The sequence below is a fragment of the Chromobacterium haemolyticum genome (assembly GCF_002081825.1).
Taxonomy (GTDB): domain Bacteria; phylum Pseudomonadota; class Gammaproteobacteria; order Burkholderiales; family Chromobacteriaceae; genus Chromobacterium; species Chromobacterium fluminis.
The window spans coordinates 1-114,273 of sequence record NZ_MUKU01000015.1 but is presented as its reverse complement, the minus strand read 5'-3'; the positions used below and the strand labels follow the sequence as shown (position 1 = coordinate 114,273).

The 114,273-nt window shown below is 63.7% G+C and carries 100 protein-coding genes, 3 tRNA genes and 1 pseudogene (1 of these 104 only partly in view); 33 read left to right on the top strand and 71 right to left on the bottom strand.

Annotation, left to right across the window (positions count from 1 at the left end):
* Positions 1-273 carry the 5' end (the start) of a ribonuclease R gene (gene rnr / locus B0T39_RS13450; protein WP_081547408.1) on the bottom strand. The gene continues 2,418 nt to the left of window position 1, outside the view, so the window shows 273 of its 2,691 coding nt (coding positions 1-273); it begins with the start codon at positions 271-273; its stop codon lies beyond the left edge, outside the window.
* A 73-nt stretch (positions 274-346) separates the two neighbouring features.
* Here rnr and B0T39_RS13445 point away from each other — a divergent pair.
* The 3 genes from B0T39_RS13445 (at position 347) to B0T39_RS13435 (ending at position 726) form a co-directional block, all read left to right on the top strand.
* Positions 347-433 (top strand) — tRNA-Leu (locus B0T39_RS13445).
* A 55-nt stretch (positions 434-488) separates the two neighbouring features.
* Positions 489-575 (top strand) — tRNA-Leu (locus B0T39_RS13440).
* Between the two features lie 64 nt (positions 576-639).
* Positions 640-726 (top strand) — tRNA-Leu (locus B0T39_RS13435).
* A gap of 47 nt (positions 727-773) precedes the next feature.
* Here B0T39_RS13435 and B0T39_RS13430 read toward each other — a convergent pair.
* The 17 genes from B0T39_RS13430 to ndk all read right to left on the bottom strand — a co-directional run bounded on the left by B0T39_RS13430 (position 774) and on the right by ndk (position 18,833).
* The gene (locus B0T39_RS13430) at positions 774-2,165 is read right to left on the bottom strand and encodes an MFS transporter (RefSeq protein WP_254894554.1); all 1,392 of its coding nucleotides are present in this window, start codon (positions 2,163-2,165) and stop codon (positions 774-776) included.
* 112 nt (positions 2,166-2,277) lie between these two features.
* A complete protein-coding gene (locus B0T39_RS13425) occupies positions 2,278-3,327 on the bottom strand; it encodes an oxidoreductase (RefSeq protein WP_081547406.1) in 1,050 nt (349 codons plus the stop codon).
* A gap of 102 nt (positions 3,328-3,429) precedes the next feature.
* Complete coding sequence (locus B0T39_RS13420) at positions 3,430-4,725, bottom strand: adenylosuccinate synthase (RefSeq protein ID WP_081547404.1); 1,296 nt, start codon at positions 4,723-4,725, stop codon at positions 3,430-3,432.
* Positions 4,726-4,758: 33 nt separating this feature from the next.
* Entirely contained in the window at positions 4,759-5,910 is a 1,152-nt protein-coding gene (locus B0T39_RS13415) for an ATP phosphoribosyltransferase regulatory subunit (RefSeq protein WP_081547402.1), read from the bottom strand.
* A gap of 126 nt (positions 5,911-6,036) precedes the next feature.
* Positions 6,037-6,918, bottom strand: coding sequence for a protease modulator HflC (gene hflC, locus B0T39_RS13410; protein WP_081547400.1), 882 nt, complete (start codon positions 6,916-6,918; stop codon positions 6,037-6,039).
* A gap of 3 nt (positions 6,919-6,921) precedes the next feature.
* Positions 6,922-8,127, bottom strand: coding sequence for an FtsH protease activity modulator HflK (gene hflK, locus B0T39_RS13405; protein WP_081547398.1), 1,206 nt, complete (start codon positions 8,125-8,127; stop codon positions 6,922-6,924).
* Positions 8,114-9,244 carry a ribosome rescue GTPase HflX gene (hflX, locus tag B0T39_RS13400; protein ID WP_081547414.1) on the bottom strand — a complete coding sequence of 377 codons (1,131 nt, stop codon included), beginning with the start codon at positions 9,242-9,244 and terminating at the stop codon, positions 8,114-8,116. The genes hflK and hflX overlap by 14 nt, the downstream gene beginning before the upstream one ends.
* Before the next feature lie 97 nt (positions 9,245-9,341).
* Entirely contained in the window at positions 9,342-9,599 is a 258-nt protein-coding gene (hfq, locus tag B0T39_RS13395) for an RNA chaperone Hfq (protein WP_039756760.1), read from the bottom strand.
* An 89-nt stretch (positions 9,600-9,688) separates the two neighbouring features.
* Complete coding sequence (gene der, locus B0T39_RS13390) at positions 9,689-11,113, bottom strand: ribosome biogenesis GTPase Der (protein ID WP_081547396.1); 1,425 nt, start codon at positions 11,111-11,113, stop codon at positions 9,689-9,691.
* 13 nt (positions 11,114-11,126) lie between these two features.
* A complete protein-coding gene (gene bamB / locus B0T39_RS13385; RefSeq protein WP_081547394.1) occupies positions 11,127-12,266 on the bottom strand; it encodes an outer membrane protein assembly factor BamB in 1,140 nt (379 codons plus the stop codon).
* 4 nt (positions 12,267-12,270) lie between these two features.
* The gene (locus tag B0T39_RS13380; RefSeq protein ID WP_081547392.1) at positions 12,271-12,900 is read right to left on the bottom strand and encodes a YfgM family protein; all 630 of its coding nucleotides are present in this window, start codon (positions 12,898-12,900) and stop codon (positions 12,271-12,273) included.
* A gap of 14 nt (positions 12,901-12,914) precedes the next feature.
* Complete coding sequence (gene hisS, locus B0T39_RS13375; protein ID WP_081547390.1) at positions 12,915-14,186, bottom strand: histidine--tRNA ligase; 1,272 nt, start codon at positions 14,184-14,186, stop codon at positions 12,915-12,917.
* A gap of 56 nt (positions 14,187-14,242) precedes the next feature.
* Positions 14,243-15,526, bottom strand: coding sequence for a flavodoxin-dependent (E)-4-hydroxy-3-methylbut-2-enyl-diphosphate synthase (gene ispG / locus B0T39_RS13370; protein WP_081547388.1), 1,284 nt, complete (start codon positions 15,524-15,526; stop codon positions 14,243-14,245).
* 13 nt (positions 15,527-15,539) lie between these two features.
* On the bottom strand, positions 15,540-16,472 hold the full coding sequence (locus B0T39_RS13365) for a RodZ domain-containing protein (protein WP_081547386.1): 933 nt from the start codon (positions 16,470-16,472) through the stop codon (positions 15,540-15,542).
* A gap of 2 nt (positions 16,473-16,474) precedes the next feature.
* Positions 16,475-17,203, bottom strand: a complete 729-nt coding sequence (gene pilW / locus B0T39_RS13360; RefSeq protein WP_254894553.1) for a type IV pilus biogenesis/stability protein PilW — start codon at positions 17,201-17,203, stop codon at positions 16,475-16,477.
* Between the two features lie 11 nt (positions 17,204-17,214).
* Entirely contained in the window at positions 17,215-18,309 is a 1,095-nt protein-coding gene (gene rlmN, locus B0T39_RS13355; RefSeq protein ID WP_019104100.1) for a 23S rRNA (adenine(2503)-C(2))-methyltransferase RlmN, read from the bottom strand.
* A 98-nt stretch (positions 18,310-18,407) separates the two neighbouring features.
* Positions 18,408-18,833, bottom strand: coding sequence for a nucleoside-diphosphate kinase (gene ndk / locus B0T39_RS13350; RefSeq protein ID WP_081547382.1), 426 nt, complete (start codon positions 18,831-18,833; stop codon positions 18,408-18,410).
* Positions 18,834-18,970: 137 nt separating this feature from the next.
* Here ndk and B0T39_RS13345 point away from each other — a divergent pair, with 137 nt between their 5' ends.
* Entirely contained in the window at positions 18,971-19,768 is a 798-nt protein-coding gene (locus B0T39_RS13345) for an SPOR domain-containing protein (RefSeq protein WP_081547380.1), read from the top strand.
* A 270-nt stretch (positions 19,769-20,038) separates the two neighbouring features.
* Here the strand turns inward: B0T39_RS13345 and tdh are convergent, their stop codons facing one another.
* The 3 genes from tdh to B0T39_RS13330 form a co-directional block, all read right to left on the bottom strand.
* Positions 20,039-21,064: an L-threonine 3-dehydrogenase gene (gene tdh / locus B0T39_RS13340; protein WP_081547378.1), complete on the bottom strand. Its 1,026-nt coding sequence runs from the start codon at positions 21,062-21,064 to the stop codon at positions 20,039-20,041.
* A gap of 49 nt (positions 21,065-21,113) precedes the next feature.
* Positions 21,114-22,313 carry a glycine C-acetyltransferase gene (locus B0T39_RS13335; protein WP_081547376.1) on the bottom strand — a complete coding sequence of 400 codons (1,200 nt, stop codon included), beginning with the start codon at positions 22,311-22,313 and terminating at the stop codon, positions 21,114-21,116.
* Positions 22,314-22,511: 198 nt separating this feature from the next.
* The gene (locus B0T39_RS13330) at positions 22,512-23,234 is read right to left on the bottom strand and encodes a substrate-binding periplasmic protein (RefSeq protein WP_081547374.1); all 723 of its coding nucleotides are present in this window, start codon (positions 23,232-23,234) and stop codon (positions 22,512-22,514) included.
* A gap of 114 nt (positions 23,235-23,348) precedes the next feature.
* Between B0T39_RS13330 and B0T39_RS13325 the strand changes: the two genes are divergently transcribed.
* From B0T39_RS13325 to B0T39_RS13310, 4 genes are all read left to right on the top strand, one after another.
* Positions 23,349-24,050 (top strand): peptidoglycan DD-metalloendopeptidase family protein, encoded by a 702-nt coding sequence (locus B0T39_RS13325; RefSeq protein ID WP_081547372.1) that lies wholly within the window; start codon positions 23,349-23,351, stop codon positions 24,048-24,050.
* A gap of 133 nt (positions 24,051-24,183) precedes the next feature.
* The gene (locus tag B0T39_RS13320) at positions 24,184-24,918 is read left to right on the top strand and encodes a substrate-binding periplasmic protein (protein ID WP_081547370.1); all 735 of its coding nucleotides are present in this window, start codon (positions 24,184-24,186) and stop codon (positions 24,916-24,918) included.
* A gap of 67 nt (positions 24,919-24,985) precedes the next feature.
* Positions 24,986-26,197: a DUF1615 domain-containing protein gene (locus tag B0T39_RS13315; RefSeq protein WP_081547368.1), complete on the top strand. Its 1,212-nt coding sequence runs from the start codon at positions 24,986-24,988 to the stop codon at positions 26,195-26,197.
* Between the two features lie 102 nt (positions 26,198-26,299).
* Positions 26,300-27,334 (top strand): DUF475 domain-containing protein, encoded by a 1,035-nt coding sequence (locus B0T39_RS13310; protein ID WP_081547366.1) that lies wholly within the window; start codon positions 26,300-26,302, stop codon positions 27,332-27,334.
* A 64-nt stretch (positions 27,335-27,398) separates the two neighbouring features.
* Here the strand turns inward: B0T39_RS13310 and coq7 are convergent, their stop codons facing one another.
* Positions 27,399-28,019, bottom strand: coding sequence for a 2-polyprenyl-3-methyl-6-methoxy-1,4-benzoquinone monooxygenase (gene coq7 / locus B0T39_RS13305; protein ID WP_081547364.1), 621 nt, complete (start codon positions 28,017-28,019; stop codon positions 27,399-27,401).
* A 131-nt stretch (positions 28,020-28,150) separates the two neighbouring features.
* Between coq7 and ppa the strand changes: the two genes are divergently transcribed.
* Positions 28,151-28,678, top strand: coding sequence for an inorganic diphosphatase (gene ppa, locus B0T39_RS13300; RefSeq protein WP_081547362.1), 528 nt, complete (start codon positions 28,151-28,153; stop codon positions 28,676-28,678).
* Between the two features lie 340 nt (positions 28,679-29,018).
* Positions 29,019-29,747 (top strand): hypothetical protein, encoded by a 729-nt coding sequence (locus B0T39_RS13295; protein WP_081547360.1) that lies wholly within the window; start codon positions 29,019-29,021, stop codon positions 29,745-29,747.
* Positions 29,748-29,791: 44 nt separating this feature from the next.
* Here the strand turns inward: B0T39_RS13295 and B0T39_RS13290 are convergent, their stop codons facing one another.
* Positions 29,792-30,358 (bottom strand): phasin family protein, encoded by a 567-nt coding sequence (locus tag B0T39_RS13290; protein WP_081547358.1) that lies wholly within the window; start codon positions 30,356-30,358, stop codon positions 29,792-29,794.
* A gap of 8 nt (positions 30,359-30,366) precedes the next feature.
* Positions 30,367-30,708: a hypothetical protein gene (locus B0T39_RS25090; protein ID WP_141111220.1), complete on the bottom strand. Its 342-nt coding sequence runs from the start codon at positions 30,706-30,708 to the stop codon at positions 30,367-30,369.
* Positions 30,709-30,740: 32 nt separating this feature from the next.
* Here B0T39_RS25090 and minC point away from each other — a divergent pair, with 32 nt between their 5' ends.
* From minC to B0T39_RS13265, 5 genes are all read left to right on the top strand, one after another.
* Entirely contained in the window at positions 30,741-31,457 is a 717-nt protein-coding gene (gene minC, locus B0T39_RS13285) for a septum site-determining protein MinC (RefSeq protein WP_081547356.1), read from the top strand.
* 26 nt (positions 31,458-31,483) lie between these two features.
* The gene (minD, locus tag B0T39_RS13280; protein WP_081547354.1) at positions 31,484-32,296 is read left to right on the top strand and encodes a septum site-determining protein MinD; all 813 of its coding nucleotides are present in this window, start codon (positions 31,484-31,486) and stop codon (positions 32,294-32,296) included.
* Between the two features lie 3 nt (positions 32,297-32,299).
* The gene (gene minE, locus B0T39_RS13275) at positions 32,300-32,557 is read left to right on the top strand and encodes a cell division topological specificity factor MinE (RefSeq protein ID WP_019104116.1); all 258 of its coding nucleotides are present in this window, start codon (positions 32,300-32,302) and stop codon (positions 32,555-32,557) included.
* 3 nt (positions 32,558-32,560) lie between these two features.
* Positions 32,561-33,499, top strand: a complete 939-nt coding sequence (locus B0T39_RS13270; RefSeq protein ID WP_081547352.1) for a LysR substrate-binding domain-containing protein — start codon at positions 32,561-32,563, stop codon at positions 33,497-33,499.
* An 86-nt stretch (positions 33,500-33,585) separates the two neighbouring features.
* On the top strand, positions 33,586-33,951 hold the full coding sequence (locus B0T39_RS13265) for a VOC family protein (protein ID WP_081547350.1): 366 nt from the start codon (positions 33,586-33,588) through the stop codon (positions 33,949-33,951).
* A gap of 19 nt (positions 33,952-33,970) precedes the next feature.
* On the opposite strand, the gene B0T39_RS26225 is transcribed toward B0T39_RS13265, so the two are convergent.
* The 17 genes and pseudogenes from B0T39_RS26225 to B0T39_RS13205 all read right to left on the bottom strand — a co-directional run bounded on the left by B0T39_RS26225 (position 33,971) and on the right by B0T39_RS13205 (position 63,172).
* Positions 33,971-34,735, bottom strand: coding sequence for a thioesterase II family protein (locus B0T39_RS26225; RefSeq protein WP_081547348.1), 765 nt, complete (start codon positions 34,733-34,735; stop codon positions 33,971-33,973).
* Positions 34,732-35,178, bottom strand: coding sequence for an alpha/beta hydrolase fold domain-containing protein (locus tag B0T39_RS26220; RefSeq protein WP_254894559.1), 447 nt, complete (start codon positions 35,176-35,178; stop codon positions 34,732-34,734). Before B0T39_RS26220 ends, B0T39_RS26225 begins: the two co-directional genes overlap by 4 nt.
* Before the next feature lie 16 nt (positions 35,179-35,194).
* Positions 35,195-35,563 (bottom strand): annotated as a pseudogene (locus B0T39_RS26500) (alpha/beta hydrolase); the annotation flags it as partial.
* A 142-nt stretch (positions 35,564-35,705) separates the two neighbouring features.
* Positions 35,706-36,611 carry an NAD(P)/FAD-dependent oxidoreductase gene (locus B0T39_RS13250; RefSeq protein ID WP_081547346.1) on the bottom strand — a complete coding sequence of 302 codons (906 nt, stop codon included), beginning with the start codon at positions 36,609-36,611 and terminating at the stop codon, positions 35,706-35,708.
* Between the two features lie 50 nt (positions 36,612-36,661).
* Complete coding sequence (locus B0T39_RS13245) at positions 36,662-37,627, bottom strand: phosphotransferase family protein (RefSeq protein ID WP_081547344.1); 966 nt, start codon at positions 37,625-37,627, stop codon at positions 36,662-36,664.
* A complete protein-coding gene (locus tag B0T39_RS13240; RefSeq protein WP_081547342.1) occupies positions 37,624-38,796 on the bottom strand; it encodes an acyl-CoA dehydrogenase family protein in 1,173 nt (390 codons plus the stop codon). Before B0T39_RS13240 ends, B0T39_RS13245 begins: the two co-directional genes overlap by 4 nt.
* Complete coding sequence (locus B0T39_RS13235) at positions 38,793-42,965, bottom strand: amino acid adenylation domain-containing protein (protein WP_254894558.1); 4,173 nt, start codon at positions 42,963-42,965, stop codon at positions 38,793-38,795. Before B0T39_RS13235 ends, B0T39_RS13240 begins: the two co-directional genes overlap by 4 nt.
* 17 nt (positions 42,966-42,982) lie before the next feature.
* A complete protein-coding gene (locus B0T39_RS25880) occupies positions 42,983-44,401 on the bottom strand; it encodes a condensation domain-containing protein (RefSeq protein ID WP_217806248.1) in 1,419 nt (472 codons plus the stop codon).
* Positions 44,398-45,399, bottom strand: a complete 1,002-nt coding sequence (locus B0T39_RS13230; RefSeq protein ID WP_176219549.1) for a condensation domain-containing protein — start codon at positions 45,397-45,399, stop codon at positions 44,398-44,400. The genes B0T39_RS25880 and B0T39_RS13230 overlap by 4 nt, the downstream gene beginning before the upstream one ends.
* The gene (locus B0T39_RS13225) at positions 45,369-48,110 is read right to left on the bottom strand and encodes a non-ribosomal peptide synthetase (RefSeq protein WP_141111218.1); all 2,742 of its coding nucleotides are present in this window, start codon (positions 48,108-48,110) and stop codon (positions 45,369-45,371) included. Before B0T39_RS13225 ends, B0T39_RS13230 begins: the two co-directional genes overlap by 31 nt.
* 14 nt (positions 48,111-48,124) lie before the next feature.
* Positions 48,125-49,540, bottom strand: coding sequence for a beta-ketoacyl reductase (locus B0T39_RS25875; protein ID WP_217806247.1), 1,416 nt, complete (start codon positions 49,538-49,540; stop codon positions 48,125-48,127).
* Positions 49,541-49,577: 37 nt separating this feature from the next.
* The gene (locus B0T39_RS25870) at positions 49,578-51,599 is read right to left on the bottom strand and encodes a type I polyketide synthase (RefSeq protein ID WP_217806246.1); all 2,022 of its coding nucleotides are present in this window, start codon (positions 51,597-51,599) and stop codon (positions 49,578-49,580) included.
* Positions 51,596-52,660: a beta-ketoacyl reductase gene (locus tag B0T39_RS25865; protein ID WP_254894557.1), complete on the bottom strand. Its 1,065-nt coding sequence runs from the start codon at positions 52,658-52,660 to the stop codon at positions 51,596-51,598. The genes B0T39_RS25870 and B0T39_RS25865 overlap by 4 nt, the downstream gene beginning before the upstream one ends.
* A 52-nt stretch (positions 52,661-52,712) precedes the next feature.
* The gene (locus B0T39_RS13215) at positions 52,713-56,189 is read right to left on the bottom strand and encodes a beta-ketoacyl synthase N-terminal-like domain-containing protein (protein WP_217806244.1); all 3,477 of its coding nucleotides are present in this window, start codon (positions 56,187-56,189) and stop codon (positions 52,713-52,715) included.
* Complete coding sequence (locus tag B0T39_RS25860) at positions 56,189-56,467, bottom strand: acyl carrier protein (protein WP_217806243.1); 279 nt, start codon at positions 56,465-56,467, stop codon at positions 56,189-56,191. The genes B0T39_RS13215 and B0T39_RS25860 overlap by 1 nt, the downstream gene beginning before the upstream one ends.
* On the bottom strand, positions 56,428-60,927 hold the full coding sequence (locus B0T39_RS13210) for an AMP-binding protein (RefSeq protein WP_217806242.1): 4,500 nt from the start codon (positions 60,925-60,927) through the stop codon (positions 56,428-56,430). The genes B0T39_RS25860 and B0T39_RS13210 overlap by 40 nt, the downstream gene beginning before the upstream one ends.
* Before the next feature lie 1,087 nt (positions 60,928-62,014).
* On the bottom strand, positions 62,015-63,172 hold the full coding sequence (locus B0T39_RS13205) for a PLP-dependent aminotransferase family protein (RefSeq protein WP_081547336.1): 1,158 nt from the start codon (positions 63,170-63,172) through the stop codon (positions 62,015-62,017).
* Between the two features lie 86 nt (positions 63,173-63,258).
* Here B0T39_RS13205 and B0T39_RS13200 point away from each other — a divergent pair, with 86 nt between their 5' ends.
* Positions 63,259-63,726 (top strand): MarR family winged helix-turn-helix transcriptional regulator, encoded by a 468-nt coding sequence (locus B0T39_RS13200; RefSeq protein ID WP_081547334.1) that lies wholly within the window; start codon positions 63,259-63,261, stop codon positions 63,724-63,726.
* A gap of 97 nt (positions 63,727-63,823) precedes the next feature.
* Entirely contained in the window at positions 63,824-64,093 is a 270-nt protein-coding gene (locus B0T39_RS13195; protein WP_081547332.1) for a zf-TFIIB domain-containing protein, read from the top strand.
* Between the two features lie 72 nt (positions 64,094-64,165).
* Here B0T39_RS13195 and greB read toward each other — a convergent pair whose 3' ends face one another.
* From greB to B0T39_RS13115, 16 genes are all read right to left on the bottom strand, one after another.
* On the bottom strand, positions 64,166-64,720 hold the full coding sequence (gene greB / locus B0T39_RS13190; RefSeq protein WP_081547330.1) for a transcription elongation factor GreB: 555 nt from the start codon (positions 64,718-64,720) through the stop codon (positions 64,166-64,168).
* Positions 64,721-64,752: 32 nt separating this feature from the next.
* Positions 64,753-65,244: an NUDIX domain-containing protein gene (locus tag B0T39_RS13185; RefSeq protein WP_081547328.1), complete on the bottom strand. Its 492-nt coding sequence runs from the start codon at positions 65,242-65,244 to the stop codon at positions 64,753-64,755.
* A gap of 11 nt (positions 65,245-65,255) precedes the next feature.
* Positions 65,256-66,647, bottom strand: a complete 1,392-nt coding sequence (locus B0T39_RS13180) for a pseudouridine synthase (RefSeq protein WP_081547326.1) — start codon at positions 66,645-66,647, stop codon at positions 65,256-65,258.
* Between the two features lie 45 nt (positions 66,648-66,692).
* Complete coding sequence (gene scpB, locus B0T39_RS13175; protein WP_081547324.1) at positions 66,693-67,325, bottom strand: SMC-Scp complex subunit ScpB; 633 nt, start codon at positions 67,323-67,325, stop codon at positions 66,693-66,695.
* A gap of 67 nt (positions 67,326-67,392) precedes the next feature.
* On the bottom strand, positions 67,393-67,926 hold the full coding sequence (locus tag B0T39_RS13170) for a GNAT family N-acetyltransferase (protein WP_081547322.1): 534 nt from the start codon (positions 67,924-67,926) through the stop codon (positions 67,393-67,395).
* Between the two features lie 78 nt (positions 67,927-68,004).
* Positions 68,005-68,853, bottom strand: coding sequence for a segregation and condensation protein A (locus B0T39_RS13165; RefSeq protein ID WP_081547320.1), 849 nt, complete (start codon positions 68,851-68,853; stop codon positions 68,005-68,007).
* 64 nt (positions 68,854-68,917) lie between these two features.
* Entirely contained in the window at positions 68,918-70,423 is a 1,506-nt protein-coding gene (locus B0T39_RS13160; RefSeq protein WP_081547318.1) for a hypothetical protein, read from the bottom strand.
* A gap of 128 nt (positions 70,424-70,551) precedes the next feature.
* Positions 70,552-72,453, bottom strand: a complete 1,902-nt coding sequence (htpG, locus tag B0T39_RS13155) for a molecular chaperone HtpG (protein ID WP_081547316.1) — start codon at positions 72,451-72,453, stop codon at positions 70,552-70,554.
* A gap of 162 nt (positions 72,454-72,615) precedes the next feature.
* Positions 72,616-73,557: a 4-hydroxy-3-methylbut-2-enyl diphosphate reductase gene (ispH, locus tag B0T39_RS13150; protein WP_081547314.1), complete on the bottom strand. Its 942-nt coding sequence runs from the start codon at positions 73,555-73,557 to the stop codon at positions 72,616-72,618.
* Positions 73,558-73,584: 27 nt separating this feature from the next.
* Entirely contained in the window at positions 73,585-74,073 is a 489-nt protein-coding gene (lspA, locus tag B0T39_RS13145; RefSeq protein ID WP_081547312.1) for a signal peptidase II, read from the bottom strand.
* A gap of 129 nt (positions 74,074-74,202) precedes the next feature.
* A complete protein-coding gene (gene ileS / locus B0T39_RS13140; RefSeq protein WP_081547310.1) occupies positions 74,203-76,980 on the bottom strand; it encodes an isoleucine--tRNA ligase in 2,778 nt (925 codons plus the stop codon).
* Positions 76,977-77,912, bottom strand: a complete 936-nt coding sequence (locus B0T39_RS13135; RefSeq protein ID WP_081547308.1) for a bifunctional riboflavin kinase/FAD synthetase — start codon at positions 77,910-77,912, stop codon at positions 76,977-76,979. The genes ileS and B0T39_RS13135 overlap by 4 nt, the downstream gene beginning before the upstream one ends.
* Before the next feature lie 173 nt (positions 77,913-78,085).
* Complete coding sequence (locus B0T39_RS13130) at positions 78,086-78,760, bottom strand: OmpA family protein (protein WP_081547306.1); 675 nt, start codon at positions 78,758-78,760, stop codon at positions 78,086-78,088.
* Between the two features lie 238 nt (positions 78,761-78,998).
* On the bottom strand, positions 78,999-79,511 hold the full coding sequence (locus B0T39_RS13125; RefSeq protein ID WP_081547304.1) for a DUF934 domain-containing protein: 513 nt from the start codon (positions 79,509-79,511) through the stop codon (positions 78,999-79,001).
* Positions 79,495-81,153 carry a nitrite/sulfite reductase gene (locus tag B0T39_RS13120; RefSeq protein WP_081547302.1) on the bottom strand — a complete coding sequence of 553 codons (1,659 nt, stop codon included), beginning with the start codon at positions 81,151-81,153 and terminating at the stop codon, positions 79,495-79,497. Before B0T39_RS13120 ends, B0T39_RS13125 begins: the two co-directional genes overlap by 17 nt.
* A 19-nt stretch (positions 81,154-81,172) precedes the next feature.
* Complete coding sequence (locus B0T39_RS13115) at positions 81,173-81,877, bottom strand: phosphoadenylyl-sulfate reductase (protein ID WP_081547300.1); 705 nt, start codon at positions 81,875-81,877, stop codon at positions 81,173-81,175.
* Positions 81,878-81,989: 112 nt separating this feature from the next.
* Here B0T39_RS13115 and cysB point away from each other — a divergent pair, with 112 nt between their 5' ends.
* Entirely contained in the window at positions 81,990-82,934 is a 945-nt protein-coding gene (cysB, locus tag B0T39_RS13110) for an HTH-type transcriptional regulator CysB (RefSeq protein ID WP_081547298.1), read from the top strand.
* Positions 82,935-83,001: 67 nt separating this feature from the next.
* Here the strand turns inward: cysB and fabG are convergent, their stop codons facing one another.
* Entirely contained in the window at positions 83,002-83,742 is a 741-nt protein-coding gene (gene fabG, locus B0T39_RS13105; protein ID WP_043638508.1) for a 3-oxoacyl-ACP reductase FabG, read from the bottom strand.
* A gap of 253 nt (positions 83,743-83,995) precedes the next feature.
* Complete coding sequence (locus B0T39_RS13100; protein WP_039755612.1) at positions 83,996-85,627, bottom strand: ABC-F family ATPase; 1,632 nt, start codon at positions 85,625-85,627, stop codon at positions 83,996-83,998.
* A gap of 175 nt (positions 85,628-85,802) precedes the next feature.
* Here B0T39_RS13100 and dapA point away from each other — a divergent pair, with 175 nt between their 5' ends.
* A complete protein-coding gene (gene dapA, locus B0T39_RS13095; protein WP_081547296.1) occupies positions 85,803-86,678 on the top strand; it encodes a 4-hydroxy-tetrahydrodipicolinate synthase in 876 nt (291 codons plus the stop codon).
* Between the two features lie 31 nt (positions 86,679-86,709).
* Complete coding sequence (bamC, locus tag B0T39_RS13090) at positions 86,710-87,837, top strand: outer membrane protein assembly factor BamC (protein ID WP_081547294.1); 1,128 nt, start codon at positions 86,710-86,712, stop codon at positions 87,835-87,837.
* 699 nt (positions 87,838-88,536) lie between these two features.
* Here the strand turns inward: bamC and B0T39_RS13080 are convergent.
* Positions 88,537-89,670 (bottom strand): ribosomal protein uL16 3-hydroxylase, encoded by a 1,134-nt coding sequence (locus tag B0T39_RS13080; protein ID WP_081547290.1) that lies wholly within the window; start codon positions 89,668-89,670, stop codon positions 88,537-88,539.
* Positions 89,671-89,809: 139 nt separating this feature from the next.
* On the opposite strand from B0T39_RS13080, the gene B0T39_RS13075 reads away from it, so the two are divergent.
* Positions 89,810-90,289, top strand: a complete 480-nt coding sequence (locus tag B0T39_RS13075) for an FKBP-type peptidyl-prolyl cis-trans isomerase (RefSeq protein WP_081547288.1) — start codon at positions 89,810-89,812, stop codon at positions 90,287-90,289.
* Between the two features lie 264 nt (positions 90,290-90,553).
* Here the strand turns inward: B0T39_RS13075 and B0T39_RS13070 are convergent, their stop codons facing one another.
* The 6 genes from B0T39_RS13070 to B0T39_RS13045 form a co-directional block, all read right to left on the bottom strand.
* Entirely contained in the window at positions 90,554-91,309 is a 756-nt protein-coding gene (locus B0T39_RS13070) for a phosphatase PAP2 family protein (RefSeq protein WP_081547287.1), read from the bottom strand.
* Positions 91,309-92,127 carry a peptide chain release factor N(5)-glutamine methyltransferase gene (gene prmC, locus B0T39_RS13065; RefSeq protein WP_081547412.1) on the bottom strand — a complete coding sequence of 273 codons (819 nt, stop codon included), beginning with the start codon at positions 92,125-92,127 and terminating at the stop codon, positions 91,309-91,311. The genes B0T39_RS13070 and prmC overlap by 1 nt, the downstream gene beginning before the upstream one ends.
* A gap of 8 nt (positions 92,128-92,135) precedes the next feature.
* Positions 92,136-93,575 (bottom strand): magnesium transporter, encoded by a 1,440-nt coding sequence (gene mgtE / locus B0T39_RS13060; RefSeq protein WP_081547285.1) that lies wholly within the window; start codon positions 93,573-93,575, stop codon positions 92,136-92,138.
* A 202-nt stretch (positions 93,576-93,777) separates the two neighbouring features.
* Positions 93,778-94,464: a monofunctional biosynthetic peptidoglycan transglycosylase gene (gene mtgA, locus B0T39_RS13055; RefSeq protein ID WP_176219547.1), complete on the bottom strand. Its 687-nt coding sequence runs from the start codon at positions 94,462-94,464 to the stop codon at positions 93,778-93,780.
* A gap of 113 nt (positions 94,465-94,577) precedes the next feature.
* Positions 94,578-95,399 (bottom strand): shikimate dehydrogenase, encoded by an 822-nt coding sequence (gene aroE, locus B0T39_RS13050; RefSeq protein ID WP_081547283.1) that lies wholly within the window; start codon positions 95,397-95,399, stop codon positions 94,578-94,580.
* A gap of 191 nt (positions 95,400-95,590) precedes the next feature.
* Positions 95,591-96,043: a rhodanese-like domain-containing protein gene (locus B0T39_RS13045; protein WP_081547281.1), complete on the bottom strand. Its 453-nt coding sequence runs from the start codon at positions 96,041-96,043 to the stop codon at positions 95,591-95,593.
* Positions 96,044-96,424: 381 nt separating this feature from the next.
* Here B0T39_RS13045 and glnA point away from each other — a divergent pair, with 381 nt between their 5' ends.
* The 5 genes from glnA (at position 96,425) to B0T39_RS13020 (ending at position 102,057) form a co-directional block, all read left to right on the top strand.
* Entirely contained in the window at positions 96,425-97,843 is a 1,419-nt protein-coding gene (gene glnA, locus B0T39_RS13040; RefSeq protein WP_081547279.1) for a type I glutamate--ammonia ligase, read from the top strand.
* Between the two features lie 113 nt (positions 97,844-97,956).
* Positions 97,957-98,439 (top strand): DUF4124 domain-containing protein, encoded by a 483-nt coding sequence (locus B0T39_RS13035; protein WP_081547277.1) that lies wholly within the window; start codon positions 97,957-97,959, stop codon positions 98,437-98,439.
* Between the two features lie 59 nt (positions 98,440-98,498).
* Positions 98,499-99,614 carry a nitrogen regulation protein NR(II) gene (glnL, locus tag B0T39_RS13030; protein ID WP_254894552.1) on the top strand — a complete coding sequence of 372 codons (1,116 nt, stop codon included), beginning with the start codon at positions 98,499-98,501 and terminating at the stop codon, positions 99,612-99,614.
* Positions 99,615-99,829: 215 nt separating this feature from the next.
* Entirely contained in the window at positions 99,830-101,287 is a 1,458-nt protein-coding gene (ntrC, locus tag B0T39_RS13025) for a nitrogen regulation protein NR(I) (RefSeq protein ID WP_081547273.1), read from the top strand.
* A 29-nt stretch (positions 101,288-101,316) separates the two neighbouring features.
* Positions 101,317-102,057, top strand: coding sequence for a substrate-binding periplasmic protein (locus B0T39_RS13020; RefSeq protein WP_081547271.1), 741 nt, complete (start codon positions 101,317-101,319; stop codon positions 102,055-102,057).
* 1 nt (position 102,058) lies between these two features.
* On the opposite strand, the gene B0T39_RS13015 is transcribed toward B0T39_RS13020, so the two are convergent.
* Positions 102,059-102,988, bottom strand: coding sequence for a LysR family transcriptional regulator (locus tag B0T39_RS13015; protein WP_081547269.1), 930 nt, complete (start codon positions 102,986-102,988; stop codon positions 102,059-102,061).
* Positions 102,989-103,083: 95 nt separating this feature from the next.
* Here B0T39_RS13015 and metE point away from each other — a divergent pair, with 95 nt between their 5' ends.
* Positions 103,084-105,375 carry a 5-methyltetrahydropteroyltriglutamate--homocysteine S-methyltransferase gene (gene metE, locus B0T39_RS13010; protein WP_081547267.1) on the top strand — a complete coding sequence of 764 codons (2,292 nt, stop codon included), beginning with the start codon at positions 103,084-103,086 and terminating at the stop codon, positions 105,373-105,375.
* A 59-nt stretch (positions 105,376-105,434) separates the two neighbouring features.
* Here metE and B0T39_RS13005 read toward each other — a convergent pair whose 3' ends face one another.
* The 3 genes from B0T39_RS13005 to B0T39_RS12995 all read right to left on the bottom strand — a co-directional run bounded on the left by B0T39_RS13005 (position 105,435) and on the right by B0T39_RS12995 (position 107,073).
* A complete protein-coding gene (locus tag B0T39_RS13005; protein ID WP_081547265.1) occupies positions 105,435-105,893 on the bottom strand; it encodes a SixA phosphatase family protein in 459 nt (152 codons plus the stop codon).
* 114 nt (positions 105,894-106,007) lie between these two features.
* On the bottom strand, positions 106,008-106,724 hold the full coding sequence (locus B0T39_RS13000) for an LrgB family protein (protein WP_081547263.1): 717 nt from the start codon (positions 106,722-106,724) through the stop codon (positions 106,008-106,010).
* Positions 106,717-107,073, bottom strand: a complete 357-nt coding sequence (locus B0T39_RS12995; RefSeq protein ID WP_081547261.1) for a CidA/LrgA family protein — start codon at positions 107,071-107,073, stop codon at positions 106,717-106,719. Before B0T39_RS12995 ends, B0T39_RS13000 begins: the two co-directional genes overlap by 8 nt.
* Positions 107,074-107,206: 133 nt before the next feature.
* On the opposite strand from B0T39_RS12995, the gene B0T39_RS12990 reads away from it, so the two are divergent.
* The 3 genes from B0T39_RS12990 to B0T39_RS12980 all read left to right on the top strand — a co-directional run bounded on the left by B0T39_RS12990 (position 107,207) and on the right by B0T39_RS12980 (position 108,983).
* Positions 107,207-107,734, top strand: a complete 528-nt coding sequence (locus B0T39_RS12990; protein ID WP_254894551.1) for a chorismate--pyruvate lyase family protein — start codon at positions 107,207-107,209, stop codon at positions 107,732-107,734.
* Entirely contained in the window at positions 107,731-108,603 is an 873-nt protein-coding gene (gene ubiA, locus B0T39_RS12985) for a 4-hydroxybenzoate octaprenyltransferase (RefSeq protein WP_081547257.1), read from the top strand. Before B0T39_RS12990 ends, ubiA begins: the two co-directional genes overlap by 4 nt.
* Positions 108,604-108,752: 149 nt before the next feature.
* Positions 108,753-108,983, top strand: coding sequence for a hypothetical protein (locus B0T39_RS12980; RefSeq protein WP_081547255.1), 231 nt, complete (start codon positions 108,753-108,755; stop codon positions 108,981-108,983).
* A gap of 125 nt (positions 108,984-109,108) precedes the next feature.
* On the opposite strand, the gene B0T39_RS12975 is transcribed toward B0T39_RS12980, so the two are convergent.
* Positions 109,109-109,405, bottom strand: coding sequence for an ArsR/SmtB family transcription factor (locus B0T39_RS12975; protein WP_019100570.1), 297 nt, complete (start codon positions 109,403-109,405; stop codon positions 109,109-109,111).
* Between the two features lie 103 nt (positions 109,406-109,508).
* Here B0T39_RS12975 and gpmI point away from each other — a divergent pair, with 103 nt between their 5' ends.
* From gpmI to B0T39_RS12960, 3 genes are all read left to right on the top strand, one after another.
* Positions 109,509-111,032 carry a 2,3-bisphosphoglycerate-independent phosphoglycerate mutase gene (gene gpmI / locus B0T39_RS12970; protein ID WP_081547253.1) on the top strand — a complete coding sequence of 508 codons (1,524 nt, stop codon included), beginning with the start codon at positions 109,509-109,511 and terminating at the stop codon, positions 111,030-111,032.
* 248 nt (positions 111,033-111,280) lie between these two features.
* Positions 111,281-112,609: a murein hydrolase activator EnvC family protein gene (locus B0T39_RS12965; protein WP_081547251.1), complete on the top strand. Its 1,329-nt coding sequence runs from the start codon at positions 111,281-111,283 to the stop codon at positions 112,607-112,609.
* A 27-nt stretch (positions 112,610-112,636) separates the two neighbouring features.
* Positions 112,637-114,073: a S41 family peptidase gene (locus B0T39_RS12960; protein ID WP_240937333.1), complete on the top strand. Its 1,437-nt coding sequence runs from the start codon at positions 112,637-112,639 to the stop codon at positions 114,071-114,073.
* The last annotated feature ends 200 nt before the right edge of the window (positions 114,074-114,273 follow it).

Genomic DNA, 114,273 nt, shown 5'->3' with positions numbered 1-114,273 from the left:
AGCGACGCAGACTGCGCCTTTGCGATTGATGATGACTTCGCCGTCTCGCTCCATTGCCCGCAAGCGACGTTCGAAATAAATAGATTCGGCTTGTGCAATCGACAACATGCGCGCCAATTCATCAGGAAATAGCGGCACCCCCTGCTCGGCCAAAATTTTTAAAACGAACTCTCGGCTCGGCAAAGGATTGGAATATTTAAGTTTTTCCCGTTCCAGGAAGGGGTCCTGTTCGCGGAGGGACAGGGTCTTTTGTTTTTTTTGTGCTCTAGCCATTGACACCCTCAAGAATATGTCTATAATTCGCATCTCGTTGCAGAGATGCAGCGAAATAATACAGCAAAGCGAAGCCCAGGTGGCGGAATTGGTAGACGCACTAGGTTCAGGTCCTAGCGCCCGCAAGGGTGTGGAAGTTCGAGTCTTCTCTTGGGCACCACTGACTTACTCTATTGTAATCGTGATGTTCGCTCTGTATAGTAACAATCTGGTTGGCCCAGGTGGCGGAATTGGTAGACGCACTAGGTTCAGGTCCTAGCGCCCGCAAGGGTGTGGAAGTTCGAGTCTTCTCTTGGGCACCAACAGTTTAAACGACTCCGATGATGTTTATATCGTAGTCCACTAGTAAAACAATTTAAGTATTATGCCCAGGTGGCGGAATTGGTAGACGCACTAGGTTCAGGTCCTAGCGCCCGCAAGGGTGTGGAAGTTCGAGTCTTCTCTTGGGCACCAATAAACCCCCGTTGATTTATAATCAACGGGGGTTTTGCATTTCTCCCTCAGCGCGAGGCCAACTCTTCCCCGGCTCGCGGATCCAGCGTGGCGAACATCAGGCCGGACAACATGGTCAAGGCGCCCATAATAGCGAAAGCCCAGGCGAAATCGACCACGGTCAAGGCTGCATGCCCCTGCAGCCCGCTCACTCCCTGGACAACAAAAGCCCCCGCCGTCACCCCGCAACCCGCAGCCAGTTGCTGCGCCACCCCTGAAAGACTGGTGGCATGGCTCATGCTTCCCGACTCAACCTCGGCAAAAGAAATCGCGTTCAAGCTGGTGAACTGCAAAGAACGGAGACAACCGCCTAATACGAAAACCAGCAACATCCAGACATAGCTCGGAGCCTCGTAGAACAATGCGTACGCCGCGATGGAAAGGCCCGCCAACATGCTATTAACCATCAATACCCTGCGGAAACCGTAACGCCGCAATATGCGCATCACCAGCGTCTTCATAAAAATGGCACCCACCGCGGTAGAACAGGTCAGCAAACCGGAGACAAAAGGATTGAGACCCAGGCCCAGTTGCAACATCAACGGCAACAAGAAGGGCGTGGCGCCGATGCCCACCCTGAACACGAAGCCGCCCACCACGCCGGCATGAAAAGTCGGCAAGCGCAACAAGGACAAATCCAACAAGGGATGAGCTGTGCGACGGTAATGCAGCAGATAAAGCCACAGCAAGCCCATGCCTGTCGCCGCCAGCACGACGGACCATTGCGCCGAGACCAAATGCCTGCCCTCAGTAGCCAGACCCAGCATCAACAAGGACAGGCCGACGCCGCTCAAAGCAAAGCCCAACCAGTCCAGCGGCGGTACTTGTTCGTTCTTCAAGTCTTCGATGTGGCGCTTGGCGAGCACCCAGCCCAGCACGCCAATAGGGATATTGATCAAGAATATCCAGCGCCAATGCAGATAGGTACTGATGAAACCGCCCAAGGGCGGTCCAATGACCGGCCCCAGCAAAGCGGGAACCGTCAAATAACTGAGCGCCCGCACCAGATCCGCTTTCGACGTGGTGCGCAAAATCACCAAGCGCCCCACTGGTACCATCATCGCGCCACCGATACCTTGCACAAAACGCGCCAGCACAAAGCCGCCCAATGTATTGCTAAGCGCACACAACACGGATCCCGATACAAAGACGACAATGGCTGCGCGGAAAATACGCCGTGAGCCAAAGCGGTCCGCCATCCAGCCGCTGATGGGGATAAACACGGCCAAACTGACCAAGTAAGACGTCAGCGCCAACTTCAAGCCAATCGGCTCCACCAACAGGTCGCGCGCGATAGCCGGCAAAGAGGTGGATATCACTGTGGCGTCCATGTTCTCCATGAACAAGGCGGTGGCCACGATCAACGGTGTCACCATACCGGCGGCGAGCTTAAGCTGCATGACGATAAAATTTCAGGAATGGAAACGCCAGTGTAGCACCGGCCATCCCCGGGACAACGAGACCGGGCGGCGCAAATGATGTCGAAACGTAAAGCAAGCCCCGCAAGCGCTCTCAAGCCACCGGGAGGCAAAACAGACGCCGCCCTTCCCGCGCGCTCTGCTCTCCCTGCTCCAGCAAGGTCATCACCCGCCACGCTTCCCTAGCCGTCACCGGATTAGACCCCAGACCTTGCGCGGCTCGAGCCACCTCACGGTAGAAATCACGATAATCACCCAAGGGTGACGAACGGGACTCCCGCATTTCTCCATCGTCCAACTGACGGAACAAGATGCCCGGCTCAAGGTCCACGCCCCAGCCCGTTTCGCCAGGGCGGCCGCCACGCTTCAAATAGTCTTCCTGGCCGTCCAGGCCGAATTTGACATAACTGGCGAGCGTGCCGTGCAAACTAAAGCGCGGGGTGCCGCCGCTGACCAAGCAGGAGCCGTGCAGCACCGCCTGATGCTCCGCATAGCCCAACTGTACGTGAAAGTAGTCTGTCGCCTGCGCGCCGGCCCTTTGTTTGAACAAGTTCGCATAAATCGTCTGCGGCCAGCCCAGCAACTGCAAGACCTGATCGAGCAAGTGCGACCCCAGGTCGTACCACAGCCCCGCTCCCGGTTGGTCCCGCTCGCGCCAACGCGCGCGGACCTGCGGCCGATAACGGTCGAAATGGGACTCGAAATGGCTGAGCGCTCCCAGCTCGCCGCTGGCCAACAGCGCCTTGAGCGCCAGGAAATCAGCGTCCCAGCGCCGATTGTGAAACACCGACAACAGCGGGCTGCCCGGCCGCTCGGCCATCAAGCACAGCTCCCGCGCCTCCGCCTGCGTCACGGTGAACGGCTTGTCCACCACCACATGCTTGCCTGCCATCAAACCCGCGCGCGCCTGCGGATAATGCAATTGGTTGGGGCTGGCGATAACGAGCATATCGATGGCAGGATCAAGCAAAGCCTGCTCCAAACCGGCCAGCACCGACACCTGCGGCCAATCCACCCGCACCTCGTCCGGCCGGCTGCTGACCACGGCGGCCAGCTTCAATTCGGACGTAGCGGAGATCAAGGGCGCGTGAAAAGTCTTGCCGGCGTAGCCGTATCCCACCAAGGCGACATTCAATGGCTGCATGTGTTTTGCTTTCGGTAACCAGAATCCAAACAGTCTACGCCCGCCGCGGACATGAAAAAACCCGCCTGGCAGGCGGGTTTCCGGCGATGAATCAAATCGGACTTACAGACCGAAGGGATGACGCATCACGATGGTTTCTTCGCGGTCCGGACCGGTGGAGATAATATCCACCGGCGCGCCGCACACTTCGGCGATACGAGTCAGGTAGGCCTGGGCATTGGCCGGCAGGTCTTCCCAGCGCTTGGTGCCGAAGGTGCTTTCGCTCCAGCCGGGCATGGTTTCGTACACCGGTACGCACTTGCTGACCGCGTCGGAACCAAACGGCAAAATCTCCACCTTTTCACCGTCCAGAGTGTAACCCACGCACAGTTTGATCTCTTCCAGGCCATCCATCACATCCAGCTTGGTCACGCACAGGCCTGACACGCCGTTGATCTGGATAGAACGCTTGAGTGCGGCGGCGTCGAACCAGCCGCAGCGACGCGGACGGCCGGTTACCGAACCGAATTCGTTGCCGCGCTTGGCCAGGAACATGCCGATATCGTTCTCTTGCTCGGTCGGGAACGGACCGGAACCCACGCGGGTAGTGTAGCCCTTGACGATGCCCAGCACGTAGTTAAGCATTTGCGGAGCCACGCCGGCGCCCGGCGCCGCAGCGCCGGCCACGCAGTTGGACGAGGTCACGTACGGATAAGTGCCGTGGTCGATGTCCAGCAGCGTGCCTTGCGCGCCTTCGAACAGCAGCGGGATACCCGCCTGGTTCATGTCGTACAGGGTGCGGGATACATCGGCCACCATGGGCTTGATGCGCTCGGCCAGTTTCAAGGTATCGGCCAGGATGGCGTCGAAGCTCACCGGCTCAGCCTGGAATAGCTTGGTCAACATGAAGTTGTAGTATTCGACGTTTTCCTTCAGCTTCTCGGCGAAGCGGGCGGTGTCGAACAGGTCGATCACCTTCAAGGCGCGTCGCGCCACCTTGTCTTCGTAGCAGGGGCCGATGCCGCGGCCGGTCGTGCCAATCTTGCCGGCACCCTTGGCCACTTCGCGAGCCTGATCCAAAGCCACATGGTAGGGCAGGATCAGCGGGCAGCCTTCGGAAATCTTCAGGCGGGCGGCGACGTTCACGCCGGCGGTTTCCAGCTCGTCGATCTCTTTGAGCAAGGCTTCCGGAGACAACACCACGCCATTGCCGATGAAGCACTCGACATCGTCGCGCAGAATGCCGGACGGAATCAGGCGCAGCACGGTTTTCTTGCCGCCCACCACCAGAGTGTGGCCCGCGTTGTGACCGCCCTGGAAGCGAACCACGGCACGCGCGTGGTCGGTCAGCCAGTCAACGATCTTGCCCTTGCCTTCATCACCCCACTGGGTACCGATCACGACAACGTTCTTGGACATTGGAAAAACCTCTTCTTCAGTCAGATTCAAAAATCAGTTAAATGAAACCACATGCCAATCCGAGCCATCCAAAGTCAGCTCGCGATCGCAATTCAAGGCCTGGGCGGACTCGCCCAGATAATCAATCACCACCATTTCGCCCGCTGCGCGCAGGCGGGCCACTTCAGCCCGCGCCTGCGGCCAGTGCTTGGCGGCCAAGCGAATGCCCCTGACCGAACCTTGCTCCGGCAGGATGCGGATCAGGTCGCGCAAATCCAGGCTGAAGCCGGTTGCCGGTCGGGCACGGCCGAAACGACGGCCCACATTGTCATAGCGGCCTCCGCGCGCCAGTTCCTCGGCCCAGCCCTCAGCATAGGCGGCGAACAGCAGGCCGTTGTGATACTGCGTGCCGCGCAGTTCGGTCAGGTCGAAGCTCAGGGCCACCCTACCCTCCAGCGCCTTGGCCACAGCGGACAGCTGCATCAGGCCAAGCTCCACCTCGGGCAAGGACGGCAGACGGGAACGCGCCCGGTCCAACTCCTCGATCGGACCGTACAATTCCGGCAAAGCCAGAAAAGCGCTGCGGTACGGCTCGGCGACATCGCGGACCAACTCGCGAATGCTGGCCACATCCTTGCTCTGCAGCTTGGCGAACAGCGCCCGACTGGTCTCTCCCGACAAACCCGCGGCGGCGGCAATGCCGCGGTAAATCGCCATATGCCCGATGTCCAGCCGCAGGCCGGACACGCCGGCACGCTCCAAGGTGCCCAGCATCAATTCGATGATTTCCAGGTCGGCCTCGATGCCGGCGTAGCCGTACAACTCCGCCCCCACTTGCAGCGGCTCGCGCGATCCCGCCAGACCATCCGGCCGGGTATGCACCACGCTGCCGGCGTAGCACAGCCGGGTCACTCCGGTACGCTCGCCGAGCAAGTGCGCGTCTATGCGCGACACTTGCGGCGTGATGTCGGCGCGCAAGCCCATTTGCCGGCCGGACAACTGATCGTCCAGCTTGAAGGTCTTGAGCTCGAGCGAAGCGTCTTCCTCGCTGATCAGCGAATCGATGTACTCGATCAGCGGCGGCAGCACCAACTCGTAGCCCGCCACGCGAAAGCCTTCCAGCATCGCCGCCTTGGCGGACTCCACCTGGCGCGCGGTGGCAGGCAGAACATCCGCGATGTATTCCGGTAACAGCCAATTACGCATGATTCTTTTCAACAGAATAAAAGGCGGGAAGCGTCCCGCCTTGTTATCAGCAAACTGGCCAGGTCGCCCCGGCCAGTGTTCCATACTCGATTGTCTTGCGCGGCGTCTTCCGCCAGCCTTGGCCGCTTACTTGGCCTTGGCCGCTCCCGACTGCGGGTTCTTGAAGTACTTGAAGAACTCGCTGCTCGGCTCCAGCACTAGGACGTCGCTCTTGTTCTTGAACGACTCCTTGTACGCGTCCATGCTGCGCCAGAAAGCGTAGAAGTCCGGGTTCTTGCCGTAAGCCTCGGCGTAAATCGCCGCCGCCTTCGCGTCGCCCTTGCCCTTCAGCTCCTGAGCCTGACGATACGCTTCGGCCAGCACCACCTCGCGCTGCTTGTCCGCTTCGGCGCGGATGCGTTCCGCGTCCGCGGCGCCCTCGCTGCGCAACTGGCTGGCGACGGTGCGGCGCTCGGACTGCATGCGGTCGAAGACCGAACTGCTTATTTTATCCGGAAAATCGACTCGTTTTAAGCGCACGTCGAGAATTTGTACGCCTATTTTACGCGCATCCGCGTCCGCGCGCTTGCGAACCGTATCCATCACCTGGTCGCGCTTGCCGGAAATGACGTCGGCAACCATCTTTTGGCCGAATTCCGCGCGCAACCCGTCATTGATGGTCTGTTTCAAACGCGCCACAGCGGCGGCCTCGGAGCCCACGCTCTTGTAGAACTGCTCAACGTCCACCACGCGCCATTTGACGAAGCTGTCCACCAACACGTTCTTTTTCTCGCGGGTGTTGAACAGTTCCGGCGCCTCGGCGTCGATGGTCTGCACGCGGCGATCGAAGTAACGCACGTTCTGCAGCAGCGGTACCTTGAACTGAATGCCCGGCTCCTTGATGATGCGCACCACTTCGCCAAACTGGAAAACCAGCGCGTATTGGCGCTGATCCACGGTGAACAGCGACAGGCTGGCAACAAATAGCACACCGGCTATGGCAACTACAGTCGGAATCAGTCTATCCATTGCTTATCGCTCCGCCCCAAAAAAATCACGTCCGCGGGTCACGTCCCGCCCCCCTTTGGCATTGCCGGCCTGAGCGGCAGGCGCAGCCGGCTCCGGAACCGCGCCGGCGGCGGGCGCCGCCGCGCCGGAGGTTCCCGGGCTGCTCTGCTGAATCAGTTTGTCCAAGGGCAGGTACAAGAGATTGTTGCCGCCCTTCTGGTCCACCACCACCTTGGTGGTGCTGCTCATGATCTGCTGCATCATGTCCAGATACAGGCGATCGCGCATGACTTTGGGTGCTTTGTTGTATTCAGACAACACTTGCTTGAAGCGCGATGCGTCGCCTTCCGCGCGGGAGACGACTTTCTGCTCGTAGGCTTCTGCCTCCTGCTGCAAGCGCGCGGCCAGCCCCTGGGCCTTGGGCAGCACCTCGTTGGCGTAAGCCAGGCCTTCGTTGCGCAACTTGTCCTTGTCCTGACCGGCCTTCACCGCGTCGTCGAAGGCCGCCAACACTTGCTCGGGCGGCTGCACCGCATTGATGTTGACCTTGGCGATGCGCACGCCCAGAGAGTAGCGATCCAGTACTTCCTGAATCAACTTCTGGGTTTCCACCGCGATCTGGGTTCGCCCTTCGTTCAGCACGAAATCGACCTTGTTGCGGCCCACCACTTCGCGAATCGCGGTTTCGGTCGCTTGCTTGACGATGTCCTTCGCGTCGCGCTCGCGCGAGGCATTGTTGAACAGGAAGGAGCGCGCGTCCTTGATGTCGTATTGCACCGACAGTTGGACGTCGATGATGTTCTGGTCCGAAGTCAGCATCAGCGACTCTTCCGCAACCCGCGTTTGGGCAGTGTTGCGGTAGCCGACTTCCACGCTGCGCACTTCAGTAAGGTTAACGATCTCCACCTTTTCAAACGGGAACGGCGCGTGCCATTGCAGACCCGGCTCGGTTACCCGGTTGAAGCTACCCAGACGCAACACCACGCCTTGCTCGCGCGCGTCCACCACGTAGAAACCGCTGGCCAGCCACAGTGCGGCCAATACGCCCACCACGGCGATGGCGCCGCCCTTGAACGGCGGTTTGATGCCGGACGCGGGACTGCCCCCTGCACCACTGCCTTTGGCGCCCAGCAGCCGCGACAGCTTCTGATTTAGGTTGCGGAATACTTCATCGAGGTCCGGCGGCCCTTCATTGCCTCGGCGGCCTCGGTTAGGGTCATTCTGCGACATGCTCGTAATAGTCTTTATGGTTGTTTTGGGAAGGATGCACGCATTCGGCAATCGCCGCGCGCAAGAGTTCCAGGCCGGCGCCGGTCAGAGCCGAAACCCGCACAGAAACCGGACGGCCCGTCGCGTCGCGCTCGATCTCCGGCTCCATCTCGCGCAGATCGCATTTGTTCCAGACCAGCAGCTGCGGAATACCGTCCGCGCCGATTTCGGCCAACACTTTGTTAACCTCCTCGATCTGCACATCGCGCATATCGCTGGAGCCATCCACTACATGCAACAAGAGGTCCGCACGCACGGTCTCCTCCAGGGTGGCTCGGAACGCGGCCACCAGAGTGTGCGGCAGATCGCGGATAAAGCCCACCGTATCGGAAATCACGATGGATGTCTGGTGATTGAGAAACAGCTTGCGGCTGGTGGTGTCCAGTGTGGCGAACAATTGGTCCGCCGCGTAGATGCGCGCTTTGGTCAGCGCGTTGAACAAGGTGGACTTGCCAGCATTGGTGTAGCCGACGATGGACACCGAGGCAATGCCAGCTCGCCCGCGTCCCTTGCGCTGGGTATTGCGTTGTTTTTGCACTTGAGCCAGGCGCTCTTTCAGCGCCTTGACGCGGATGCCCAGCAAGCGACGGTCGGTTTCAAGCTGGGTTTCGCCGGGGCCGCGCAAGCCTATGCCGCCCTTCTGCCGCTCCAAGTGGGTCCAGCCTCGCACCAGGCGGGTGGACATATGCGACAGCTGAGCCAGTTCGACTTGCAGCTTGCCCTCATGGCTGCGCGCGCGCTGCGCGAAAATATCCAGAATCAGGCTGTTGCGGTCGATAACGCGGCACTGCAGTGCCCGCTCCAGATTGCGTTCCTGGCCAGGCGCCAAAGCATGGTTGAATATCACGACATTGGCGTCGGTGGCGCGCACCAGCAGGCCAATTTCCTCAACCTTGCCCTTACCCGCGAACAGCGCGGCGTCCGGGCGCTGCCGCTTGCCTTGCACCACGCCCATCACCTCGACGCCGGCGCTCTTGACCAGCTCGGCACACTCGGCGATATTTTCCTGGGAATCGGCATCTCCAAAATCCAGACAGACCAGAACCGCCTGGTCGCCTAAGTCGGGACGATCAAACACTATTCGGAAACCATAGTTGGGGTGCAAAAGATAAAAGGCCGACAAGCCGCGCCAGATTGGCGCGGCCGATCGGCCCGGTCACAAGCACAGCAACGCTTTAGGCGTCTTGCTGCTCCTGCTTTTGCACCGGGTGTTCATGGGGAAGATTGACCGGACGGGCGGGTACGACGGTGGAAATGGCGTGTTTGTACACCATTTGGGTCACCGTGTTTTTCAACAGCACCACGTACTGGTCAAAGGATTCTACCTGACCCTGAAGTTTAATGCCGTTCACCAGGTAGATGGACACCGGCACATGTTCCTTACGCAGGATGTTCAGGAACGGGTCTTGTAACATTTGCCCTTTAGAGCTCATTCGTTATTCTCCGAATCGTTGATTGTTGTATTAACTGAACCTTACAGCCCGGTTGTCTGCTTATTATTAGCAGAAAACATCCCGGCGTACTATTTTTTACTGCTGCCCTTGCCGTTCTTGCCGTAACGCACTTCTTTCTCGCGTCCGCGCATCTTGGACATCGGCTTGGGCTTGGCTCGGGACTTCTCCTTGCCGTCGTCGGTGTCGAACGGATTTTCCGAAGACTTGTACTGCACGCGCAACGGCGTGCCCTGCAGCTTGAACACTTTCCGGAAAGTGTGTTCCAGATAGCGGGTATAACTGTTCGGCACCGCATCCAGCGCATTGCCGTGCACAACAATAATGGGCGGGTTCTGCCCCCCCTGATGCGCATAGCGCATCTTCGGGCGAATGAGGCCTGAGCGCGGAGGCTGCTGACGTTCCAGCGCCACTTGCAGCACTCGAGTCAGCTTTGGCGTGGCCAGTTTGGCCATGGCTGCCCTGTACGCCTCGTCGATGGACTTGAACAAGTCTGCCACGCCGCGGCCTTCAATGGCGGAGATGTAATGGAACTTTGCAAAATCCAGGAAGTTCAGCTTGCGCGCGATCTCGCGGCGCACTGTTTCCTTTTGCTCCCCATCCAGGTTGTCCCATTTATTCACCGCCACCACCAGCGCCCGGCCCGCTTCCAACGCAAAACCGGCGATGGTGGCGTCCTGCTCGGAGATATCCAGTTGGGCGTCCAGCACCAGCACCGCCACGTTGGCGTCTTCGATCGCCTTCATGGTCTTGATCACCGAGAACTTCTCCAGCATCTCGCTGACCTTGGCCCGACGACGCACGCCCGCGGTGTCAATAATGGTGTAGGTATGGCCATCTCGCTCAAAATCAATATATATGCTGTCGCGAGTGGTGCCGGCCTGATCGAAGGCGATAACGCGCTCTTCGCCCAAGATGGCGTTGACCAGAGTGGACTTGCCGACATTGGGCCGGCCGATCACCGCGAACTTGGGATGGCGCGAGGCTTCTTCTTCCACTTCTTCGGGGAAGTCCGCCAACACCAGTTCCATCAATTCGCGCACGCCGTCGCCATGAGCGGCGGAGATCACCAACGGCTCGCCCAGCGCGAGCTCGTGGAATTCGGCACCGGCGATAGCGTGGCGCATCCCTTCCGCCTTATTAACGGCGAGGAAGACCGGACGCTGCAGCTGGCGCAGACGGTTGGCGATGATTTTGTCTTGCGGGGTCAGGCCGTTTCGGCCATCCACCAGGAACACCACGGCATCGGCTTCGTCCACGGCCTGCAACGTCTGCTTGGCCATTTCAAACAAGATGCCTTCGTCCACCACCGGCTCGAAACCGCCGGTATCGACCACCAGATACGGCTTCTCGCCCACGCGGCCATGGCCATAGTGGCGATCACGCGTCAGACCGGGCTGGTCGGCGACCAGGGCGTCGCGGCTGCGGGTCAGCCGGTTAAATAAGGTCGACTTGCCCACATTGGGGCGGCCGACCAGAGCTACGGTAGGTTTCATGAGTACTGCTTTATTATCCCAAAGTCAGCATTGCCAGACGACCGTCCTTGCCTTGCATCAAGGCGGACGAACCCAGCGACACCGGTTGATTGGCCAGGGCGGACCCGACCTTGACTCGGCCCACGATGCTGCCGCTCTCATTGGATAGCAGATGGGCGTAACCTTCGCCATCTCCTACCAACACAAAGCGGCCCAACAGAGCGGGGCCGGTGACGTCCCGATATTTCAGGTCGTCGGTTTTCCAAATATTGCGGCCGGTGCCGCGATCAAACGCCCAGACGGAGCCGTCTTCCGCGGTCACGTAGACATTGCGTCCGTCCACGGCCAGGCCGCGGCTGGACGAAATTTCACGCGCCCACAGCAGATTGCCGGAACGCGCCTCAAAGCAGGCCACTCGTCCCTGATAGGCCACCGCGCACACCTGGCCGGCGTCGAACACCGGCCGCGAAGTCACGTCGGTCATCCGTTCCAGTTCGGTGGCGCCGCGCGGGTTGGCTACCGCGCCCTGCCACAAAGCGTTGCCGGTCTGCGGATTGATGATGTCCAAGCGGCCACCGGCCTGCCCCACCATCACCGCTTCCTTGCCCACCGCCTGCATCGAACCATTGTTGCGCACGGTCAGCTGCGGCAGCACATTGCCACTGGACCACAGTTGCTTGCCGCCGTCGCTCAGGGAGAAACCGGTCAGGCGCGCGTCGTTGGTGCGCACCAGCACCATGTCGCCGGCCACCTGCGGCGCCTCCAGCATCAAGCTGGTCAGCGGCTGTTGCCACAGCACTTTGCCGCTGGCGCGCTCCACCGCCAACAACTTGGCGTCCTGGGTGCCCACCAGCACCATATCGCCGGCCACGGCGACGCCGGCGCTCAGCTTGCGCTTCAGATCCACGTCCGCGCTGACGCGGCCGCTGAGGGCGTCGATGCTACGCACGCGGCCGTCGGCGTCGGCGCTCACCACCAGGCCGTTGGCGTATACCGGCAAGAAGCCGGCCGCCGGCGCGGCCTGAGCCGCCGTCCATTTGACGTCCAAGCCCTGCAGGGGTTTGATCGCGGCGAGCGGGGTAGGCTTGAACTGGGTATTGCCTTCAAACCAGCTGGCGCAACCGGCCAGCAGCGAGGAGGACAGCACAGCGGTCAGCAACAATTGGCGGCGCATGCGATCAGCCTCCCAGCGCGTCAAGTTTGGTCTGGATGAACTGGCGGTTGGGCGAATCGCCCACCAGTTTGGCCAAAGCGGATTTATAGGCGTCGCGCGCGGCGGCGGCGTCGCCCTTGGCGACCAGCACATCGCCCTTCAAGTCCAGAAACAACGCGTCGAAACCGGCCGGGTGCTCCTTGTTCAGTTCGGCGATCGCCGCGTCGTAAGTTTTTTGATCCAGCAACAAGGAAGCCAGGCGCAGGCGGGCGATGGCGCCTACCGATTCATCCTTGCCATTGGCCAGCACCCACTCCAGCTGGCTCTTGGCCAACGCGAGGTCGCTCTTGTCGAAAGCGGCCTTGGCCAGAATCAGCGAACCGCGCGTGGCATAGGCCGAGGAGCCGAAGTCGTTCTGCAACAGCGTTACCGCCGACTTCAACTTGGCGATGTCCTTGGCGGCCACCGCCGCGTCGATGTTCTCGTAAGCGGCCGCGGCTTTTTGCGCCTGCTGCTCCTGGTAATAGCGATAGCCCTTGAAACCCAGATAGGCAATGGCGGACGCCGCCAGCACGCCGGCAATCAGCTTGCCCCACTGCTGCCAGAAGGCCTTGATCGAATCAATCTGTTCTTGTTCCTGCAAGTCGAACGCCATTGCGCCCCTCTCCCTTAAGCTTTCAGTGAGATCAGCGTGGCGGCCACCGCTTCCGCCGCCACAGTTTGTTGGTCCATCTCGGCGCGCAGCGCCTTGACCACCGCCTGACCCGTCTTGATTTCATCTTCGCCGACGATGACGGCGAACTGCGCGCCGCTGCCGTCGGCTTTTTTCATTTGCGACTTGAAACTACCTTCGCCCAAGTGCTGCACCACCGAAAGGCCGGCGGCGCGCAGGCTTTGCGCCAGCTTCATCGCGTACAGCGCCGCGCCTTCGCCTTGGTTCACCAGATAAATGTCGACGCTACGTTGCGCCGGCAGCAATTGCTTGTCCTGCAACAACAGCACCACGCGCTCCAGACCCATGCCGAAACCAATGCCTGCGGCGGGCTTGCCGCCCAGTTGTTCGATCAGGCCGTCATAGCGGCCGCCGGCGCAAATCGTGCCTTGCGCGCCCAGCTCGTTGGTCACCCATTCAAATACCGACTGGTTGTAGTAATCCAAACCACGCACCAGTCGCGGGTTTTCCACGAAGTCGACGCCCAGTTCGCGGATCATCGCCTTCCAGCCTTCGTAATGCGCGAGGGACGCTTCGCCCAGGTAGTCGGACAGCTTGGGCGCCTCGTCAGCCATCCGCTGCAGGGCAGGGTTCTTGGTGTCAAGCACGCGCAAGGGGTTGCTGTACATGCGACGCTTGCCGTCTTCGTCCAGAATGTCCACGTGCTGTTCCAGATAGGCGATCAGCGCCTGGCGATGCGCGGCGCGTTCCTCCTGGTTGCCCAACGAATTGATTTCCAGGCGTACATACTGGGACAGGCCCAGACGACGCCACAAATCGGCGGTCATCGCGATGATTTCGGCGTCAATGTCCGGACCCGCGAAGCCCAACGCTTCCACGCCCATCTGGTGAAACTGGCGATAACGGCCTTTCTGCGGGCGTTCATGGCGGAACATCGGCCCCATGTACCACAGCTTCTGGGTGGCATTGTACAGAAGGTTGTGCTCGACCACCGCGCGCAGGGTGCCCGCGGTGCCCTCGGGACGAAGCGTCAGGCTGTCGCCGTTCAGGCTGTCGATGAAGGTGTACATCTCCTTCTCCACCACGTCGGTAACTTCGCCGATGGCGCGAACGAACAGCGGTGTGGTTTCGACGATGGGGGTGCGGATATTCTGATAGCCGTAGTCAGCCAGCAGCTCCCGCAACTTGCCTTCAAAGAATTCCCACTGGTAGGACTCGGCCGGCAGCACATCATTCATGCCTTTGACCGCTTGATATTTTTGAGCCATTGCTTGTTTTCTTGTATATCGCTTGAATCAGAGCCCGGTCATTGCGCCAAACGCGCTCAAACGCCTACCGGACGAATCGGAATGGTGCGGCTGCCGCCCTCGCGGCGCTTGGCGCCGCCTTCGCCGTAACGGCTTTGCACGTAGCGATCAACCAAGGCGGTGAACTCGGCGGCGATGTTGTCGCCCTTGAGGGTAACATCCTTTTGGCCGTCGACGTACACCGGCGCCACCGGCACTTCGCCGGTGCCGGGCAGCGAGATGCCGATATCCGCCAGCTTGCTCTCCCCCGGGCCGTTGACCACGCAGCCCATCACCGCCACCTTCATATCCTCTACGCCCGGGTACTGCAAACGCCATATCGGCATCTGCGTGCGCAGATAAGTCTGAATCTGATCCGCCAACTCCTGGAAGAAGGTACTGGTGGTGCGGCCGCAGCCCGGACAAGCGGTCACCAGCGGGGTGAAGCTGCGCAGGCCCATGGTTTGCAGCAACTCCTGCGCCACCACCACTTCCTTGGTGCGCGCCTCGCCCGGCTGCGGCGTCAGCGAGATGCGAATAGTGTCGCCTATGCCTTGCTGCAACAAGATCGCCAGCGCGGCGCTGGACGCGACGATGCCCTTGGAGCCCATGCCAGCCTCGGTCAGCCCCAGATGCAAGGGGAAGTTGCAGCGACTGCCCAGGTCGCGGTACACGGTAATCAGGTCCTGCACATTGCTGACCTTGCAGGACAGCAGGATCTGCTCGGCCGGCAGCCCCAGTTCCATCGCCTTGTCGGCGGACTCCAGCGCGGAAACGATCAGCGCTTCGCGCATTAGTCGCTCCAAGGATAGCGGCTGGTCGACGCGGTTGTTGGCGTCCATCATTCTGGCCAGCAAAGCCTGATCCAGGCTGCCCCAGTTGACGCCGATGCGCACCGGCTTGCCGTATTCGATGGCGGTGCGGATCATGAAGGCGAACTTGTCGTCGCCCTTGGCGCCCTTGCCCACATTGCCCGGATTGATCCGGTATTTGGCCAGCGCGCGCGCACAATCGGGATATTCCTTCAGCAAGCGGTCGCCGTTGAAATGAAAATCGCCGACCAAGGGAACGGCACAGCCGGCATCGTCCAGCCGTTGGCGAATTTCCGCCACCTTGGCCGCGGCCTCCGGCGAGTTGACGGTGATGCGCACCAGTTCCGAGCCGGCTTCCGCCAGTTCCAGCACTTGTCGCACCGTGGCCGCCGCGTCGGCGGTATCGGTGTTGGTCATGGACTGCACCACCACCGGAGCGTCCGATCCTACAATGACATGCCCCACCCTAGCCTGCAGGGTGGGGCGTCGCGCGATGTTCACGCTATCCATTCGCTACCTTGAATTACTTGAGTTCCAGCTTTGCCGTGGTGCCGCGGATCTTGTCCGTGAGGTCCACCGCTTGGCCATTGAAATTCACCGCCACTTGCGAGGCGTTGCCGATCACCAGTTTGAACGGCGGGGTGCCAACCGCTTCCTGAGTGCTGCCGGGCTGCAAGGTCTGGAACACCAGCTTCTTGCCGGTGGCGTCCACCACCGACACCCAGGCTTCCGCCTCCTTGACCGTCAACACCAGCTTGCCGCTGGCGGCCGCCGCCACAGCGGCGCTGGCCTGCGGTTTGACAAGCGGCGACGCCAACGGAACCGGCGCGCTAGCCACGCTAGCCGTCTTGACCGGCTGCGGCGCGGAGGCCGGAGAAGGCGCGACGACGGCTGCCGGCGCCGAGGCCGGCGTCTCCGCGGAGAATGCGGCGGGAGCGGAGGCTTCGCCCATCGGCGCTGAAGACAACTCAGTCGCGATGGCGGAAGAAGCGTCTGCCGTCGGCCGGCTGTCGCCGCCGTGGTTGCTGGCCAGCCATGCGATGCCGCCGCCCAGAGCCGCCACCACCAGCAAGCCTACTATCCACTTGCCGGAAGAGCCGCCCTCGTCCGACGCAGGCGTCTCGCCGGAATGCCCGGGTGCCTCGTGCGCGCCGTCGCGCACCAGATTGGCGACATCGTTGACCGCGGAAGGAAACTGCCTATCCAGCGCATGCATCAACGGTTCGGGATCAATCTGCAAAAAGCGGGCGTAATTACGGACAAAGCCGCGCACGAAGGTCGCGCCCGGCAAGATTGTGAAATCGTCGCGTTCTATCGCCTCCAGCTGCCGCATCGACAGTTTCAGCCTATCCGCGACTTCCCCCAAGCCCATGCCTGCCGCCTCGCGGGCGGTTTTCAGCCGGGCGCCGACGCTGGAACCTGTCGGTTGTCCCTGTTGTTCGAATTGTTGCTCCATCCTCAGCTTCCACTCAACAGCAGTTGTGTTTCTTTGGAATCCGGATAACGGTTCTTGAGCGCGGCGGAACATTCGCTTTCCAGCACTCTGTTGCCGCTCTTGCGCCCAATCTGCACGCCAAGCCACAGGTCGTCGGCTTGCAGCGCCGCGCCCTTGCCTATCCGTTCGAAATAGAAAGCAGCCAATTTGGCATTACCCAGCCCAAGATGCAACTGTGCTAATTCCCGCAACGCGGGCGCGAAATTAGGCGCGGCGCGCAACGCAGCCAGCAAGTAATCGTTGGCCTGCTCTTGATTGCCGGCCTTGGCGCTGCAATGCCCCAGGTTCAAATAAGCCGTCTGAGGCGAATCATACAGCGGGTTGGCCAGCGCTTTCTGAAAATAGGACAAAGAATCCTGCAGCCGGTTTCGATCGCACAGAAACAAACCGTAATTATTATTCGCCTCCGGGTTGCTTGGATCCAGTTGCAGGGCTTTGCGGTAATTGGCTTCGGCGGGTCCGTCCTCGCGCAACTGGGTCAAAACATAGGCGCGGGATACATAGGCCGGGACATAGGCCGGATCCGCGGCTACGGCCTGATCCGCCGTTTCGAGCGCCACTTTGTAATTGCCGATCTTGGCGTATTCTATCGCCAGCTGGCTGCGTATCGTCGCCAACTCGCGCGACGTTTCGGCATCGGCGGCAAATGCGGTTGAACTCACAGCCATCCCTAAACAGGCCATCAACCCCATTTGCCGTATCGTCATTGCTTATTGTCCTCTACGAGCTGCATCCATTTGGCTTGACGGCGGGTTTTGTCCATCACTTGGCCTGCCAGCTGGCCACAGGCGGCGTCGATGTCGTCGCCGCGCGTTTTCCGCACCGTCACCACGTAACCGCGTTCCTGCAGAATTTCGCGGAACGCGCGAATCGCATTGTTGCTGGAACGCTCATAACCCGAGTTCGGGAACGGATTGAACGGTATCAGATTGAACTTGCACGGCACGTCCCGCACCAGTTCCAGCAGTTGGCGAGCATGTTCCGGTCTATCGTTGACACCGTCAAGCATCACGTACTCGAAAGTGATGAAGTCGCGCGGCGCCTTTTCCAGATAGCGCTGACAGGCCGCCATCAACTGCGCCAACGGGTATTTCTTGTTTATAGGCACAATCACGTCGCGAATGGCGTCGTTGGGCGCGTGCAGCGACACCGCCAGCGCCACGGGGCACTCTTCGCGCAGCCGGTCCATCTGCGGCACCAGGCCGGAAGTGGACAAGGTCACTCGCCTGCGGGACAGGCCGTAGCCATGATCGTCCAGCATGATTTGCATTGCGCTGACCACGTTGTCGAAGTTGGCCAGCGGCTCGCCCATGCCCATCATCACCACATTGGACACGACTCGCTCGTTCTTGGGCGTCACGCCCATCGCCTTATTGGCCCACCACAACTGACCAATGATCTCCGCGGTGGACAGATTGCGATTGAATCCCTGCCGGCCGGTGGAGCAAAAAGTGCACTCCAGCGCGCAGCCCACTTGGGATGACACGCACAAGGTGCCGCGCTCATCCTCGGGGATGAAGACGGTTTCGACGCCGTTGCCGGTGCCGACGTCGAGCAGCCACTTGCGGGTGCCATCACTGGACGCCTGCCCGGTCATCAGCGAGGGAACCTTCACTTCGGCGCGTTCATGCAGCTTGGCGCGCAAGCTTTTGGCCAAGTCTGTCATCGCGTCGAAGTCGGCTTCCGCCATCTGGTGCATCCAGCGCATCACTTGCTTGGCGCGAAACGGCTTCTCGCCCATTTCGGCGAAATGCCGGGTCAGCTGGTCCAGATTGAAGTCGAGCAGGTTGGTTTTCATGCATTCCTCGGGATAAAGCAAAGGCGGTGTGGACGACCGCCTTTTCGACGGAGCCCGTCCATGAGGACAGGCTCCGCAAACAACGGAGTACTATGAGATTAGCGGGCGCTGATCTCGGATGCAGCAAAGAAATAAGCCACTTCGATCGCGGCGTTTTCCACGCTGTCGGAACCATGAACGGCGTTGGCGTCGATGGAGTCGGCGAAATCGGCGCGGATGGTGCCGGCTTCAGCCTTCTTCGGATCGGTCGCGCCCATCAGTTCGCGGTTTTTCAGCACGGCGTTTTCGCCTTGCAGCGCCTGGATCATCACCGGGCCGGACACCATGAAATCAACGAGGTCCTTGAAGAACGGACGTTCTTTGTGCACGGCGTAGAAGCCTTCGGCTTCGGCGCGGGACAGTTGCTTCATCTTGGCGGCCACGATTTTCAGGCCGGCGGATTCGAAACGATCGTAGATTTTGCCGATGACGTTTTTACCAACGGCGTCCGGCTTAACGATGGACAAGGTGCGTTCAATTGCCATATAAATTCTCCCAAACATCAAGACAAGTGGCTAAACTTGAGTATTATGCAGCCACTCGGGTTACCCAATTTTGACGAACCCGATATTTTAGCAGTGTTTTCAACCATGTGCTGCACATTTCTCAGTCTCAACGGACCATGCGCGAACAAAATCAACAAGACCCCGACAAGACCGGCGGCGAGGCCGAGCTCAACAGCAAGCTGAAAAAGCGGTTGATGATCGCCGGCGGCCTGGTCGCCGTGGCGCTGGCCGCCATTCCGCTGTCCGACAGCTTCAATAAACCCAAGGTGGAAATGACCGCCAGCAGCCAGAGCCCCAGCTCCGGCAAGATCATCAAGCCCGCCTCCGCCCCGGCGGAAGCGCCGCCGGCCCCCGCCCCAGCCAGCGCGCCGGCAGCGGAAAGCAGCGCGCCCGCGACGGAAGCCGCCGGCGCGCCGCAAGCGCCCAGCGCCGCCAGCCCGGCCAGCCCCGATCTGGACAAGACCCCGGCCGTGGCCAACAGCCGCCCGCCCGTCCACGCAGCGGCCCCAGCGCCGGCGCATGAGCGCGCGGCGGCTAAAGCGCCTCCCGCGCCAAGCGCCGCTGCAGCTCCGCCACAGACGGCAGCCGCCAAAGCCGCGCCGGCCGAAGCCGTCAAAGCCGCCCCGCCCGCCGCCGCCATCGCGGCGGACAAGCCCGTCGCGCCGGTCAAAGAAGCCCCGGTCAAGGCAAAACCAGCCGGCAGCTCCATCGGCTATCAAGTCCAGCTGGGCCTGTTCTCCAGCATCGGCAACGCCGAAAAGCTGGTGAAAGAACTGAAACAGCACGGCATCCCGGCCCACACTGTCACCCGCGTGCAGGTCGGCCCGTTTAAGAGCCGCGCCGAAGCCGACGAAACCATGGAGAAGTTGCGCGGCCTGGGTTATGCGCCGCTGCTGGCGCCCGCCGGACAATAAAACGAAATAAAAAAAGCCCTCTCCGCTATGTGGAGAGGGCAAACTCTGAACTCACTCAAACAATCGGAACGGAACGCACCGCCGCGCGCGGGTGGACCAAGCCGCAAAGGCCGACCAGCGGCCCTTCACCCCATCCCTTTTGTCAGCGCATTCTCGCCGGCCGGCCCCAAAGGCTCAAGCTTTCTCAAAGCAGGTTTAAACCGCGCTCCTATATATGAAAAACCCTCTTCGTCGGCGAAGAGGGTTGATGCGTCCAGCGGTTCCCGGCCGTCAACTCCAGTCCAGAATCACCTTGCCGCTCTGGCCGGACAACATGGCGTCAAAACCCTGCTGGAACTCCGCCACCGGGAAGTGGTGAGTGATGATGGGGGTGATGTCCAAACCTGACTGGATCAGGGCTACCATCTTGTACCAGGTCTCGAACATTTCGCGGCCGTAGATGCCCTTGATTTCCAGGCCCTTGAAGATGACGTGGTTCCAGTCGATGGCGGTGTCGGCCGGGGGAATCCCCAGCAAGGCCACTTTGCCGCCGTGGTTCATGGTGTCCAGCATCTGACGGAAGGCCTGCGGATTGCCGGACATTTCCAAGCCGACGTCGAAGCCCTCGCTCATGTGCAATTCGGCCATCACTTGCTTGAGGTCCTGCTTGGCCACGTTCACCGTGCGGGTCGCGCCCATTTTGCGCGCCAGTTCCAAGCGGTATTCGTTGACGTCGGTGATCACCACGTGGCGCGCGCCGACATGGCGCGCGATAGCCACCGCCATGATGCCGATCGGACCCGCGCCGGTGATCAGCACATCCTCGCCCACTAGATTGAAGCTGAGCGCGGTGTGCACCGCATTGCCGAAGGGGTCGAAAATGGACGCCAGATCGTCGGAAATGTCGTCCGGAATCGGGAAGGCGTTGAAGGCCGGAATCACCAGATACTCGGCGAACGCGCCCTCGCGATTGACCCCCACGCCGAAGGTGTTGCGGCACAGGTGACGGCGGCCAGCGCGGCAGTTGCGGCAGTGGCCACAGGTGATGTGTCCTTCGCCCGACACGCGCTGGCCGACGCTGAAGCCCTGCACTTCCGAGCCGATCGCTTCAACCACGCCGACGTATTCATGGCCAACGTGCATCGGCACCGGGATGGTTTTTTGCGCCCAATCGTCCCAGTTCCAGATATGAATGTCCGTTCCGCAGATCGCGGTCTTGCGAATACGGATCAATAGATCGTTGTGGCCGATTTCCGGCTTGGCCACATCGGTCATCCACAGGCCGCGCTCGGCCTTCAGTTTGGATAATGCTTTCATTGCTGTTCCTATCCGCCGCGGCGCCCTCTTGGGCGCGCGGCGCTACGCCTCAGATCACGCCGAGCTCGCGGCCCACTTTGATGAAAGCCGCCACCGCCAGCCTAACCTGCTCTTCGCTGTGGCGCGCCGACATCTGAGTACGAATGCGCGCCTTGCCCTTGGGCACCACCGGGAAGGAGAAACCGATCACGTACACGCCCTCCTCCAGTAGCTTGGCCGCCATCTCGCCCGCCAGCTTAGCATCGCCCAGCATCACAGGAACGATGGGGTGCTGGCCCGGCACCAGAGTGAAACCGGCTGCGCTCATTTCCTGACGGAATAGTTCGGCGTTGCGGCGCACTTTGGCGCGCAGTTCCGCGCCCTCGCCGCCCTTGAGGATGTTCAGCACTTCCAGGCTGGCGGCGGCGATGGCCGGGGCCAGAGTATTGGAGAACAGGTACGGACGCGAGCGCTGACGCAGCAGATCGATGATGGCTTTGCGGCCGGACACATAGCCGCCGGACGCGCCGCCCAGGGCCTTGCCCAGGGTGCCGGTGTAGATGTCGACGCGATCGGCGACCCCGCACAATTCCGGCGTGCCCGCGCCGCTGTCGCCGATGAAGCCGACAGCGTGGGAATCATCCACCATCACCAGCGCGCCGTGACGTTCGGCCACTTCGCACAGGGTTTTCAGATCGGCGATGATGCCGTCCATGGAGAACACGCCATCGGTGACGATCAGCTTGAATCGCGCTCCCGCCTGTTCCGCGGCGATCAGCTGCGTCTCCAGATCGGCCATGTCGTTGTTCTTATAACGGAAGCGCTTGGCCTTGGACAGGCGCACGCCGTCGATGATGGAGGCGTGATTCAGCTCGTCGGAAATCACCGCGTCCTCTTCGCCCAGCAAGGTTTCGAACACGCCGCCGTTGGCGTCGAAGCAGCTGGAGTACAAAATAGTGTCGTCGGTGCCCAAAAAGCCGGAAATCGCCTGTTCCAAATCCTTGTGCACTTGCTGGGTGCCGCAGATGAAACGAACCGAGGCGCAGCCGTAGCCGAAGTCGTCCATGCCCTTCTTCGCCGCCTCGATCAAACGCGGGTCGTCGGCCAGGCCCAGGTAATTGTTGGCGCAGAAATTCAGCACATTGCTGCCGTTGCTCAAGGCGATGTCGGCGCGCTGGGGCGTGGCGATCACGCGTTCGGGCTTTTCAAAACCGTCGGCGCGAATCTGCGCCAGCGTGGCTTCAAGATGGGCTAAGTAGGTTCGGTTCATGACTGTCCTTGTCCAGGAATGACAAAAGAATCACCATTGCGCCGCCAGATCCGTGGCGACCCAAAAACTGGCACCATTCTAGCCCAGTCATTTCGCAGCCATCAGTGACAGTTCAACTTGTTTTTCCAAGATACTGTACCCTTGAAAAATTAATACGAGTAGACACTGTCACCATAAAATACCATGCGCCGACAATCGTCACTTCATGTATTTGGCGACGATTTTCTCAAGCTTCCCGCTTTCGCGCAGTTGTTGAAACGCCCTGCTCAGCTTCAACGCGGTCGCATCCGACATTTTCAGGCTGCAGGCCATATAGATGCTGGTGGTTTGCACCTGCAAGGCCTCCCGGATATGGTCGGCCGGCGTACCCACTTGTTTGATGGTGTAGTTGGCCACCACGTCATGCACCGCCCAGACGTCCGCCACGCCCGCGGCCAATTCACGCTCGGCCTCCTCAGGCGTGGGCCTGACGGAATAGGCGATATTGTTCTTTTTCAAATAATCCGCCATCGACGAACCCAATAACACCACGATGCGCTTGCCCTTGGCGTCGTCCAGCGAATTCAAGACCACCGGATGATGGCTATTGATGAACAGGGATTGATTGCTTTCCATCACCAAACCCACCCAGCGGTACATCTTCTCTCTCTCCGGGGAGCGCGTAAAAGGCGTCAAGCAGCTGTCCGCGTCTTGCTGCACCTGCATTTGAGCGCGCTTCCAGGGAATCTCCGGCATGCGCACGCCCAAGCCGGCCAATTGCAGCGCCTGGGCCACCGCCTCCGCGGCGATGCCGCTTAATTTTCCGCCCTCCCCCTTCAACACCAGCGGCGGATACTCCACGCTGTAGATGGAAAGCGTCGACGGCTCCGCCGCCAGCGTCGCCATGCTCCACAAGCCGCCCATCACCCATCCCAGTTTCATCCCGTTGCCTCCGCCCAATGCCCATCACAGTCCTTAACATGATTTTTAGTCCAGCCGCCGGCGTTTGCTCACAGAAACCTCGCAGCCGCCGGCGGCAATGCTAGAATCTGCGCCATGTCCTTGTCCGCCCGTCTTATCACCGTTTCCCTATCCCTGCTGCTTGCCGCCTGCGCCAGTACTTCGCAACCCGCCGCGGTGGAGTCCGCCGGCTTTTACCGCGTCAAGCCAGGAGACACCTTGTTCCGCATTGCCCAGAACCACCGGGTCGGCGTGGCGAACCTGGTGCGCTGGAACGGACTGAAAGACCCCGGCAGCATCAACGCAGGTCAGTTGCTGCGCGTATCCCCGCCCACCGGCGCCGCTCAAGCCCCCGCCAAGCGCCCACAGCCCAGCCGGCCCGCGGCCAAGCCTTCCGCTTCGGAACCCAGCAAGCCCGCGGCTCGCCCGGTGGCCAACATCAAACTGGTCTGGCCGGCCAAGGGTCCGATCATCGCCAAATTCAACGGCCAGGGCAGCAAGGGCATAGACATCGCCGGCGAAGCTGGCGCGCCCGTCCGCGCGGCGGCCAACGGCAAGGTCACCTACGCCGGCAAGGGCATCCGCAGCTACGGCAATCTGTTGATCATCCAGCATGACAATGCCCACCTCACCGTCTATGCTCACAATCAGTCATTGCTGGTCAAAGAAGGCCAGGCGGTCAAAGCCGGCGACACCATCGCCACCATGGGCAGTTCCGGCACCACTCGGGTCAAGCTCCACTTTGAACTGCGCGTCCGCTCCTCCGCGGTCGACCCCATGCCTTATCTGACGGACTGAGCCGCGAGGCCGCTTGTCAGCGCCGGCGACGAACGCGCAAAATGCATTCCATACATGATGCGCAACCCTATCGCCCGGACAGCGTGGTTTCCACTGCGCGCGCCAGAAGCGAGGAAGTCAAGAAGGCAAGCCAATGGGGAGATTACTGATACTAGGCAGCTTGCTGCTGGCCCTCGGTGTCAACGCTCACGCACACAAGCTCGTCAAGGTGGCGTTTGGCGAGTCGCTGGAGCCCTATGTGATGGAGGGCGGCAAAAGCGGGCTGGAGCTGGAGATCGTGCGCGCGGCCCTGCAAGAACGCGGCTACAGGATTGAGCCGGTCTTCTTTTCCCAGCCCCGCCTGCCGATGGCGTTCAAGAACAAGGATATCGACGCGGTGGCCACCGTCGGCGAACAAGCCGGACTGCAAGCCGAGTATTCCGATGTCTACATCAGTTACGAGGATGTGGCCATCACCCTCAGCAGCCGCCGCATTCAATTGCACCAGGCCAAGGAACTGGGCGCTTACCGGGTGCTGGCCTTTTCTCTGGCCAGGCAATACCTGGGCGAAGCCTTCAAGGACATGGCCAAAAACAACCCCAATTACGCGGAAACCGCCAATCAGGTGGATCAAAACCGGCTGTTGTTCCGCGGTTCCGTTGACGTGGTGGTGGCCGACCGCAACATCTTCGCTTGGATGAACCACAAGCTCGCCACCCAGTTCAAGGAAAAAACCGCGCCGGTGGACATCCACCGGTTGTTCGCTCCTACCGTGTACCGGATGGCCTTCCGCAGCGCGCCTTTGAAGGACGAATTCAACCAAGGCCTGCGCGCGATACAAAAAAGCGGCGTCTACAAGCAAATCGTGAATCGTTACCAGAACCTCTGAGCGCGATTGCCGATGACAGCAAGATAGCCTAACCTTCAAGGTTTGATTCCGCCCCCTCCCGCGCACCGTGAAACCGTCCCGCTTGCTGTTTGCCCTATTGCCCGCGCTGCTGAGCGCCTGCGCCAACGTCACCCCTCCAGCGCCTGTCTCCGCGCCCGTCGTCGTCGCCCCCGTCCCCGCCGAACCGGAGACTCTGCCGCCGCCGGTCGAAACGCCGCCCTCGCCCCCTCCCGTGACCGCGCCGCCGCTCAGGCCCGCCTACAACGACCCTCAAGCCGGCCGCCTGCTGCTCAATCGCCTGCTGCCGGCCAAGATCCGCGACCGCCAGGGCTGGAGCAACGACATGCTCGCGGCCTTCACTCATCTGAAGATCCCGTATACCGCGGAGAATTTCTGCGCGCTGGCGGCGGTAATCGAACAAGAATCCAGTTGGCAGGCAGACCCCACCGTGCCCAATCTGCCCGCCATCGTCTGGGACAAAATCGCCGAGCGAGCTCACGGCTACCTGATCCCGCTGCCGGTGGTCAAAGCCGGATTGATGAAGACATCTCCCAACGGAAAAAGCTATAAGGCGCGAATCGATAGCCTGCGCACCGAACGGGAAATGAACGATCTGTTCGAAGACATGGCGCGCGAAGCCAGCAAGCTGGGCCTGCCGATGAGCATGAAGAACCCGATACGCACCGGCGGGCCGATGCAAGTCAGCGTCGAATTCGCCGAAGGGCACGTCAAAGTCTGGCCCTACCCCTACCCGCGCAGCGGCAGCATCCGCCAGGAAGTGTTCACCCGCCGCGGCGGCGTCTACTTCGGCGCGGCCATCCTTCTGCAATACCCTGCGCCATACAGCCAGATGCTGTACCGCTTCGCCGACTTCAACGCCGGCCGCTACAGCAGCCGCAACGCGGCCTTCCAAGCCGTCATGGAAAAACTCAGCGGCAAGGATCTGACGCTGGACGGCGACCTGCTCAGCTACAAGGACGGCAAGGCTTACGCCAGCACCACCCAAAGCGCGGTCGTCAGCCAGGGCGGCAAACTGGGCATGGGCCAGGGCGAGATTCTGCGTGACCTGAAACTGGAGAAAAGCGCGGCCTTCGGCCAAAGCGAGCTCTACCGCAAAACTTACGCGTTGGCGGACCAGCGCTTCGGCAAACCCGCCGCGCGCGAGCGGCTGCCGCAAATCGACCTGAAAAGCCCCAAGATCACCCGCAAGCTAACCACCGAATGGTTCGCCAAGCGCGTCGACGGCCGCTATCAGAGTTGCCTGGCCCGCGCGCGTTGATCTAAAAACCGTCGCGATTATCATCTCGCGTCATCACCCGCCGGCGCCGCTCCCGACGCCGGGCGGATCTGGCTCGTCCGGCACAACAAGGCAAATTCATTCATGCGCACCACGCTCTCCTACTTCACCGGCTCGCTGCTGTTCAGCGTCGTCGTGCTGGCCGCCACCGGCTGGTACGGCTTCCAGCTGGGCGGCCCCGCCATGGCCAGCTCCTTTCTGGTCACCGCCCTGGTACTGGCGATTCTGGAAACCAGCGTGTCCTTCGACAACGCGGTCGTCAACGCCAGCGTGCTACAGGCGATGAGCTCGCTGTGGCGCAAGCTCTTCATGACGGTGGGCATCGCCGTCGCGGTGTTCGGCATGCGCATTCTCTTCCCGCTGCTCATCGTCGCCGTCGCCGGCGACACGCCCCTGCTCGAGGCTTTCGCTATCGCCACCCGCGAACCGTTGCGCTACCAGCAGATCATGCATGACTCCCACCTGATGATCATGGGCTTCGGGGCTACCTTCCTGCTGATGGTGGTGGTGGAATACTTCGTTAAAAAGGAAAAGGACGAACACTGGTTGCCGGCCGTCGAACCGCTGCTGGCGCGGCTGGGCTCGGTTGAAAACGCTCAGTCGCTGATCGCCATTCTGCTGATCGCTCTAGTGGCCGCCGCCATTCCCGCAGGTCAAAAGGTAGAGTTTCTCAGCAGTTGCTTCTGGGGATACGTGGTGTTCATGGCGCTGCACGTGTTCAAGCAGCTGTTCGGCGGCATGGACATTCAAACCGCCGCGGCCAAGAACGGCCTGATCGGTTTCGTCTATCTGGAAACACTGGACGCCAGTTTCTCCATGGACGGCGTGATCGCCGCCTTCGCCATCACCAACAATTTTTGGCTGATCGCCGCCGGGCTCGGCATCGGCGCGATGTTCGTGCGCTCCATGACCATCCTGCTGGTGGAGCGCAACATCATCGGTCAATTCAAATACCTGGAAACGTCGGCTTTCTGGGCCATCGCCGCCCTGGTGGCCATCATGTTCGCCGCCGCGCTCCACGTCGAACTCGGCGAAGTGCTCACTGGCCTGATCAGCGTCGCCATCATCGGCTTGGGCATCGTCACCAGCTTGCCGGGACGCAAGCGCCGTCGCGACTGAGACGCCCGCGCCACAATGCGAACAGGCCTGAAATCCAGGCCTGTTCTTTTGAAAGCCCCCTCAATCAAAGCCGGTAGCTGGCGCCCGTCATCAACTTGGCGGACAACTTCATCGCCCCCTTCACCGGGGCCGGCAATGCGGCGGCGCCCAGATCATGGGCCATGTCCGCATGCTTCAACTCATCATCGCGCATCTGCTCGACAATCGCGCGGCTCTTGACGTCCGCCGCCGGCAAACGGCTCAGATGGCTGTCCAGATGCGCGCCCACCTGCTGCTCGGTTTCCTCCAGAAAGCCCAGATTCCACTTGTCGCCCAACACCCCCGCGGCCACGCCTATCGCCAGCGAACCGGTGTACCACAGCGGGTTGAACACACTGGGCCGGCCGCCCAATTCGCGGATGCGCCTCTCGGTCCAGGCCAGATGCTCCACCTCTTCTTGCGCCGCTTGGCGCAAGGCTTCGCGCGCCTGAGGCTTGCGCGCCGTCAGCGCCTGCCCCTGGTACAAAGCCTGGGCGCACACCTCGCCGCAGTGGTTCACCCTCATCAGCCCCAGCGCGTGTTTCTTTTCCTCCGCCGCCAGCTCCGCCTCGTCCAGCGCAGCATCCGGATGCGGCCTCAGGCTTTGCGCGGAAGCAAACAGGGTGCGCAGCCCCTTGTCGAACTCGACGATCCATTTGTCCAGCATCAATCCATTCTTTCTAGCGCTAATACAATCGTCGGCGATTATACCCGCCCGATACGCAGCGCGGCAGCTACTGCTATAATTGCGCGGTTTATCGAAACATTGTGTTCAACACGCTCAACAAGGATTCCCTGATGGATCTCGCTAGCATCGGCCCGGGCAAAGACATGCCGGGCGACTTCAACGTCGTCATCGAAATCTCCGCCAACGCCGCCCCGATCAAGTACGAATTCGACAAAGACTGGAACGCGCTGGTAGTTGACCGCTTCATGGGCACTTCCATGATGTATCCGGCCAACTACGGTTTCGTGCCGCAAACCCTTGCCGGCGACGGCGACCCGGTTGACGTGCTGGTGGTGACGCCGTTCCCGCTGCCGCCGGGCGTGGTGGTGCGCTGTCGCGCGCTGGGCCTGATCAAGATGGAAGACGAATCCGGCGTTGACGCCAAGCTGGTGGCCGTGCCGGTGGAAAAACTGTGCCCGATGTACAAGTCCATCCAAAAGCTGGAAGACCTGCCGGAACTGCTGCGCGGCCAGATGGTTCACTTCTTCGAACACTACAAAGATCTGGAAAAAGGCAAGTGGGTCAAGATTCAAGGCTGGGGCACTCTGGACGACGCCAAGGCCGAACTGGTCGACGGCATCGCCCGCTTCGAAAAATAAGCGCACGGCGCTTGCCCTGACAGACAACCGGCGCGGGTCGCCGGTTTTTTCATGCCCGTCCTCCCCATCTGCGCACATTCGCCAACGCTGATATTGCAACGCAATATGCCATCATTATTTGCTACAATCGCTCATGCTTGGACGCCTCGGTCGCATCCGCTTAGTAAAGCAAGTGATTGTTACTAAATACCATAAATAATTCTTTTACCCGTCGCCGCATTGCAGGTATCGTTCAATTAAGAGCGTCGGGGCGCGCCCAAGACGGCGATGCCTCGCTCGCTCGCCAAATGCCCCGACGCCCGCAGCCGCCATAGCGTCGGGCAGCCCAACCGGAATCATAGTGACCTATATCGCCCAAGGCTCAGCACCGCAACTCCACTGGCTCCAGCAGCGCCTGGCCAGCCGGGGGTTGTCCGCGTCCGCGGGCACAAGCGGACTGCCGTCTTGGCTGCCTCGCGACTGGCAAGGGTTTTACCTGTCCTCCTGCTGCTGGATCAATATCGATCCCCTGCATCAAGCCTCCTTATCGTCCCGGCTGCGGCTCTGTCACGAACAAGGCATCCCCTTTCTGGAGCTGGATGGCGCCTGGCAGCCTCTGGGCGCGGACTTCGGCTTCATGCTTTTGCTGGGCGCCGAACCCGCGCCGCCTCCCACCGCCGTGGCCTTGCTGGACGCGCTGGCGCCGCTGCCGGCCGCCTGGCTTCGCTGCGGCCCGGCCGGCAGCGCGCGCTATACCCGCCAGGTCTGGGAGGCCCTGCTGTTCATGCTGAGACGACACGCTCCGCCCAGCCCGGCCACACAGATCACGCCTGACTGGAAAACCGCGCTGCGCGAGCAATGGCAGCTATGGGAACAGCTGGTGCGGCTGTCCCAACGCTATCTGACGGAACGGAACCTGACCGCGGACAGCGCGACGGCGCGTCAGGACTTCGCCGAGCCTCCCCGACTGCAAGACCACTACGCCGCCAGCCTTGCCAGGCTGATTCTGCAGGCGAACGGCTGCCAGCAAGCCTGGGGGCAGCTGTGGAGCGATTTTGCAACCCAGTCGCCTCTGGGGCCCAAAAACTAAAAAGCCCGCACGAATGCGGGCTTTTTTCACGACAAGAACCGGAATCAGACGGCGCTGGTCGCTTTCTTGCCTCGGGCGACGGCGGCGCTGGCGGCCTTGGCGGAGTTGGTGGCGGCTTCCACGCTGGCTTCGGCGATTTCCGCGCTGACTTTCTTGGCGGTCTTGGACACGCTTTCGAAAGCGGCGTTGGAGGTGTTCACCAGGCTTTTCAGAGCGGACACCGCTGCATCGGAGCCCGCCGGCGCGTTCTTGGACAAACGATCCAGATTGCTCAGCAGGGTCTGGTTGCCTTCGGCGATCTGCTCTTCGACAAAAGCGGTCAGCTCGTTCTGAGTGGCCAGCGCGGCATCGTACACATTGCGCGCCACGGAGAAAGCCTGGTCGATGGACGGCTGGGCCAGGCTGCTCTGCACTTCGGCGAAAGCCTTGGGATCCTTGACTTCGCTCAGCGCCTTGATTGCCTGGGCGTTATCGGCCAGCAGCTTGCGCGACAGATCCAGTTGCAGCGCGGCCAGACGCTCAGCGCCGGCCAGCATGATGGAGGAGAAACGCACGGCCTTGTCGAACTGCGACTGGCCGAGAGCGGAGAATTCTTGAGTAGTGGTAAACATGACGACTCCTAAAAAATATCCAAAATTGACAGCTCAGCAACGACAGCGAACTTAACCTGCGCTCTTGATGTTGCATCGCAACAATTGCCATTGTGGCTGGTCGGCTTTCTCGAGTCAAGAAAATGTTGCAATGCACAAGTCGCTAAATCACTATTTTTCATGGATTTTTGCAATACAAACATTCCAAAGACATTACAAAAAGGCCTTTCCCTTCCTCTTCGCTCAACGATTCCCGCAATTGCAACACTTGCCCGCGCCCAAGTCCTTTGCGCCTGCCGATTTCGGCCTTTTGGCCCCAAGCCGAGCAACGCCATTGAAAGCCCGTCAGCAACCCAGTACACTCGCCCCATAGAATAAATCTATCTACATGAAGCCAAGTACAATGAGCCCTGCGGCCAACGCATTCGACATAAAATCCGCCAGCCTGGATCTGCTGGCGCTCATGCTGCGCACCGACGACCTGGACGAACTGAGCCAGGCGCTGGATGCGCGCTTCGGCACCGGCCACGACGCGCCGGTAGAAGCCTTCGTCCTCGACGTGGAAGCCTTGCCCGCCCCCGCCGAACTGGATTACGGCCGGCTGCTGCCCATGCTCAGCCGACGCGGCATCCGCGCAGTGGCCCTGCGCCACCCCAGCACCGCGCTGGCCGGCGTCGCCAGCCAGTTCGGCCTCGCTTACACCAGCAGCGCCACCCCGCCTCGCTCAGCGCAGAACACGCCGGAACCCGCCGACAAACCCGCCGCGCCGGAACCGGCTCCGGCCACCGGCGCCATGATCGTGGACCGTCCCGTGCGCGCCGGTCAGCAAATCTACGCCAAGGGCTGCGACCTGATCGTGCTGGCCATGGTCAGCGCTGGCGCTGAAGTCATCGCCGACGGCAACATCCATATCTACGCGCCCTTGCGCGGCCGCGCTCTCGCCGGCGCGCGCGGCAACGCCGGCGCCCGCATTTTCGCCCGCAGCATGGAGGCCGAACTGGTGTCCATCGCCGGGGTCTATCGAACTATCGAACAAGCCTTGCCCGACAGCATTCTGGGCAAGCCAACTCAAATCTATCTCGAGAACGAGCGCCTGGTCATGACCGCGCTCGGCGAGTAACAAGCGATTATTCAAAGGGATCGACTGTGGCAAAAATCATCGTTGTAACGTCCGGCAAGGGTGGCGTCGGTAAAACCACTACCAGTGCCAGCTTCTCCTCCGGCCTGGCGTTGCGCGGTCACAAAACCGTCGTCATCGACTTCGACGTCGGCCTGCGCAACCTGGACCTGATCATGGGTTGCGAACGCCGCGTGGTCTATGACCTGATCAATGTCGTCAACGGCGAAGCCAGCCTGAACCAGGCGCTGATCAAGGACAAGAACTGCGACAACCTCTACATCATCCCCGCCTCGCAAACCCGCGACAAAGACGCGTTGACGCTGGACGGCGTGGAGAAGGTGTTGAAGGACCTGGCCGAAGCCGGCTTCGAATACATCGTCTGCGACTCTCCGGCCGGCATCGAAAAAGGCGCGCTGATGGCGCTGTACTTCGCCGACGAAGCGCTGATCGTCACCAATCCGGAAGTCTCCTCGGTGCGCGACTCAGACCGCATCCTGGGCATTCTGTCCTCCAAGTCCAAGCGCGCGGAAGAAAGCCGCGAGCCGGTCAAGGAACATCTGCTGATCACCCGCTACTCCGCCGGTCGCGTCGACAAGGGCGAAATGCTGTCGGTGGACGATGTGAAGGAGATTCTGCGCGTGCCGCTGCTGGGCGTGATTCCGGAGTCGCAGACCGTTCTGCAAGCCTCCAACTCCGGCACCCCGGCCATCCACCTGAAAGGCTCGGACGTTGCCGACGCCTATTCCGACGTGGTGGCGCGTTTCCTGGGCGAAGAGCGCCCGATGCGTTTCCTCGATGCCCCAAAAGCCGGCATTCTGAAACGCCTCTTTGGAGGTTAAGTCATGTCCCTGATCGAAATGATCTTTGGCAAGCGCCAGAAAACCGCGGCCATTGCCAGAGAACGCCTGCAAATCATCCTGGCCCACGAACGCAACGGCCGCAGCGCGCCCGACTATCTGCCGGCGCTGCAGCGCGAATTGATGGAAGTGATCTCCAAATACGTCGCGGTCAATCTGGACGACATCAAGGTGCAAGTGGAGCGCCAGGACGACTTCGAAGTGCTGGAAGTCAATATCGTGCTGCCGGAGCACCAGCGCTGAGCCATGACGCTGACCGAACTTCGCTATATCGTCGCGGTGGCGCGGGAGCGCCACTTCGGTCGCGCGGCGCAAAGCTGCTTTGTCAGCCAGCCGACGCTGTCCATCGCCATCAAGAAGCTGGAGGACGAGCTGGGCGTCACGCTGTTTGAGCGCGGCGGCCAGGAAGTCAGCGTCACCGAGATCGGCGAGCGCATCATCGAGCAATCGCAACGCGTGCTGGAAGAAGCCGAAACCGTCAAACGCCTGGCCGGCGAGCATCAAAACGAGCTGGTGGGCCCGCTGAAGCTGGGGGTGATTTTCACCATCAGCCCCTATCTGCTTCCGCGCCTGATTCCGGCCTTGCGCATCCTGGCGCCTGACATGCCCTTGATCCTGGAGGAGAACTACACCTCCCGGCTCTCGGAAATGCTCAAGCGGGGCGAAGTGGACGCCATCATCGTCGCCGACCCCTTCGATGAAGCCGGCACCGTGGCGAGTCCGCTGTACGACGAACCCTTCGTCGTCGCCACGCCCAAGGGCCATCCCTGGGAAAAGCTGGGCGCCATCGCCGCCAATCAGCTGGCAGACGAGAGCGTCTTGCTGCTGACCCAGGGCAATTGCTTCCGCGACCAGGTGCTGCAAGCCTGCAGCGACCTCGCCAGCCGGCAGAGCCACGGCGGCACGCTGGCTGCCAATCTGCAGGGCAGCTCGCTCAACACCATCCGTCACATGGTGGCCAGCGGCATGGGCGTCACGGTGATGCCGTCCACTTCGATTGGCCCGACCGATGAATCGCTGCTGTCGGTGGTGCCGTTCAAGACGCCGGCGCCGCAGCGCCGCGTGCTGTTGGTGACGCGCAAGCAGTTCTTCCGCAAAAAGGCGATCGACACCCTGCAACAGGCGGTGTTCCGCTCCGGGCTGGAAGGCGTTTCCATGCTGGAAGGCGAAGCGCCGGCGCAATAAGCCGGCTCCCGCCCCCAAACGAGACAACCGCTGCGCGCCCTGCCGCAGCGGTTTTTTTCCGCCCCACCACCGCAAGGAGTTTCCCCGTGTCTCAATTGCGCAGCATTGAAATCAAAGCCTTCGTGCCCGCCCGCGACTACGCGCTGTCGCAGCGCTTTTACGCCGATCTGGGCTTCGAGCAAAAGTCGGACAGCCACGGCGTCAGCTATTTCGTCCATGGCCAGTGCAGCTTCCTGCTGCAGGACTTCTATCATCCGCAATTGGCGGAAAACCTGGTCTTGCACTTACTGGTCGACGATGTCGACGCCTGGCACCGCCAATGGCTGGCCCAGGGCGTCGCCGAGCGCTATCCGGCCAAGATAGGCCCGCTCGTGGACCAGCCCTGGGGCATGCGCGACTTCTGCCTGCACGATCCCTCCGGCGTGCTGTGGCGCGTCGGCCAGAACCTGTAAGCCGCCGCGGGCCGGGCCCTCACACAGCGCGGCCAAGCTCCTGCTTCAGTATCGCGAACAGGCTTTCCGGCCTCCCGTTAAGGAAGAAGTGATCGCCGGGCAGGATCTCGCTGCGAAAACCGCCGGTGGTGTAGCCGCGCCATGAAGCCGCCGCCTCCGCGCCCCGAACCTCTTCGCTGCCGCCAAGAGCAAGTATCCGGCAGCTCAGCGGAGGGCGCGGCTCGGGATGGTAGGTCTCTATCGCCTCGAAATCGGCATGCAGGACCGGCAAAATGATCTGAACCAGCTCCGGGTGCTCCAGCACTTCCGCCGGCGTGCCGTTCATCCTCATCACCTCGTCCAGAAATTGCTCGTCAGGCAAAGCGTGGATCGGCCGATCCCTCGCGGGAAAGTGCGGCGCGGCGCGCCCGGAAACGATCAGGCATGACGGCGACGGCAGGCCGCGCGCCCGCGCCCGTTGAGCCACTTCGAACGCCAGGCTCGCCCCCATGCTGTGCCCGAACAAGGCGTAAGGCCGGTCCAATAGCGGCGTGATCGCGTCCATCGCCTCGTCGGCCAGTTGATCCAGCCGGTAGCGCAGCGCATCGTGAAACCGCCGCCCCCGCCCCGGCGGATGCATGGGCCGGACATCCACCTCTGCCGGAAGCCGCTCCTCCCACCCCCGGAACACCGCCGCGCCGCCGCCCGCGTAAGGGAAGCAAAACAGGCGCAGCGCCGCATGCCGGCCCGCCGGCGCGGCGTCCACCCACGCGCCGCCCGGCGCCGGCTTCCATTCGCGGTTCATGGCGCCACCTTGCGAACGAAACCGCCGGCCTCTTTGATCGCCGCCCTCGCCTCCGGCAGCATGGGCGCCAAGGTGGCCCATGCGTGCGGCAGCCGCCGCCACACCTTGAACTCCACCGCGACGCCGGCCGCGCTCGCCTTGCGGGCCACGCGCGCGGCGTCGTCCAACAGCACTTCGGTGTCGCTGGCCTGGATGAACAGATCGGGCAGGCCCGCGTACTCGCCGTAGAGCGGCGAGGCGATGGGATGATCGGCGGCGGCGTCGCCAAGGTAGTAGCGCGAGAAATTCCTCACCGCCACCGCGCTCAGCATCACGTCGGACGCATCGTTCGCTACCAGCGAGGCCCCGGTCGCCGCCAGATCCGTCCACGGCGAGAACAAGACCACGCCGGCCGGCAAGGGCTCGCCCGCGTCGCGCAGCGACAGCAGCAGCGCGAGCGCCAGCCCCCCCCCCCCCCGACGAATCGCCGGCGATCACGATCCGGTCCGCCGCCACGCCCTCGTCCAGCAGCGCCCGATACGCCGCCAGCGCGTCGTCGACGGCGGCGGGGAACGGATGTTCCGGCGCCAGCCGGTAATCCAGCGAAAACGCCCGCGCGTCGGCTTCCCGCGCCAGCTCGGCGGCCACGCCCCGGTGCGTGACCGGGGAGCAGAAGCAATAGCCGCCGCCGTGCAGATACAGAATGACCCGCCCGGTCGCCTCGCGCCGCTCGGCGGCCTCCGGTTCTATCCACTCGCCTCGCAGCGCCTGCGCGTCCAGCTTGCGCACCCGCCATCCACGCGGCGGCTTTGCTTCGCCGCGCGCCCATTTCGCGCTGCGCTCGCGCATTTCCTGGGCGGTCAGGCCGGGTTTGCGGGTCAGAGATTTGGCCGTTCTGCGCAACAGCCACGAAAAACATAGGTTTTGCCAACTCATTGATCGATTCCCGGTAGCAAGAAAGAGAAACGCGCCGTCACGCCCCGCGCGCGCCTCACCCGAACACCAGTTTGCGATGCGCGGCGATGCCCGCCAGCGCGCCGTTGCCGATGGCCAGCGCCACGGTGCCTCCCCGATGCGTGATGTCGCCGCAAGCGAACACGCCCGGCGCCGATGTTTCCATCGCGTCGTCAGTCCGCACATAAGGCCCCAGCGGCCCCTCCTCTATCGCGCAGCCCAGTTGTTCCGCGACGGGGCTGGACAGGCGGAAGCGGTTCATCGTGAACAGCCCGTCGAACGCGATCCGGCGTCCATCGGCAAGTTCGACGGTGGCGCGGTCGACAATGCGCGCGATCCGGTCGCGCACGATCTCAACGCCCCGCCGCGCCAGCGCCTCGCGCTGCTCCTCGTCCGGCTCATAGCCGCCGTCGGTCAGAAAAACGGTCTGGCCCCACTCCGGCATCAACATCGCCGACAAATAGGACAAGGGCCCGCCGCCGAGCACGCCGATGCGGCCCCGATCCAGTTCGTAGCCGTGGCAATAAGGGCAGTGGAACACGCTTTCCCCCCAGCGTTCCTCCAGGCCCTCCAGTTCCGGCAGCTCGTCCACCACGCCGAAGGCCAGCACCAGCTGGCGCGCTCGGTAGTCTTGCCCGGATGCGCAGCGGAGCGTATAGCCGGCGTCGCTCCGCTCCGCCCGGACCACGCTGTCCGCCCGCCATTGCGCGTTAGGGTAAGCAAGCAGTTGCGCCTTGCCCTCCGCGGCGATCGCGTCCGGCGAACGGCCATCCAGACCGATCACGCCGTGAGATTGGGCGGCGAAGCGGTTGCGACGCGCGCCGGCATCGATTACCAGCACGCGGCGGCGCGCGCGCGCGATCTGCAGCGCGGCGGATTGTCCGGCGTGACTGCCGCCTATCACGACGACGTCGAACAACATTGAGGAGGTTTCTGAATTCATGGGTCGAGTGTCCTTGATTGGAAATGAATGGGATGGCCCGCGGGCGGCCTTCATAGGCGGCCGCCGCCGCAAGCTTCCGCTGCGCGGTCCAGCAGCCAGCGCACGATCAGCTTGGCGCGCGGCACGCGCTGCCCTTCGTCCCGCCGCCGCAGCGCCAGTTGCTGCGTGATCACCGCCAAACGCAGCAGGCCGTAGGCATACCAATAGGCGGGAGCCGTCACCTCGCGTCCGGCGGCCGCCGCGTACAAATCGACCAGCGCCTCGCGCGTCGGCGCACCCGGCGCGCAACTCGGCCCGGGCGCGTCCAGCCGCAGCAGCGACGAGTCCCGGCTCTCTATCCAGTAAGCGAGCGCGGCGCCAAGGTCGGCCAGCGGATGGCCGACGGCGGCCAGTTCCCAGTCGACGACGCCCACCACCCGCGCGGGGTCGCCCGGATCGACGAGGATGTTGTCCAGCTTGTAGTCGTTGTGCAGCCAGGCCGCGGGTTCGGTCTCGGGCATCCGCTCGGTCAGCCAGTCGGCCACCGCTCTGAAGTCGGCGTCTATCGCCTCGCCCGCCTCCTCCGCGTTCCAGCGCCGCCGCCACTCGCTCAGAATGCGACGCAGATAGTCGGGGGCCCGGTCGGCCGGCGCCACCTCCAGCCCATGCAGGCCCGCCAGCGTCGCGATGAAGTTTTCCGCGAGCCGGCGCACGGTGTCGGGCGCGAGCGGTCCGCAAGCGGCCGGCGCGACGCCCTCCAGCTTTTCGACCAGCAGCAAGGCGGCGTCGCCGTACTCATCGACCGCCAGCGGCTTGGGCGCGAGCCGGAACTGGCCAGCCATCCGCTCAAGGAGCGCAAAGCGACGCCGCGCTTCCCGCGCGCCGCCCTCCGGCAGCCAGTAGGCGATGAGCTCGCTGTCGCCCCCCTGCACCAAAAACACTTCGCTGGCCCGGCCGCCGCCGACGCGCGTCGCGCGCGCGCCCACGCCGGAGCGGCCCAGCGCCGCCATCGCCCGCTCCGCGATCCGCTCGTTCATGTCAGCTCCCGGCGGAAGCCGGCCAGCGCATGGCGCGCCACCAGGGATTTGTGGACTTCGTCCGGGCCGTCGTAGATCCGCCCCGCTCGCTCATGCCGCCACAACACGTTGAGAATCGTGTCGCCGCTGACACCCAACGCGCCTTGCACCTGCAGCGCGTGATCGAGCACGGTCTGCGTTGCGCCCGCCACGAAAAACTTCGCGATCGAGATGTCGATCTGCGCGCGCTCATGACGGTTTTGCAGCCGCGTGGCCGCCTGGGTCACCAGCAGCCGCGCGGCATCTATCGACGCGCGGCTCTCGGCGATCCAGTTCTGCACGGTCTGGCGCGAGGACAACAACTCGCCCGCCGCCAGCTCCCGGCGGCACGCGCGCCGGCACATGATGGCGAACGCGCGCTCGCACACGCCTATCCAGCGCGCGCAATGATGCAGCCGTCCGGTGGCGAGCCGGGCCTGCAGCACAACGAAGCCCTCGCCGGGCTTGCCCAGCATCGCGTCCTCGCCCACCCGGCAATCGTCCAGCACCAGTTCGCCGTGGCTGGCCCAGCCGCAGCCCTCGTCCCCCATCACCCGCAGATTGCGGACGTGGCGGAAGCCGGGCGCGTCGGTGGGCACGATGAAGGTGCTGGTGCGCGCGTGCAGCGGCGCGGCCTCGTCGGTGACGGCCAGCACGATGGCGAAGCCCGCGCCGTCGGCGCCGGACGCGAACCATTTTCGGCCGCTCAAGTGCCAGCCGCCGTCCTTGTACACCGCCGTCGTTTTCAGCGAGGAAGGGTTGGATCCGGCGGACTTGGGCTCCGTCGCAGCGAAGCAGCTGCGCACTTCGCCGCGCAACAGCGGCTCCAGCCAGCGCCGGCGCTGCGCCGGAGTCGCGTACTCCAGCAACACGTCGATATTGCCGGCGTCGGGCGCCTGATAGTTGACCGCGTAATGGCCCAGCGGCGAGGCGCCCAGCAGTTCGCCCACCTCCACCAGGTCGAGCAGGCTCAAACCCAGGCCGCCGTCCGCGCGCGGTACTTGCGGCAGCCAGACGCCTTTCATCCGGTTGCTCTCGCGGATGCCGCTCATCAGCCGTTCAACGGTTTCGAAATCGCCGTTGGCGAGCGCCGCCTCCGGTTCCGCCAGCGCCGCTTCGACGGCGGCGAACGCCTTCACTCGTGTATTCATTGTTCTTCCTCGGTTTCTTTCACTGAAACGGATCGGCGCGCGGCGGCTTCCGCGGCGCGCAAAGCGGCGGCTAGCCCGTTGACGAACGGGCGGCGCATGATGCCGATGTGGTCGCCGGGCAGGCGAATCGCCGTTGCCGCGCCCGACGCCGCCTGCCGCCAGCCGTTTATGAGCGCTTCACCGTCCCCGTCGGCGGCCACGATCACGTGCAAGGCCCCCACGTAAGCCGTCGCCGGCGCGTAATCGGTCAGCGAATGCGCAATGAAGGCGCGCACGCGCGCCGCGAATTCGGGCAGGCCGAGCTCCTCCGGCACCGCGCCCGCCTCGATCAAGCGCTCGCGCAAACGTTCGACTCTCCGCGCATCGTCCAGCGCGTCGAATTCGCCTTCGTCGAACGCCAGTTCGGTGTCGGCCAAGCGCGCGAAGCTGTTGCCGATCTCCGCTATCCAACGGCCGCCTTGCCAATCCCGTTTCCGCGACTGCGCCGCCGGCCCCGGCGGCAAGCTGTCCACTACCGCAATCCAGTCCACCGCCTCGCCCTGTCCGGCCAATTGCCGGGCAATCTCAAAAGCGACCCAACCGCCGAAGGAATGACCGCCGAGACGATACGGGCCGTAAGGCTGCACCCGCCGGATGTCCGCGATCAGCGCCGTCGCCGTCGCTTCCACGCTGTCGGCGTCGCCGGACAGCTCCATGCCCCACACCGAGAAGGCGTTCGGCAACTCGGCCGCAAGCGCGCGCAGATACGGCACATGCCCGCCCGCGCCGGGCGCGAAGAACAGCGGCGGCGCATCGCCCGGCGCGGACAAGGCAACGAGCGAGCCGACTCGGGCGCCGTCTTCGCCCGCGCCGTCGGTCTCGATGACGGGGGCTTGCTCGGCCACCGTCTGCGCCGTCAGCAAGCGAGCCACCACTGCGGCGTCCAGTCCAAACGCCCGGCCGGCGCGGGAGCAGATCCGCAGCATCAGCAGCGAATCTCCGCCCAACGCGATGAAATCGCTGTCGTCGGACGGCGGTTCGCGCTTGAGCACGGCCGTCCACAAGGCGCTCAACTCGCGTCGCAGGGCCGCGCCGCTAGGCCGCGCCGCCGCGGCCCTCCCGGCGGCGGCCGGCGTCGCGGCGGTAGAGGCCCCGCTCCGGCGCTCTCCGCCGTCCGCCCTTATCGCGCCGACGGCGCCTGCGCCCTCTGCCGCGGGCTCGCCTAGCAGCGTTCGCAAGGCGTCCGCATAGAGAGCCGCGAAGCGGTTGACGGTCGCCGTAGAGAAATACCCGCGCGACGGCACCAGCGTGATCCGCAGTGCGCGCTGCCGGCCGTCGAAGCTGCTCTGCACCACCAGCGGCACATTAGTCATATCGCTCGCATAGCCGTCGGAAACCTCGATGTCGCGCACCGCTTCCTCCAGCGCGCGGAAATGCGTGAAGTTGAACAGCGCGTCGAACACCGTGCCGGCCTGTCGATGCAATTCGATCAAGGGATAGCGCCGGCGACTGAAGACTTCCAGCTCGGCCGACTGCACCGCGCGCACCAACGCGACGGCGTCGAAGGCGCCGGCCGGAAAGTCGAAACCCAGCGGCAGACTGTTCAGGAACAGGCCCAGCACCCGATCGCCGTCAACACCCTCGCTGCGGCCGTTGAACACCACGCCGCTGGTCACCGAGGATGCGCCTGCGATGCGCGACAAGGCGAGCAGATGGGCTGTCAGCAGCACGTTTTTCACTGATGCGCCCGCGCTCGCGGCGAGCGCTTCCAGGCCGGCCGACTGGGCCGCCGAAATCGGCACCTCGGCCGGCGCCGCGTCGCCGCCCGACTCCCGCGCCAGCCGCGTGACCGGCAAGGATTGCAGCCGCGCGCGCCACCAATCGCGCAGCGAGTCCGAACGCGCCGCCTCGCGCTCCCGCTCGACGAAGTCGCGGAACCGGCTCGCGGGCGCAGCCAGCGTCAGCGGCCGGCCGGCCAGCTGCGCCGAATAGTCGGAGATCAGCTCGGAGAGCAACAGGTTGAAACTCCAGCCGTCCAGAATCGCGTGGTGCTTGGTCACGCCGATGTGCATCGCCTCTTCGCTCAAGCGGTGCACGGCGAAGCGGATCAGCGGCGGACGCTCGACGTCGAAGCGCCGGCGCCGCTCGGCTTCGCGCCAATCTCGAATCCGCGCGTCCTGCCGCTCCGGGTCCAGGCCTCGCCAATCGCTGACCGTCAGCGGCAAAGGCACCTGACGATGCACGTACTGCAGCGGCTCCTCGTCGGCCGCGAGGTCGAAAGCGGTGCGCAGCGCCGGATGACGTTCAAAGGCCCCGCGCAGCGCCGCCTCTAGCGCGGCAGCGTCGAATGGCAGAGCCAGACGCTGGCCGTTGACGTTGTGGTAAGCCGAGTCCTGGCCGTGCCGCATCTCGTTGGCGAGCATCGCCATCTGCATTGCGCTGAGCGGATAGGCGTCCTCGTGGACGGCATCTAGCGACGGCGCGCTCGCGGCCGGCGGCGCCGAGTCCGCCTGCCGGACGCGCGGCGCGAGCCGCTCTATGGTCAGCGAGCGCATCAAATCGTCCAGCGAAAAATCGATGTTGACCTTGTGCGCGGCGGACAGGATCTGAATGCTCAGGATGGAGTCGCCGCCCAACTCGAAGAAGTTGTCGCTAACGCCGATAGGCGAGCGTTTGAGCACGGACTCGAACACACCGACCAGCGCCTGCTCCACCGCATTGCGCGGCGCTATGCGCGGACGCGCCGCGTCGGCGTCCGCCGCCAGCGCGCCGGCCAGCCTGCGGCGATCCAGCTTGCCGTTGCTCGTCAGCGGAATCGCGTCCATCTCGACCACACGCGCCGGCACCGCGTGCGGCGGCAGGCGCTGGGCAAGCCAGTCCCGCAGCGCGGAACCGGACACGCGCGCCGAACCGCGCGCCACCACAAAACCCGCCAATTGGGCGTGGCCGTCTATGGTCGCGTCGTCGACCATGACCGCTGCCGCGGCGACGTCCGGATGCCGGGCCAGCGTCGCCTCCACTTCGCCCAGCTCAATGCGGAAACCGCGGATCTTGACCTGGTCGTCGATGCGGCCCAGATAGTCCAGCTCGCCGCGCGCGTCGAAGCGCCCTAGGTCTCCGCTGCGATAAAGCCGCTCGCCGGGCAGGAACGGGTCCGCGATGAAACGTTCGCGGTTGAGCTCGGGGCGATTGTGGTAACCGCGCGCCACGCCCTCCCCGCCCACGTGAATTTCGCCCGGCACGCCCGGCGGCACCGGATGCCCGGCGGCGTCGAGCAGGTAGACGCGGTAGCCCGGCAAGGGCCGGCCCACAGGGCTGCGCGACAACTGCGCGTCGCCCGGACCCAATACGCGCTCGGTGACATGCACCGTAGTCTCGGTGATGCCGTAGAGATTGACCAGCGCAACGCCGCCCGCATCGTTCAGGCAGGCGGCGAACTGGCTGGGAATCGTCGCCTCGCCGCCAAAGAACACATAGCGCAAGCCGGCCGGCAAAGGCCGCCGCGCGTCGTCCAGCGCGCGCAGCAGTTGCTTGAAGGCGCTGGGGGTCTGGCTCAGCATCGTGACGCCCTCGCGTTCCAGCAGCGCGAGAAATTCGTCCGGCGTGCGCGAGCAGCGGTAAGGCACGATTTCCAGCCGTCCGCCATGCAGCAAGGCGCCCCAGATTTCCCATACCGAGAAATCGAAGGCATAGGAATGGAACAAGGTCCATACGTCCGACGGTCCGATGCCGTAGCTCCGGCGCGTGGCCGCGAACAAATGGTCCGCGTTGCGGTGCTCCACGCACACGCCTTTAGGCTGCCCGGTCGAACCCGAGGTGTAGATCACATAGCACAGGTCCGCGGGCGAAGTGTCCCGCGGCGGCGGCGCGTCTTCGCGCTCGCCGGGCGCCGCCGCATCCCCCATCCCGATCAGAACCCCGCCGAAATCCCCGAAGCGATCTCGCGCCTCCTCACCGCAGATCAGCGCGCCGGCGCCGATATCGTCCAGCATCCATGCGAGGCGTTCCGACGGATGGTCGAGATCCAGCGGCACGTAAAAGGCGCCCGCCTTCAGCACAGCCAGAATCGCGACGACGCTGTCCATGCCGCGGCCAAACGCCAGCGCGACAGGCGCGTTGCCGCGCACCTCGGCCGCGTCGAGCCGCCACGCCAGCCGGTTGGCGCGACGATCCAGTTCCGCGTAAGTCAGCGTCTCCCCGTCGCACTTCAGCGCGACGGCGTCCGGCCGCGAGCGCGCTTGCGCCTCAAAACGGCGATGCAGGCACTGGCGCTCCGCATCGTCCGCGCGACGCTCAGCGCCGGGCCGCCGCGTTCGAACTGGCCCAGCACCTCCGCCAGCATCTCGACGACTCGCTCCGCCGACGCCGCCGAGATCCGCTGGCGGTCGAAATGCAGACGCAGCCGCAAGCGCTCGCCGGGAATCGCCACCACGGTCAGCGGGTAATTGGTCTGTTCCACCACCTCGACATCGCTCACGCCCAGTTGCTCTCGATAGCGTTTCGCATCCGCCCGCGCCGGGTAGTTCTCAAACACCACCAGGCTCTCGAACAAGGGCGCGCCGGGAGCGACTCCGCTCCAGCCCGGAATCGCGTGCAGCGGGGTATACGCATAGGCTTCGGCGTCGACGTGCCGGCGATGCAGCCGCCGCAGCCAGTCGCCCAGCGTCAGTTCAAGGTCGACGGACGCGCGCGTCGGCAGCGCGTTGACAAAGAGCCCCACCATCTGCTCGACGCCGCGCAGCGCCGCCGGCCGGCCGGACACGGTGGTGCCGAACACCACGTCGTCGCGGCCGCTCGCGCGCGCCAACAACAAAGCCCAGGCGGCCTGGATCACCGTGCTCTGCGTGAGCTCGCACTCTCGCGCCAAACGCTGCAATCCCTCGCTCGTTCGCGCGTCGAGCTCGCGTTCTATCAGACCGTGGCCGGGCGCGCGGTCCGGACGCGCGTCGTCGGCGAACGGCAGGGGCGTGGCCGAGCGCACATCGCCCAGCCGCGCGCGCCAGAAAGCCTCGGCCGCGGCGCCGTCCTGTTCGTCCAACCAGCGCAGGAAGGCGCTGTACGGCTGGGGCGGCGGCATAGCCGGAACGGCGCCGCGCCGGTAAGCGTCGTAAAAGGCGAGCGCCTCCCCCAGCACAATCTGCACCGACCAACCATCCAGCAGCAGATGGTGATAGCTCCACACGAACTCGTAGCGCTCCTCTCCGGTGCGGAATAAGGCGCAACGCATCAGCGGCGCGCGGCTCAGGTGAAAACCGGGACGCCGGTCCGCGTCCCGATAGGCGGCGAGACGGCGCTGCTGTTCCTCTTGGTCAAACGCTCGCCAGTCCTCCTCCACCCACGGCAGTTCGACGTCGCGGAAGACCACCTGCACCGGCTTGGACGGGCCGTCCCACAGAAAGCCGGTGCGCAGCACGCCGTGCCGCGCGACCACCGCTTCCAGCGCGCGCCGGTAATCGGCGGCGTTGAGCGCGGCGTGGAAGGAGCAAGCCACCTGCTCGTAATAGACGCCGGACTCCGGCGCCTTCAGCGTATGAAACAGCAGGCCCTGTTGCGTCGGCGTCAACGGCAGCATGGTCTCGACTTTCGAGCGGGCTTGCTGTGCGGTATTCGATAATGTTTGGTTCATAACTGTTCGTTCAGTAGCTGTAACACTTCGTCGATATCGTTCTGGTCCAGATGAGCGAGCGGCAAGTCCGACGGCGTAAGCCCTCCAGACTCCGGCGACTGGCAATGCGCCAGCACCGCGTCCAGTTCCGCGCGGAAGCCCTCGGCCAGCGCCGTGATCACCCCTTCCCGCTGTCGCGCCGCGCTATACAGCCAGTCCACCCGCAAGCGCCCTTCGTGCACCTGCGCCACCACGTCCAGCCCGTAGCGCCGCCTCATCCCCGCCCCGCGCGTCCCGCCCGGCGGCTCGCCCAACCACGTGGAGCGCGGCTCGCCGCCCTCCTCCAGCCGCCATTGGCCCAGGTAGTTGAAACACACCGTGCGCGCGTGGCCGCCCAGCTCCGACCCGCGGCCGCCGTAACGCAGCGCGTGGTAAGCCATGCCGCCGTCCGGCACGCTCCGCATCCGCTCCTTCACCGATTTCAGATCCCGCGGCAAGTCGCCGCTCAGCGGCAGCCGCAGCGGATACAGGCTGGTGAACCAGCCCACGGTGCGCGACACGTCCACGCCCGCCAGCCCGTCCCGGCCGTGCCCTTCCAGGTCCAGCACGCATTCCTCCGCACCCGTCCATTGGCGCAAGGCGCGCGCCAGCGCGGTCACCAGCAATTCTTCCGGACGCATCCGGTAAGCCTCGCCCGCTTGCCGCAGCCAGCGTTCCGTCGTCTCCGCGTCCCACTGCAGCGAGACCCGCGACTCGGCCGCCACCGTATCCTCGGCCGCGCTGAAACCCGGCAGGGGCATGCCCGGCGCGTCCATCTCTCGCCAGTAGCGCAGCGTCGATTCCGGCAAGGCCTCCGCCCATTCCCACAGCCGCTGCGACCATGCCTGGTACGACACCGTCTTGGCCGGCCATGTCGCCGCCTCGCCCCGGCTCAGCGCCGCGTAGGCCCGCCACAGGTCTTCCAGCAGAATCCGCCACGACACCCCGTCTACCGAGGCGTGATGCCCCAGCCACAGCAAGCGCCAGCCCTCGTCCAGCCGGTACAGCCGCGCCGCCAGCGCACGCGGTCGCCAGTGCGATACCAGCGTCCGCCGTCCGGCGGCGGCGCGGCGACGAAACGCTCCGCCGTCAAATCGGCGCGCCCCAGATAGCCTAGCGCGAGTCCGTCGCCGCCCGCCCACAGCTCGCCGGGCACGCCGACGGGCACCAGGCGGCCTCCCGCGTCGACCACCCGCACCTCGGTGTTGCCGATAGGCCGCCCAATCGGAATCGAGCCGCGCCGCGCGTCGCCGGCCGTCACCCGATGGCTGCAAGTAAAGGTGGTGTTTTCCGTCGGGCCGTAGCCGTTGATCAGCGCAACGCCGGGGCAGGCCTCGAGAAAAGCCCGGCAGCTGGCCACCGGCAGCGCGTCGCCGCCGGTCAGCAGTTCGCGCAGGCCGCCAAGCGCGGCCGGCTCCTCTTCCACCGCCATGCGGAACAGGTCGGCGGTCAACCACATCGTGGTGACGCCGTCGCGCGACGCCGCGTCCAGGAAGGGCATGCCGGACTCGGCCAGCACCAGCCGCCCGCCGTTCAGCCAGCAGCCCCAGATTTCGAAGGTCGAGGCGTCGAAGCCCAGCGGCGATTGCTGCAGCATCACCGTCGACGCGTCCAGCCGCGCGTAGCCGCCGCCGACGGCGAGCCGGACCACCGCGCGGTGCGGCACCGCCACGCCCTTGGGCTGACCGGTGGACCCCGAGGTGTACATCACATAGGCCAGGCCCTCCGCCTCCGCGCGCCGCGCTTCGGACAGGAGCGGCCGCGCGGCGCCGGCTTCGCAATCGGCCAGGCTCAACACCGGCCCGGCATAATCGCCGAGCCATCCGGCGTCCAAGCCGTCGGCGACGATCATCAAGGCCGGCGCGGCGTCCACCGTCATCGCGCGCAAACGCGCGGCCGGATAAGTCGGGTCCAGCGGCAGATAGGCGGCGCCCGCCTTCAGCACGGCGAGGAAGGTGGCTAGCAGCCGCGGCGAGCGCTCGCCCGCGACGCCCACCACCGCTCCCGCTTCGACGCCGGCCGCGCGCAGCGCGCCGGCCGCGCGGTCCGACCACTGATCAAGCTCCGCGTAAGTCCAACGCACGCCGCCCTGTTCCAGCGCGACGCGTCCGGGATGGTCCGCCGCGCGCTCGCGAAACAGCCGGTCTATCGAGGCATCGACGCGATACGGCAGCTCATGCCGCCCCCATCCTCGCAGACGCGCCTCTTCCTCGGCGGATAATATGGGCAAGCCGCGCGCGTCCGCGTCGGGCGAAGCGAGCGCCGCGCGCAGCAGCGCCAGGTAGTGCTCGCCCAACTGGCGGATGGTGGCCGCTTCGTACAGATCGGTGTTGTACTGCCACACCGCGAAAGTGCCTCGCTCGTCGCCCTCGATCGACAGATAGAGATCGAAGCGCGCGAACGGGCTGTCCAGATCGAAGGGCACGGCCGCACCGCTCGCGGTGCGCACCGCCGGCAGGCGGACGTTCTGGAAAGCGAACACCGTCTGCGCGAACTGTTCGTGCCGGGGGCCGCCGCGCGCGCGCAGCCGCTCCACGATGGCGTCCAGCGGCACGCCCTGGCGGGCGAAAGCCCGTGCGCTGGCGTCGCGGGCCCGGTCCACCAGCGCGCCGAAGCTGTCGCCCTCGCCCACCTCGGTGGCCAGCGCCACCAGGTTGACAAAGTAGCCGGCGATCTCCTCAGCGGCCTGGAAAGGCCGGTTGGCCGCCGGCGTCAGCGTCAACGCGCGCGCTTCGCCGGTATAGCGATGTTGAAGCAGCGCGAAGGCGCTAAACAAAGTGGTGAACAGTGTGGTGTTGCGGCTGCGGGAGAACGCGGCGGCCGCGTCCATGCACGCGGCCGGAATCTCGAAGCGCTCGGTGCCGCCGCGCCCGCTCAGCGCCGGCGGACGCGCGCGGTCGCCGCGTATCGCCGGCACCTCGTCCACTTCCGCCAAGTCGTCCACCCAGTCGTCCAGTTGCGCCGCGTAGTCCGGCGACGCCATCCAGCGGCGCTGCCAGGCGGAATAATCTCGATAGCTGAGGCCGGACGCCGAAGCCTCTGCCGCGTCCGGCGACGCGAGATAGGCGCTGAAATCGCGAATCAGCACGCTCATCGACCAGCGGTCGAAGATGGCGTGATGGATGGTCAGCACCAGCACGGCGGCGCGCTCAGGCGTCGAGAACAAATCGACGCGCCACATCGGCGCGCCGGCGGCAAACGGCAGCCGGGCCAAGTCGGCGGCGCGCGCGCGCAAGGCGTCGTCGCCGTCCACCGTCCACGCTTGCAGCGTGACGATCGGCTCGGGCAAAACCGTCTGTCGCACCGGCTCGCCATCGCTGAAAACGGTGCGCAGGATGTCGTGCCGGCGCGCGAGCGCCGCGAAGGCGCGGGCCACAGCCTCCGCGTCCACCGCGTCCGCGAGTTCGATCGCCGCCTGTTCGTTGTACATCGCCGGATCGCCCAGCCTTGTCGCCGCAACCAAACGAGCCTGTCCCGGCGACAAGACCGCCGCGTCGCCGGCCTCGCCCGGCTGCGCCGGCGCCAGCGGCGCGGCGCGCGCGTCCTCGTCGTCGAGCACGCGCAACAGTTCCGCCTTGGCCTCGCGCAGCCGCGCGACCAGCGCCTCGTCTAGCGCGCCCTGCGGCGCTTGTATCTGAAGCTGATCGCCGCGACGGCGCAGCGTAACGCCCGCGTCGGCAAGATCAGTCATGAGCCGTGCCATGGTCATAGCGTGATTTCCTCCGTGTCGGCGCCGACGGCCGAGTGTTGTTCTGTCACCAGCTTTCGCTCCAGCTGCGCCATGACTTGATCGATCAGTTCGTCCAGCGAGGAGCCGTCGATCAAATGCGTGATGGCGACGGACACGCCCAGCGCGCGCTCCAATTCGTTGCGCAATTCCGCGCCGGTCAGCGAGTCGACGCCCAGGTCCAGCAGCGAGGACTGACGCGGCAAGGCCGCCGGGCTGGACAGCACCGCGCGCAATTCCGCCTCAAGATAATCGGCGACCAGCGCGCGGCGCTCGCCGGCGGGACGGCCGCGCAGTTGGTCGAAAGAGAGGGTCCGCGCGCTCGCGGCAGGCGCGGGGCCGATCAAGCCTTCAATCAGGCGCGGCAGATCGGGCTGCGCCGCGATCCGGTCCAGATCAATCGAGGCGGCCACCAGGTGCGGCTCGCCCGAGAACGCCTGCTCCAGCGCGGCGAAGGCCTCGCCTTCGCTCAGCGGGTTCAGGCCTCCGGCGCGAATCCGTTCCGCCGTCTTCGCGTCGGCCGCGCCCATGCCCGCCGCCCAAGATCCCCAGCCTATGGACAACGCCGGCCGCGCGCGCAAGCGTCGCCGCTGCGCGAGCGCGTCGAGATAGCCGTTGGCGGCGGCGTAGGCGGCCTGCCCGTGACGGCCCACCGCCGCGGAGATGGATGAATACAGCAGGAAGAAGTCGAGCGGTTCGCCCTCGGTCAGGCGGTCCAGCAAGACCGCGCCGCCGGCCTTGGCGCTCAGGGTCGCGGCGAAGGCCGCGGCGTCCAGCGCGTCCAGCGTCGCGTCCCGCACAATGCCCGCACAGTGCGCGACGCCGCGTATCGGCCTGCCGGCCATGGCGAGCGCGCCGCGCAAGGCGACCTCGTCGGCGACGTCGGCCGCCGCCACGCGGACCTCGACCCCGTCGCCGCGCAGACGGGCGCAAACGGCCTTTGCGGCGTCGCCGGTTTCGCCGCCGCGGCTGATCAACAGCAGATGGCGCGCGCCGCGGCGGGCCAGCCAGCGCGCGGTCGCGAGGCCCAAGGCGCCGGTGCCGCCGGTCACCACATAGGCGGCGTCGCGCACCGCCAGTTGTTCCTCGATGGCTTCATCGGCGAGCAGCGCCGCCAGTGTGTCGAAGGAGGCCGGCGAGCCGTCGATATCGATCGTGCCTCGCCAGGCTCGACCCTGTTCGCGCCGCGCGACGCGCACCGCCGCGTTCAAAGCGGCGAGGACGGGATCGACGTCCTCCGCCGGCCCGGTCGCCGCCCCGCCGCGCGTAACCACGGCAATGGACGCCGACGGCGTCGCGGCGCGCTCGCGCGCCAGCGCGCTCAGCAAGGCGCCGCGACGCGCGACGGCCTCCACCGCGTCTTCGCTACCGGACGCGCGGTCGAAAGCAAGCACTAGGCTGGCGGCGCCCGCTCAGCGGATCGCGTCGATCTCAGCAGCCGCGATCACGCAGCGTTCGCCGGCGGCTTCCAGCGCGCGCCACTTCCGCGCACAAAGCCGGATCGCCGGCGACGATGCGCTCGCCTGATCGGCGCGCGCCGGCCGGAGCCTCCACCGGCTGCCAGGCGATGCGGTAAAGCGGCGACTCCGCGGTCGCAGGCCCTTCGTCAACCCAGTAAGACTGACGGTCAAAGGCATAGGCCGGCAGCCGCGCGACGCGGCGGCCGGCGCTGGCCGGCGCTGGCCAGTCAACCGGCAGGCCAGCCACATAGCGCTGCGCCAACGTGTCCAGCCGCTCGGCCGGGTCGCTGCCCGCCTCGGTCTCAGGCGGCGCCGCGTCACGGCCGAACGGCATTCCGCCGCACACGCCGCTGTGGACGGCCGCCGTCTCGCCGCGCGCAACGCGGCTCAACTCGCGCGCCATCTCCTCCGCGCTGGCGGCCGTCAGCGCGAGCCGATGAGGAAAATGCGAACGCGCAACGCGCGACGCGTGGCAGGCTGCCGCCCACGCCGAGGCGTCGAGTCCGGCCAGATGGTCCGCCAGCCGCGCCGCGTTGCCGCGCAGCGAGGCGTCGGATTTCGCGGAAACGACCAGCAACTGCGCGCCTTCGCCCGCGCTCGCGGCCGTTTCGCCGGCGGCCTCGCGCGGCGGCGCGACCAGCACCGCGTGCGCATTGGTGCCGCTGAAGCCGAAGGAGCTGACCCCGGCGACGCAGGGCGCGTCTCCGCCGTCTATGCGTTCCGCGCCGAGCGCGAGGCGCAACGGCAGGGTGTCCCATTCAATGCCGCGGTTGGGCGTGCGCACATGCAGCGTGGCGGGCACCACGCCATGGCGCACCGTCAACGCCGCCTTGATCAGCCCGGCTATCCCCGCCGCGCCTTCAAGGTGGCCAAAATTGCTCTTGATCGAGCCCAACAGCACGCGGTCCGAGCGATCGCGGCCGGCAAACACGGAGGCCAGCGCCGCCGCTTCTATCGGGTCGCCCAGCGCGGTGCCGGTGCCGTGCGCCTCCACATAGTTCACCTGGGACGCGTCGATGCGCGCGGCGCGCAGAGCGGCCCGCACCAGCTCGCGCTGTGCGTGCTCGTTCGGCACCGTCAGGCCCGCGCTGCGGCCATCGTGATTGACGGCCGAGCCGGCGATCAGCGCGTCTATCGTGCGCCCGGCGGCTTCGGCGTCGGCCTGCCGCTGCACCACCACCACGCCGCAGCCCTCGCCGCGCACGAAACCGTCCGCGCCGTCTTCGAAGGAACGGCAACGGCCGCTGGGCGACAACATATGCGCCCGGCACTCGGCGGCGGTGGACAGCGGCGACAGCACCACATTGACGCCGCCGACGATGGCGATGTCGCACTCGCCGGCGCGCAGCGCATTGCACGCCAGGTGCACGGCGACCAGCGACGAGGAGCACGCGGTGTCTATCGTCAGCGTCGGCCCGTGCAGGCCCAGCGCGTGCGACACGCGGCCCGCCAGCACGCTGGGCGCGTTGCCCGAGGCGGTGTAGAGATCGACATCATCGGCCCGACGGAAGCGGTGCGCGTAGTCCTGATGCATGACGCCGGCGAACACCCCGGTGGCCGAGCCTTTCAGTTCCGCCGCCGTCATGCCGGCGCGCTCCACCGCTTCCCAAGTCACTTCAAGCAGCATGCGCTGCTGCGGATCCAACATCGCCGCCTCGCGCGCCGAAATCCCGAAAAAGCCGGCGTCGAAGGAAGCGATATCGTCCAGAAAGCTGCCGGTTCGGCAATAGATGCGGCCCTTCGCGTCCGGGTCGGCGTCGAAGTAGCGCTCGACGTCCCAACGCTGGGCCGGCACCTCGCTCACGCCGTCCTCGCCGTCGAGCAGCCGCCGCCACAGCGCCTCCGGCGAATCAACGCCGGCGAAGCGGCAAGCCATGCCGACCACGGCGATGGGCGCATGCCGCCGCAGCTCTGCGCCGTCCAGCTCACGCTGCAAGTGCTCTATCTCCCGCAACGCGTTCCGCATCAGCATTGTCGTGTCGATTTGGCTCATCGCGCGCCCTTTCTATTCAGTTCATTCAGTTTCGCGGACAGCATTTCCACGATCTCCTCCTGCGACAGCGGAGCGGCGTCCGTCGGCGCGTCGATCTCGGCGGCGGGCGCGGCGGCTGTCGCCTCCGCCTCGGCCATGCCGAATACCGTCTGCGTCAGATGGTCCGCCAGCGCGGCTATGGTCGGATTCGAGAAAATCACCGTGGTCGGGATGGCGCGGCCGAAACGCTTTTCCAGCAGTACGCGCAGATCGGTGATCAGCAAGGAATCCAGGTCGTAGTCGAACAAGGAGCGCTCGGGGTCCAGCGAGGCCAGCGGCGTGCCCGTCACCAAGGCCGCGTCCTCCGCCAGCAGTTGGAACAAGCGGTGTCGCCGTTCGTCCGCGGGCAACGCCAGCAGTTCGCTGACCGAGGAAGTGGAGCCCGCGCCCGGCTGCGCGGTGGCGATGCCGGCGAAGCGGCTGGCCGGCACATGCGGCGGCCATTGTTCGATCAAGCGCCCCCAATCGATGGGCAGCAGCACGAGATGGGCTGGTAGATCCGCCCCCAGCGCGATCTCGAAAGTGGCGCGGCCGCATTCGGCCTCGATCTGGCCGATGCCCAGCTGCGCGAGACGCCGCTTGGCGTTGGCGCTGGAGCGGGCCAGCATGCCGACGTCCTGCCACGGTCCCCAGGCGATGGACAGCGCGGGCAGCCCCTGCTCGCGGCGGCGCGCCGCCAGCGCGTCGAGGTAGGCGTTCGCCATCGCATAGGTGGATTGCCCCGGCGCGCCGAAGGCGGCGGCGGCGGAGGAGAACAGCACAAAGTGTTCCAGCGGGTAAGCCAGGGTGCGCTCATGCAGCAGCCAGGCGCCGCGGGCCTTGCCGGCCAGAGTGGCGGCCAGCGACGCCAGCGTGACGTCGCCGACCAGGCAGTCCTCCACCACGCCCGCCAGATGGCAGATGCCGCGCAGCGGCGGCATGGTCGCGTCGATCTCGGCCAGCAACGCGTCGACGTCCGCCTCCACCGCCACATCCGCCTGCCACACCTTCACCTCCACGCCGTCGCGGCGCAGCGCGGCCAGCCAGCCAGCCCGCGACGCGCAGGCCGAGTTCGCCCAGCCCCCCCGTGATCAGTCAAGTGGCGTCGGCCGAGAGCGCGAGATCGGCCCGAAGCGGCAGCGCGCGTTCCTCGAAGCGCGGCGCGGTGACCGCCTCGCCCTTGACCGCGACTTCGGTCTCGCGCTCGAAGTAATCCAGGCCGCGGCGGATCGCCCGCGCGTCGCCCGCGTGCAGCGCCAGCGTCTGCAGATGTGGCGTTTCCATCGCCACCGCGCGCGACAGCGCCTGCAGCGGCGCCGAGGCCGGCGCGTCCGGCGCCAGCGTCAAGGCGATGCGGCAAGGCCGCTCGCGCCGCGCGGCCGTGGCGAACAGTTCCAGCGCCCCGGCGTAAACCGCCGGTGCCGGCGCGTCGCCGCGCGCCTCCAGTCCGCGGCAATCGACGATCAGGCCCGCCTTGTCGAAGGGAATATCGTTCACCGCCGCCACCACGACGGCCTCCTTGCCTTCGTCGCGCAGCATCGCCGCCAGCCCTGCCGCCGTATCCCCCGCTCCGCTCAGGATGGCGATGGACGGCGGCAGCGCGGCGGCGTCCCCGCCCGCCGCGTCGCGCCATTCCACCGCATAGCCCTCGCGCAGCGGTTCGACGCGCAGCAATTCATTGCGGGTCACCTCGCGCGACTCCAGACCGGTCATTTCGAGCAGCACCTTGCCGGCGTCTAACAGACTGGCCTGCCCCCGCTCGGCCGACGCGTGACAGCGCATCCCGGCGCCGGTCCGCCCGTGCAGCGCCAGCCGCGCGATGCGCGTCGGCACAAAAGCCTTGCTGCCCTCGGGCCGCGCGGCGGCCGCCACCAGCTGCAACACCGAATCCAGAATCCCGGGATGCAACAACCAACCCGCGTCGTCGGCGTCGGCCCGCATATCGCAAGACGCGTCGCCGTCCCCGACGACGATGTCCGACAAGCGCCGGAAGGTCGGCCCCATCACCACGCTGCGCGCGCGCAGCCAGCTATCCATCAGCTCGGTGGAGATCGCTTCTCCGCGCACCGGCTCCGCTGGCGCGGCGCCCGGCGCCTCGCCGGCGTCCACCCTGGCCGTCGCGTGGACGTCGGCGGACTCCAGCGTCAAGACCGTGGCTTCGAAGCCGTCGCCGTCGCGCACCAGCTGCAACTGGACTTTGCGCGCCGCGTCCGGCGGAATCACCAAGGCGGCAGGGAAACGCAAATCGCTCAGCACGCAGGCGTCCGATCCAGTCAGCTCGCGCGCACCGTCGGCGATCATCACCGCCAGCGCCGCGCCGGACACCACCACCTTGTCGTAGATCACATGGTCTTGCAGGAAGGGCAAGACGGCCACGCTCCACTCCGCGTCGAAGATGGTCGCGTCCAAGGCGGGCGCGTCGGTGCGCCGTCCGAGGAAGGGCCTCGCGCCCGCCGCCAGGAAACGCGGCGCGCGGTCTATCCAGTGACGCTGGCGCTGGAAGGGATAAGTCGGCAACGCCACCCGGTTGCCGTCGCGGTAGTGCTGCGCGAGATCCAAGGCCACGCCCGCAGTCCACAGCCGCGCCAGCGCGTCCGGAGAGGCAGGATCCAGCGACGCCATGCCGGCGCCCGTGCCCAACGCCGTGTCGCCGAAGTCCAACACCCGTTCCGCGCCGGCGGCCTCCAGCGCCTCGGCGGCGTCGGCGGCGCTAAGCGCCATCCCCGCGCGCGCCAGTTCTTCCCGTACCGCCTCCTCACTGTCCAGCGGCAGGCCCGAGGCCGCGCTGATCCACAACAAGGACGGCGCGACGACGCGCTCCGCGCGGCGCTGCCGCGCATCATCAAGGCTCAGCGCACCCGCCGCGAAAGCCGCGGCGAACACACCGTCGCCCGTCGCGCACACACTGGCCGGAACGACGCCGCTCGCTTGCCACAGCTGCACGCGGGCGAGCACCGCGTCCAGATCGCCCGCGCCGCCGAAGGCGAAGCTGACTTCCGGCGCGCGCGCCGGCGTTTCCGCCGCGATCACGCCCGCATCCGGCTCGCCGGCGGCGAAGGCGCGCAGCGCGCGTATCAGCGCTTCCCGGGATTCGGCGCGAAACGCCGCGCGCTTCTCCCAATGACGCCGTCCCAGAGCCGCCGTCAAGCAAACGTCCTCTATCCTCAGCTCGGGATGGCCGTCGAGGAAGTCCGCGTAATCCGCGCACAGCGTGGGCAAGGCTTCGCCGCGCGCCGACAACAGCAAGAGCGGCACGACGTCCGCCGTGCGCGGCGCGCGCGGCGGCGCCGCTTCTATGATCACGTGGGCGTTGGTGCCGCCGATGCCGAAGGAGCTGACCCCCGCGCGCCGCTGCGGCGCGTCCCAGCGCGCGGTTTCCGTCGGCAGGTAAAACGCGGCGTCGCCTCGCAACGCGTCTATCGCGCGCTCCGCGCCGACGGCGGCCGGAATCCGCCCATGCTCCACCGCCAGCGCGGCCTTGATCAGCCCGCAAGCGCCCGCCGCCGCGTTCAAATGCCCGACGTTCGCCTTCAGCGTGCCTAGCGCGCAGCGCGCGCCGGAGCGCTCGCCCAAAGCCACGCCCAGCGCCGCCAATTCGACCTCGTCTCCGATCGCCGTGCCCGTGCCGTGCGTCTCGACATAGCCGATCGACGCGCCGTCCACCTCGCTGAACGCCAGCGCCTGGCGGATCACCTCCTGCTGTCCTCGCCCGCCGGGCGCGGTGAAACCCACCTTGGCCGCGCCGTCGTTGTTGACCGCCCCGCCGCGAATCACCGCCATGATGGGATCGCCGTCGGCCAGTGCGTCCTCCAGGCGGCGCAGCACCACCACGCCGGCGCCGTTGCCGAAGACCGTGCCGCTGCTGTCCGTGGTGAACGGACGGCAGGCACCGTTCGCGGACAAGATGCTGCCCTCCTCGTACACATATCCCTGCCGCTGCGGCAAAGCGACGCTGACCCCGCCCGCCACCGCGAAATCGCATTGGAAGCTCAACAGCCCCTGCATCGCCTGGACCACGGCGACGAGCGAAGTCGAACACGCGGTCTGCAAGCTGATGGCCGGGCCGCCGAAGTCGAGCCGGTACGCAACCTGGGTGGCCAGATAGTCCTTGTCCACGCCCACCCATTGCTGCAGATAGCGGTTGGGCGACGCGCGGTCCAGCCGGTCGCGCACATGGTCGACGAGATAATCCACGCTGGCCGAACCGGCCCAGACGCCGACGCGCGCGCCGCGCGCCGCGCCGTGACCGGCGCGCTCCAGCGCCTCGTGCACGCATTCCAGGAAAATCCGCTGCTGCGGGTCCATCGCCGCCGCCTGCGACGGCGGAATGCCGAAATAGGCGGCGTCAAACTGGTCGACACCGTCCAGCGGACCGCCGGCGCCGACGAAGCCGGGCTGGGCCAGCACCGTCTCCGGCACGCCCTCGCGGCGCGCCGCGTCCGCGCCGAAGCGTTCGATCGCGACCCGGCCGTCGGCTATCATCGACCAGAACTGTTCCAGGGTGCTGACGCCGGGCAAACGGCAACTGGCGCCGATGATCGCTACGGCGTCCACGGGTGTTGAATGAGTCATTACAAAGCCTCCTTGCGTGCGCGTACGCGCTGTCGATAGGCGCGCGCGCCGTCGACGTCAATCATTGGGGAAAGGTCCGCGTCGCCCGAATCGGCGCGCTCGGCGAGCGCCCGTATCGTGGCTAGCGAAAAGAAATCGACCAGCGGGGGAACCGCGACGCCGCGCGACGCCAACAGCGCGCGCAGCCGCACCACGTGCATCGACGTGGCCCCCGCGTCGAAGAAACCCTGCTGCGGGTCTATCTCGACGCCGACCACCTCGGCGAAGGCGGCCAGCATCGTCGCCTCCAGCGAATCGTCGCGCCGCGCGGCGGCGGCGGGCTTCGCCGGCGCGCAAGATCGCCGGTGCGGTAGAGCCTGCGGCCCTCGGCGTCGATGAAGAAACGACGCTTGGTTTCCGCCTCGTTGCCCAGATAGGCGAGCGCGAGGCCGCGACCGCCCAGCAGCAGTTCGCCCACCACGCCGTCCGGCCGCTCCCGACCGTCGGGCGCGCGCACGAAGCATTGCTGGTTGGACAGCGGCCGGCCATAGGGAATCGACGCCAGCGCCGCGTCCTCGGGAGCGATCGGATGCACCACCGACCAGATCGACACCTCCGTCGCCCCACCCAGGCTGATGGGCTGCAACGCCGGAAACGCGTCGCGCAGCCTCCCGGCCAGGCCGGGCGCGATCCAGTCGCCGCTCATCAGCGCCAGGCGCAGATGCGGCGAACGCGGCGCGGACACTTCCAGCATCAGTTCCAGCACGGCCGGCACGGAATTCCAGATGGTGACCCCGCCGTCGCAGAGCGCCTGGGCCATCGCGTCGGGGTCCCGAGCCCGCTCGGGGAAAACCACCTCGCCGCCAACCGCGAGCAGACCGAAGATGTCGTAGACCGATAAGTCGAAAGCCAGCGAGGACACGCACAGCGTGCGATCCGCCGGGCCGACGGCGAAACGCTCGTTGATGTCGTCTATCGTGTTCGCCGCGGCCTCGTGCGCAATCAACACCCCCTTCGGCCGCCCAGTAGAACCGGAAGTGAAAATCACGTAGGCCGCGTCCCCGGCCTCAAGGTCCGGGGCCGGACCCGCGTCGCCGCGCGGCAGAGGCAAATCAAGACGCAACGCTTGCACCGGCAGCGTCCAGCCGCCCTCGCTCACCACCGCGTGGCGGGCGCCGGCTTCGCCGAGCAGCTCCTCGATGCGCGCGGCCGGCCAAGACGGTTCTATCGGCAGGTAGACCGCGCCCGCCATCACGATGCCCAGCAGCGCCGCCACCGCCCGCGGCCCCGGCGCGACGATGGCCGCCACCACGTCGCCGCGGGCCACGCCGTTTTGCCGCAGCGCGCCGGCGATGTCCTCCGCCTGGCGCAGCAGCTCGCCGTAGCTCAGCGTCGCCGCGCCCTGCCTGACCGCGACGGTCTCCGGCGCGGTCCGCGCCTGCCGGACGATGGGCGTTTCCAGCCGGCGCGGCGCGCGCTCCGCCTCGGTGGCGTTGACGGCCTCTCGCCGCGCCGCCTGCTGCGGCGCGAGCCGGGCCACCGTCGGCCGCTCAAGGGCAGCGGCTTCGGTCGCCATCGTTTCCAGCGCGCCGAGGAAGGCGTCGAACATCGCGTCTATCATGCCCTCGGGGAACAACTGGGCGACGAACTCCCACATCACCAGCAGCCTATCGCCGCGACGGCCGAGAACCGCGTGCAAGGACACCTGCGGCGTCGGGTTGGCCATATCGACCACGCGGCCGATGCCGTCCAGAATGGCCAGATCGTCCGCCGGGTCGCCGGACAACAAGCTGGTCAGCACCACCGGCATCAATACGGGCGCGCCGTTGCGGCGGCTCAACTCGCGCAGGATAGACACCCCAGAGCACCAAGGAGCGTCCAGATCCGCCCACACTTGCCGCTGCACCTCCTGCGCGAACGCGGCAAACGACTCATGGCGCTCGCTCAGCGACAGCAAGGCGTTGCTGGTGTAATCGCCTATCGCCTGCCCGGCCTGCTCCGCCCGCGTGTTGCAGGTCACATTGAGCGTGAACGCGTGCGCCGCCGTCCACAGCCGCAAGGTGTCGGCGAAGGCGGCGATGCACAGCGAAGTCAGCGTGATCCCAAGCCCCTGCGCGCGCGCCGCCAAGGCGGCGGACAGGGCGGCGGGCAATTCACGGCGGCGGTCGGCGAAGCGCGGTTCGGCCACGTCGGCCAGCGCCATTTTCATCGGCAATTCAGGCGCGGGCACGATGGCTTCCACCCGACGCAAGCAAGCCTCGCGCTGCTCGCCGGTCGGCATCGCCTGCGTCATCGGCGTAATGAGTTGCGCGGGAACATCGCCGGTCGCTCCGTGCGCCAGTTCGGCCATCAGTTGCAGAAAACTGCGCAGATCTCCAGCCAACAAGCTGAGCCGCATGTGCAGGATGGCCGTGCTGTCCGTCAGACGGGTCACCGCCGCGACCACGGGCGGTCCGTCACGCTCGGCCAGGCTCGCGCGCGTCGCCTCCAGACGTTCGGCGGCCTCCGCCGCATCGAGTCCGCGCAAATCCTGCGGCGGCAGCAAAGGATCGTAAGCGAGCGCGTCGAACACCCCGCGCCCGTCGGCGCCCACCGTCATCCGCAAAGACGGATGGCGCGCGACCAGGCTCGCTAGACGCCGGCCCAGTTCCGGCGCGCGCGCGGCGTCGATCTCGAAGTCCACTCGGATGTGCGGCGACACACTGCCCAGCGGCACGCCGCCCTGCTGGCCTATCCAATAAGCTTGCTGCATCTCGGACAGCTCGAACGGCTCACCCGCCGCGTAGCCCCGAACCGAAACGGGCGCGGCGGCCCCGGCAAACTGGGCTCCGGCGGCGGCGATCTCGCGCCTCAGTTGCTCGGCCGAGAGCGCGAACAGGGTCGCGAACGACAATTCCACGCCGTGACGCGCCCGCGCCATGGAGGCAAGCCGCGCGGCCGACAACGAATCCAGCCCCAGATCAATCAGCCTGGCGTCGGGTGCCGCCGCCGCGCCGGGCACAAAACTCGAGATCTCGGCGAGAATCGCGTCGTCGGCCGCGTCGGCCGCGTCGTCGGCGACGATGCTCAGCTCGCCGCGCAGCAGCGCGTCGCGGGTGGCGCTGCGCCGGGTTTTGCCGCTGGACGTACGCAGAATGCTGCCGCGCCGCAGCAGCGCGACGCGCGCCGGCGCCACGCCGTGTTCCCGCGCAAGCGCCGCGCGAATCACCGACAGGATCTCGCGGGCATCCTCCTCCTCGCAGCCGCCGCGCACCTCCGCGCCGATCAAAACTCCTTCGCCCTCCTCACCGTCGACAGCGGCGGCGAATACGCGCCCCATTCGAATGGACGGGTGGCAGGCCGACACGGTGTCTTCGAGATCGTGGCTGTAAAAATTCCGCCCGCCGACGATGATCAAATCCTTCAGCCGGCTGGTTACGAACAGATCGCCGTCGTACAGAAAACCAAGATCGCCAGTTCGCAACCAGGCGCCGTCGTCATCGGCCAGCCTCGCGCCGAAGATCTCGCGCGACTCCTCAGGGCGGCGCCAGTAGCTGTCGGCAACCGTGCTTCCCGCCACCCAGATTTCGCCGACGACATCCGCCGCGCACGGCTCCCTCGTCTCCGGATCGACAATCCGGACACGCGTATCGATCAGACTCGAGCCGCAGGCCGCCAATTCAACCCCGTCCGCCTCCGGCGACACCCTGCCTCGCGCCAGCGCGTCTCGCCCGAAGCGCACGCCCCGCGTGCCCTCGCCGCATCGGCCGGCGGTCACTTTCAGCGTGGCCTCGGCCAGGCCGTAGCCCGGCGCCACCACGGACGGCTTCAGTCCAAACGGCGCGAAGGCCGCCTCGAAGCGGCGCACCGTGTCGCAGCGCACGGGTTCCGCGCCGTTCAGCGCGTAACGCAGCGACGACAGATCGGTCCCGGGCGCGAGATCCGCCGCGCGGTCCGCGCACAAGGCATAAGCGAAATTCGGCGCGGCGGTGTGGGTGCCCCGCCTCGCCTCTATGGCGCGCAACCAGGACATGGGCTGGGCGACGAATTTCTCCGGCGCCATCAAATAGGCGGGAAAACCGCATTGCAAGGGGGTGAGAATGCCGTACACCAGACCCATGTCGTGAAAGTACGGCAGCCAGCTGATCATCACGCTGTCCGCGTCGTGCATCGCGCCACGATCAAGATCGTCTATCGTCGCCCACAGCCCGGTCTGCGTGACCACGACGCCCTGCGGCGTACGCGTAGAGCCCGAGGTGTACTGCAGCAAAACCGGACTGCCTTCGTCCGCGGCGCGCAGGAAAGGCGCGGCGCCCTCTGTCTCGTCCGTGCGCATCCAGCGCAGGCCAGGCAAGGCGTCGCGCGCCTCGGCCGTCAGCGCGATGACCGCGCCGCAGTCCTCTGCGATCGCAAGCATCGTGTCCCGGCCGTGACGGGGCGCCACCGGCACGGGAATCACGCCGGCCAGGCAGCAGCCGAAGAAGGCCGGAAGGAAATCGAGAGGTTCCTGATAGACCAGCATCACGCGATCGCCTGTCTCGGTCGCTTGCGCCAGACGCGCGGCGATGCCGGATGCCCGTTCGCACAGCGCCGCATAGCTCAGCGCGACGTTTTTCACCGGATCGGCCGACGCGTAGGCGAGGCGATCGGGACTCGCCTCCGCCCGCCACAGCAACTGCCGGGCGATGCTCAGCGCTTCGCGATGCGGAAAAGCATGATGAACTCCGAACTTGTCAGCGGCGGATTTCCGCCGCGATGCGACCTCGGATGAGGAATACATTGCCTGACCTCCATGTATCGACAACTGCTCCGGAAAGACGGGGCGAGCGCCCATCGAAACAAGCCCGTACGGCCTAAATCGAGTCGTCGCTTCCCCCTCGCTGGGCCGACTTGCGCCGTCGCCCGGTCACGCTCTCAGCCGCGACGAATGCCGCAACGAGCGCGAGGACCTTAAATACGGGCCGGGCCTTAGCCCGCCCCATTCAAGAAGCAGCCTTGCTGTTTTGATATATTCCGCCCTGTCGAAACCGTTTCTTCGACAGGCTGGAGAGGATCATCCCTTCGTTTTCACGTCAGGATGCGTGACGCGTGCGCGGCGATTTGCCTAAGCAGCGTTTGAATCAAGAGAATAGGATTTACAGTGTGTCTCATGCGCCGTAATCGGACTTTCTTTTGAGATGATTCGATATCATTTCAGCGATCAAACCATTGCGAATCAGCATTGCTTTACGCTTTGCATATCTATTTCCCCGTGTCGTCCAAAACCAGGAAAACGCAATGAATATTGACGCTCAAATTGTTTTCGTATAGATTTAATTGATCGCATCAATTCAAAAAATCCCATACGGGAAGAATTAAGCGTCAGCACTATACTGAAAGACCTCTAGGAAAAGCATCCCCCGAACTGCCAGTTACCACTTCAGCCGATTTACGGCTTATATTTTTTGAGTACGGATTTTCGCGGCGATATCAAAGATTTAAGCACCGCGGATGGACCTATAAAAATAACGCCGAGGTCGATCAATTAAATCTCAATCGGCCTGACAATTACGGCATAAACCACCAGTGGTTGTTCAATTAATTGATCCAATATCGGCAAATATTTTATTAAAGAAAATAAATATAAGAATGACGTCCGATAGCGAAACAGCCGGCGCAGGCATAATCGTCATAAAGTTCGGATCTCAACCAATGCCCATGACATATTTAATTTTCTTAATGATGCAGGTAGGACGGACAGACGGAAGGATAGAAGGGGAAAGCGAACCGAGGCCGGATGGCGGGAAGAGAGTGTGAAGCGCCGCCTCATGGGCGAGGCGGCGCGGTTCCGCTTAAGGCGCGGAGTGCGCGGAGACCTGAGCGGCGGCTTACTCCTCGACGGCCTGAGAGCGCAGCAAAGCCGCCAGTCTGGCGATGCCTATCTCGATGCGCTCCGGCGAGGCGTGGCTGAAATTCAGGCGCACATAGCCGAGATTCTGTTCCGGCTCGGGAAAGAAGGCTTCGCCCGGCATGAAGGCGACATTCTGCTGCAAAGCCAACGGCAGCAACTTGCGGGTATCCCTAAGCTGCTTCAGTTTGAGCCAGAAAAACAGCCCGCCTTGCGGCAGCTGCCAATCGGCCAAATCTGCGAAATGCCGCTGCAGCGACGCCTGCATCGCATCGCGTCCTACGCGATACACCTCGCGCAGATCCAACAAACGCTGCTCATGGCCGGGATCCCGCAACTGACGGGCGATGAACCACTGCGCCGGACGGTTGGTGTGCAGATCGGTCGCCTGCTTCAGGCGCATCAAATAGGGGTACAGCTCCGGCGAAGCGATCAGGAAACCAACGCGCAGCCCAGGCGCCAGGGTTTTGGAAAAGGAGCCGGAGTAAATCCACGGCGCGTTCTTCAAATGGCTGACCAGCGGCGCCGGCGCTTCGCCGTCGTAACTGAGCGCGCGGTAAGGATCGTCTTCGATCAAGGGCACGCCTGCGGCGTCGATGGCGGCCGCCAGCGCTTGTCGGTCTTCAGCGCTGTAACAGCTGCCCGCCGGGTTCTGAAAACTGGGTATCAGGTAACAGCAGCGCGGCCGCGCCTGTTCCAACGCTGCGGCCAAGGCCTGCGGCTCCAGCCTGCCGTCCCGTTGCCCCACCGCATGAACGCGGGCGCCGAACAGCTTGAAAGCCTGCAAGGCCGCGAGATAAGTCGGCCCTTCGGTCACAACCGGCGTGCCGGGGTCGATGAACAGCTTGGCGCACAAATCGATGCTCTGCTGCGAACCGGACAGCACCAACACCTGCTCAGCCTCGCAGCTTATACCCATATGCCGCGCTTGCTCCGCGATCAGCTCGCGCAACTCCGGCTCCCCTTCGCTGGCCCCGTACTGCGCCATGGCCGCCGGCATCCCGGTAAAATCCAAGGTCGGCAAGCACTGGCTGGCCGGCAGGCCGCCGGCGAAAGAGATCATCTGCGGCTGTTGCGCCGCCGCCAGTATTTCCCGGATCAGCGAGCCGCTGAGCCGTTCGATGCGCTCTGAAAACATGGTACTCTGCATATGCTTGTCCGCAGCTTTCTTACTAATGTCAATAATATTGACTCAATCTACCGACCACAGCAGGTTCCGTCAACATGGCTGACCTATCTCCGTCCGATGACATGCGCGCCGCCATGGAAGCCTTCTTCCATGCCTACAAAGCTTTCACCGATAAACCGGATGAAATGCTGGCCAAACGAGGCCTGGCTCGCGTGCACCACCGCATCCTGTTCTTCGTCGCCCGCTACCCCGGTTTGTCGGTCAAGGATCTGCTGGCTGCGCTGGGCGTGACCAAGCAGGCCATCAATATGCCGCTGCGCCAACTGCTGGAAATGGCGCTGGTGCAAAGCGTGGCCGCGCAGCACGACAAGCGGGTCAAGCAGCTGACGCTGACCCTAGAAGGACGCAAGCTGGAGGAAGCCCTTCACCGCGAGCAACTGAAATTGCTGCAAGCGGCGTTTGAGCAAACCGGCAAGCCGGCCACCGCCGGCTGGATGCAGATCAACCGCACCCTGGCCGCGCAATCGCGTCCCGACGACGCGCCGCCGCGCGGCAAAACTTGACCCTGTAGCCGCTTCATGGTTTGCAATGCGCTGGCGAGGCCCTGCCTGCGCATTTCCCAGACCCACCGCGCCGCTCCGGCGCGCCGAGGAGCACGCCATGAATTGTCCCAGTTGCCAAGTCACCCTGCTGATGGGCGAGCGTCTGTCCGTCGCCATCGATTACTGCCCGCAATGCCGCGGAGTCTGGCTGGCCCCCGGCCAGCTTGAGCGCTTATTGCAAACTCAGGCCCCTGCATCCTCGGCGCCCCCCGCCGCCTACGCGCCGTCCGCGCATGGTCGCGGCCATGACGACGAGCGCCGTCGGGACAGCCGCCACGGAGGCCATCACGGCGGCAAGCATGGCTGGCTGCGCAAGCTGTTGGACTGATTCCGCTCCGCCAAATAAGAAAACGGCCCGGACTGATGTCCGGGCCGTTCTCCCTAGCGTCTGCGAAAAACCTTAGTCTATGCGTTCGTAACGCACTTCCAGCACCTCGATGTCTTCGTCGCCGTCCGGCCCGCGAAACAACACCGAGTCGCCTTCGCGCGCCTTCAACAACGTCCGCGCGATAGGCGAGATCCAGCTGATGCGGCCGCGCGCCAAATCAATCTCGTCGACGCCGACGATGCGCAATAATTGCTCGCTGCCATCGCCGCGTTCTATCAGCACAGTGGCGGAGAAAAACACCTGGTCGGTCGCCTCCCGCGTTTCCGGATCCACCACTTCGGCGATTTCCAGACGCTTCGTTAGAAAACGGATGCGGTGGTCTATCTCGCGCAGGCGGCGCTTGCCGTAAAGATAGTCGCCGTTCTCCGAACGGTCGCCGTTGCTGGCCGCCCAGTTCACAACCTGCACCATCTCCGGCCGCTCGCGGTTGACCAGGTGATAGAGCTCATCCTTCAAGCGCTGCCAGCCGCCGGGCGTGATGTAGTTCTTAGTGGAGGCGGGCAGACGCCGCTCAGCCGGAAGATCTTCTTCCGCCTCGTCGTTTTCCTTGGTAAACGCCTTGCTCATCTTCGTCCATCCATCCATGAAAAACGCCAGCCTCAACGGCCGGCGGCGGGTTCCAACAAGGCCAGGCAATGCGGTAGCAAGCCCTTGGGCTTCAGCTTGACCCGCCGCAGCTGCTCGCGGTCCAGCCACTCAAGCTCGTAAAGATTGTCAGGCCCCATCTTGGTCAACTCCGGTCCGCCCAGTCTGAGCTCCCCGGCGTGGCTGGCCGCCAGGAACACGTGCTCAACCCTATCCTTGGCGTCCAACACGCACAGCCTGCCGCCCAGACGAACGTTGAGCCCGGTTTCCTCGCGCGTCTCGCGCACACAGGCGATGGCGGCAGTCTCACGGCGCTTGATGCCGCCGCCCGGCAAAACATAATAGTCCTTGCCGGGTTTGACACGATGCATCAGCAAGATGCGCCCGCCGTCGACGATGGCGATGGCGGCGCGCTGACGCTTGCCTGTCGCCGGCGGAGCCGTCTCAAGTGCCGGCGACGCGCCGCGCAAACGCGACCAGGCGCGGGCAGCCAGGCTCCACAACATGGCGCGCACGCTCAGCGGTGCGCCTTGGCCGAGGCCTTCTTGACCGGCGCCGCCTTCTTGCCGCCGGTGACGGTCAGATTGGACCACTTCATTACCGCGGCCACTTCAGCGGAGTTCAGTTCGTAAAACTGACCGCGCTTCAAGCGCGGGGGCAAGCCGATATTGCCGAAACGCACCCGGATCAGGCGGCTAACCGTCAAACCGAAATGCTCGAACATGCGGCGCACTTCGCGATTGCGGCCTTCCTTGATCACCACGTTGAACCATTGGTTGGCCGCCTCTTCCGGGCCGCCTTTCTGGAAGACGCGGTCAAAACGCGCTTCGCCGTCTTCCAGCTCCACGCCGGCCGTCATCTGCTTCATGATTTCCGGGGTCAACTCGCCCAGCACGCGCACCGAATACTCCCGCTCCACCTCGAAGCTGGGGTGCATCATGCGGTTGGCCAGTTCGCCGCTGGTGGTGATCAGCAACAGACCCGAAGTATTGACGTCCAGACGGCCTATCGCCACCCAACGGCTGGATTTGGCCTGCGGCAGACGGTCGAACACCGTGACGCGGCCTTCCGGATCGTCGCGGCTGACGATTTCGCCTTCTTCCTTGTGATACATGATCACGCGCGGCAGGCGGTCCGGCCATTTCAGCTTGATCTGGTCGCCCTTCACCATTACGCGGTCGCGCGGGCCGACTCGGTCGCCCAGGCTGGCTTTCTTGCCGTTGACGGTGACCTGGCCGGCCTCAATCCATTCTTCCATCTCGCGACGCGAGCCGACGCCGGACGCCGCCAGCGCTTTTTGCAGTCGCACCGGTTCGATATCGTCCAGATCCACGCGGACTTCGCGCAAGCGCTTGGCCTTGTCCTTGATGTCTTGGTTGGGGCTGCGCAAGCGCAGCTTCTTGGCTTTTTGCACCAATTGCGGCTTGCCGCCGTCGGGCTTGCCCTGGCGCGGCGGCGCGCCGTTCTTGCCCGCGGCCGGCTGGCCGGCCGGCGCGGCGGCGTTTTTGTTGCCGAAGCGGCGTTCGTGATCCAGCGCCACATTGCCGTTGACGTCGCCATTGCTGTCGCGCTGGTAAGTCGGCTTGTTGCGGCCTTGCGCCTGCTGCATCCGTTGCTGTTCCTGCTCGCGGCGGCTCATCTTGAACAGCGGCGTACCCTCGTGCATCAGCGGGTTGCCGTAGGCGTCTCGCGGCGCGCGGCCGCCCTGGCCGCCGCTGCGGCCTTTGCCGCCGGGCTGGCCCTGACGACCGCTGGGATCCGCCTGGCCGTTACGGCTCGTGATCGTGCCGCCCTGGGTCTTGCCGCGCGGCTGAACGCCGCCCGTGCCCGGCTGGCGCGCTTGGGATGTTTCGCGACCTTTGACACGCGCCACCGGCTGGCGGGCGTGATTGCGTTGTCCTTTAGACATATGTGCTTTGCTCTTTCCGTGCGAGCAACCGGCAGAATGTCGATGTTATTCTGCGATGGGCTCGAAATTATCCGCCTCATCGTCGAGGGGGATGTCGTCTGTGGCCGCTGCCGGGCCTTGATCCCTAGGCGCCGCCTCGGGCACTACCAGGCTTCCCAGCTCCGCCAATGGCGGCAGATCCTTGAGCGAGACAAAGCCCAAGTCGTCCAAGAATTTTCGGGTAGTGGCATACAAGCCCGGCCTGCCGGGTACGTCCTTGTGGCCGATGACTTCGATCCAGCCGCGTTCCAGCAGAGTCTGGATCACGCCGGTGGACACCGATACGCCGCGTATCGCTTCGATATCGCCACGGGTCACAGGTTGTTTGTAGGCGATGATCGCCAAGGTTTCCATTACCGCGCGCGAGTAACGCGGCGGCTTTTCCGGGTTCAAGCGGTTCAAGTATGGCGTGAACTCCGCTCGGGCGCGAAAGCGCCATCCCGACGCCAATTTGACCAGTTCGACGCCCTTGCCTCTCCAGTCGCTCTGGATATCGTCGAGGATGTCGTTGATCAACGCGGCTTTCACCTCTTCGGTGAACAGCTTTTTGAGCATGGCAACCGACAGAGGTTCCTGCGCGGTCAGTAACGCCGTCTCCAGCACGATCTTCAGATATTTTAGGTCGGTGATGGTGGACATTGAGCCGTGAAGCCGAAACACGTTTGCGCAGGAAACCGGACATTCTACATGAACTCTCTGTCCGGAGCTAAATTAATCCTTCCGCCATGTCGTCCCAAGCCGCCAGCGCGGTCAGGCTGTAACGCCGGAACGCTCGCCCTCCGTGCTCCATCGTTTCCAGCAACTGGCCTCCGCAGGCCTCCACCGTCCGCACCGCGGCAGGCCGGTCCGCCGGACAGACCAAGACCCAATTGCCATGCGCGGGCTTCTCGCCCAGGGTCTGCACGTATTGCAACAGCACCCGGCCGTAGCCATGGCCTCGCCAAGCCGGCAGCACTTCGAAAGCGATATGGCCGATGCGCTCCACAATCAACGCGCTGTCGGCCAGCCGCTGGCGAATCGCGCCGATGATCTCGGTGCGGCCGTTGATCAGAAACCAGGTGCGGCAAGGCACCCAGCCTTCGGGCAGCGCCCGCCCTTCGGCGTGCTGCAGCAATTGCCCGAGCCAGGCGTCCGGGTCCGCTCCGGCTCGACGGTAATAATCCAGCCCTTCCTCATGACAGGCCAGGAAAAAAGGGCGATAGGCTGGCAGATGTTTCTGGTCGGCCGCTTCAATGTGCATGGCATGCTCTCGCAATGGATACCTGTATCCTAATCGCTGCCGCGCCAACATCAAGTGCAAATCGGCGCGCCTTCTCTTTCAGACCAGCGCTATCCTCACGTAAATGGGCTGATACGGCGCTTCCTGGCTCACCTTGACCAAGCCCTCCTTAACCAGCTCCAGCACCGCGATAAAGTTGACCACCAAGTGGGCGACGCCCTTGTCCGCGTCGAACAGCTCCTCGAAGGGCACGTACTCGCGGCCGTCCAGGTAGCGCAGAATCCAGCTCATCTGCTCGCGCACCGACATTTCGTCCTTCTCCACCTTATGGTGGCGATGGTGACGCGCGCGCGACAGAATCGCCATCCACGCTTGGCGCAGATCCGCCGGGCTGACATCGGGCAGCCGCTGCTCGGCCGACTGTTCGATCAAGACCGCCAGCCAGGCGAAGTCGCGGTCGGCCTGCGGCAACTTGTCCAGCTCCAACCCCGCCAGCTTCATCTGTTCGTACTCCAGCAAGCGACGCACCAGTTCGGCGCGCGGATCGTCCGGCTCGCCCTCTTCGTCCAACTGCGGCCGAGGCAGCAGCAAGCGCGACTTGATCTCGATCAGCAGCGCCGCCATCAGCAGATACTCGGCGGCCAGTTCCAAACGCCCGTCGCTCATGGCGTCGATATAGGCCATGTACTGGACCGTGATGTCCGCCATCGGAATATTCAGCACATCCAGGTTCTGTTTGCGGATCAGATAAAGCAGCAGGTCCAGCGGTCCTTCGAAACTATCCAGGATCACTTGCAGCGCGTCCGGCGGGATGAACAAATCCTGCGGCACTTCCAGCACAGGCTGGCCGAACACGTGCGCAATCGGCACGCTGGGCGGCAATTCCGGCGCGGTCAGCTGAAAATCGTCGGCCGAAGATCCGGCCTCGGGAAGGGGGGGGTTGCTCATGGCGGCAAGGATACCAGCACTGGCAGGCTGCGTGGCGGAACTTGTCCGCCGCCCTGCTTGCCGTTCAAGCCTGCGCGTCGGCGGGCAGCAGCTGGTCTATCTTGATCTCCACGAATTGAAAATGCGCGGTCTGCTGCAATAAGCGCACCGCGCGCACCCGGCATTCGCCATCGGCGCCCCGCAGATGAAACGGCCGCAAAGCCTGATACAAGCGCCCCGGCAACACCAGAATGCCGGAATGGCGGAAATGGCGCTCGGCCTGCATGCGCAACGCCGGCTCGAAGCCCCCCGCCGCATGGCTGGTGACCGCGGCGACTTCAACCGCCTGCGGCCGTTTGCCGATGAACTCGACCCCGCACTCGGTCTGCATGTCCTCTCCCCCGAAGCTGACCCAGCGCACCAGGCCCAATTGCCAGCCGAAACCGCGGCGGCGCAACATGACCACCTCGCCGGCGCGCAAGGGTTGTTGCAAGGACTCTCCCTGCAGCAACAGGCCGGAAGCGCTGAGGTTGCTGATCTGCAAACGGCAGGGCTCCAACTCTCCGTCAGCCGGCTCGCCGGTGGCCAGCCGCCAGCAACGCGGCAACAAGCTGACCAGCTCGACGGTTTCGACGCTGAGCCGGCGCAACCTGACGTGCCGCCGACGAGGCGGCGCGCCCCACTCCTGACGCAAACGCGCCAGCAACCAGGCTTCGTGGCCGCCGTCCAAGCCCTGTCGCTGACGCTGGCGGCCCAATGCGTCCAGGCGCTCCAGCAAGCGACCGGCGTCCAACCGCCACCACACGCCGTCGCCGTCCAGATCCAGCTCGGCGCAGAAGCGCGCCGGCCGGTCGGCGTCGGCGCGGAAAGCGAGCGCGCCGTCGTCCCCCAGCGGCTGATCCAACTGCTCCACGCGCAGCAAGCCGGCATGCTGCTCCAGCCATTGCAGCAGCAAGGCGATCTTGGCCGTCTCCAGCCGGTTGCAGGCGGTCAAACCCAACAACATCAGCCGGCGGTAGCTAAGCCCAGGCGCCGCCACGCCCGCCGCCGCCTGCCGCCCCTCCCAGCCCTGGGCCAGCGCGTAGGCGTACAAACGGTGGCAATCGCGCCAGAAGCCCTTGTGCAACGGCGCGTAGCTGCGCGCGTGCAGCGCCAGCAAATCGTAGCCGCTCGCCAACGCCAGTTGCAGGGCCTCCAACCGCGGACGAGAACTGGAAAAACGGCCGGCTTCCTGCGCGCTGAATGCCTGAGCCAGCAGCTTGCACTGCTCATGCCATTGCCGCAGCAATTGGCGGGCCGATTGCAATGCCGCGCGCGCTTCCGGGGTGCAGGACAGCTCCTGCCGCGCCGATGCGCGCTCCAGCCTGGCAGCCAGCGCGGCCAACGGCGCACGCAGCGCCTGCAGCAGTTGCAGGCGTTCCGCCGGCGCCACAGCAGAGCGCAGCCATTGCCCCAGCCACTGACTCGCCTTGTCCGCGGCGAGGGCGGCTGGCTGCGCCGCCAGCGTCTCCAATTGCGCCTGGATCGCCTTGAGGTCCAGTGCCGGCCAGGGGCCTTCCGGCAGGGCGTGAATCAGCGACAGTTCCATCATGACCAAGTCATAGCGAGAGAGAAGCCGCCGATGATACGCCCAGCCATGATTTTCGGCGCGGCATTATTGCCAGCGCAAAAAAAATGCCCCGCGCGCGGCGGGGCATTCCGATGGGAGCGGCGTTCAGCTTAAGCCGACAGCTCCAACATCAGCTTGTTGATGCGCTTGACGAAGGCTGCCGGATCTTCCAGCTTGCCGCCTTCGGCCAGCAGGGCCTGGTCGTACAGCACTTGGGCCAGATCGCCCGCGCGCGCCTCGTCGGCCTCCTCGGCCAGCCGTTTCACCAACACATGCTCGGGGTTGATCTCCAAAGTCGGCTTGCTGGCCTCCACTTGCTGGCCCGCCGCCTTCAGCATGCGTTCCAGGTGGGCGCTCATATCGTGCTCGCCGGCCACCAGGCAGGCCGGGCTCTCGGTCAGGCGGGCAGTGGCGCGCACCTCCTTGACCCGGTCGGCCAAGGCTTTCTGCACTTTCTCCACCACCGGCTTGGCGCTTTCCTCCACCTGCTTTTGCGCTTCCTTGTCGGCTTCGTCTTCCAGCGCGCCCAGATCCAGAGCGCCCTTGGCCACGGATTGCAGCGCCTTGCCGTCGAACTCGAACAGCGAGCCCACCACCCACTCATCGACGCGATCGGTCAGCAGCAGCACCTCGACGCCCTTCTTCTTGAACACTTCAAGGTGCGGGCTGTTCTTGGCCGCGGCCAGGGTATCGGCGGTGATGTAGTAGATCTTGTCCTGGCCTTCCTTCATCCGGGCGACGTAGTCGCCTAGCGTCACCGCCGGCTCGACGCCTTCGGACCCGGTGGAGACGAAACGCAGCAGCTTGGCGATGCGTTCCTTGTTGGCCATATCCTCGCCGACGCCCTCTTTCAGCACCTGGCCGAACTCTTGCCAGAACTCCGCGTATTTTTCCGGCTGATTGGCTGCCAGGTCCTCCAGCAGACCCAGCACTTTCTTGACGCAGCCGTTGCGGATGGCGTCGATGTCCTTGCTTTCTTGCAGGATTTCGCGCGACACATTCAGCGGCAGGTCGTTGCTGTCGATGACCCCACGCACGAAGCGCAGGTAGTGCGGCATCAACTTCTCGGTGTCTTCCATGATGAAGACGCGGCGCACATAGAGCTTGACGCCCTGTTTGCGCTCGCGATCGAACAAGTCGAAGGGCGCGCGCGACGGGATGTAAAGCAGCTCCGTGTATTCCTGGCGGCCCTCGACGCGAGCGTGGCTCCAGGCCAGCGGGTCGGTGAAGTCGTGAGCGACGTGCTTGTAGAACTCCTTGTACTGCTCTTCGCTGATCTCGCTCTTGCCGCGGGTCCACAGCGCGGAAGCGGAATTCACAGCCTCCATCTCGTCGCTGACGATGACTTCGCCGTTTTCGCCGTAGCTGTTGCCCTTTTTCATCTCGATCGGGATCGAGATGTGATCGGAGTACTTGCGAACGATGCCTTTCAGCTTCCAGTCGTTCAGCAGCTCGTCCTCGCCCTCCTTCAGGTGCAACACGATTTCCGTGCCGCGGCCGGCCTTCTCCACTTGCTCCAGCGTGTATTCGCCGGCGCCCTGGGATTCCCAGCGCGTGGCGGAGTCGGCGGCGTCGCCGGCGCGGCGGGTGGTCAGCGTGACTTTGTCGGCCACGATAAAAGCGGAATAGAAACCGACGCCGAACTGGCCGATCAGATTAGCGTCCTTCTTGGCGTCGCCGGACAACTGCTCGAAAAAGGCCTTGGTGCCGGACTTGGCGATAGTGCCGATATTGGCGATGACTTCATCGCGGCTCATGCCGATGCCGTTGTCGGCGATGGTCAACGTGCGCGCCTCGGCGTCGTAGCCGATGGTGATCTTCAGCTCCGCCTCGTTTTCGAACAGCTCGGGCTTGGCCAGGCCTTCGAAACGCAGCTTGTCGGCGGCGTCGGAAGCGTTGGAAATCAGTTCACGCAGGAAGATTTCCTTGTTGGAATACAAGGAGTGGATCATCAGCTGCAGCAGCTGCTTGACTTCGGTCTGAAAACCCAGGGTTTCTTTCAATGCGCTCATGGTGACTTATCACAAGAGTTGGTCAACGATGCGCATCAGATAAGGGCTGTCCCCGACTTTTCAATACCCCTGCCCGTAACACAGGATCGCCGCCGCGCGAACATGAAAAAGCCCCGCGGCGAGACCGCGGGGCCGGTTTGGCGTCGAAACCGCCTGGCGGGCTCAGACGCGCTTGTCCTCGCGCAGCGCCGGCGGCAACGCGAATACCGTGTTCTCCTCCACGCCGTCCAGCTCGCTGACGCTGTCCGCGCCGAAAGCCTTGATCTGGTCTATCACCGCCTGCACCAGCACTTCCGGCGCGCTGGCTCCGGCGGTGACGCCTACGCGCCGCTTGCCGGCGAACCAGGCTTCCACCAATTGGCCCGCATTGTCCACCATATAGGCGTCCACGCCCTTGAGCGCGGCCACTTCGCGCAAGCGGTTGGAGTTGGAGCTATTGAGCGACCCCACCACCACCACGATGTCGCATTCGTCGGCCAGCACCTTTACCGCGTCCTGCCGGTTTTGCGTGGCGTAGCAGATATCGTCTTTTTTCGGGCTGGAGATCTCCGGGAAACGCGCCTTCAACGCTGTGATGATGTCGCGGGTCTCGTCCACCGACAGCGTGGTCTGGCTGACGTAGGACAGCGCCGCCGGGTTGCGCACTTGCAGCTTGGCGACGTCGGTGACGTTTTCCACCAGATACATGCCGCCGTCCACCTGGCCCATGGTGCCCTCCACCTCGGGGTGGCCGGCGTGGCCTATCATGACGATCTCCATGCCCGCCTTGTTCATGCGCTTGACTTCGACATGCACTTTGGTGACCAGCGGACAGGTGGCGTCGAACACCTGCAGGCCCAAAGCCGCCGCCTCTTCGCGCACCGACAGCGGCACGCCGTGAGCGGAATACACCAGGGTGCTGCCGCTGGGCACATCCTTCAATTCCTCGATGAACACCGCGCCCTTGGCGCGCAGGTTCTCGACGACGAAACGGTTGTGCACCACTTCATGACGCACATAGATCGGCGCGCCGTACAGTTCAATCGCCCGCTCGACGATGGCGATGGCCCGGTCCACGCCTGCGCAGAAACCGCGCGGGTTGGCCAGCAAAATGGTCTTCGTCATCACAAATCCTTGCTCAAGCCGCGGCGCTCAGGCGCGCGGCTTTCTGAAACTGTCCAACACCATCAAGGCGGCTCCCACGCAGATGAAGGAGTCCGCCAGATTGAAGGCCGGGTACGACCAGCTGCTGTAGTAATGCACCTGGATGAAATCGATCACATGGCCGTGAACGATGCGATCGATCACATTGCCAAGCGCGCCGCCCATGATGAAGGCCGCAGCCAGGTTCATCAGCCCGCTGAAGCGGCCCTTGACGATGTTCCAGCCCAGCCAGCCGGACACGGCGAAGGCCAGCCCGGAAAACAGATACTTCTGCCAGCCGCCGGCATCGTGCAGGAAGCTGAACGCCGCGCCCGGATTGTACAGCAGGGTGAATCCGAAAAAGCCGGGAATGACTTCCCGGACTTCGCCGTACTGGTAATTGCCGTTGAAATAGATCTTGGACAATTGATCCAGCAGCACGATCACCGCCGCCAGCGCAAACCACTTCGGCCATTGCTTGGCCTTGGGCATAGTCATTGCAGATTCCATCGGACCTTTCCACCGTGCGGAGCAAAGCTCCGCACACTCTATATCAAAGCGCCGAAAGTCCGGAACGCTCAGCGTTCCTATCCTTCCGGCCCGGCCGTGCCGCCGCGTCGACACGGATCAGGCGAAACGGCGCGTCTCGCCCTTGCCGTCGATATTGTCCACGCAACGGCCGCACACCGCGCCGTGACCGGCATGGCTGCCGACGTCGGCGCGGTAGTGCCAGCAACGCTCGCACTTCTGCTGCGTCGACGACGCCACGCTGACGCGGGTTTGCTCGCCTTGCTTGACGCTGGCTTTAGAGACAATCAGCACGAACTTGAGTTCATCGCCCAAGGCGTTCAGCCACTGCGACAGCTCGCCGTCGGCTTCGATCTCGATCTCCGCCTGCAACGAAGAACCCAGCTGATCGGCGCTGCGCAGCGCTTCGATCTGTTTGTTGACCTGGGCGCGCAGTTCGCGAATGGCCTGCCACTTGGCGGACAAGGCCGCTTCGCGCTCGGCGGACTGTGCCGGGAACTCATGCCAGACGTGATACAGCGGCGACTCTTCCTCGCTGTCCACCAGCACGTTCCACGCCTCGTCGGCGGTGAAGCACAGGATGGGCGCCACCAGCAACAGCAAGCTGCGGGTGATGTGGTACAGCGCGGTCTGGGCGCTGCGGCGCGCGTGGCTGTCCGCCTTGGTGGTGTACAAACGGTCCTTGATCACGTCCAGGTAGAAGGCGCCCAGATCCTCGGAGCAATACCCCACCACTTCCTGCACCACATGATGGAAGGCGTAGCGCGAGTACAGCTCGCCCGCCGCCTTTTCCTGCACTTCGCGCGCGCGCAGCAGCGCGTACTGGTCCAGTTCCACCATATTGGCCAACGGCACGGCGTGTTCCAGCGGATCGAAATCCGACAGATTGGACAGCAGGAAGCGGATGGTGTTGCGCAAGCGACGATAGCTTTCCGTCGTGCGCTTCAGGATTTCCTGCGACAGCGACATATCGCCGGAATAGTCGGCGCTAGCCACCCACAGGCGCAGGATGTCGGCGCCCAAGGTGCCGCAGATCTCTTCCGGCGCAATGCCGTTGCCGCGCGACTTGGACATCTTGTAGCCCTTGTCGTCCACGGTGAAGCCGTGGGTCAAGAGCTGCTTGTACGGCGCGCGGCCGATGGTGGCGCAACCGGTTTTCAGCGAGGACTGGAACCAGCCGCGATGCTGGTCCGAGCCTTCCAGGTACAGGTCCGCCGGCCAGGCCAACTCCGGACGCTGCTTCAACACCGCGAAGTGGGTGGAGCCAGAATCGAACCACACGTCCAGGGTGTCGGAGAGCTTGCGGTATTGCTCGGCCTCTTCGCCCAGCAATTCCTTGGCGTCCAGGCTGAACCAGGCTTCGATGCCCTGCTGTTCGATGCGCAACGCCACTTCTTCCAGCAGCTGGGCGGAACGCGGATGCAGCTCGCCCGACTCCTTGTGGATGAAGAAAGTCATCGGCACGCCCCAATTGCGCTGGCGCGACACGCACCAGTCGGGGCTGTTCTTGATCATCGCGTCCAGACGCGCGCGGCCCCAGGCCGGGAAGAACTCGGTGGCATCGACGGCGCGCTGGCTGATCTCGCGCAGCGTTTCGCCGCCATTGACCTGGCGGTCCATGCTGATGAACCACTGCGGTGTGGCGCGGAAGATGATCGGCGTCTTGTGGCGCCAGCAGTGCGGATAGCTGTGCTCCAGCTTGGCCTTGTGCACCAGCGTGCCGTGTTCTTCCAGCGTTTCGATCACGCGCGGGTTGGCGTCCCATACCAGCATGCCGGCGAACAGTTCGGTGGTGCTCTTGTAGCGGCCGTCGTCGGCCACCGGGTTGGCCACCGGCAGCTTGTACTGCAAACCGGCCTGGAAATCTTCCAGACCATGGGCCGGCGCGGTGTGCACCAGGCCGGTACCCGCGTCGGTGGTGACGTGATCGCCCAGGATCACCGGCACTTGGCGGTCGTAGAACGGGTGGCTCAACTGGATCAGCTCCAGTGCTTCGCCCTTGGCTTCGCCCAGCACGCGGTACTCTTCAACACCGTAGCGCTTCATTGCCGACTCGACCAGATCCTTGCCCAGAATCAGCTTGCCCTTGGGGGTGTCGATCAACTGGTAATCCAGATTGGCGCCGGCGGCGACGGCCTGGTTGGCCGGCAGCGTCCACGGCGTGGTGGTCCAGATTACGGCCATCGCGCCGGAGGCGTCGGCGTCGAAGGCGGCCGAAGCCTTGTCGGCGTCAAGCACCTTGAAGCCGACATCAATCGCCGGCGACACTTTGTCTTCGTATTCCACTTCGGCTTCAGCCAGCGACGAGCCGCACTCGATGCACCAGTGCACCGGCTTCTCGCCCTTGCTCAGATAGCCGTTCTCGAAGATCTTGCCGAGGGTTCGCACGATGTCGGCCTCGGTCTTGAAATCCATGGTCAGATAGGGATTGTCCCAATCGCCCAGCACGCCCAAGCGAATAAAGCCCTTTTTCTGGCGCGCCACCTGCTCTTTCGCGTATTCGCGACACAGTTCGCGAAACTTGGCGGCGGGAATGTCCTTGCCGTGCAGCTTCTCCACCATCAGTTCGATGGGCAGGCCGTGGCAGTCCCAGCCCGGCACGTAAGGGGCGTCGAAACCAGCCAGCGTCTTGGAGCGGACGATGATGTCCTTCAACACCTTGTTGACCGCGTGGCCCAGGTGGATATCGTTGTTGGCGTACGGAGGGCCGTCGTGCAGTATGAACTTGGGCCGGCCGGCGGAGAGCTTGCGCAGCTTGTCATAGCGCTTCTCTTCCTGCCAGCGCTTGACCCAGGCCGGTTCGCGTTTGGCCAGATCCCCGCGCATGGCGAAGGGTGTATCCAGCAGGTTTACGGTTTTACGATAATCGATGCTCATGCCTGCTCTCGCTGCAAACTTGTCAAATAGGTCTTGGCGCTGGCCGCGTCTTTTTCAATCTGAGCGATCAGCGCCGATAAATCATCATACCGCGCCTCGTCGCGCAGTTTCTTCAGGAATCGCACCGTCAGCCGCTGGCCATACAGATCGCCGGCGAAATCGAACAGATGCACTTCCAGTTTGTAGTCCGGAGTGTCGCTGACCGTCGGGTTCAGACCCAGGCTGGCTACGCCGCCCAACACCCCGTCGGCGGTTTCCGCCTGCACCACGAACACGCCTTGCAAGGCCGGACGCAAATGCGGCAAATGGATGTTGGCCGTGGGGAAACCTATGGTACGGCCCAGCTTCTTGCCGTGCACCACGCGTCCGGAAATCTGATACTCGCGCCCTAGCAGGCTTTCCGCACCGCCCAGGTCGCCGGCGGCCAGCCGCTCGCGCACCAAGGTGCTGGAAGCGCGTTCGCCCGTGGCCAGCACCGTCGGCATCGCCTCGGTGACGAAATGGGGACAGGAGCTCAGCATCTCAAAATGGCCCTGCCGCTTGGCGCCGAACTGGAAGTCGTCGCCGATCAGCAAATACTTGGTCTGCAGACCCTGGACCAGAACCTTGTCGATAAAGTCCAGCGCCGACATGCCGGCGAAGCCGCGGTTGAAGCGATAGACGAACACATAATCGACCAAACCCAGCCGCTGCAGAAACACCAGTTTGTCGCGCAAGGTGGACAAACGGCCAGGCGGATTGTCCCGCGCGAAGAATTCCCGCGGATGGGGCTCAAAGGTCAACAGGGCCGTCGGCAAGCCTCGGGCGTCGGCTTCCAGCCGCAGACGTTGCAGCATTTTCTGATGGCCAAGGTGCACGCCGTCGAAATTGCCTATGGTCAAGGCGCAGGCTGGCAGCGAATAACGCCGCGGATCTCCAAAAAATACCTGCATGTGCTGGTCTTATTGCGTCCTGAAAACCTTCGATTGTATCTGCCAGCCACGGATAGCGTCCAGCCATGAAACGCAATTGGGCCGGCAACGGCGGACAGAGCCGGCCATCCGCCGCCCAATGCAAAAAGCCCCGCAAGATTGCGGGGCTTTTTGAGCAGAGCAACTAATCGAGATTACTTCTTCTCAACCAGGGACTCTTTAACCGCGTCGATGGTCAGCTCAACGCGACGATCAGACTCGATGCATTCCTTGATAGCCAGGTTCTGCTTGGAACCTTTCTTCTGGTATTTCGGGAATTTGGCCTTGCACTCGGCAGTCATCTTGGCTTCGGCAGCGCCGCGACCTACGGAGGTCACTTTTTCAGCCGGAACGCCAGCAGCGATGAAGTAGCCTTTAACAGCGTCGGCGCGCTCTTGCGACAGACGGTTGTTGTAAGCGGCGGAACCCATGAAGTCGGTGTAGCCAGCAACTTCAACGGACTTCAGGTAGCCTTTGCCAGCGTTGGCTTTCAGCTTTTCAACCAGCGGGTCCAGTTCGTTCTTGGCGTCAGCGCGCAGCTTGGCCTTGTCGAAGTCGAACAGCACTTTAGCGGACAGGGTGACTTTTTCTTTTTCGGAAACCAGCACCGGCTTCGGAGCTTCAGCTACCTTGGTAGCTTCGCGGTCGCCACATTCAACCAGGCCGTCTTTGGCCTTGTCGAAGAAGTTGGTTCTCCAGCACTCGCCGTAGTTGTTGCGAGTCACGGATTCGGTGGACTGGTCAACGGCATAGCCAGGTTTAGCAGCAAAAGCGCTAGCGGAAACCAACAGAGCAGCAACCAGGGCGCTCAGTTTCAGCTGTTTAGTCATGTTATTCCCTCTTTAATCTATAAAATGGGTAGCAATGCGGGCTGACGCAAAGACCACACGAACAATTTTACTGCAAACAACAGGGTGATCTGCAAACTGTGTTTATGCAGTTAACCCGCACTATAGAAACGCTGCAACCCCATGTCAACTTAGGGCGCCACAGATTGCGAGCAATCCGTTGCAAAAAAACGTCAAAAAAAGCGTTTTTTTGCGGCCTTTGTCTCGCATAAACCACACATTACGGCGATGTGACGCGCCTACGAAACAGTGGCAACGGGTTCAGCACGGTAGCCTGATAGTTTTCGCTAAAAGTATTGAAACCATCCAGCGAAGATTCCAGCGCCTTGCCGTCCTTGATGGCGAATGCATCAAAACCAACTTGCGCCATGGAGTGCAGTAAGTCTTGCCAGACATCCCCAATCGCCCGCAGTTCCCCACGATAGCCGTAACGCTCGCGCAGCAAGCGGGCGTGACTGTAGCCGCGACCATCGGTAAAGGCCGGAAAATCGACGGCGATCAGCTCCAACTCTGGCAAATCGGCCAGTAGCCGCGCCGGATCGTCGTCCGGTCCCAGCCAGACCCCCACCCGCGCCGCGTGGCTGCGCCAGAACGCGCGCCGCTCCAGCCAATCGGATAGCGGCACGATCACATTGCCGCCCGCCGCGGTTTCCGGCAACTGGCCGTTTTCATCCTGGCGCAGCAGATTCCAATCGTCCGGCCGGACTTGCCCCTGTTTAATGATGTTTGGCATATACCCGCTCCTTGAAGGGTTCGATGCCGATGCGGCGCACGGTTTCAATGAAGCGCTCACCCGAACCGCGTTGTTCCAAATAAACGCTCATGATGGTGGTGAAGGCCTTGGGAACGTCGGCCTGAGCAAACGAGGGCCCTATCACCTTTCCAATGCTGGTGGCGCTCCCCTGGCTGCCGCCCAGCGTGATCTGGTACCACTCCTCCCCGTTCTTGTCGACGCCGAGTATGCCGATATTGCCGATGTGGTGATGGCCGCAGGCGTTCATGCAGCCGGAGAAATTGCAGTCAATGTCGCCGAGGTCGTACAGATAGTCCATGTCCTCGAAGGTTTGCTGAATAGCCTCCGCCACCGGAATCGAACGCGCGTTGGCCAGCGAGCAGAAGTCGCCGCCCGGACAGCAGATGATGTCGGTGAGCAGGCCGATATTGGGCGTGGCGAAGCCATGCTCTCGCGCCAGTAGCCACAGCGCGTGCAAGTCCTTCTCCCGAACGTCCGGCAACACCAGGTTTTGCTCATGAGCGACGCGCAGCTCGCCAAAGCCAAAGCGGTCGGCCAAATCCGCCGCCGCGTCCATCTGCTCCGCGCTGATGTCGCCGGGCGGCACGCCGGCGCGCTTCAGCGACAGCACCACTGAGCGATAACCCGGCCGCTTGTGGGCGCGGGTATTGCGCTCCGCCCAGCGAGCGAAACCTTTGTCCTCTTCCAGCGAAGCCTGCAGTTCGGTTGGGTTGGCCTGCAGCGTCTGATACGGCGGATCAGTGAAAAAGCTGGCGTAATGCGCGACGTCCTCGTCACGCAAGGTGGCAGGGCCGCCCTTGATATGCAGCCATTCGTCCTCGACTTTGGCTGCGAAGCCCTCCACCGTCATCGCCTTGACCAGAATCTTGATGCGCGCCTTGTACTTGTTGTCGCGGCGGCCAAAGCGGTTGTAGACCCGTAACACCGCGTCCAGATAGGTCAGCAGATGCGGCGTGGGCAAAAAATCCTTGACCACGTCGCCGACGATGGGAGTACGTCCCAGGCCGCCGCCCACCATCACGCGGAAGCCCACTTCGCCGGCCTCGTTGCGCACCACGTGCAGGCCGATGTCGTGCACGCGGGTGGCGGCGCGGTCTTCCACGCTGCCGGACACCGCTATCTTGAATTTGCGCGGCAGGAAGGTGAACTCGGGGTGCAGCGTGCTCCACTGGCGGATGATCTCGCACCAAGGCCGCGGGTCCAGCAGTTCGTCGCCGGCCACGCCGGCGAAGGCGTCGGTGGTAGTATTGCGCACGCAGTTGCCCGAAGTCTGGATCGCATGCATCTCCACCGTGGACAGCTCTTCCAGGATATCCGGCACCCGCGCCAGTTCCGGCCAGTTGAACTGAATGTTCTGGCGGGTGGTGAAATGGCCGTAGCCCTTATCGTAGCGGCGGGCGATGTCGGCCAACTTGCGCAGCTGGCCGCTGCGCAGATGGCCGTAGGGAATGGCGACGCGCAGCATCGGCGCGTGGCGCTGCACGTACAGGCCGTTCATCAGGCGCAGCGGGCGAAACTCGTCCTCGCTCAGCTCACCGGCCAGATAGCGCCGGGTCTGATCGCGAAACTGAACCACGCGCTCGCGAACGATGCGGTGATCGACTTCATCATATTGATACATGGTGCTCTTTCAGACGGCGCTATGCCGGACGTTTCAACGGGCTGGCCTTGCCGTGCAGGCCGCACTCCTTGGAATCGGGGTTTTCCCACCACCAGCGCCCAGCTCGGACGTCCTCGCCCACCGAAATGGCCCGGGTACAGGGCGCGCAGCCGATGGAAGGGTAATGGCGGTCGTGCAGGGCGTTGTAGGGCACTTCGTGCCCGCGCAGATAGTCCCAAACATCGCGCTCGCTCCAGTCCAGCAGCGGGCTGAACTTTTGCAGTCCGTTGTCGGCGTCGTATTCGCTGACCTGCAGGTCCTGGCGCGTCGGCGACTGTTCGCGCCGCAGCCCTGTGATCCAGGCTGACCGCCCGGCCAGCGCGCGCCGCAGCGGCTCCAGCTTGCGTACCTGGCAACAGGACTTGCGCGCGTCCACGCTGTGGTAAAAGCCGTTGATGCCGTGGAGACCGACGTACTGCTCCACCGCGGCGGCCTGAGGGAAATACACGGCGACCGGGTGGCTGGGATAGCGCTCTTCCACCCTTTGCATCAGATCGTAGGTTTCCGTCGGCAGACGGCCGGTGTCCAGGCTAAAGGCAGCTATGCCCAGACCCAGACGGGCGATCAGATCGGTCAGTACCATGTCCTCGGCGCCGTAGCTATTGGCCAGCACGGCGTCAGGATGCGCGGCGGCAATCGTCCTGAGGCAGGCGACGGTGGCGTCCAGTTTTGCTTCCAGGCTCATCAGAGGCTCCAGGCAGGAAATTTCATGACAATCCTACCCAAGCCGCTTATAAACCGAAAAGAATATTGTGTTAGTATTTAATTACTACAGGTTTTATAGAGGATGGCGTCGCATGAAGCTGCAACAACTGCGTTACTTGGTGGAGGTGGCCAAGCAGGGGCTGAACGTCTCGGAAGCCGCGGAAAAACTGCACACCTCGCAGCCGGGCATTTCCAAGCAGATCCGGCTGCTGGAGGATGAGTTGGGCATCCAGGTCTTCATCCGCAACGGCAAGCGGGTGGTTTCAGTCTCCGAGCCGGGCAAAGAGGTGTTGCGCATCTCGGAGCGCATTCTACGCGAAGCGCAGAATCTGAAACGGGTGGGCGACGAATTCTCCAAAGAGGCGGAAGGCGCTCTGACCATCGCCACCACGCACACCCAAGCGCGCTACGCGCTGCCGCCGGCCATCGCCGAGTTCGTTCGACGTTACCCTAAGGTGAGGCTGTCGATCAAGCAGGGCAGCCCCACCCAGATCTGCGAAATGGTGGTGTCCGGCGAAGCCGACCTCGCCATCGCCACCGAAGGCATTGCTTTGTACAAAGAATTGGCGATGCTGCCCTGCTATGAATGGAACCGTTCCATCGTGGTGCAGGAAGGACATGAGCTGACGGAGTTGGATCGCCCTCTGACGTTGGCGGACATCGCCCGCTACCCCATCGTCACCTACGACTTCGCCTTTGCCGGCCGCTCTAAGATCAACAAAGCTTTTGCCGACCAGGGCCTGGCGCCCAACGTGGTGCTGACTGCGATCGACACCGACGTCATCAAGACCTATGTCGGCCTGGGGCTGGGCATAGGCATCATCGCCAGCATGGCTTACGAGCCGGAGCGCGACCTCAATCTGCAATTGCTGGACGCCGGCCATCTGTTCGAACCGTCCACCACCAAGATAGGCATCCGCAAGGACGCCTATCTGCGCGGCTTCGCCTACACCTTCATCGAGCTGTTCGCGCCGCATTTGCACCGGCGCGAAGTCGAAGCCGCGCTGCTGGCGCGCGACCCGGACAGCGAGGATTGAAACCTCTGTGGCCCGACAAAGCAAAACGCCCCGATATCGGGGCGTTTTCACATGCGGACGCGACGAATCAGAGCGTCAGACCGCCGGTCACTTCGATGGCCGCGCCGTTGATGTAGCTGGCCTCGTCGGACGCCAGGAAGGCATAGACGTTGGCGATCTCGGTCGGATCGGCCATGCGTCGCATCGGCACTTTGTCCTCCATCGCCTGGATCACCTTCTCCGGCATCGATTGCAGGATGGGGGTGGCAACGAAGCCCGGGCACACCGCGTTGGCGCGAATGCCTTTTTTGCCCAATTCCTTGGCCCAGGTTTTGACGAAGCCAATGACGCCGAACTTGGACGCAGCGTAGTTGGTCTGGCCGAAGTTGCCGTAGACGCCCACCACCGAGGACGCGTTCAGAATCACGCCGCCGCCCTGCTCCACCATGGTGTCGATCACCGCGCGGGCACAGTTGTAAACGCCTTTCAGATTGATGTCGATCACCTTGTCGAACTGGTCTTCGGTCATCTTCATCAGTTGAGCGTCCATGACGATGCCGGCGTTGTTGACCAGAACGTCGATGCGGCCGCGGCGGTTTTTCAGATCGGCAACCATGTCCGCGATCTGACCCTTATTCGTCACATCCACCTTGTAGCCGATGGCTTCGCCGCCGGCCTGCTGCAACTCCTCTACCACCGCGTTAACAGCGTCCAGATTGAGGTCGCAAACGGCGACGACCGCGCCTTCTTTAACGAATTTCTCGGCTGTCGCCTTGCCGATGCCGCTGGCGGCGCCGGTGATGATGGAGACTTTACCTTTCAAGCGCATGGATTTTCCTTACTGACTTTGTAGATGACAGGCAATCCGCCCAGAGGCCGGACTCACAACTCCACCATCGACCACCTATGGCCAAACACCTGTTTTTATTGGTTATTTTTTAAAGCAAAAAGAAAAGCGGAAGTTTGTGCGCCGCAGCCATTGCAGTGCACAAGACGCACTGCAATATAGCGCACTCACTCCCGCCGGTAAAGCAACTGCTCTACAGGTCAGTTACCGAGTGTAACCGACCATAAGCAGCAACTTACTCCAGGCCTTTGCTGGCCAAGTAGTCTTCGTAATTGCCGGTGTAGTAGTCGTACCCGCCCTTGCCGTCCAGCTCCAACACATGCGTCGCCAGCGAGCTGACGAACTGACGGTCGTGGGAAACGAAGATCAAGGTGCCCTTGTACTTCTCCAGCGCCATGTTCAGGGATTCGATCGACTCCATGTCCATATGGTTGGTCGGCTCATCCATAATCATCACATTCGGCTTTTGCAGGATCAGCTTGCCGTACAGCATGCGGCCCTTCTCGCCGCCGGACAGCACGCGAACCGGCTTGCCCACCTCGTCGCCGCCAAACAACAGACGGCCCAGCGTGCCGCGGATCACCTGCTCGTCGTCGCCCTCCTGGCCCCATTCGCGCATCCACTCGGTCAGCGTCATGTCGCTGTCGAAATCGGCCTCGTGGTCCTGTGCGAAATAGCCCACCTGAGCTTTCTCCGCCCATTTGATCGAGCCGTGGTCAGCGCTCAGGCCTTCGGCGAACTGCGCGTCAAAGGCGCCGGCCAGCAATTTGACCAGCGAGGTCTTGCCCGCGCCGTTAGGGCCGATAATGGCCAAGCGGGCCCCTGCCTCCAGGATCAGGCTCAAATCCTTGAACAGGACCTTGGTATCGTAAGCCTTATTGAGGTGATCCACCTCCACCGCCTGACGGTGCAGTTTGAACTTGTCGTCCATTTCAAAACGAATGAACGGGTTTTGACGGCTGGACGGCTTCACTTCCACCATTTCGGACTTCAGCTTGTCCACCTGCTTCAGTCGGCTGGTCGCCTGGCGCGCCTTGGACTTGTTGGCAGAGAAGCGGGCCACGAACTCTTGCAGTTCCTGGATACGTTCCTTGGCCTTGCTGTTGGACGACAACTGGCGTTCGCGCGCCTGGGCCGACGCGATCATGTAGTCGTCGTAATTGCCCGGGTAGATACGAATGGTGTTGTAGTCCAAATCCGCCATGTGGGTGCACACCGAATTCAGGAAGTGACGGTCGTGCGAAATGATGATCATGGTGGAGTTGCGCTCGTTGAGCACGTTTTCCAACCAGCGGATGGTGTTGATGTCCAGGTTGTTGGTGGGTTCGTCCAGCAACAGGATGTCCGGATTGGAGAACAGAGCCTGAGCCAGCAAAACACGCAATTTCCAGCCCGGCGCCACTTCGCTCATCGGGCCGGCGTGCTGTTCCACCGGAATGCCCACGCCCATCAGCAGTTCGCCGGCGCGCGCCTCGGCGGTGTAGCCGTCGTATTCGGCGAACTTGGCTTCCAGTTCGGCCGCGTGCATGTAATCGTCTTCGCTGGCTTCCGGGTTGGCATAGATGGCGTCGCGTTCGCTCATCGCCGCCCACATTTCGGAATGTCCCATCATCACCACGTCGATGACGCGCTGATCTTCATAGGCGAACTGATCCTGGCGCAGCTTACCCAGGCGCAGGCCGTTCTCAATGGCCACCTCGCCGCTGGTCTGCTCCAGGTCGCCACCCAGAATCTTCATAAAAGTGGATTTGCCGGAACCGTTGGCGCCGATCAGGCCGTAACGGTTGCCTTCGCCAAATTTGACGGAAACCTTTTCGAACAAAGGTTTGACGCCAAACTGCATGGTAATATTGCTTGTGGTAATCACGCTTATGGATCCTTCAGCCAAATAGCCGTAAGTATCGGAAAAACGTGGGATTCTAGCACAGTGCGGGCGTTTTCCCGAACCGTCCGTCAAGGAAACGCCGCCTACCTTTTGCCAGCTTCTCGAATTCCGCTACAATCGTAAGCCTTGTTTTCTATTCCCTGAGATAGGCTGAACTATGCTTACCGGCAGCTTGGTCGCCCTGGTCACCCCGATGTCCGCAGACGGCTCGGTCGACTACGAGGCACTGCGACGACTCGTCGATTTCCATATTGAGAATGGCACCGACGGCATTGTCGCGGTTGGCACCACTGGCGAATCCGCCACATTGAACGTGACCGAGCACATCGCCGTGGTCAAGGCGGTTGTCGAATACGCCGCCGGCCGCGTCAAAGTCGTCGCCGGCGCCGGCGGCAACTCCACGGCCGAAGCGATCGAACTGAGCCACTTGTCTCAGGAGGTTGGCGCCGATTACGTGTTGTCGGTCGTGCCTTATTACAACAAGCCCACTCAGGAAGGTCTTTACCAGCATTTCAAAGCGATCGCCGATGCCAGCAAGCTGCCGGTCATCCTTTATAACGTGCCCGGCCGCACCGTTGCCGACATGAGCAACGACACCGCGCTGCGCCTGGCCGCCCACCCCAACATCGTCGGCCTGAAAGACGCCACCGGCGACATCGGCCGCGCCTGTGATCTGGTCATGCGCGTTCCGGACGGCTTCACCCTCTACTCCGGGGACGACGCCACCGGCATGGCTTTCATGCTGTGCGGCGGCCATGGCGTGATCTCGGTCACCGCCAATATCGCGCCCAAATTGATGAGCGAGCTTTGCAAAGCCGCCACCGGCGGCAACGCCAAGCTGGCTCGCGAAATCAACGACAAGCTGCAAGGCCTGCACAAGCAGCTGTTTATCGAACCCAACCCGATTCCGGCCAAGTGGGCGCTGGCGCGGATGAACCGGATTCCCTCCGGCATACGCCTGCCGCTGACGCCGCTGTCCATCGACGCGCAAGCCTCCGTGGAAGTGGCGATGAAACAAGCCGACATCCTTTAATCCTTCCTCTGCCGAAACGATGGGAGACCGCATGAAACGAACCGCGCCCGCCGCGATTCTGCTGGCAACCGGCATTATCGCCGGTTGCAGCTCGCAACAGCCGCTGACCAAGAAGCTGGACTACCAGTCCGACAAGCCTAAAACCGTCAACACTCTGGAAGTGCCGCCCGACCTGACCGCGCCGCAAATCCAGAACAAGTACACCATCCCCGGCGCAGCCAGCGCCGCAGCCCAAGGCGCCAAAGTCGACTCTCCGACCCAACAGCCGGCGGCAGGCAGCTCGGTCGCCCTGAACCAGCTGGACAACGTCAAGATGGAGCGCGCCGGCACCCAACGCTGGCTGGTGGTATCCGGCAAGAGCCCGGAACAGCTGTGGCCGGCATTGAAGGCCTTCTGGCAAGACAACGGCTTCGTCATCAAGAGCGAAGACCCGGCCGTAGGCGTCATGGAAACGGACTGGGCGGAAAACCGCGCCAAGCTGCCCAACGACGGCCTGCGCAAACTGCTGGAAACCGTCGGTCTCGGCAGCGTCTACTCCACCGGCGAGCGCGACAAGTTCCGCATTCGTCTGGAAAAGACCGCCAACGGCACCGAAGTCTACTTCTCCCACCGCGGCATGGAAGAAGTCTATGCCGACACAACCAAGACCAACACCATCTGGCAGCCCCGCGCCACCGACCCAGGCCTGGAAGCCGAGTTGCTGGGCCGCTTCATGATGAATCTGGGCATGGCCGAGGACAAAGCTCGCGAACAGGTCAAGCAGACGCTGAGCGCGCCGACCAAGCCGCAAACGCCCATCGTCGACGGCCAGTTGGTGCTCAGCGACGAGTTCGACCGCGCCTGGCGCCGCGTCGGCTTGGCGCTGGATCGCGTCGGCCTGGTGGTCAGCGACCGAGACCGCTCCCAAGGCGTTTACTTCGTCAAACCGGCCAAGAGCGAAACCGACAAGAACGAATCCGGCGGCTTCTGGTCCAGCCTCGCCTTCTGGAAGAGCAACGACGGCAAGTCCGCCAAGCCCACCGAGCAGGAATACCGCGTGCAAATCAAGGAAACCGCGCCCGGCTCCAGCACGGTGTCCATTCAGGACAAGCAGGGCAAGCCTCTGTCCGACGCGTTCAGCAAGGCCGCGCTGTCGAAATTGCAAACCGAGCTGCAATAAGACGCGAAATCAGCGCGTGCCTTAAAAAAGAAAAGCCCGCTATCGCGGGCTTTTCTTTGCACCTTGATTATCAAACTGCCAATCAGTTAATCCGGCCATAGACAATCAGGCAAAAATGTAACACTTTGTAGCGAACAGACAATTGTGTTGTTTTCATGTTGCAACACCCCTTGTTCCATTTGCTACAGATACAAAAAAACCGGCCATAGCCGGTTTTTTTGTCGCAGGCCAAGAATTACTTGGCAGCGGAAGCCTCAGCAGCCGGAGCGGAAGCAGCAGCCGGAGCGGAAGCTTCAGCAGCCGGAGCGGATGCCGGAGCGGCAGCCGGAGCGGATGCTTCAACAGCAGGAGCGGAAGCTTCAGCCGGAGCTTCAGCTTTCTTACCGCAAGCGGACAGGGCTACAGCCAGCAGGGCAGCAACGAGGAGCGACTGTTTCATTTTTTCATTACCTTTGAGGATAAGTTGAACAAGACGTCAGTTATCGCACGGTCTTCGAAATAAGCCGGGCGACTGAAAATCCATCAGTGCGCAAATTGTATCACGAAAAAAAAGGCTGTATAGGGGGCAAAATTCCAAAAAAACACCTTTGCCCATAATCCTCTTCCGCAAAGCAGCATAGCCACAAAAACGGGCGTTTACCCCTGTCGTTGAGGCCAGAATTTGTCGATATCACTTGCGCATCCGAACAATTTCTGTGGTTATTTTGCTACATTCGTCGCCAAATGCCAATAGCCTGCCAGATATCCCTCATACAAACATTCCTGCATGCCGGGCCCAAGCGCCGCGCCTGCAATGCGTCTGGCATTGGCGAAGGCGCGCCAGGCCTCGAAATCCCCCTCTTCCACCTCCAGTTTCTCGCCATTGCAATAGAAACTGTCGCCGCAGAACAGAATCTGACTCTTGCGATCCAGCTCCAATCCATGCTCGGCCGCTTCGATCTCGAATTCGTCTTCATCCAACTCCTCTTCCGGCGCCTCGTAAAAGACATGCGCCTTGGGTTCGGTCAGATAGTGGCCCAGAAAGTCGCCCACCGCGGCCTTGTCCCAGCGAATCTGCTCCAGCAGCCGGCTAACCTGCTCCACCATCTCATCGCCTATTCGCGCCGGATCTTGCTGCAACGTGAGGTCGGGGTCGGCGTACACGCCTTCCACGCAGAGGCGGTCTTGCAAATGCACCAGGAATTGTGTCGCCAGTTCCTGCGCCGGCGGGGCGCGAAAACCGATCGAATAAGTCATGCCGGGATCCAACGCCACGCCGTGATGCGCGCACTTTGGCGGCAGATAGAGCATGTCGCCGTGCTCCAGCACGAACTCCTGCTCGCAGCGGAAATCCTTCAGCACCCGGATCGGCGCGTCTTCGATGAAGTCGTCGTCGTGCTGGGTGGATATCTGCCAGCGCTTGCGCCCGCCCACTTGCAGCAGGAACACATCGTAGGCGTCGAAATGCGGGCCCACGGTGCCGCCCGGCGGCGCGTAGCTGATCATCAAATCGTCCAGCCGCGCGTAAGGAATGAAATTGAAACGCCACAGCAGCTCGTCGATGTGCGGCAGGTGCTGGTTGACGCCCTGCACCAACAAGGTCCAGTCCGTCTCCGGCAGGCGGCGGAAGCGCGCCGGGCGGAACGGACCGCGCTCTAGGCTCCAGCGTCCGTCGCGACATTCAATCAAGCGCGATTCAGCGTCTTCGCGGGTCGCCAGCTGAGACAGCACCGAAAAATCCGCCAGCGGCCCCACTTCGGTCAGGGCGCCGCGGATCAGCAAAGGCTTCTTGTGCCAGTACTCGGCAAGGAACTGTTCGGGCGACATCCCGCCCAGCAAAGTTGTTGTGTTCATGGCAGTTTCACGGGCTGAAACGCCCGGCAATGGTTTACAATAAGGGATGCGCGCAATGGCGGCGCATCTGAAAATCGTTTTCGATGGCCGGCTTGCGCCGCCATCTGCTTTATTGACCTTCCTTCACGGATCCGCACTCATGCAAATCTCCAAAAACACCGTCGTTACCCTCCACTACGAGATGTTCGACGCTGACAACAACCTCCTCGACAAAACCGAAGAGCCGATCAGCTATCTGCATGGCGGCTACGACGGCATCTTCCCGCTGGTGGAAGAAGCTTTGGAAGGCAAGGCCGTTGGCGACTCCATCGACGTCAAGATGACGCCGGACGACGCTTTCGGCGACCCGGAAGAAGAACTGATCCGCCTGGAAGATCTGGACGTGTTCCCGGCTGACGTCGAAGTCGGCATGATGTTCGAAGCTGACGATCCGGAAACCGGCGACGTGCTGCTGTTCCGCGTCACCGACATCGCCGACGGCAAGGCCGTTGTCGACGCCAACCACCCGCTGGCCGGCCAAAGCATCCGCTTCGCCGCCAAGGTTGTGGAAATCCGTGCAGCCAGCGCCGATGAAGTCAGCCACGGCCACGCCCACGGCGAGCACGGCCACCACCATTGATCAGGCAGCCAGCCAAGCCGGCATTGTAATGCTTTTGCCGGTTCGCCGGCCTGATTTCGACAAAGGCGGCCCGATGGGCCGCCTTTGTCATGCCTGCGCGCGGAATCCGCCGCGCTATCTCTAAAGGGCCTGCTCAAAGTCTCGCGAGCCAGGGCGAGACAAGGCGAAAACGGCTGAGAAAGCGGAATGTACGAGTGGTACATGAGCATTTCGAAGCCGTTTTCAACGTTGTATCGCCGACGCGCAGCAGATCGTAAGCAGGCACTAACGAGCGAGCCACCAGCGCCGGCAGCCAGCGGCAAGCACCAGCGAGCACACCGCCAGCCTCAAGCCGTACTCCTCATGGCTGCCGGGCTTGTACAACAACCACAACAACTGCAGCGCCAGAGCAGGCAGCATCAACGATTGCAGCCGCGCGCTCAAACCCGCAGGCCACCCTTGAGGCCAGGCCCAGCGGCAGGCGCCGAACATAGCGGCCCACCCCAGCAAGGCGCCCACCGTCACATCCAGCGGCCAATGCACGCCGGTAGCCAGCCGAGCGCACATCACCAAGATCACGCCGACGCTCAGCCACAAGCCCTGTCGCACCATGCCTGAATAGTAAAGAAAGCTCGCCAGCGTGGCGGAGGCCATTGCATGGCCGGAGGGAAAAGAACCGTTGCCGGGCAAGTCGTCCAGCAATTGCACCGCGCCAGGAGGCAGCACCAACGGCGGCCGCGGCACGGCGAAGCCGGCTTTGAGCACAATGGCCAGAAACACGCCGGCGCCGCAGCCGAACAATAAAGCCGGCAGCTTGTCCGGCCGTCGCCAGCTCAGGGCCAGCAGCAGGGCCAGCACCGTAGGCCAATCGCCCAACACATTGAGCAGCCGCCAGCAGACGGCGGGCACGATGCGCGCCCCCTGATGCACGGCAAGAAAAACCTCCCGGTTCAAGTCCGGCGACAACAGCAAGGACAGAATCAAAGGCGACAACAACAACGCCGGCCACAGCCGGCGCAAATAGGACAACTTAAACCACATCAGTCAGCTTTCATCGTTGCAAGGGTGATTCGATCCAGACCCGCCAGATCGACAATGGTTTCCACTTGCAGCAAACCCGTGTCGGAGAAAAGCCGACGCACTGCCTCGCCTTGATCGTAGCCATGCTCGACGATCAAGCAACCGCCCGGAGCCAGCCGCCTCGGCGCGCCTGCGGCGATGGCGCGCAGACAGGCCAGACCGTCGGCTTCGTCGGTCAACGCCATCCGCGGCTCGAAACGCACGTCTCCCTGCCCCAAATGCTCGTCGTCGCGCCGGATGTAAGGCGGATTGGAGACAATGAGATCAAAGACCGCGTCCGCCGGCAGCGCTTGATACCAACTGCCCTGATAAAAATCGACGCGCGCGCCCAGACGCTCGGCGTTGCCGCGGGCGACGGCCAGCGCCTCGGGCGACAGATCGACAGCGCTCACCCGCCAAGCCGGCGCTTCCAGCGCCAAAGTCGCGGCGATGGCCCCGCTGCCGGTGCCCAGGTCCACCACGCGGGCGGCGCCCCGGCCGGTCCGTTCCAACGCAGCCTCGATCAGATGCTCGGTTTCCGGCCGAGGAATCAGCACCTGCGGCCCCACGGCGAAATCGCGGCCGTAAAACTCGCGCCGGCCAATCAGATAGGCCACCGGCTCTCCCGCTGCTCGCCGGGCCGCCAACGCGCGGAAACACGCGTCTTGTTCCGCGCTCAGCGCCTGCTCCGGATAAGCGGCGATGCGGGCGTGGGTCAGCTCCGGCGCCGCCTGCTGCAACAGCATGCGCGCTTCCAGACGGGGCAAGGGGTATAGGCGCAAGGCCTCGGCTATCGTCAACATGGTCGTCACAACAGGAACAGGGTGGCCAAACCCAGGAAGATGAAAAACCCGCCGGAATCGGTGCAGGCGGTGATCAGCACGCTGGAACCCAGCGCCGGGTCACGCCCGGAACGTTGCATCAGGCAGGGAATCAGCACCCCCATGGTGGCGGCCAGCATCAGGTTGAGCAACATCGCGCCCAGCATGACCAGGCCCAGCGAGAAGCTGCCGTACAACAACCAGGCCACGCTGCCTATCACCCCGCCCCACAACACGCCGTTGATCATGCTGACCCGCAGCTCCTTGCGCCACAAGCGCCAGGCCTGGCTCAGCTGCATCTGCCCCATGGCCAGCGCACGCACAATCATGGTGATGGTCTGGTTTCCGGAGTTGCCGCCAATGCCGGCGACAATGGGCATCAAGGCGGCCAAGGCCACCAATTGGGAAATGGAGTGCTCGAACACGCCGATCACGCGCGAGGCGACGAAGGCGGTGCATAGATTGATCGCCAGCCAGGCCCAGCGGTTCTTCACCGAGTCGATCACCGGCGCAAACAGGTCTTCTTCCTCTTTCAAACCGGCCAGGTTCAACACTTCGCTGTCGGACTCTTCGCGGATCACATCCACCATCTCGTCCACGGTCAGCCGGCCGATCAGCTTGCCGGCCTCGTCCACCACCGGCGCGGTAATTAAGTCGTAGCGCTCGAAAGCCAGCGCAGCGTCGGCGGCGTCTTCGTCCGGGCTGAAGCTGACCAGTTCGGTGGCCATCACTTCGGCCACCAGCGCGTCGGGGTCGGACACCAGCAGTTTACGGATGGACAGCACGCCCTTGAGCAGGCCCAAATCGTCGATGACGAAGATTTTGTCGGTATGCGCCGGCAACTCGTCGAAACGGCGCAGATAGCGCAGCACGACTTCGCAACTGACGTCGGCACGGATCTTGACCAGGTCGAAGTCCATCAGCGCGCCAACCTTGTCCTCATCGTAGGACAGCGCCGATTGCAGTTGGGCGCGCTCTTCTTCGCCCAGTCCCCCCATCACTTCGTACACCACCTGACGCGGCATGTCCGGCGCCAGTTCGGCCAGTTCGTCCGCGTCCAACTGCTCGGCGGCGTTCACGAGCTCGCCGTGCTCCATCACTTCGATCAGCGATTCCCTGACCGCGTCGGACACTTCCAACAAGATGGCGCCGTCGCGCGCGCCGTCCACCTGGTCCCAGACCAATAAGCGGTCTTCCAGCGGCAAGGCTTCCAGGATATGGGCGACGTCGGCCGGGTGCAGCTGCTCCAACTTAAGGCGCAGCGCTTCCAGATTGTAATACGGGGCCTGCGGGTCCGTCGGCGGCTCGGACGCCTCCTGACGGGATACAAGATATTCCAACTGCCGCTGACGCTCGATCAGGCGCTGCACCAGGGCCAGGCTTTCTTGCAGACGATCGGCGGATTGTTGCTTGAAGGCAACCGTCATGCACGTCTCCTTCCGCCCAGATGGCGCGCGCGGCGCGGGCGGTCTGAGGCGGGCATTATTCTCTAACGGTAAATCGGGATTGGATTACGGGGTAACTGGGTAAGTCCATTGCGTAGCCGCCATGCCTCGCGCACGGCGCACTCAAAGAAAGTCGCGATTGTAACATGCCCCCCGCGCCGCTCCAATCCGCCCCAGCAGACGCTCAAGGCAGTTCCACATAGCCCATCCGTCGCTGGATGATTCGGGTCTTGCGCGCCAAGCCCGGCGCGGCGCGGTGGGTGTCGTAGTAGCGCGGGTTGGGCACCATCGCCGCCAGCTTGGCCGCCTGCGACGAGGACAGCCGTGCCGCGCTGGAACGGTAGTAATAGCGCGACGCCGCCTCCGCGCCGAACACGCCGTTGCCCCATTCGATCACGTTCAGATAGATCTCGAAAATGCGCCGCTTGTCCAGCACCGTTTCCAGCATCACCGTAATCAAGGCTTCCTCCACCTTGCGCCACGGCGTCTTGCTGCTGGACAGGAACAAATTCTTGGCCAGTTGCTGGCTGATGGTGGAGCCGCCCGCGACGATCTTGCCCTTCTTCATGTTTTTTTCGAACGCGGCCTCGATGCCGTCCCAGTCGAACCCCTCGTGATCGACGAACTTGGCGTCCTCGGATGCGATCAGCGCGCGCTTGAGATTGGGAGATATCTGCTCGTAACTCACCCATTTGTGGCGCAGTTCCGCCTCGGGATCGTCCTGCTGCAGCTTGGCCAGCTGTTCGTTCATGAAGGAACTGGCCGATGGATTGTGGCCGCGCCAATAAACGATGTGGCCAAAGATCCACAGGTTATACAGCAGAAAGGCGGCCATCAGGGCCGCCAACACTTTCAGGAAGAGACGCATCATCTGACTCGCAAAGCGAGCCCCCTCGCAGAGCAAGGGGGATTGGGATTCAAACCACGGGAGGGGGGATGCCGGCACAGGTCAAATAGGTCCGGCCCGGTTGGACCCGGCAAGCGTCAGGCCAGCACTTCCCGCAGCATATTGGTCACTTTGCGAGTGGCGGGCTCCACGCCGCGCCAGATGGAGAAGGATTCCGCAGCCTGCTCCACCAGCATGCCCAGGCCGTCGGCCAGCATGCCGGCGTTCTCCGCCTGAGCGCGCTGCAGGAAGGGCGTCAGGCCCTTGCTGTACACCATGTCGTAAGCCAGGGTGCGCGCGGTGAACAAGCCGTAGGGGATGGGCGGCAATTCATTGCTAAGACTGGTCGAGGTGGCATTGATCACGATGTCGAAGCTGCGGCCCTTCAATTGCTCGTAGCCGATAGCCTCCACCTTGCCCCAGGGTGCGAAATGGTGCGCCAGCGCCTCGGCCTTGATCAGGGTGCGGTTGACGATGGTCAAAGAGGCGGGCTTCTGCGCCAGAATGGGCTCCAGCACGCCGCGCACCGCGCCGCCCGCGCCCAGGATCAGCACCTTGGCCCCGGCGATCGGGTAGTCCAGATTATCGACGATGTCGCGCACCAGGCCCACGCCATCGGTGTTGTCGCCGTAGATCTTGCCGTCGCGGAAGCACAAGGTGTTGACCGCTTCCGCCGCGCGGGCGCGCTCGGTCAGCTCGTTGGCGAAGCGGTAAGCGTCGCCCTTGAACGGCAGCGTAATGTTGAGGCCCTTGCCGCCGGCGGAGACAAACTCGGCCACCACATCGTTGAAACGCCCCAGTTCGGCGAACAACTTGTCGTAAGCGATATCCTGGCCGGTGGCCGCCGCGAATTCGTTATGGATGAACGGCGACTGGCTGTGCGAAACAGGATTGCCGATAACGGCGTAACGGTCGGTCATGAGTCAGCTTTCCAAGATTGGGTATGTTTTTGGTATCGGATAGAGAGTGGCTAAGAAAACCCTCGCGCCGCGTCGCGCTTGGCTTTGTTGGCGGCTCTCGCCGCGTCCGCGCCGACGGAGCGACGGCGCTATGACACTTTGCCGTGGAATACGCCAAACATCAACCACGACATCGCCGCGCAGCGCCCGGCTCAGCCTTGTTGCCAGGGCAGGCCGCGCGCTTTCCAGCCGCCCACGGTGTTGCGGTGGCCTTCGGCGTCCTTGTCGCCTTCAAAGCCCTCCAACACGTTGTAGGCCTCGGCGTAGCCGGCGGCGGCGACCATGCGCGCGGCTTCGTCGGAACGCACGCCGGATCGGCACATCAGCATCAGCACGCCCTCCTTGGGCAATAGGCTCTGCAATTGCTCGATGAAACGCGGATTGGGCTGCATGCCGGGAAAGCTGCGCCACTCCAGCCGCTGGGCGTAGGGCACCACGCCGACGAACTGCCATTCCGCCGCGCTGCGCACGTCCAGCAGCACCGCCTCCGGCATGGCTTGTTTCAACTGATGCGCCTCCTGCGGCGTCAAAGCGCCGCGATAGGGCAAGCCTAGCTCTTCAGCCCGGCGCTGCGCCTGCTGCAATAGCTGCGTCATCTGATCCATGCAAGCTCTCCCCGCGGCTTGGCCGCCTTGTAGAACCGCTAACAATTCCCTGAGACGGGCTTGAGCTGGTTTGCCATGTCTGGCGCACCGCCTACGTCCCCCCCCTTGCCTCGGGTTCTCCGCGTGGTTTTGTTAGCGGCTCCTATTACCTTATATACGGATTATCCATATCGACGAAGACAGCCGCAACGCCGTTAACGCCCTGTTTTGGTGCATCAACCCAAATCAGGCACCACCCTGGTTCATTCAACTTCGCTAGCGCCCGGTTTTGGGCTATGACACAATGGAATCTCAGCGATATCAAAGCTGGCACGCTTAATGCTTAAGAGCCTGCCATCCACTCATTCGCACATGATGCATGTAGCCTTTCAGGAGAAAACCATGGCGGTTGCAGACGTAGTCAAGCTGATTACTGAAAATGATGTCAAGTTCATCGACCTGCGCTTTACCGACACCCGCGGCAAAGAACAACACGTGTCGATTCCGGCCCATGTCCTGCTGGACGATCCGGACGCATGGTTCGAACACGGCCACGCCTTCGACGGCTCCTCGATCGCAGGCTGGAAAGGCATCCAGGCATCCGACATGCTGCTGATGGCCGACCCGGCCACCGCCCGCATCGACCCGTTCTACGACGAACCCTCCGTCTTCATGCACTGCGACGTGATCGACCCGGCCGACGGCAAGGGCTACGACCGCGACCCGCGCTCCATCGCCAAGCGCGCCGAAGCCTATCTGAAAGCCTCCGGACTGGGCGACACCGCCTACTTCGGCCCGGAACCGGAATTCTTCATCTTCGACAGCGTGACCTGGGGCACCGACATGTCCGGCTGCTTCGTCAAGATCAAGGCGGAAGAAGCCGCCTGGGCCTCCGCCGAGGAGTTCGAGGGCGGCAATATGGGCCACCGCCCCGGCATTAAAGGCGGTTACTTCCCGGTGCCGCCGGTGGACTCCTCCCAAGACATCCGCTCCGCCATGGTGTTACTACTGGAAGAACTGGGCATCCCCGTGGAAGTTCACCACCACGAAGTGGCCACTGCCGGCCAGAACGAGATCGGCACCAAGTTCAGCACGCTCACCCAGCGCGCGGATTGGACCCAGATTCTGAAATACGTGGTGCACAACGTGGCTCACAGCTACGGCAAAACCGCCACCTTCATGCCCAAGCCCATCGTCGGCGACAACGGCTCCGGCATGCATGTTCACCAGTCCATCTGGAAGGACGGCAAGAACCTGTTCGCAGGCGACGGCTACGCCGGCCTGTCCGAAACCGCGCTTTACTACATCGGCGGCATCATCAAGCACGCCAAGGCGTTGAACGCGATCACCAACCCGGGCACCAACTCTTACAAACGCCTGGTGCCGCACTACGAAGCGCCGGTGAAGCTGGCCTATTCCGCCAAGAACCGCTCCGCCTCCATCCGCATCCCGCACGTGGCCAGCCCCAAGGGCCGCCGTATCGAGGCGCGCTTCCCGGACCCCTTGGCCAACCCCTACCTGTGCTTCTCCGCGCTGCTGATGGCCGGCCTGGACGGCATCCAGAACAAGATCCACCCAGGCGACGCCGCGGACAAGAACCTGTACGATCTGCCGCCGGAAGAAGATAAGCTGATCCCGACCGTGTGCGCCAGCCTGGACGAGGCGCTGGCCGCTCTGGACAAGGACCGCGAGTTCCTGACTCGCGGCGGCGTGTTCTCCAATGACTGGATCGACGCCTACATCGAACTGAAGATGCAGGAGGTCAACCTGACCCGCATGACCACGCATCCGGTGGAATTCGCGATGTATTACTCGCTGTAATACCGGCGCATGGAAAAACGGCAGCCCCCCCGGGCTGCCGTTTTCATATATGACTTGTCCGGCGGATTTGCATATCATTGCAGAGCTGAAACCCGGAACTCGACACGCCGCCCATGAAAACTCTATCTCTTTGTCTGATACTGCTGCTGAGCGCCTCCGCTCACGCCACCGTTTACAAGTACGTGGACAAAGACGGCAACGTCACCTTCACCAATGTGCCGATTCGCGGCGCGCAGGCGATCCGGCTCAATCCGCTCTCCTCCTACCCCAGCCAGCACAAGAAAAACAACGTCCCCGGCAACAGCAGCGGCGGGAACGGCGACGCCAAGCCCGCCGGCAGCTACCCCAGCGTCGATCCCGGCACCCAGAAACAGCGCGACAACGGCCGCCGCAAAATCCTGGAACAGGAGCTGGCCAATGAGCAGAAAACGTTGTCCGAAGCGGAAAAAGCGCTGGCCGACGGCAAAGCCACGCGCAACGGCGACGAAACCCGCAATTACCAGAAATACCTGAACCGGGTGCAGAAGCTGCAGGACGAAGTCACCGACCGCCAGAAAAACGTGGAAGCCTTGCGCCGCGAACTGGGGCAGAACTAGTTTGACGCACCATCATGGTGCATACTGAAAAGAAATGGGCCATTCCCGGGCGCGCGGGCATGGCCCGAATTTTGCTCAGCCTGCGCAAGCCCTCCGCCCCAGCCTACAGGACACACCGCACCATGCCGCCGACCAGCTTTGCCGGACTAGAACTGCTTGACACCCCCGTGCTGATCGTCGACGCCGACGGCGCGCTGCATTTCGTCAATCCCGCTTGCGAAAACCTGCTGGCGCTCGGCAGCCGCGAATTGCTGCGTCACAGCCTGTTCGATCTGTTCCAGCCCTGCCCGGCGCTGCGTCAGGCGCTGTCCACCGCGCTGCGCCACAACGCCAGCTTCATCGAACACGACTTGGAACTGGTTCCCCAGCACAGCGAGCAGGCGCTGCACATCGCGCTGTCGGTCGCCCCGGTGGACGCGGACGGCGGACTGGCGCTGATCGAACTGCGGCCGCTGGATCAGCAGTTGAAGATCGCCAACGAGGAACGGCTGCTGCTGCAACACCAGGCCAATCGGGAGCTGATCCGCAACCTGGCGCATGAGATCAAGAACCCGCTGGGAGGCATCCGCGGCGCGGCGCAGTTGCTGGAGCACGAGCTGCTGGACCGCCCGGAGTTGAAAGAATACACCGCGGTGATCAAGGAAGAGGCGCTGCGGCTACAATCGCTGGTCGACCGCCTTCTGGCGCCGCACCGCAGCCATGTTCGCGGCGAAATCAATATCCACGAAGTGCTGGAGCGCGTGCGCAGCATCGCGCTGGCGGAATACCCGCAAGGCCTGCAAATTCGCCGCGACTACGACACCAGCCTGCCGCAGTTGGTGGCAGATAAGGAACAACTGATCCAGGTAGCGCTCAACATCGTCAAGAACGCGATTCAGGCGATGAAGGGCCGCGGCGAATTGATTCTGCGCACCCGAGTGGCGCGCCAGGTGACGCTGGCGCGCAAGCGCCACACCCTGGCATTGAAATTGCAAATCATCGATGACGGCCCCGGCATTCCCGACGAGATCAAGGACCATATTTTCTACCCGCTGGTCACCGGCCGCGCCGAAGGCACCGGCCTGGGCCTGACTCTGGCGCAGGCCTTCGTCCACCAGCACGGCGGCAATATCGAATTCGACTCACGGCCGGGACAAACCTGCTTTACGGTAATGCTGCCCTTCGCCACCGACTGAGAACCTGCTCAAAGTCCGCTGCGTTTCGTGAGATGTCGCATGGCGCGAGCACACCTTCGAAATGCTGACGCACCACCGGTATATCCAGCTTTCTCAGCTATTTTCACCTGGTCTCGCTCTTGCCCGCGAGACTTTGAACAGATTTTGAGACGCATCGACAACAACACCTTGCGGCGGCCGGCTGGCGCTGGCGGCCACAGCATGAGGATTTCGTGATGAACCAAGCGGTATGGATTATTGACGACGACAAGGCAATACGCTGGGTGCTGGAAAAAGCGCTGGGGCGCGCCGGCATCGGCTTCGACAGTTTCGCCAGCGCCGACGACGCGCTGAACGCGCTGTACGACCGCGCTCCGCAAGTCATCATTTCGGATATCCGCATGCCGGGCACCGACGGGCTGAAATTCCTGTCCAAGGTCAAATCCGAACACCCTGCGCTGCCCGTCATCATCATGACCGCGCACTCCGATCTGGATTCCGCGGTGGCGGCTTTCCAGGGCGGCGCCTTCGAATATCTGCCCAAGCCCTTCGACGTCGATCAGGCGGTGCTGCTGATCGAACGCGCGCTGGCGGAAAGCCGCCCGGACATCGCGGTCAGCGATCATCCGGAGGCGATGCCGGTGCTGCTGGGCCAGGCGCCGGCAATGCAGGACGTGTTCCGCGCCATCGGCAGGCTGTCCCAGTCCAACGTCACCGTGCTGATCACCGGCGAATCCGGCACCGGCAAGGAGCGCGTGGCCGAAGCGCTGCACCGCCACTCGGTGCGCGCCGGCAAACCCTTCATCGCGCTCAATACCGCCGCCATTCCCAAGGACTTGCTGGAATCGGAACTGTTCGGCCATGAAAAAGGCGCGTTCACCGGCGCGCAAGCCACCCGCCGCGGCCGCTTCGAGGAGGCCGAGGGCGGCACGCTGTTCCTGGACGAGATCGGCGACATGCCCACCGAACTGCAAACCCGGCTGCTGCGCGTGCTGTCCGACGGCCACTTCTACCGCGTCGGCGGCCACACCCCGATCAAGGCCAATGTCCGCGTCATCGCCGCCACCCACCAAAACCTGGAACAACGGGTGCGCGACGGCCAGTTCCGCGAAGACCTCTACCACCGCCTGAACGTGATCCGCCTGAGGCTGCCGCCGCTGCGCGAACGGCGCGAGGACATCCCCCTGCTGGCTCGCCACTTCCTGGCCAAGAGCGCCACCCAGTTGGGCGTGGAACCCAAGCGACTCAGCGACGCCGCCATGGACGTGGTCAAACACAGCCTGTTCTCCGGCAATGTGCGCGAGCTGGAGAATCTGTGCCAGTGGATTAGCGTGATGGCGCCCGGTCAAACCGTGGAAGCGGCCGACCTGCCTCAGGAACTGCGCGATCCCGCCTCCGGCGCTCGCCATCCCGGCGGGGCAGAAACCGGGCAACTGGACTGGCCCCAGTTGCTGGCGGAGGAAGTCAGCCGCCGCCTGCTCGCCGGCGAGGTCGGCATCATCGACGAACTGACCCACCGCTTCGAGATCAGTTGCATCCGCAGCGGCCTGGCCCACACCGGCGGCCGCAAAGTGGAAGCTGCTCACCTGCTGGGCTGGGGCCGCAACACGCTGACTCGCAAGATCCAGGAGTTGGGCCTGGAAGCTCACGCGGAGGAAACCCATGACAAGGCCGATCTCGGGCTCATAAAATGAATCCATGATCATTCCGCAAGGACCCGTCCATGTCCAAGTCCACGCTGGCGCTGCTCACCCTGCTGGCCGGCGGGTGGGTCCATGCGGCCCCCCTCCTGCGCATCGTCGTCGGCAGCGCCGAACCCGCGCCCTTCATCCAGCACGTCTCCACGCAACTATCCGGCCCCGTGATCGACCTCGCGCGGCAAGCGGCGGAACATTGCGGTCTAAACGCGCAGTTCCGGCAACTGCCGGCGCGACGGCTGTTACGCGGGCTGGCGCTAAACCAGGCCGACGCCGCCGCCATGCTGTCCTTCCAGACCGACCGCGCCAAACAGATGCTCTACCCGATGCGCGGCGGATCGGCGGACAGCCGGCTCAGGCTGACGGCCCTGTCCTACGTGCTCTACGTTCCACAGGATTCAACGCTGCGTTGGGACGGCTACCGACTGGACCTGCCTGAGGACGACAGCGTCGGCGTCAATCGAGGCTGGTCCGTCACCCGCGTGTTGAAAGCCCGCCGGATACCCACCGAAGCCGGCGCCGATCTGGACGAGAATTTCGCCAAACTACAGGCAGGCCGCATCGCCGCCTTCGCCATGCACGAGCCCGGCGGCGACGCTTATCTGGCGCAGCACCCGCAGCTGCGCATGAAAAAACTGCTGCCGCCGCTGAAAACCGAAAACAATTATCTGGTGTTCGCCAAGGCTTACGGCCAGGCCCATCCGGAGCGCATGCGCTGCGTCTGGAGCCAATTGCCGTCGCTGCGCCGGCAACTGGACCTGCCCTGAATCAGCTGGCCGCACCCAGCGGCGTCAGCCCCGGCAAGGTGGCGAAACTCTGCTCCCTCACCGTGACCAGAAAATCCTGCATATAGGCCAAGCCGCCGTCGTCGCCGCGCACCGCGGCGTACAACTCGCTGCTCAAACCGCGCTCGCCGATCGGCCGCGCCACCACGTAGCCGCGTTCCAGATAAGGCTTGACCGCCCAGTACGGCAAAGCCGCCACCCCACGGCGGCTGGCCACCAGTTGAATGATGGCGATGGTCAGCTCGCTGCTGCGCCGCGCCGGATTGACGCCCGCCGGGCGCAATACCTTGCGCACCAGGTCCAGCATTTCATCCGGCACTGGGTAATGGATCAGCGTTTCTCCGGCAAAGTCCTCCGCCAGCCAACAGCGCTTGTTCGCCAGCGGATGATCCCGCGCCACGATGCCCACCATTTCATAAGCGAACAGCGGCTGGTAATCGATGCCGGCCTGCGGCTCCGCCTCGGACACGATGGCCAGATCCGCGCGATGGCTCAGCAGCAGGCTCACCGGATCGGTGTGAAAGCCGGACACGATGTCCAGCTCCACGCCCGGCCAATGCTGGCGGAACGCGTCCATCGCCGGCATCAGCCAGTCAAAGCAGGTATGGCACTCCACCGCCACCCGCAATTCGCCAACCTCCCCCTGACGCAGGCGCGCCAGATCGCGCTCCGCCGCCGCCACCCTGGCGTTCAGATCATGAGCCAGCGCCAACAACCTCTCCCCGGCGGCGGTGAAGCGCAGCGGCTGGGTCTTGCGCTCGAACAAGCTCATGCCGTAACCCTGCTCCAACTGTTTGAGCTGATGCGAAAGCGCGGATTGGGTCAGAAACAAGCGACTGGCGGCCAAAGACACGCTGCCGGTTTCGGCCAGCGCCAACAGGGTACGCAGATGTCTAATCTCCAGAAAGCTCATTATGAATTCATTTCATGTTAGCTAGCAAAATAATGAGTTTGTATCATACAACAGCTTGCGTAATGCTAGGGACATCACTAACCAAGGAGCCCACCATGACCACCCTGCACCTGCTCGGCTTTCCCCGCATCGGCGCCAAGCGCGAACTGAAGACCCTGCTGGAAAACTACTGGAAGAACGAAATCGACGAAGCCGCGCTGCTGGGCGGCGCGCGTGAACTGCGCCAGCGCCACTGGCTGCTGCAAAAAGGCGCCGGCGTTGAATTGTCCCCGGTAGGCGACTTCTCCCTGTACGACCACGTGCTGGACGCGCAACTGCTGGTGGGAGCTATTCCGCCGCGCTTCGGCTTCGACGCCACCAAGCTGAGCACCGAGCAGTATTTCCAGTTGGCGCGCGGCAACGCCGGCCAGCCTGCGCTGGAAATGACCAAATGGTTCGACACCAACTACCACTATCTGGTGCCGGAATGGCATGCCGACACCGCCTTCCAGGCGCAGCCTGAGCGCTTGCTGGCGCAAGTGAGAGAAGCCCAGGCGCTGGGCCTGCGCGCCAAGCCGGTGCTGCTGGGGCCGCTGTCGCTGTTGTGGCTGGGCAAGGCCAAGAACGCCTGCCTGGACAAGTTATCCTTGCTGCCCGCCCTGCTGCAAGCCTATCGCGATGTGCTGGCCGCGCTGGCGGCGGCTAAAGTGGACTGGGTGCAGATCGACGAACCCATCCTGGCTCTGGACCTGCCGCCGGAATGGCTGGCCGCCTTCGAGCCCGCCTATCGGCAACTGCAAGACTCTCCGCTACGGCTGCTGCTGGCCACCTACTTCGGCAGCGTCGCCGAGCACGCCGAACTACTGCAACGCTTGCCGGTGGCCGGTCTGCACCTGGATCTGGTGCGCGCGCCGCTGCAACTGGCGGCTTTCGCCGACGGCTGGCCGCAAGACAAGGTGCTGTCCGCCGGCGTCATCGACGGTCGCAATATCTGGCGCGCCGATCTGTCCCGCGTACTGGCCAGTCTGCAACCCTTGGCGGCCGATCTGGGCGAGCGGCTGTGGATCGCGCCCAGCTGCTCGCTGCTGCACACGCCTTTCGACCTGGCAGCGGAAACCCAGCTCGACGTCGACGTCAAAACCTGGCTCGCCTTCGCGGTGCAAAAGCTCAATGAACTGAAAGTGCTGAAACGAGGCGTGGAGCAAGGCCGCGAAGCCATCGCCAACGAACTGGCCGGCAGCGACTACGCCCGTCAGCAGCGCGCCGCCAGCCCGCTGATCCACCGCCCCGAAGTCCAACAGCGCCTGGCCACGCTGCCGGCCGACGCCGACCGCCGCCACAACGCCTATCCGGTTCGCGCCGCCGCGCAGCAAGCCTGGCTCAAGCTGCCGCTACTGCCCACCACCACCATAGGCTCTTTCCCGCAGACCGCGTCCATCCGCGGCGCTCGCGCCGCCTTCAAGCGCGGCGAGCTGCCCGCCGACGCCTATCGCCAGGCGATGCAACAGGAAATCGAACTGGCGATACGCCGCCAGGAAGCGCTGGACATCGATGTGCTGGTGCACGGCGAGGCCGAGCGCAACGACATGGTGGAATATTTCGGCGAACAATTGTCCGGTTTCGTGTTCACCGCCGGCGGTTGGGTGCAAAGCTACGGCAGCCGCTGCGTGAAACCGCCCATTTTGTTCGGCGACGTGGCGCGGCCGCAGCCGATAACCGTGGAATGGGCGGAGTACGCGCAAAGCCTGACCTCCCGCCCAGTCAAGGGCATGCTCACCGGACCGGTCACCATCCTGCAATGGAGCTTTGTTCGCGACGATCTGCCGCGCGGCGAAGTCTGCCGCCAGATCGCCCTGGCGCTGAACGACGAGGTTCGCGACCTGGAAACCGCCGGCATTCGCGTAATCCAGATCGACGAACCGGCCATCCGCGAAGGCCTGCCGCTGAAACGCGCCGACCGCGCCGCCTACCTGGACTGGGCCGGCGAGGCTTTCCGGCTGTCTTGCCACGGCGTGGCCGACGCCACCCAGATCCACACCCATATGTGCTATTCGGAATTCGGCGACATTCTACCGGCCATCGCCGCGCTGGACGCGGACGTGATCACCATCGAAACCTCGCGTTCGGACATGGAGCTGCTGCAGGACTTCGGCCACTTCCGCTACCCCAACGCCATCGGCCCCGGCGTCTACGATATCCACAGCCCGCGGGTACCGCCTGAAGCCGAAATCCAACAACTGCTGGAAAAGGCGCTGCAAGTGATCGAACCGGAAAAACTGTGGGTCAACCCCGACTGCGGCCTGAAAACCCGCGGCTGGCCCGAGGTGGAGGCCGCGCTCTCCAGCATGGTCAAGGTCAGCAAGACGCTGCGTCGGCGTCTGGCTCAGGAGGCCGACGCCACCGTCTGAAACGTTTGAGACTGACAAGAAAAAGGCCCCTCGATCGAGAGGCCTTTTCAAGTGCCGATTCAAGGCTGCAACATGCCCGGCGTCATCATCGCCTTCAAACGCGTCTGCTCGATGCCGTGGCGGTCGCGGTGACTCAACCACCAGACAGACCCCTTCTTCACGCTCCACAATTGCTGCTGCTCCGACAGCAGGCTGGACGTCAACCAGCCGATATAAGGCTGATGGCCAACCAACACCACGGTGCGGTTCGCCTCCGGCCAGCCTATCGCCTCCAGCACCTCTTCTGGCGACGCCGTCGGATTCAGCGCCGGCACCGTCTGAAAGCTTTTCGCCAGCAAGGCCGCCGTCTGCTGCGAACGCTTGGCCTCAGAGGCCAGCAGCAGATAATCGCGCGGCAGGCGCACCCGCAGCCAAGCCGCCATCTGGCTCGCCTGCTGCTGCCCGCGCCGCGTCAGCGCCCTTGCCAGATCATCGGAGCCGTCCTCCGCCTCCGCGTGGCGCCACAAAATCAAATCCATACACACCCCTCGTTAAAATATTTTCAATCCAGGCGCAGTCGTGCCAAGTCGAGCCCCCGCCCCAGGCGGGATGCGCGGCTTGGCGCGACTGCTAAATTAAGAGCCATCCGCCCGCTACAAGGGAAACAACGTCAGCAACAAAGGCACCAACAAAGCGGTGAACACCCCGTTCAAGCCCATTGCCAGGCCCGCGAAGGCGCCCGCTGTCTCCGACAGCTGAAACACCCGCGCCGTTCCAATCCCATGCGCGGAAATACCCGTGGCCACGCCCAGCGCCACATCGTTGCGCAGACGCAGGCCGTTGAACAGCGGCCACGCCGCCACCGCGCCGAAAATGCCGGACAGGATCACACACATCGCCGCCAACTCCGGCACCCCGCCTATGCTTTGCGACACACTCATCGCAATCGGCGTGGTCACCGCCCGCGTGCTCAGCGACAACAGCACCTCGCGCGGCAAACCGAACAGCCAGCCCAAGCCCACCGCGCTGACGACGCCGGTAACGCCACCCAGGGCGATGCTCAAGGCCAGCGGCCCCGCCGCGCGCTTGAGCCGGCTCAGATTGCCGTACAAGGGCACCGCCAAAGCCACCGTCGCCGGCCCTAACAACATTTGTATCCACTGCGCACCCTGCATGTACTGGCGGTAATCGGTGCGCGTCAGCACCAGCCAGCCCAATACCAGCAATACCCCGATCAACACCGGGTTGGACAGCGGATGACCGCGACAGCGGCGATTAAACCCCAAGGCCAACCGGTAAGCCAGCAGCGTGATGAAAACCCCCGTCAGCGGCGATTCCCGCAGCGCGGACACGACGCCGACGCTAGTCATGCCCGCCTCCTCGCCGCCGCGCCAGCATCCAATGCAAAGCCAGCCCCGGCACCAGCAAGGTGGTCAGCGTCGACAAGGCCAGCACCGCCGCCAGGCGCGCGCCGTAATCGGCCAACAGCGTCTGGTAAGCCAGCACCGCTCCGCCGGCAGGGATGAACAGCAAGGACATATGCGCGAGAAAGCGCGGCGCATGGGTCTGCAGCGTCGTCGGCACTCCGCGACGCGCACACAAGGTGGCGAACAACAGCAACATGCCCAAGACCGGCCCCGGCACCGGCACGCCCAAACCGCGCGCCAAGACTTCTCCCGCCAATTGATAGCCCAACAGCCACAGCGCCGTCTCCATCATGCGATCTTCCCTCCTTCCGCCTTGATGACGTCATGATAATGCCCCGGCTCGCGCTTGGGGATAGACAGATGGACGCGCGTCGCGCCGCAGAAGGGCGGGACAAGCCCCCGCCGGCTTTGGCATAATGCGCGCCATGCCCAATCCCCCAATCTGGCTGCCGGAACCGCCAGCGCTGTCCGCCGTCGCGCAATCCTGTCTCACCGAAGCCGGCTCGCTGACCGAACGGCTGCAAAGCACTGGTCGCCGCTTCGCCGTGCGCGTGTTGCGGCAAGGTCCCGACGTCTGTCTGGAAGACGAGGCGCCGCAGCTCGGCCTGGCCGCCGGAGCGCCGCTGCAGGCCCGCGAGGTGGCGCTGACCCTGGACGATACCCCGGTCGTGTTCGCCCGCAGCGTCACCCGCCTGGACTGCGCGGCCTGGCAGCCCATTCTAGACCGCGGCAGCCGCTCGCTGGGTCTGACATTGTTCGGCGGCCTGCCGGATTTGCAGCGCGACCCGCTGCGCTACCGCCTCATCGCCGCCGATCATCCGCTGTTCGCGCCGGCGGCCCAACTCAGCCCGCACGCCAGCTACCCGGCGCGGCGCTGCCGCTTCCTGCTGCGGCAAGCGCCGCTGCTCGTGTGCGAACTCTTTTTGCCGGAGCTGGAGAATTTCTTGCGATGAACGCCGCCCGCCTCAATGAACGTTTGACCGTTTACATGCAACTGATGCGCATGGACAAGCCCATCGGCACCTTCCTGCTGCTGTGGCCGACGCTGTGGGCGCTGCTGATCGCCGGCCAAGGCCGGCCCGACCCGCTCATCGTGCTGATCTTCATCATCGGCACTTTTTTGATGCGTTCGGCCGGCTGCGTGATCAACGATTACGCGGACCGCGACTTCGACGGCCACGTGGAACGCACCCGGCAACGGCCGTTCGCCCGCGGCGCGGTCGGCAAGAAGGAAGCCTTGCTGCTGGCCGCCGGCCTGGCGCTGCTGTCGCTGCTGCTGATCCTGCCGCTGAACGGCCTGACCCTGCTCTTGAGCGTGCCGGCGCTGTTCATCGCCGCCAGTTACCCTTTCACCAAGCGCTTCTTCCCGGTGCCGCAAGCCTATCTGGGCCTGGCCTTCTCCTTCGGCATCCCAATGGCCTTCGCCGCCCAGACCGGCGAGGTGCCGGCGCTGGCCTGGCTGCTGCTGCTGGCCAACGCTTGCTGGACGCTGGCCTACGACACCGCCTACGCCATCAGCGACAAGCCGGACGATCTCAAGATAGGCATCAAAACCTCGGCGATCACCTTCGGCGACTACGACGTTCTGGCCATCATGCTGTTCCACGCCGTCTTCCTCGCGCTAATGGCCGGCATCGGCCTGCATCTGGCGCTGGCCTGGCCATTTTACCTGTCCCTGCTGGTCTCCGTCGCCCTGATGACCAGACAATATCTGGACATCCGGGAACGCGACCGAGCAGCCTGCTTCAAGGCTTTCCTCGACAATAACCGCGTTGGCGCGGCCATCCTCATTGGCATGGCGCTCAGCTACTGGCTGCCGTAAAACCCAACGTCATCACTTTGCGACGCGGCGGCATTTTGTTATTGTTTGTGAACTTTTCTAAAAGGCTTTAATCCCAGAGAAGGCATATTCCACCCATTTGGAATTGCAGCCGACATGCACCATCGGCTTCACACAAGAAAGGACATATCATGAAACTGATTTCCGCTCTGATCGCCGCTGCTTTCGCCACCAGCGCCATGGCCGCCACCCCGGCGTCCGCGCCCTCCGCCGAAAAGAAAATGGAGCATAAAGCCGAACACAAGCAGGCCGGCAAAAAGCACCACAAGAAGCATGCTTCGGGCGCCGCGCACCACAAGAAATCCGGCCACAAACATTCGGGAAAGAAAGCTGAACACAAAGCGGCTTCCGCCGCTAAGTAATTGACCGCCGGGCCGCGGGCCTGGCGCAAAAACGCCGCGGCTCATGGCGAGCCGCGGCGTTTTCATATCCGGGTACGATCATAGGGCCGGCCAGACGCCGGCGCGGGCCTCAGCCGGGCGGCGACTTATTCGCCGAAGCCACAGAACACCTCTCGCATCATCTTCAAGACCTCCAGCGTGCGGATGTCGCCAACGCGGTAATAAACGCGGTTCGCGTCCTTGCGCGTGCGCAACACGCCCTTGTCGCGCATAATGGCCAAATGCTGAGAAATATTGCTCTGCGACGTGCCCACCTGCTCGACTATATCCTGCACGCTCACTTCCTGGTCTTCCAGCACCGATATGATCTTCAAACGCAGCGGGTGCGACATGGCCTTCATCGCCCTCGAGGTCTGCTCGATCTGGTCATCGTTGAACAGCAAGGCTTCTCTCCCTGTAGAGTCATTTTATTTAGTCTGACTGCGGTACAATACTACACAAAATCCAATACCATCAAGATTTTCTAATATTCAGAATGTGAATGCCATGAAATCCATCAAACCGGTGTTGTTGTTGATTCTCGACGGTTTTGGCCATCGCACCGAAGGCGATGACAACGCTATTCTTCATGCCTCGATGCCTAATTGGCATCGTCTGCGCCAAACCTTCCCCTACGGCACCATCAACGCCTCGGAAAACTTCGTCGGCCTGCCCTCCGGCCAGTTCGGCAATTCCGAGGTGGGCCACCTCAACATCGGCGCCGGCCGCGTGGTGCAACAGGACATCAGCCGCATCGACTGCGACATCGAAGACGGCCGCTTCGCCGCCAATCCCGCGCTGGTTTCCGGTATCGCCAAGGCCAAGGACTCGGCGCTGCACATCATGGGCCTGCTGTCCGATGGCGGCGTTCACAGCCATGAAAACCATATTCACTCGCTGATCCGCGCGGCGCAGGCTTCCGGCGTCGCCCGCATCCGCGTGCATGCTTTCCTTGACGGCCGCGATACGCCGCCGCGCAGCGCCAAAACCTATCTGGAACGGCTGGACGCGGTGCTGGCCGAATGCCCGGCCGCGCGCCTGGCGTCCGTGACCGGCCGCTACTGGGCAATGGACCGCGACAAACGCTGGGAACGCGTGGAGCCGGCTTACCGCCTGCTGGTGGAAGGCGAAGGCCTGTTCCACGCCCGCAACGGCCTGGAAGCGCTGGAAGCGGCCTACGCTCGCGACGAGAACGACGAGTTCGTCAAAGCCACCGCCATCGGCGAAGCCGCCCCGATGCGTGACGGCGACGTCGTCGTATTCATGAACTTCCGCGCCGACCGCGCTCGCCAATTGGTCAGCGCGCTGACCGACCCTGCCTTCGACGGCTTCAAGGCCCGCCAGCCCAAGTTCGCCGACTTCGTCACCCTGACCTCCTACGGCGAAGCCTACAGCTGCCTGTCCATCGCCTACCCGCCGCAGAAGATCAGCAACGGCTTCGGCGAATACCTGGCCAGCCAGGGCCTGAAACAGCTGCGCATCGCCGAAACCGAGAAATACCCTCACGTCACCTATTTCTTCAACGGCGGCGAGGAGCAGGTCTATCCCGGCGAAGATCGCATCCTGGTGCCATCGCCCAAGGTGGCCACTTACGACCTGCAGCCAGAAATGAACGCAGGCGAAGTCACGGACAAAATCGTCGCCGCCATCGCCTCCGGCCAATACCAGGCCATCATCTGCAATTACGCAAATGGCGACATGGTGGGCCACAGCGGCATCTTCGACGCCGCGGTCAAGGCGGTGGAAGCGCTGGACGGCTGCGTCGGCCGCTGCGTGGAGGCGATGCGCGCCGCCGGCGGCGAAGTATTGATCACCGCCGACCACGGCAACTGCGAACAAATGTACGACGCCGAGCACCATCAGCCGCATACCCAGCACACCCTGAGCCCGGTGCCCTTCCTCTATGTCGGCCGTCCGGCCCGGATCCGCTCCGGCGGTTCGCTGCGCGACATCGCGCCGTCGCTGCTGGCGATGATGGGCCTGGAACAACCGGCGGAGATGAGCGGTCAATCGTTGATTGAATTCCAATAAGAATCTGTTCTAAAGTCTGCTGCGCTTCAGCAATACGGCGTTAAAAACACTTTCAGAATGCTCATGTACTCCTTGTACATTCCGCTTCTTCAAGCGTTTTCGCCTTGTCTCGCTCTTGCTCGCGAGACTTTAGAACAGACTCCAAGACCCGCCGCCGCCGGCTCCGCCGGCGTCATCGACCCAAGCGTGCCGCCCGCGGACGACGCGCTAGTTGGTCCGCGGCCCAAGCAGAAAGCATATTCCCGGCCATGAAACCCTATGTCCTGATGGCGGCCTTGATCGCCGGAGCCAGCCACGCCGCGCCTCCGGCCTCCGCCGCGCTGTCCACCGCCCCACACCAGCAAGACCTCAAATCGGTGCGCAAGGAAATCGATACGCTGAAAAAAGACATCGCCCAAAAACAGGCGGTGCAAAAAGAGGCGCAATCGGCGATCAAGGAGTCGGAACAAGCCATTAGCCAAACCAACCAGGCGCTGGTGAAGCTGGAGAAAAAACAGAGCAGCTCCGAACAGCAGCTAGAGGCGCTGCGCGCCCAGATCAACGCCAGCCGCAACAGCCTGGCCGCGGTGCGCCAGCGCGTAGGCCAGATGCTGGCGCGCCAGTACAAGAGCGGCCAGCACGACGCGATGAAGCTGATGATGAACGCGAACGATCCCAATCAGAGCGCTCGCGACCTCGCCTACTATCAGCACATCGCCCGCGCCCAGCAGCAGCTGGTCGCCCAGTTGATCACCCACCAGCACGAGCTGGAGGCGCTGTCCTTCCAACTGGAACAGGAGCTGGCCCGCCTCAACTCGCTGTCGGACCGCAAGAGCCAGGAAAAGAGTTCGCTGCAGCAGGACAAAGCCAGCCAGCAGCAGGAGCTGAGCAAAGTCACCGGCGAAATCAAGTCAGGGCAAAGCAAGCTCAGCCAGCTGCAGGAAAACGAAAAGCGCCTGACCGGCCTGATCGCCCAGATCAATCGCGAAATCCAGCGCCGCCGCGCGGAAATCGCGCGCAAGGCGGCGGAAGAGCGCAAGGCCAAGCTGGCCGCGGCCCGCGAAGCGGCGCGCAAAGAGAACGAGCGCCGCCGCAAGCTGGCGGAAAATGCCAAGAAACAAGGCAAGCCTGTGCCGGAAGAAGCCAAGAAGACGGTCACGGTGAAAGAGGAAGCCATCACCGACGTGGCCGACGACAGCGCTGCCGGCCGCGCCTTTGTCAGCCTGCAGGGACGGATGAAAATGCCTGTGGCCGGACAATTGGTCGGCCGCTTCGGCAAACCCCGCCAGCAAGGCGTCAGCTGGAAAGGCCTGTTCATCCAGACCGCCAACGGCACACCGGTGCGCAGCGTAGCCGACGGCACCGTGGTGTTCGCCGATCAATTGCGCGGCTTTGGCAACGCCATTCTGATCGATCACGGCGGCAACTACATGACGGTCTATACCGGACTATCGGCCATAGGTAAATCCGTAGGCGGCAGCGTCAAGGCCGGCGACACGATCGGCAACACAGGAACACTGGACAGCGGCGAATCCGGCCTGTACTTTGAAATCCGACACATGGGACGCCCCCTAAACCCGCAAGCCTGGGCACGTTGAGCCAGGCAACGGAGACAGATAACAAACATGAGCAGCCAAAGAATGAAGAAGATTGCCTGGCTAGTGGCCGGCGCCATGGCCGGCGGCGTGCTGACGCTCAGCATGCAAGCCTTTGCCGACAAGGGCGAATCCCCGCTGCCGCTGAGCGAGCTGCGCACCTTCGCCGAAGTGTTTGGCCGCATCAAGCAGGACTACGTCGACCCGGTGGAAGACAAGAAGCTGATCACCGCGGCCATCAAGGGCATGTTGACCGGCCTGGACCCGCACTCCGACTACATGGACCCGGAAGCCTTCAAGGAACTCAAGGAAGGCACCCAGGGCGAATTCGGCGGCCTCGGCATCGAGATCGGCGCCGAGGACGGCTTGGTCAAGGTGGTGTCGCCCATCGAGGACACGCCGGCGCAGAAGGCCGGCATCAAGAGCGGCGACCTGATCATCAAGATCGACGACACCCCGGTGCGCGGCCTGTCCCTGACCGACGCGGTGAAGAAAATGCGCGGCAAGCCGGGCACCAAGGTCACGCTGACCATCGCCCGCAAGTCTGAAACCAAGCCCCTGGTGTTCACGCTGGCGCGCGCGGTGATCAAGACCAAGAGCGTCAAATACAAATTACTGGAGCCGGACTTCGGCTATGTGCGCATCACCCAGTTCCAAGAGCACACCTCCGAGGACCTGGCCGCCGGCGTGCAGGCGCTGTACAAGGCGAACAAGCAGGGGCTGAAAGGCCTGGTGCTGGATCTACGCGACGATCCGGGCGGCCTGCTCAACGGCGCGGTCGGCGTGTCCGCCGCCTTCTTGGCCAAGAACCAGTTGGTGGTCTACACCGAGGGCCGGACGCCGGACGCCAAGATGCGGCTGACCGCCAATCTGCAGAACTACGCCCGCCCCAACGGCAGCGACCCGCTGGCCCGGCTGCCGGTGGAAGCCCGCAACGTGCCCTTGGTCGTGCTGGTCAACGGCGGCTCCGCCTCGGCGTCGGAAATCGTCGCCGGTGCGCTGCAAGACCACAAGCGCGCGGTATTGGTGGGCACACAAACCTTCGGCAAGGGCTCGGTGCAATCCATCATGCCGCTGGGCAACGCCGGCGGCATCAAGCTGACTACCGCCCGCTACTTCACGCCGAACGGCCGCTCGATCCAGGCCAAGGGCATCGTGCCCGACGTGGTGGTGGAAGACGGCACGCTGACCGCGGCGGAGCAAGCCATCCGCGTGCGCGAAGCCGACCTGGAAAACCACTTGGCCAACCCCAACGGCGAGGAAAAGCCGGCGCCCAAGAGCAGCGCAAAACCCGCGCCTGCGTCTCAGCCCGCCCCCGCCAAGCCGGACGACGGCCAGGACAAGGCCAAGCCGGAAGAAAAGAGCCAGTTCGGTCCGCGCGATCCCAACCCCAAAAACGACAACCAACTGTCGCAGGCACTGAACATCCTCAAGGTACAACAGATCCTGCAGAAAAAAGGCAGTTGACCCCGCCTCCGCGGCTACAACGCGCCCCTGGTTTCGCCAGGGGCGTTTTCATGCGCGCGCTATATTGTCCTCCTGATCTTCCCCCTCCAGCCATACCAGCGATAAGGAGAGAAGTCCTAGGTTTGCATGGTAGTGGTACTGCTTGATAGTTCGGTGGTCCGCTGCTGGCGATAGCGTGCCGCAAACACTGCTGGTGGTAT

Bases quoted from the DNA above. Each gene is read 5' to 3' on its own strand.
- B0T39_RS13430 (WP_254894554.1), bottom strand. From the start codon at position 2,165: ATGCAGCTTAAGCTCGCCGCCGGTATGGTGACACCGTTGATCGTGGCC.
- B0T39_RS13425 (WP_081547406.1), bottom strand. From the start codon at position 3,327: ATGCAGCCATTGAATGTCGCCTTGGTGGGATACGGCTACGCCGGCAAG.
- B0T39_RS13420 (WP_081547404.1), bottom strand. From the start codon at position 4,725: ATGTCCAAGAACGTTGTCGTGATCGGTACCCAGTGGGGTGATGAAGGC.
- B0T39_RS13415 (WP_081547402.1), bottom strand. From the start codon at position 5,910: ATGCGTAATTGGCTGTTACCGGAATACATCGCGGATGTTCTGCCTGCC.
- hflC (WP_081547400.1), bottom strand. From the start codon at position 6,918: ATGGATAGACTGATTCCGACTGTAGTTGCCATAGCCGGTGTGCTATTT.
- hflK (WP_081547398.1), bottom strand. From the start codon at position 8,127: ATGTCGCAGAATGACCCTAACCGAGGCCGCCGAGGCAATGAAGGGCCG.
- hfq (WP_039756760.1), bottom strand. From the start codon at position 9,599: ATGAGCTCTAAAGGGCAAATGTTACAAGACCCGTTCCTGAACATCCTG.
- der (WP_081547396.1), bottom strand. From the start codon at position 11,113: ATGAAACCTACCGTAGCTCTGGTCGGCCGCCCCAATGTGGGCAAGTCG.
- bamB (WP_081547394.1), bottom strand. From the start codon at position 12,266: ATGCGCCGCCAATTGTTGCTGACCGCTGTGCTGTCCTCCTCGCTGCTG.
- B0T39_RS13380 (WP_081547392.1), bottom strand. From the start codon at position 12,900: ATGGCGTTCGACTTGCAGGAACAAGAACAGATTGATTCGATCAAGGCC.
- hisS (WP_081547390.1), bottom strand. From the start codon at position 14,186: ATGGCTCAAAAATATCAAGCGGTCAAAGGCATGAATGATGTGCTGCCG.
- ispG (WP_081547388.1), bottom strand. From the start codon at position 15,526: ATGGATAGCGTGAACATCGCGCGACGCCCCACCCTGCAGGCTAGGGTG.
- B0T39_RS13365 (WP_081547386.1), bottom strand. From the start codon at position 16,472: ATGGAGCAACAATTCGAACAACAGGGACAACCGACAGGTTCCAGCGTC.
- pilW (WP_254894553.1), bottom strand. From the start codon at position 17,203: ATGGGGTTGATGGCCTGTTTAGGGATGGCTGTGAGTTCAACCGCATTT.
- rlmN (WP_019104100.1), bottom strand. From the start codon at position 18,309: ATGAAAACCAACCTGCTCGACTTCAATCTGGACCAGCTGACCCGGCAT.
- ndk (WP_081547382.1), bottom strand. From the start codon at position 18,833: ATGGCAATTGAACGCACCTTGTCCATCGTTAAGCCGGACGCCGTTGGT.
- B0T39_RS13345 (WP_081547380.1), top strand. From the start codon at position 18,971: ATGCGCGAACAAAATCAACAAGACCCCGACAAGACCGGCGGCGAGGCC.
- tdh (WP_081547378.1), bottom strand. From the start codon at position 21,064: ATGAAAGCATTATCCAAACTGAAGGCCGAGCGCGGCCTGTGGATGACC.
- B0T39_RS13335 (WP_081547376.1), bottom strand. From the start codon at position 22,313: ATGAACCGAACCTACTTAGCCCATCTTGAAGCCACGCTGGCGCAGATT.
- B0T39_RS13330 (WP_081547374.1), bottom strand. From the start codon at position 23,234: ATGAAACTGGGATGGGTGATGGGCGGCTTGTGGAGCATGGCGACGCTG.
- B0T39_RS13325 (WP_081547372.1), top strand. From the start codon at position 23,349: ATGTCCTTGTCCGCCCGTCTTATCACCGTTTCCCTATCCCTGCTGCTT.
- B0T39_RS13320 (WP_081547370.1), top strand. From the start codon at position 24,184: ATGGGGAGATTACTGATACTAGGCAGCTTGCTGCTGGCCCTCGGTGTC.
- B0T39_RS13310 (WP_081547366.1), top strand. From the start codon at position 26,300: ATGCGCACCACGCTCTCCTACTTCACCGGCTCGCTGCTGTTCAGCGTC.
- coq7 (WP_081547364.1), bottom strand. From the start codon at position 28,019: ATGCTGGACAAATGGATCGTCGAGTTCGACAAGGGGCTGCGCACCCTG.
- ppa (WP_081547362.1), top strand. From the start codon at position 28,151: ATGGATCTCGCTAGCATCGGCCCGGGCAAAGACATGCCGGGCGACTTC.
- B0T39_RS13290 (WP_081547358.1), bottom strand. From the start codon at position 30,358: ATGTTTACCACTACTCAAGAATTCTCCGCTCTCGGCCAGTCGCAGTTC.
- B0T39_RS25090 (WP_141111220.1), bottom strand. From the start codon at position 30,708: ATGGGGCGAGTGTACTGGGTTGCTGACGGGCTTTCAATGGCGTTGCTC.
- minC (WP_081547356.1), top strand. From the start codon at position 30,741: ATGAGCCCTGCGGCCAACGCATTCGACATAAAATCCGCCAGCCTGGAT.
- minE (WP_019104116.1), top strand. From the start codon at position 32,300: ATGTCCCTGATCGAAATGATCTTTGGCAAGCGCCAGAAAACCGCGGCC.
- B0T39_RS13270 (WP_081547352.1), top strand. From the start codon at position 32,561: ATGACGCTGACCGAACTTCGCTATATCGTCGCGGTGGCGCGGGAGCGC.
- B0T39_RS26225 (WP_081547348.1), bottom strand. From the start codon at position 34,735: ATGAACCGCGAATGGAAGCCGGCGCCGGGCGGCGCGTGGGTGGACGCC.
- B0T39_RS13250 (WP_081547346.1), bottom strand. From the start codon at position 36,611: ATGAATTCAGAAACCTCCTCAATGTTGTTCGACGTCGTCGTGATAGGC.
- B0T39_RS13245 (WP_081547344.1), bottom strand. From the start codon at position 37,627: ATGAACGAGCGGATCGCGGAGCGGGCGATGGCGGCGCTGGGCCGCTCC.
- B0T39_RS13240 (WP_081547342.1), bottom strand. From the start codon at position 38,796: ATGAATACACGAGTGAAGGCGTTCGCCGCCGTCGAAGCGGCGCTGGCG.
- B0T39_RS25880 (WP_217806248.1), bottom strand. From the start codon at position 44,401: ATGAACCAAACATTATCGAATACCGCACAGCAAGCCCGCTCGAAAGTC.
- B0T39_RS13225 (WP_141111218.1), bottom strand. From the start codon at position 48,110: ATGACTGATCTTGCCGACGCGGGCGTTACGCTGCGCCGTCGCGGCGAT.
- B0T39_RS25870 (WP_217806246.1), bottom strand. From the start codon at position 51,599: ATGAGCCAAATCGACACGACAATGCTGATGCGGAACGCGTTGCGGGAG.
- B0T39_RS13215 (WP_217806244.1), bottom strand. From the start codon at position 56,189: ATGACTCATTCAACACCCGTGGACGCCGTAGCGATCATCGGCGCCAGT.
- B0T39_RS25860 (WP_217806243.1), bottom strand. From the start codon at position 56,467: ATGCTGGCCGCCTTCGCCGAGGTGGTCGGCGTCGAGATAGACCCGCAG.
- B0T39_RS13210 (WP_217806242.1), bottom strand. From the start codon at position 60,927: ATGTATTCCTCATCCGAGGTCGCATCGCGGCGGAAATCCGCCGCTGAC.
- B0T39_RS13205 (WP_081547336.1), bottom strand. From the start codon at position 63,172: ATGTTTTCAGAGCGCATCGAACGGCTCAGCGGCTCGCTGATCCGGGAA.
- B0T39_RS13200 (WP_081547334.1), top strand. From the start codon at position 63,259: ATGGCTGACCTATCTCCGTCCGATGACATGCGCGCCGCCATGGAAGCC.
- B0T39_RS13195 (WP_081547332.1), top strand. From the start codon at position 63,824: ATGAATTGTCCCAGTTGCCAAGTCACCCTGCTGATGGGCGAGCGTCTG.
- greB (WP_081547330.1), bottom strand. From the start codon at position 64,720: ATGAGCAAGGCGTTTACCAAGGAAAACGACGAGGCGGAAGAAGATCTT.
- B0T39_RS13185 (WP_081547328.1), bottom strand. From the start codon at position 65,244: ATGTTGTGGAGCCTGGCTGCCCGCGCCTGGTCGCGTTTGCGCGGCGCG.
- B0T39_RS13180 (WP_081547326.1), bottom strand. From the start codon at position 66,647: ATGTCTAAAGGACAACGCAATCACGCCCGCCAGCCGGTGGCGCGTGTC.
- scpB (WP_081547324.1), bottom strand. From the start codon at position 67,325: ATGTCCACCATCACCGACCTAAAATATCTGAAGATCGTGCTGGAGACG.
- B0T39_RS13170 (WP_081547322.1), bottom strand. From the start codon at position 67,926: ATGCACATTGAAGCGGCCGACCAGAAACATCTGCCAGCCTATCGCCCT.
- B0T39_RS13165 (WP_081547320.1), bottom strand. From the start codon at position 68,853: ATGAGCAACCCCCCCCTTCCCGAGGCCGGATCTTCGGCCGACGATTTT.
- B0T39_RS13160 (WP_081547318.1), bottom strand. From the start codon at position 70,423: ATGATGGAACTGTCGCTGATTCACGCCCTGCCGGAAGGCCCCTGGCCG.
- htpG (WP_081547316.1), bottom strand. From the start codon at position 72,453: ATGAGCGCATTGAAAGAAACCCTGGGTTTTCAGACCGAAGTCAAGCAG.
- ispH (WP_081547314.1), bottom strand. From the start codon at position 73,557: ATGACGAAGACCATTTTGCTGGCCAACCCGCGCGGTTTCTGCGCAGGC.
- lspA (WP_081547312.1), bottom strand. From the start codon at position 74,073: ATGACTATGCCCAAGGCCAAGCAATGGCCGAAGTGGTTTGCGCTGGCG.
- ileS (WP_081547310.1), bottom strand. From the start codon at position 76,980: ATGAGCATCGATTATCGTAAAACCGTAAACCTGCTGGATACACCCTTC.
- B0T39_RS13135 (WP_081547308.1), bottom strand. From the start codon at position 77,912: ATGCAGGTATTTTTTGGAGATCCGCGGCGTTATTCGCTGCCAGCCTGC.
- B0T39_RS13130 (WP_081547306.1), bottom strand. From the start codon at position 78,760: ATGACTAAACAGCTGAAACTGAGCGCCCTGGTTGCTGCTCTGTTGGTT.
- B0T39_RS13125 (WP_081547304.1), bottom strand. From the start codon at position 79,511: ATGCCAAACATCATTAAACAGGGGCAAGTCCGGCCGGACGATTGGAAT.
- B0T39_RS13120 (WP_081547302.1), bottom strand. From the start codon at position 81,153: ATGTATCAATATGATGAAGTCGATCACCGCATCGTTCGCGAGCGCGTG.
- B0T39_RS13115 (WP_081547300.1), bottom strand. From the start codon at position 81,877: ATGAGCCTGGAAGCAAAACTGGACGCCACCGTCGCCTGCCTCAGGACG.
- cysB (WP_081547298.1), top strand. From the start codon at position 81,990: ATGAAGCTGCAACAACTGCGTTACTTGGTGGAGGTGGCCAAGCAGGGG.
- fabG (WP_043638508.1), bottom strand. From the start codon at position 83,742: ATGCGCTTGAAAGGTAAAGTCTCCATCATCACCGGCGCCGCCAGCGGC.
- dapA (WP_081547296.1), top strand. From the start codon at position 85,803: ATGCTTACCGGCAGCTTGGTCGCCCTGGTCACCCCGATGTCCGCAGAC.
- bamC (WP_081547294.1), top strand. From the start codon at position 86,710: ATGAAACGAACCGCGCCCGCCGCGATTCTGCTGGCAACCGGCATTATC.
- B0T39_RS13080 (WP_081547290.1), bottom strand. From the start codon at position 89,670: ATGAACACAACAACTTTGCTGGGCGGGATGTCGCCCGAACAGTTCCTT.
- B0T39_RS13075 (WP_081547288.1), top strand. From the start codon at position 89,810: ATGCAAATCTCCAAAAACACCGTCGTTACCCTCCACTACGAGATGTTC.
- B0T39_RS13070 (WP_081547287.1), bottom strand. From the start codon at position 91,309: ATGTGGTTTAAGTTGTCCTATTTGCGCCGGCTGTGGCCGGCGTTGTTG.
- mgtE (WP_081547285.1), bottom strand. From the start codon at position 93,575: ATGACGGTTGCCTTCAAGCAACAATCCGCCGATCGTCTGCAAGAAAGC.
- mtgA (WP_176219547.1), bottom strand. From the start codon at position 94,464: ATGATGCGTCTCTTCCTGAAAGTGTTGGCGGCCCTGATGGCCGCCTTT.
- aroE (WP_081547283.1), bottom strand. From the start codon at position 95,399: ATGACCGACCGTTACGCCGTTATCGGCAATCCTGTTTCGCACAGCCAG.
- B0T39_RS13045 (WP_081547281.1), bottom strand. From the start codon at position 96,043: ATGGATCAGATGACGCAGCTATTGCAGCAGGCGCAGCGCCGGGCTGAA.
- glnA (WP_081547279.1), top strand. From the start codon at position 96,425: ATGGCGGTTGCAGACGTAGTCAAGCTGATTACTGAAAATGATGTCAAG.
- B0T39_RS13035 (WP_081547277.1), top strand. From the start codon at position 97,957: ATGAAAACTCTATCTCTTTGTCTGATACTGCTGCTGAGCGCCTCCGCT.
- glnL (WP_254894552.1), top strand. From the start codon at position 98,499: ATGGCCCGAATTTTGCTCAGCCTGCGCAAGCCCTCCGCCCCAGCCTAC.
- ntrC (WP_081547273.1), top strand. From the start codon at position 99,830: ATGAACCAAGCGGTATGGATTATTGACGACGACAAGGCAATACGCTGG.
- B0T39_RS13020 (WP_081547271.1), top strand. From the start codon at position 101,317: ATGTCCAAGTCCACGCTGGCGCTGCTCACCCTGCTGGCCGGCGGGTGG.
- B0T39_RS13015 (WP_081547269.1), bottom strand. From the start codon at position 102,988: ATGAGCTTTCTGGAGATTAGACATCTGCGTACCCTGTTGGCGCTGGCC.
- metE (WP_081547267.1), top strand. From the start codon at position 103,084: ATGACCACCCTGCACCTGCTCGGCTTTCCCCGCATCGGCGCCAAGCGC.
- B0T39_RS13005 (WP_081547265.1), bottom strand. From the start codon at position 105,893: ATGGATTTGATTTTGTGGCGCCACGCGGAGGCGGAGGACGGCTCCGAT.
- B0T39_RS13000 (WP_081547263.1), bottom strand. From the start codon at position 106,724: ATGACTAGCGTCGGCGTCGTGTCCGCGCTGCGGGAATCGCCGCTGACG.
- B0T39_RS12995 (WP_081547261.1), bottom strand. From the start codon at position 107,073: ATGATGGAGACGGCGCTGTGGCTGTTGGGCTATCAATTGGCGGGAGAA.
- B0T39_RS12990 (WP_254894551.1), top strand. From the start codon at position 107,207: ATGCCCAATCCCCCAATCTGGCTGCCGGAACCGCCAGCGCTGTCCGCC.
- ubiA (WP_081547257.1), top strand. From the start codon at position 107,731: ATGAACGCCGCCCGCCTCAATGAACGTTTGACCGTTTACATGCAACTG.
- B0T39_RS12980 (WP_081547255.1), top strand. From the start codon at position 108,753: ATGAAACTGATTTCCGCTCTGATCGCCGCTGCTTTCGCCACCAGCGCC.
- gpmI (WP_081547253.1), top strand. From the start codon at position 109,509: ATGAAATCCATCAAACCGGTGTTGTTGTTGATTCTCGACGGTTTTGGC.
- B0T39_RS12965 (WP_081547251.1), top strand. From the start codon at position 111,281: ATGAAACCCTATGTCCTGATGGCGGCCTTGATCGCCGGAGCCAGCCAC.
- B0T39_RS12960 (WP_240937333.1), top strand. From the start codon at position 112,637: ATGAGCAGCCAAAGAATGAAGAAGATTGCCTGGCTAGTGGCCGGCGCC.